General features: G+C 64.0%; 83 protein-coding genes, 2 tRNA genes, 11 rRNA genes, 4 pseudogenes and 1 riboswitch (2 of these 101 cut by a window edge). Of the genes and pseudogenes, 61 read left to right on the forward strand and 39 right to left on the reverse strand.

The window, feature by feature from the left end:
- The 11 genes from MasN3_RS04885 to MasN3_RS04935 all read left to right on the forward strand — a co-directional run.
- Positions 1-372, forward strand: a 23S ribosomal RNA gene (locus MasN3_RS04885); it begins 2503 nt to the left of the window's first position.
- Between the two features lie 137 nt (positions 373-509).
- Positions 510-622: ribosomal RNA gene (gene rrf, locus MasN3_RS04890) — 5S ribosomal RNA — on the forward strand.
- A 135-nt stretch (positions 623-757) separates the two neighbouring features.
- Entirely contained in the window at positions 758-2215 is a 1458-nt protein-coding gene (locus tag MasN3_RS04895) for a DUF3375 domain-containing protein (protein ID WP_281912763.1), read from the forward strand.
- The gene (locus MasN3_RS04900) at positions 2208-2801 is read left to right on the forward strand and encodes a DUF4194 domain-containing protein (protein WP_281912764.1); all 594 of its coding nucleotides are present in this window, start codon (positions 2208-2210) and stop codon (positions 2799-2801) included. The genes MasN3_RS04895 and MasN3_RS04900 overlap by 8 nt, the downstream gene beginning before the upstream one ends.
- A complete protein-coding gene (locus tag MasN3_RS04905; RefSeq protein ID WP_281912765.1) occupies positions 2798-6274 on the forward strand; it encodes an ATP-binding protein in 3477 nt (1158 codons plus the stop codon). Before MasN3_RS04900 ends, MasN3_RS04905 begins: the two co-directional genes overlap by 4 nt.
- Positions 6271-7497 (forward strand): DUF3322 domain-containing protein, encoded by a 1227-nt coding sequence (locus MasN3_RS04910; protein WP_281912766.1) that lies wholly within the window; start codon positions 6271-6273, stop codon positions 7495-7497. The genes MasN3_RS04905 and MasN3_RS04910 overlap by 4 nt, the downstream gene beginning before the upstream one ends.
- 1001 nt (positions 7498-8498) lie before the next feature.
- Positions 8499-10029, forward strand: a 16S ribosomal RNA gene (locus MasN3_RS04915).
- A gap of 274 nt (positions 10030-10303) precedes the next feature.
- Positions 10304-13179, forward strand: a 23S ribosomal RNA gene (locus tag MasN3_RS04920).
- A 137-nt stretch (positions 13180-13316) separates the two neighbouring features.
- Positions 13317-13429, forward strand: a 5S ribosomal RNA gene (gene rrf, locus MasN3_RS04925).
- Together the 16S, 23S and 5S rRNA genes form the textbook arrangement of a ribosomal RNA operon.
- A gap of 174 nt (positions 13430-13603) precedes the next feature.
- Complete coding sequence (locus MasN3_RS04930) at positions 13604-13891, forward strand: hypothetical protein (protein WP_281912767.1); 288 nt, start codon at positions 13604-13606, stop codon at positions 13889-13891.
- 47 nt (positions 13892-13938) lie between these two features.
- Complete coding sequence (locus MasN3_RS04935; protein ID WP_281912769.1) at positions 13939-14907, forward strand: metallophosphoesterase; 969 nt, start codon at positions 13939-13941, stop codon at positions 14905-14907.
- Here MasN3_RS04935 and MasN3_RS04940 read toward each other — a convergent pair.
- From MasN3_RS04940 to cobT, 13 genes are all read right to left on the reverse strand, one after another.
- Entirely contained in the window at positions 14852-16372 is a 1521-nt protein-coding gene (locus tag MasN3_RS04940) for a cobyric acid synthase (protein WP_281912770.1), read from the reverse strand. The two genes, MasN3_RS04935 and MasN3_RS04940, sit on opposite strands and share 56 nt — an antisense overlap.
- Entirely contained in the window at positions 16369-17238 is an 870-nt protein-coding gene (locus MasN3_RS04945; RefSeq protein ID WP_281912771.1) for a cobalamin-binding protein, read from the reverse strand. Before MasN3_RS04945 ends, MasN3_RS04940 begins: the two co-directional genes overlap by 4 nt.
- Positions 17235-18215, reverse strand: coding sequence for a threonine-phosphate decarboxylase CobD (cobD, locus tag MasN3_RS04950; RefSeq protein WP_281912772.1), 981 nt, complete (start codon positions 18213-18215; stop codon positions 17235-17237). Before cobD ends, MasN3_RS04945 begins: the two co-directional genes overlap by 4 nt.
- A complete protein-coding gene (cbiB, locus tag MasN3_RS04955) occupies positions 18208-19152 on the reverse strand; it encodes an adenosylcobinamide-phosphate synthase CbiB (RefSeq protein ID WP_281912774.1) in 945 nt (314 codons plus the stop codon). Before cbiB ends, cobD begins: the two co-directional genes overlap by 8 nt.
- A complete protein-coding gene (cobU, locus tag MasN3_RS04960; protein WP_281912775.1) occupies positions 19146-19706 on the reverse strand; it encodes a bifunctional adenosylcobinamide kinase/adenosylcobinamide-phosphate guanylyltransferase in 561 nt (186 codons plus the stop codon). Before cobU ends, cbiB begins: the two co-directional genes overlap by 7 nt.
- The gene (locus MasN3_RS04965; RefSeq protein ID WP_281912776.1) at positions 19703-21004 is read right to left on the reverse strand and encodes a cobyrinate a,c-diamide synthase; all 1302 of its coding nucleotides are present in this window, start codon (positions 21002-21004) and stop codon (positions 19703-19705) included. Before MasN3_RS04965 ends, cobU begins: the two co-directional genes overlap by 4 nt.
- The gene (gene cobO / locus MasN3_RS04970) at positions 21004-21630 is read right to left on the reverse strand and encodes a cob(I)yrinic acid a,c-diamide adenosyltransferase (RefSeq protein WP_281912777.1); all 627 of its coding nucleotides are present in this window, start codon (positions 21628-21630) and stop codon (positions 21004-21006) included. The genes MasN3_RS04965 and cobO overlap by 1 nt, the downstream gene beginning before the upstream one ends.
- Positions 21627-22400: an ABC transporter ATP-binding protein gene (locus MasN3_RS04975; RefSeq protein ID WP_281912778.1), complete on the reverse strand. Its 774-nt coding sequence runs from the start codon at positions 22398-22400 to the stop codon at positions 21627-21629. The genes cobO and MasN3_RS04975 overlap by 4 nt, the downstream gene beginning before the upstream one ends.
- Position 22401: 1 nt before the next feature.
- Positions 22402-23421: a FecCD family ABC transporter permease gene (locus MasN3_RS04980; RefSeq protein WP_281912779.1), complete on the reverse strand. Its 1020-nt coding sequence runs from the start codon at positions 23419-23421 to the stop codon at positions 22402-22404.
- Positions 23422-23447: 26 nt separating this feature from the next.
- A complete protein-coding gene (locus MasN3_RS04985; RefSeq protein WP_281912780.1) occupies positions 23448-25280 on the reverse strand; it encodes a TonB-dependent receptor domain-containing protein in 1833 nt (610 codons plus the stop codon).
- 68 nt (positions 25281-25348) lie between these two features.
- Positions 25349-25581: riboswitch (cobalamin riboswitch) on the reverse strand.
- Between the two features lie 19 nt (positions 25582-25600).
- On the reverse strand, positions 25601-26131 hold the full coding sequence (locus MasN3_RS04990) for a histidine phosphatase family protein (protein WP_281912781.1): 531 nt from the start codon (positions 26129-26131) through the stop codon (positions 25601-25603).
- A 3-nt stretch (positions 26132-26134) separates the two neighbouring features.
- Positions 26135-26914 carry an adenosylcobinamide-GDP ribazoletransferase gene (locus MasN3_RS04995; protein WP_281912782.1) on the reverse strand — a complete coding sequence of 260 codons (780 nt, stop codon included), beginning with the start codon at positions 26912-26914 and terminating at the stop codon, positions 26135-26137.
- Between the two features lie 5 nt (positions 26915-26919).
- Complete coding sequence (gene cobT, locus MasN3_RS05000; protein WP_281912784.1) at positions 26920-27954, reverse strand: nicotinate-nucleotide--dimethylbenzimidazole phosphoribosyltransferase; 1035 nt, start codon at positions 27952-27954, stop codon at positions 26920-26922.
- A gap of 442 nt (positions 27955-28396) precedes the next feature.
- On the opposite strand from cobT, the gene MasN3_RS05005 reads away from it, so the two are divergent.
- The 5 genes from MasN3_RS05005 to rrf (MasN3_RS05025) all read left to right on the forward strand — a co-directional run bounded on the left by MasN3_RS05005 (position 28397) and on the right by rrf (MasN3_RS05025) (position 33512).
- Positions 28397-29927: ribosomal RNA gene (locus tag MasN3_RS05005) — 16S ribosomal RNA — on the forward strand.
- Positions 29928-30009: 82 nt separating this feature from the next.
- A tRNA-Ile gene (locus tag MasN3_RS05010) sits at positions 30010-30086 on the forward strand.
- A 3-nt stretch (positions 30087-30089) separates the two neighbouring features.
- Positions 30090-30165: transfer RNA gene (locus tag MasN3_RS05015), tRNA-Ala, on the forward strand.
- A gap of 222 nt (positions 30166-30387) precedes the next feature.
- Positions 30388-33262: ribosomal RNA gene (locus MasN3_RS05020) — 23S ribosomal RNA — on the forward strand.
- Positions 33263-33399: 137 nt separating this feature from the next.
- A 5S ribosomal RNA gene (gene rrf, locus MasN3_RS05025) occupies positions 33400-33512 on the forward strand.
- A gap of 61 nt (positions 33513-33573) precedes the next feature.
- Here the strand turns inward: rrf (MasN3_RS05025) and MasN3_RS05030 are convergent.
- Positions 33574-34035, reverse strand: a complete 462-nt coding sequence (locus MasN3_RS05030) for a MarR family winged helix-turn-helix transcriptional regulator (RefSeq protein ID WP_281914438.1) — start codon at positions 34033-34035, stop codon at positions 33574-33576.
- 183 nt (positions 34036-34218) lie between these two features.
- On the opposite strand from MasN3_RS05030, the gene MasN3_RS05035 reads away from it, so the two are divergent.
- The 5 genes and pseudogenes from MasN3_RS05035 (at position 34219) to rrf (MasN3_RS05055) (ending at position 43571) form a co-directional block, all read left to right on the forward strand.
- Entirely contained in the window at positions 34219-35862 is a 1644-nt protein-coding gene (locus tag MasN3_RS05035) for a DUF418 domain-containing protein (RefSeq protein ID WP_281912785.1), read from the forward strand.
- Positions 35772-38218, forward strand: a pseudogene (locus tag MasN3_RS05040) (penicillin acylase family protein). Before MasN3_RS05035 ends, MasN3_RS05040 begins: the two are co-directional and overlap by 91 nt.
- Positions 38219-38655: 437 nt before the next feature.
- Positions 38656-40186 (forward strand): 16S ribosomal RNA (locus MasN3_RS05045).
- Between the two features lie 260 nt (positions 40187-40446).
- Positions 40447-43321, forward strand: a 23S ribosomal RNA gene (locus tag MasN3_RS05050).
- 137 nt (positions 43322-43458) lie between these two features.
- Positions 43459-43571 (forward strand): 5S ribosomal RNA (gene rrf / locus MasN3_RS05055).
- Positions 43572-43701: 130 nt separating this feature from the next.
- On the opposite strand, the gene MasN3_RS05060 is transcribed toward rrf (MasN3_RS05055), so the two are convergent.
- From MasN3_RS05060 to MasN3_RS05085, 6 genes are all read right to left on the reverse strand, one after another.
- Positions 43702-44043, reverse strand: a complete 342-nt coding sequence (locus MasN3_RS05060; protein ID WP_281912786.1) for a DUF1840 domain-containing protein — start codon at positions 44041-44043, stop codon at positions 43702-43704.
- Between the two features lie 72 nt (positions 44044-44115).
- On the reverse strand, positions 44116-45666 hold the full coding sequence (locus MasN3_RS05065; protein ID WP_281912787.1) for a hypothetical protein: 1551 nt from the start codon (positions 45664-45666) through the stop codon (positions 44116-44118).
- Between the two features lie 10 nt (positions 45667-45676).
- Complete coding sequence (locus tag MasN3_RS05070; RefSeq protein ID WP_281912788.1) at positions 45677-46411, reverse strand: ABC transporter ATP-binding protein; 735 nt, start codon at positions 46409-46411, stop codon at positions 45677-45679.
- Positions 46411-46923 carry a hypothetical protein gene (locus MasN3_RS05075; RefSeq protein WP_281912789.1) on the reverse strand — a complete coding sequence of 171 codons (513 nt, stop codon included), beginning with the start codon at positions 46921-46923 and terminating at the stop codon, positions 46411-46413. Before MasN3_RS05075 ends, MasN3_RS05070 begins: the two co-directional genes overlap by 1 nt.
- A 45-nt stretch (positions 46924-46968) precedes the next feature.
- On the reverse strand, positions 46969-48486 hold the full coding sequence (locus MasN3_RS05080; RefSeq protein WP_281912790.1) for a YifB family Mg chelatase-like AAA ATPase: 1518 nt from the start codon (positions 48484-48486) through the stop codon (positions 46969-46971).
- A gap of 98 nt (positions 48487-48584) precedes the next feature.
- Positions 48585-49097 carry an adenine phosphoribosyltransferase gene (locus MasN3_RS05085; RefSeq protein WP_281912791.1) on the reverse strand — a complete coding sequence of 171 codons (513 nt, stop codon included), beginning with the start codon at positions 49095-49097 and terminating at the stop codon, positions 48585-48587.
- Positions 49098-49415: 318 nt separating this feature from the next.
- Between MasN3_RS05085 and MasN3_RS05090 the strand changes: the two are divergent.
- From MasN3_RS05090 to MasN3_RS05100, 3 genes and pseudogenes are all read left to right on the forward strand, one after another.
- Positions 49416-49865: pseudogene (locus MasN3_RS05090) on the forward strand (ATP-binding cassette domain-containing protein); the annotation flags it as partial.
- Positions 49855-51474, forward strand: a complete 1620-nt coding sequence (locus tag MasN3_RS05095) for a hypothetical protein (RefSeq protein WP_281912792.1) — start codon at positions 49855-49857, stop codon at positions 51472-51474. The pseudogene MasN3_RS05090 and the gene MasN3_RS05095, both read left to right, overlap by 11 nt.
- Positions 51475-51501: 27 nt before the next feature.
- A complete protein-coding gene (locus tag MasN3_RS05100) occupies positions 51502-53049 on the forward strand; it encodes a M1 family metallopeptidase (RefSeq protein ID WP_281912793.1) in 1548 nt (515 codons plus the stop codon).
- Between the two features lie 51 nt (positions 53050-53100).
- Here the strand turns inward: MasN3_RS05100 and MasN3_RS05105 are convergent, their stop codons facing one another.
- The 3 genes and pseudogenes from MasN3_RS05105 to MasN3_RS05120 all read right to left on the reverse strand — a co-directional run bounded on the left by MasN3_RS05105 (position 53101) and on the right by MasN3_RS05120 (position 56392).
- Positions 53101-53481 carry a SirB2 family protein gene (locus MasN3_RS05105; protein ID WP_281912794.1) on the reverse strand — a complete coding sequence of 127 codons (381 nt, stop codon included), beginning with the start codon at positions 53479-53481 and terminating at the stop codon, positions 53101-53103.
- 36 nt (positions 53482-53517) lie between these two features.
- Positions 53518-55154 (reverse strand): annotated as a pseudogene (locus tag MasN3_RS05115) (glycoside hydrolase family 43 protein).
- Positions 55151-56392, reverse strand: a complete 1242-nt coding sequence (locus tag MasN3_RS05120; protein WP_281912795.1) for an MFS transporter — start codon at positions 56390-56392, stop codon at positions 55151-55153. Before MasN3_RS05120 ends, MasN3_RS05115 begins: the two are co-directional and overlap by 4 nt.
- Positions 56393-56602: 210 nt before the next feature.
- On the opposite strand from MasN3_RS05120, the gene MasN3_RS05125 reads away from it, so the two are divergent.
- Positions 56603-57103, forward strand: coding sequence for a hypothetical protein (locus tag MasN3_RS05125; RefSeq protein ID WP_281912796.1), 501 nt, complete (start codon positions 56603-56605; stop codon positions 57101-57103).
- A 20-nt stretch (positions 57104-57123) separates the two neighbouring features.
- On the opposite strand, the gene MasN3_RS05130 is transcribed toward MasN3_RS05125, so the two are convergent.
- Positions 57124-59589 carry an adenosylcobalamin-dependent ribonucleoside-diphosphate reductase gene (locus MasN3_RS05130; protein WP_281912797.1) on the reverse strand — a complete coding sequence of 822 codons (2466 nt, stop codon included), beginning with the start codon at positions 59587-59589 and terminating at the stop codon, positions 57124-57126.
- Positions 59590-59731: 142 nt separating this feature from the next.
- Positions 59732-59959 (reverse strand): annotated as a pseudogene (locus tag MasN3_RS05135) (accessory factor UbiK family protein); the annotation flags it as partial.
- Positions 59960-60245: 286 nt separating this feature from the next.
- Here MasN3_RS05135 and MasN3_RS05140 point away from each other — a divergent pair.
- The 12 genes from MasN3_RS05140 to MasN3_RS05195 all read left to right on the forward strand — a co-directional run bounded on the left by MasN3_RS05140 (position 60246) and on the right by MasN3_RS05195 (position 71791).
- Complete coding sequence (locus tag MasN3_RS05140) at positions 60246-60974, forward strand: TorF family putative porin (protein WP_281912798.1); 729 nt, start codon at positions 60246-60248, stop codon at positions 60972-60974.
- Positions 60975-61005: 31 nt separating this feature from the next.
- Positions 61006-61344, forward strand: a complete 339-nt coding sequence (glnK, locus tag MasN3_RS05145) for a P-II family nitrogen regulator (RefSeq protein ID WP_281912799.1) — start codon at positions 61006-61008, stop codon at positions 61342-61344.
- 11 nt (positions 61345-61355) lie between these two features.
- A complete protein-coding gene (gene amt, locus MasN3_RS05150) occupies positions 61356-62756 on the forward strand; it encodes an ammonium transporter (RefSeq protein ID WP_281912801.1) in 1401 nt (466 codons plus the stop codon).
- A gap of 138 nt (positions 62757-62894) precedes the next feature.
- Positions 62895-64196: a glutamate--cysteine ligase gene (gene gshA / locus MasN3_RS05155; RefSeq protein ID WP_281912803.1), complete on the forward strand. Its 1302-nt coding sequence runs from the start codon at positions 62895-62897 to the stop codon at positions 64194-64196.
- A gap of 299 nt (positions 64197-64495) precedes the next feature.
- On the forward strand, positions 64496-65446 hold the full coding sequence (gene gshB / locus MasN3_RS05160) for a glutathione synthase (protein ID WP_281912805.1): 951 nt from the start codon (positions 64496-64498) through the stop codon (positions 65444-65446).
- Position 65447: 1 nt separating this feature from the next.
- Complete coding sequence (locus tag MasN3_RS05165) at positions 65448-65855, forward strand: PTS sugar transporter subunit IIA (RefSeq protein WP_281912806.1); 408 nt, start codon at positions 65448-65450, stop codon at positions 65853-65855.
- Positions 65856-65909: 54 nt separating this feature from the next.
- The gene (locus MasN3_RS05170; RefSeq protein ID WP_027865870.1) at positions 65910-66179 is read left to right on the forward strand and encodes an HPr family phosphocarrier protein; all 270 of its coding nucleotides are present in this window, start codon (positions 65910-65912) and stop codon (positions 66177-66179) included.
- Between the two features lie 41 nt (positions 66180-66220).
- Positions 66221-67999: a phosphoenolpyruvate--protein phosphotransferase gene (gene ptsP / locus MasN3_RS05175; RefSeq protein ID WP_281912807.1), complete on the forward strand. Its 1779-nt coding sequence runs from the start codon at positions 66221-66223 to the stop codon at positions 67997-67999.
- Positions 68000-68022: 23 nt separating this feature from the next.
- Positions 68023-69177 (forward strand): homoserine O-succinyltransferase MetX, encoded by a 1155-nt coding sequence (metX, locus tag MasN3_RS05180; RefSeq protein ID WP_281912808.1) that lies wholly within the window; start codon positions 68023-68025, stop codon positions 69175-69177.
- Positions 69174-69791 carry a methionine biosynthesis protein MetW gene (metW, locus tag MasN3_RS05185; protein ID WP_281912809.1) on the forward strand — a complete coding sequence of 206 codons (618 nt, stop codon included), beginning with the start codon at positions 69174-69176 and terminating at the stop codon, positions 69789-69791. The genes metX and metW overlap by 4 nt, the downstream gene beginning before the upstream one ends.
- Positions 69792-69922: 131 nt before the next feature.
- Positions 69923-70828, forward strand: a complete 906-nt coding sequence (locus MasN3_RS05190; protein WP_281912810.1) for a M48 family metallopeptidase — start codon at positions 69923-69925, stop codon at positions 70826-70828.
- 12 nt (positions 70829-70840) lie between these two features.
- Positions 70841-71791: a pseudouridine synthase gene (locus MasN3_RS05195; protein WP_281912811.1), complete on the forward strand. Its 951-nt coding sequence runs from the start codon at positions 70841-70843 to the stop codon at positions 71789-71791.
- A gap of 22 nt (positions 71792-71813) precedes the next feature.
- Here the strand turns inward: MasN3_RS05195 and MasN3_RS05200 are convergent, their stop codons facing one another.
- On the reverse strand, positions 71814-72584 hold the full coding sequence (locus MasN3_RS05200) for an exodeoxyribonuclease III (protein WP_281912812.1): 771 nt from the start codon (positions 72582-72584) through the stop codon (positions 71814-71816).
- A 138-nt stretch (positions 72585-72722) separates the two neighbouring features.
- On the opposite strand from MasN3_RS05200, the gene pyrE reads away from it, so the two are divergent.
- Positions 72723-73382: an orotate phosphoribosyltransferase gene (pyrE, locus tag MasN3_RS05205; RefSeq protein WP_209589676.1), complete on the forward strand. Its 660-nt coding sequence runs from the start codon at positions 72723-72725 to the stop codon at positions 73380-73382.
- 230 nt (positions 73383-73612) lie between these two features.
- On the opposite strand, the gene gatB is transcribed toward pyrE, so the two are convergent.
- The 3 genes from gatB to gatC all read right to left on the reverse strand — a co-directional run bounded on the left by gatB (position 73613) and on the right by gatC (position 76956).
- Positions 73613-75073, reverse strand: a complete 1461-nt coding sequence (gatB, locus tag MasN3_RS05210) for an Asp-tRNA(Asn)/Glu-tRNA(Gln) amidotransferase subunit GatB (RefSeq protein ID WP_281912814.1) — start codon at positions 75071-75073, stop codon at positions 73613-73615.
- A gap of 76 nt (positions 75074-75149) precedes the next feature.
- Entirely contained in the window at positions 75150-76625 is a 1476-nt protein-coding gene (gene gatA / locus MasN3_RS05215; protein ID WP_281912815.1) for an Asp-tRNA(Asn)/Glu-tRNA(Gln) amidotransferase subunit GatA, read from the reverse strand.
- A 31-nt stretch (positions 76626-76656) separates the two neighbouring features.
- Positions 76657-76956 carry an Asp-tRNA(Asn)/Glu-tRNA(Gln) amidotransferase subunit GatC gene (gene gatC / locus MasN3_RS05220; protein WP_281912816.1) on the reverse strand — a complete coding sequence of 100 codons (300 nt, stop codon included), beginning with the start codon at positions 76954-76956 and terminating at the stop codon, positions 76657-76659.
- Between the two features lie 313 nt (positions 76957-77269).
- Here gatC and MasN3_RS05225 point away from each other — a divergent pair, with 313 nt between their 5' ends.
- The 6 genes from MasN3_RS05225 to MasN3_RS05250 all read left to right on the forward strand — a co-directional run bounded on the left by MasN3_RS05225 (position 77270) and on the right by MasN3_RS05250 (position 84217).
- Positions 77270-78313 carry a rod shape-determining protein gene (locus tag MasN3_RS05225; protein WP_027865858.1) on the forward strand — a complete coding sequence of 348 codons (1044 nt, stop codon included), beginning with the start codon at positions 77270-77272 and terminating at the stop codon, positions 78311-78313.
- Positions 78314-78434: 121 nt separating this feature from the next.
- The gene (mreC, locus tag MasN3_RS05230; protein ID WP_281912817.1) at positions 78435-79538 is read left to right on the forward strand and encodes a rod shape-determining protein MreC; all 1104 of its coding nucleotides are present in this window, start codon (positions 78435-78437) and stop codon (positions 79536-79538) included.
- Entirely contained in the window at positions 79538-80056 is a 519-nt protein-coding gene (mreD, locus tag MasN3_RS05235) for a rod shape-determining protein MreD (RefSeq protein WP_281912818.1), read from the forward strand. Before mreC ends, mreD begins: the two co-directional genes overlap by 1 nt.
- 25 nt (positions 80057-80081) lie before the next feature.
- Positions 80082-82082: a penicillin-binding protein 2 gene (gene mrdA / locus MasN3_RS05240; protein WP_281912819.1), complete on the forward strand. Its 2001-nt coding sequence runs from the start codon at positions 80082-80084 to the stop codon at positions 82080-82082.
- Between the two features lie 3 nt (positions 82083-82085).
- Positions 82086-83201 carry a rod shape-determining protein RodA gene (gene rodA / locus MasN3_RS05245; RefSeq protein WP_281912820.1) on the forward strand — a complete coding sequence of 372 codons (1116 nt, stop codon included), beginning with the start codon at positions 82086-82088 and terminating at the stop codon, positions 83199-83201.
- Between the two features lie 17 nt (positions 83202-83218).
- Positions 83219-84217, forward strand: a complete 999-nt coding sequence (locus tag MasN3_RS05250; RefSeq protein WP_281912822.1) for a septal ring lytic transglycosylase RlpA family protein — start codon at positions 83219-83221, stop codon at positions 84215-84217.
- Positions 84218-84241: 24 nt separating this feature from the next.
- Here MasN3_RS05250 and MasN3_RS05255 read toward each other — a convergent pair whose 3' ends face one another.
- From MasN3_RS05255 to argS, 7 genes are read right to left on the reverse strand one after another with little or no spacing between them, the layout of a single operon-like run.
- Positions 84242-84955 (reverse strand): SPOR domain-containing protein, encoded by a 714-nt coding sequence (locus MasN3_RS05255; protein ID WP_281912823.1) that lies wholly within the window; start codon positions 84953-84955, stop codon positions 84242-84244.
- Between the two features lie 16 nt (positions 84956-84971).
- Positions 84972-85697 (reverse strand): type III pantothenate kinase, encoded by a 726-nt coding sequence (locus MasN3_RS05260; RefSeq protein ID WP_281912824.1) that lies wholly within the window; start codon positions 85695-85697, stop codon positions 84972-84974.
- 8 nt (positions 85698-85705) lie between these two features.
- Complete coding sequence (locus MasN3_RS05265; RefSeq protein ID WP_281912825.1) at positions 85706-86479, reverse strand: biotin--[acetyl-CoA-carboxylase] ligase; 774 nt, start codon at positions 86477-86479, stop codon at positions 85706-85708.
- Positions 86476-87273: an SDR family oxidoreductase gene (locus tag MasN3_RS05270; protein WP_281912826.1), complete on the reverse strand. Its 798-nt coding sequence runs from the start codon at positions 87271-87273 to the stop codon at positions 86476-86478. The genes MasN3_RS05265 and MasN3_RS05270 overlap by 4 nt, the downstream gene beginning before the upstream one ends.
- Positions 87270-87935: a thiol:disulfide interchange protein DsbA/DsbL gene (locus tag MasN3_RS05275; protein ID WP_281912827.1), complete on the reverse strand. Its 666-nt coding sequence runs from the start codon at positions 87933-87935 to the stop codon at positions 87270-87272. The genes MasN3_RS05270 and MasN3_RS05275 overlap by 4 nt, the downstream gene beginning before the upstream one ends.
- A 27-nt stretch (positions 87936-87962) precedes the next feature.
- Positions 87963-88640, reverse strand: a complete 678-nt coding sequence (locus MasN3_RS05280; RefSeq protein ID WP_281912828.1) for an SPOR domain-containing protein — start codon at positions 88638-88640, stop codon at positions 87963-87965.
- A 7-nt stretch (positions 88641-88647) separates the two neighbouring features.
- The gene (argS, locus tag MasN3_RS05285; protein ID WP_281912830.1) at positions 88648-90384 is read right to left on the reverse strand and encodes an arginine--tRNA ligase; all 1737 of its coding nucleotides are present in this window, start codon (positions 90382-90384) and stop codon (positions 88648-88650) included.
- 184 nt (positions 90385-90568) lie between these two features.
- Here argS and rsmB point away from each other — a divergent pair, with 184 nt between their 5' ends.
- The 8 genes from rsmB to MasN3_RS05325 all read left to right on the forward strand — a co-directional run bounded on the left by rsmB (position 90569) and on the right by MasN3_RS05325 (position 99018).
- Positions 90569-92122 carry a 16S rRNA (cytosine(967)-C(5))-methyltransferase RsmB gene (gene rsmB / locus MasN3_RS05290; protein WP_281912832.1) on the forward strand — a complete coding sequence of 518 codons (1554 nt, stop codon included), beginning with the start codon at positions 90569-90571 and terminating at the stop codon, positions 92120-92122.
- A gap of 181 nt (positions 92123-92303) precedes the next feature.
- Positions 92304-92867 (forward strand): DUF4390 domain-containing protein, encoded by a 564-nt coding sequence (locus MasN3_RS05295; protein ID WP_281912834.1) that lies wholly within the window; start codon positions 92304-92306, stop codon positions 92865-92867.
- The gene (locus MasN3_RS05300; protein WP_281912835.1) at positions 92864-95188 is read left to right on the forward strand and encodes a sensor histidine kinase; all 2325 of its coding nucleotides are present in this window, start codon (positions 92864-92866) and stop codon (positions 95186-95188) included. Before MasN3_RS05295 ends, MasN3_RS05300 begins: the two co-directional genes overlap by 4 nt.
- 65 nt (positions 95189-95253) lie before the next feature.
- Positions 95254-95997 (forward strand): response regulator, encoded by a 744-nt coding sequence (locus MasN3_RS05305; RefSeq protein ID WP_281912836.1) that lies wholly within the window; start codon positions 95254-95256, stop codon positions 95995-95997.
- The gene (locus MasN3_RS05310) at positions 95998-96369 is read left to right on the forward strand and encodes a GTPase (protein WP_281912837.1); all 372 of its coding nucleotides are present in this window, start codon (positions 95998-96000) and stop codon (positions 96367-96369) included.
- 167 nt (positions 96370-96536) lie between these two features.
- A complete protein-coding gene (locus MasN3_RS05315; RefSeq protein ID WP_027865841.1) occupies positions 96537-96794 on the forward strand; it encodes a BTH_I0359 family protein in 258 nt (85 codons plus the stop codon).
- A 78-nt stretch (positions 96795-96872) separates the two neighbouring features.
- The gene (locus tag MasN3_RS05320) at positions 96873-97649 is read left to right on the forward strand and encodes a class II glutamine amidotransferase (protein WP_281912838.1); all 777 of its coding nucleotides are present in this window, start codon (positions 96873-96875) and stop codon (positions 97647-97649) included.
- 100 nt (positions 97650-97749) lie between these two features.
- Positions 97750-99018, forward strand: coding sequence for an EAL and HDOD domain-containing protein (locus MasN3_RS05325; RefSeq protein ID WP_281912839.1), 1269 nt, complete (start codon positions 97750-97752; stop codon positions 99016-99018).
- 162 nt (positions 99019-99180) lie between these two features.
- On the opposite strand, the gene metH is transcribed toward MasN3_RS05325, so the two are convergent.
- Entirely contained in the window at positions 99181-102951 is a 3771-nt protein-coding gene (metH, locus tag MasN3_RS05330) for a methionine synthase (protein WP_281912840.1), read from the reverse strand.
- Between the two features lie 245 nt (positions 102952-103196).
- On the opposite strand from metH, the gene MasN3_RS05335 reads away from it, so the two are divergent.
- Positions 103197-103430, forward strand: a complete 234-nt coding sequence (locus tag MasN3_RS05335; protein WP_281912841.1) for a BrnA antitoxin family protein — start codon at positions 103197-103199, stop codon at positions 103428-103430.
- A gap of 195 nt (positions 103431-103625) precedes the next feature.
- Here MasN3_RS05335 and fmt read toward each other — a convergent pair whose 3' ends face one another.
- Positions 103626-104573, reverse strand: coding sequence for a methionyl-tRNA formyltransferase (gene fmt, locus MasN3_RS05340; protein ID WP_281912842.1), 948 nt, complete (start codon positions 104571-104573; stop codon positions 103626-103628).
- An 11-nt stretch (positions 104574-104584) separates the two neighbouring features.
- Entirely contained in the window at positions 104585-105124 is a 540-nt protein-coding gene (def, locus tag MasN3_RS05345; RefSeq protein WP_281912843.1) for a peptide deformylase, read from the reverse strand.
- Between the two features lie 276 nt (positions 105125-105400).
- On the opposite strand from def, the gene MasN3_RS05350 reads away from it, so the two are divergent.
- The 8 genes from MasN3_RS05350 to MasN3_RS05385 form a co-directional block, all read left to right on the forward strand.
- Positions 105401-106525 (forward strand): LysM peptidoglycan-binding domain-containing protein, encoded by a 1125-nt coding sequence (locus tag MasN3_RS05350; RefSeq protein ID WP_281912844.1) that lies wholly within the window; start codon positions 105401-105403, stop codon positions 106523-106525.
- A gap of 7 nt (positions 106526-106532) precedes the next feature.
- Positions 106533-107657 carry a DNA-processing protein DprA gene (gene dprA / locus MasN3_RS05355; RefSeq protein WP_281912845.1) on the forward strand — a complete coding sequence of 375 codons (1125 nt, stop codon included), beginning with the start codon at positions 106533-106535 and terminating at the stop codon, positions 107655-107657.
- Between the two features lie 227 nt (positions 107658-107884).
- On the forward strand, positions 107885-108343 hold the full coding sequence (locus MasN3_RS05360) for a DUF494 family protein (protein ID WP_281912846.1): 459 nt from the start codon (positions 107885-107887) through the stop codon (positions 108341-108343).
- 259 nt (positions 108344-108602) lie between these two features.
- Entirely contained in the window at positions 108603-111269 is a 2667-nt protein-coding gene (locus MasN3_RS05365) for a DNA topoisomerase III (protein ID WP_281912847.1), read from the forward strand.
- Positions 111270-111501: 232 nt separating this feature from the next.
- A complete protein-coding gene (locus tag MasN3_RS05370) occupies positions 111502-113199 on the forward strand; it encodes a methyl-accepting chemotaxis protein (RefSeq protein WP_281912848.1) in 1698 nt (565 codons plus the stop codon).
- A 249-nt stretch (positions 113200-113448) separates the two neighbouring features.
- The gene (locus MasN3_RS05375; RefSeq protein ID WP_281912849.1) at positions 113449-113943 is read left to right on the forward strand and encodes an Hcp family type VI secretion system effector; all 495 of its coding nucleotides are present in this window, start codon (positions 113449-113451) and stop codon (positions 113941-113943) included.
- Between the two features lie 377 nt (positions 113944-114320).
- Positions 114321-115001: a hypothetical protein gene (locus MasN3_RS05380; protein WP_281912850.1), complete on the forward strand. Its 681-nt coding sequence runs from the start codon at positions 114321-114323 to the stop codon at positions 114999-115001.
- Between the two features lie 124 nt (positions 115002-115125).
- Positions 115126-115343: the 5' portion of a hypothetical protein gene (locus MasN3_RS05385; RefSeq protein WP_281912851.1), read on the forward strand. The gene runs 181 nt beyond the window's last position; only the first 218 of its 399 coding nucleotides appear in the window; the start codon lies at positions 115126-115128; its stop codon lies off the right edge, out of view.

The following is a 115343-nucleotide window of genomic DNA, read 5'->3' on the forward strand; positions in this document are numbered from 1 at the left end:
GCCGGTCCCAAGGGTATGGCTGTTCGCCATTTAAAGTGGTACGTGAGCTGGGTTTAAAACGTCGTGAGACAGTTTGGTCCCTATCTGCCGTGGGCGTTGGAAATTTGAAGGGGGCTGCTCCTAGTACGAGAGGACCGGAGTGGACGAACCTCTGGTGTACCGGTTGTCACGCCAGTGGCATTGCCGGGTAGCTAAGTTCGGAAGAGATAACCGCTGAAAGCATCTAAGCGGGAAACTTGCCTTAAGATGAGATTTCCCGGAGCCTTGAGCTCCTTGAAGGGTCGTTCGAGACCAGGACGTTGATAGGCTGGGTGTGGAAGTGCAGTAATGCATTAAGCTAACCAGTACTAATTGCCCGTACGGCTTGTCCCTATAACCTTGGTAGGTTATAGACGAGTCAAGAATACAGCTGCAGTTTGTTGATACTGCTACCCCAAGAACAACAAGAACTTGCTTCTTCCGGATTGGTGAAATTTGACCATGTGGTCAAATCTCACGACAAGTCAAAGCCTGATGACCATAGCAAGTCGGTCCCACCCCTTCCCATCCCGAACAGGACCGTGAAACGACTTTGCGCCGATGATAGTGCTGCAACCAGTGTGAAAGTAGGTTATCGTCAGGCTAGTTATATGAAAAACCCCACCAGGTGATCCTGGTGGGGTTTTTTGCTTTGTGTTTTCATATCGTTGATGCACTTCCTTTGTCAAATCTGCTGACTGACAGTACAGTCATATGATTCACACATCGGCATCGGAAGATGGACTACCACCAGCTCGTTCTCCAGCGGCGCTCTCATCCCGCCTGGCGCCTTCTCGCAGCAGATCATGCACCCATGATCGCCAGTTTCTTGCACCGCAGCTTTATCGCGCCGAATATCCGTACGATTCCGCGCCAGGAACTGGCATCTCAGTTGGATGATCACCTGTTCCATCTCCACGAAGCGGAAGCTCAAGAAGTTTATCCCAAGAGCGCCGTGGCCTATCTCGACGATTGGGCTTCCGACGAGCGCGCTTGGTTGCGAAAATATTATCCGCAAGGACATGACGAAGCCCATTACGACCTGACGTCGTCCGCAGAGCAAGCTATCGAGTGGCTCGCGACGCTTGATCAGCGAGCCTTCATCGGAACCGAATCGCGTCTGATGACCGTATTTGATCTGCTTAAACAGATTGTCGGTGGTACCGAACTGAACCCCCGTACGCGTATCGAAGATCTACAGAGGCGCAAGGCCGAAATCGACGCTGAGATTGCGCAGATTCGTGAAGGGCGCCTCGCGTTGATGGAGCCGACACAGGTACGTGAACGCTTTTTGCAAATGGCAACGACCGCCCGCGAGCTGCTATCCGACTTTCGTGCGCTTGACCAGAGCTTCCGTAGCCTGGACCGGGACGTCCGTGAACAGATCGCCATCTGGGAAGGAGGCAAGGGAGAGCTGCTGCAACAGGTATTCGGCTGGCGCGACCTGATCGCTGATTCCGACGAGGGCCGCAGTTTCCGGGCCTTCTGGGATCTCCTGATGTCGCCAGCCCGCCAGGACGAACTCAGCAATTTACTGGAGCATGTCATGCAACTCGGACCGATTCGTGAACTGGAGCCGGATGGACGTCTCAGGCGCATCCACTACGACTGGCTCGAAGCGGGTGAAGTGACGCAGCGTACCGTCGCGCGCCTGTCGGAGCAGTTGCGCCGTTACCTGGACGACCAGGCCTGGCTCGAGAATCGCCGAATCATGGAATTGGTCCGCGGCGTCGAGCAGAAGGCCCTGGCCCTGCGCGGGCAAGTGCCCGAGGGCGCATTTTCCTCGATCGACGACGAGGCGCCGGCGATCAGCCTGCCCATGGAGCGTCTGCTATACACGCCGCCCTTCAAGGCCGACATCCGTAACGTCACAGTCGAAGACGCTGCGGCGGACATCGTGGCCGATGCCTTGTTCGAGCAGGTCTACGTCGACCAGGCGCGCCTCCTGACGAATATCCGGCGCGCTCTGCAGACGCGCAAGCAGGTGTCGCTTGCCTCCCTGGTGGCGGAACGCCCGATCGAACAAGGGTTGGCCGAGATCGCCACCTACCTGAAGCTGGCCACGCAAGAATTCGGCGCCGTCATCGACGACGAGCGTACTGAACGGGTATCCTGGACCGACGGCGCAGGTCACCAGCGCCAAGCTTCCTTACCCCTGGTAATTTTTACCCTACGCGAGCAGACAAGTAATGAATGAAGACGACCGTCTCGGCCCTATTTTGGTAGCCTTGTTCCAGGGCGTGCTTTACCGCGAGAATGCGGCGGCGCTGTGGCAGGGCTTGCTCGACCTGCAGGCGCGCGTACGCGACTATTGCGCCATCATCGGTCTCGAGATGGTGCTCGACGAAGCAGAAGGCTACGCCTACCTGCGCCAGCGCCCGCGCGCGCAGGAAGAAAGCGACATGCCGCGCCTGGTCCAGCGGCGTCCGCTCAGCTTTCCAGTCAGCCTGATCCTGGTCCTGCTGCGAAAAAAGCTGGCCGAGTTTGACGCGGCCGGCGGTGACACCCGGTTGGTAGTCAGCCGTGATGACATTGCCGAGCAGATGCGGCTGTTCCTGCCCGAGACCGCCAACGAAGCGCGCCTGCTCGACCGCATGGAGACCCACCTCAACAAAGTCGTCGAGCTCGGATTCCTGCGCCGCCTGCGCGGCCCGGACAACCAGTACGAAGTGCGGCGCATCCTCAAGGCCTTCGTCGATGCGCAATGGCTCGACGATTTCAGCAAGCGGCTCGATACTTATGCCAGCCATGCCGCGTCGGCGACGGGCGAGGAGAGCGTATGAACGCAGTGCCGGAATCCGATCCGTCCGCCCAGCCCTCCCCAAGCCAGCTCGACCTGGCCGACCCGGGCGATGCGATACCAGACGCAGTCGCGCATGCTCGTCTCGACGCTGCACCGGCACCGCTCATCGCGGATGGTGCGGGACGTGCGGGCTTCCGCCTGCACCGTTTCGAGGTATACAACTGGGGCACCTTCCACCAGCGCGTCTGGCGTATGCACCCCGGCGGCGACAACATGCTGCTTACCGGCGACATTGGCTCGGGCAAGTCGACCTTGGTGGACGCCCTGACGACCCTGCTGGTCCCGCACAACAAGATCTCGTACAACAAGGCGGCAGGGGCCGATGCGCGCGAACGCAGCCTGCGTACGTATGTGCTCGGCCACTATAAATCCGAACGCGGCGACACCGGCATGACCGCGCGCGCCGTGCCGCTGCGCGACCACCACAGTTATTCGGTCCTGCTTGGAGAATTCCGCAACGAAGGCTTCGAGCAGAGCGTGACGCTGGCCCAGGTATTCTGGCTGAAAGATCCCCGCGGCCAGCCCGAGCGTTTCTACGTTGTTGCCGATGCGAGTCTGGCAATTGCCGAGCATTTCGCCGGCTTCGGCACCGACATCGCGCACTTGCGCAAACGCTTGCGCGGTATTGCCGGCGTGACTCTGTTCGACAGCTTTCCACCCTACGGCGCCGAGTTTCGGCGCCGCTTCGGCATCGCGTCCGAGCAGGCGATGGATTTGTTCAACCAGACGGTCTCGATGAAGTCGGTCGGCAACCTGACCGAGTTCGTGCGGGAGCACATGCTCGAGCCGTTTCCGGTCCAGGCCCGTATCGACGCGCTGATCGCCCACTTCGACGACCTCAACCGCGCACATGAAGCGGTGCTCAAGGCGCAGGCCCAGATCGATGCACTGCTGCCCTTGACGGCAGATTGCGATCGTCACGCCGCGTTGGCGCAGAGCGTGGATGAACTACGCGCCTGCCGCGATGCGCTTCGTTCCTGGTTTGCCGGCCTGAAGGCCGCGCTGCTCGATAAACGTATCGCCCATCTCGAAGCCGATCATGAACGCTCCACAGGCAAGCTTGTCCAACTTCAAGAATTGTTGCGGGCACAGCGTCGGACGCGCGACGACCTGACCGCCGCAATTTCCGCCAACGGCGGCAACCGTATCGAGCAGATCAGGAACGAGATCGCCCGCCTCGACATCACCAGGCAGGAAAAATCTGCACGTGCAGACAAATACAGCCTGATCGCCGGCGCGGTCGGCCTGCCTGGCGCGCTCGACACGGACACCTTCGACGCAAACCGCCGCGCCGTCGCGCAAGGCCAGGCCAAGTGCATCGCGCAGCGCGACGAGCGCAGCAACCGGCTGACCGAAGCCGGTGTCACGGTACGCGAATTGCGCCGCCTGCATGGCGACCTCACCAGCGAACTCGAATCGCTGCGCCAGCGCCGCTCGAATGTCCCGCGCCAGATGCTGATGGTGCGCGATGCGCTGTGCGAGGCCTTGTCCATCCCTGCGGACAAGCTGCCGTTTGCCGGTGAACTGATTCAGGTGCGCGAAGAGGCGCAGTCCTGGGAGGGAGCGGCCGAGCGCCTCCTGCACGCATTTGGGTTGTCGCTGCTGGTGCCCGAAGCCTATTATGCCCAGGTCGCGGCCTGGACGGATCGTACCCACCTCGGTGCACGCCTGGTCTATTACCGGGTACGCCCGAGCGTGACGGCCGAGCGGCGACCGGCACATCCGCAGTCGCTGATACACAAGCTGGCCCTCCAGCCCGACTCTCCCTTTTATCCCTGGCTAGAGGCGGAGTTGGCACGGCGCTTCGACTATGCGTGCTGCGACAGCATGGACCAATTCCGCCGTGAGCAGCGGGCGATCACACCCAACGGTCAGGTGAAAGCCGGCGGCGAGCGGCACGAGAAAGACGATCGCCACCAAATCGGCGACCGGACGCGCTATGTGCTGGGTTGGACCAACGAGGCGAAGATCGCCGCGCTCGCCAAGCAAGAACGCGATCTCGCCACGCGCATCCACGCGCATGCCCAGCAGATTCGAACGCTCAAGGAAGAAGTCGAGCAATGGAACAAGCTGCACGGCTTGTGGCAGCAATTGGCGGTTTACGGCGACTTCGCGGAACTGGACTGGAAACCATTGGTGACGGAGATCGACCAGCTCGAACGCGAGCAGCGGGAGCTGGCCGCGTCGTCCGACCTGCTGCGCACGCTGCAGGAGCAACTACAGGAGCTCGACGAGGCCCTCGCCGAGACCGAGGCCCAGCACGGCGCTGCTGCCAAGGTCGAAGCGACCATGGCCGAAAAGCTGCACCAGGCACGTTTTCTACGCGAGGAATCCGGCCAGGTGGCCGCTGCCATCGACGATGTCCGCCGTGCGTCACTGGAACCGCGGCTTGAAGCCTTACGCACCGAGGCGCTGGGCGAGCATGCACTGACGGTCGAATCGGCCGACAACCGAGAGCGCGACATGCGCGAATTCTTGCAAGGGCGGATTGATGCCGAAGGCAAGAAGATCGAGCGTTTGCGCGATGCGATCATTTCGGCCATGCAGAATTATGTGGTCGCCTGGCCCCTGGATGTGCGCGAGGTCGACGTCAATATCGAGGCCGCCAGCGAATTCCGGCGCATGCTGCAAGCCTTGCAGGCAGACGATCTACCGCGCTTTGCCAGTCGCTTCAAGGAGCTGCTGAATGAAAACACGATCCGAGAGATTGCCGGCTTCCAGTCGCAACTCAAACGCGAGCGTGAAACCATCCGCGAACGGATCGACACCATCAACACGTCGCTCCATGCGATCGACTACAACCCGAACCGCTACATCGCGCTGGAGGCGGAGCCGAGCCTGGACGCCGACCTGCGCGACTTCCAGCACGACTTGCGCAGCTGTACCGAGGGCGCTCTGACGGGGGCGCCCGATGAGGAATATACTGAGACCAAATTCCTACAGGTGCGGCGCATTATCGAGCGTTTCCGGGGCCGCGAGGGTAGCGCCGAGATGGACAAGCGTTGGACCCGCAAGGTTACCGATGTGCGAAACTGGTTCGTGTTTTCGGCCTCGGAGCGTTGGCGTGAAGACGGCCGCGAACATGAGCACTATTCCGATGCGGGCGGTAAATCAGGCGGCCAGAAAGAAAAGCTCGCCTATACCGTGCTCGCAGCCAGCCTGGCCTACCAGTTTGGCCTCGAGTGGGATGTGGTTCGCTCGCGCTCGTTCCGCTTCGTTGTGATCGACGAAGCCTTCGGCCGTGGTTCCGATGAGTCGGCGCGTTATGGTCTGGAATTATTCCGGCGCATGAATTTACAACTGCTCATCGTGACCCCGCTGCAGAAAATCCACATCATCGAACCCTATGTGGCCGGCCTCGGGTTCGTGCACAGCGAAGAGGGCCGTCAATCTATGTTGCGCTACCTGAGCATCGAGGAATTCCGGGCTGAACGCGAGGCGCGCAGCGGATGAAGGTTCAGCATGCTGCCAGGTGGTCTGGCCCTGGCGATATCGTCGCCAGCGTTCGTCAACTATGGGATAGCGGCGCAATTTTGCGCGCCAGGCTCGAGAGCGTCCCCATTTTTCCGTATGAGATCCGCCTTCGGCAACCTGGTGGCGCCGACCTGGGGGACGAGTTCGATGCAGTCCGCCATTGGATTGGCGCGCTCGTCGGATCGAGCCGGACTGGGGGCGGGCAGGGCTATGAGCTGGTATGGCGCGACATTAATCACCGTCAGCTCGGACGCAACCGTATTCCAATTGCCGCTATCGTTTCCACAGAAGACGATGCATTGCGCCTCATCGGCCGGACTGCCGAGGCCAGACGTTTCGATCGACTCGCAAGGGTGACGCTGGAAGAGTTTCCCCTTTTGCGCAGCTGGCTCAGCCGACAACCGCTCAAGTTGATTGAGCATTCTGAGTCTTGGGACAAGGTTCTCGCCGTCCTGCGCTGGTTCAGCGCGCACCCGCGAGCTGGCCTCTACCTGCGCCAGCTCGATATAGAGGGTGTCGACACCAAGTTCATCGAAGCAAGAAAGGGCTTGTTCACCGACTTGCTCAATGAAATCATGCCATCTGAATCAATCCTGGCAAGCGCAAATGGCGTCCGTCAATTCGAGGCGCGGTTTGGATTGCTGACCAAGCCTGCACTTATCCGCTTTCGTGTGCTCGATCCTGTCTGCTACATCGGCGGGCTATCCGATATCACGGCACCCGTGGTCCAGTTCGCCGCACTCGACAGCAATGTGCGACGGGTCTTCATTACCGAAAACGAGGTGAATGCGCTGGCTTTTCCCGCATCGCCGTCGAGCATGGTGATCTTTGGCGGCGGATATGGGGTCGACAGGCTGGAGCAGGCCACCTGGCTAGCTGATCGTGAGGTGTTTTACTGGGGCGACATTGACACCCATGGTTTCGTGATTCTGGACCGTCTCCGGTCCCATGTGCCGCACGTCCGCTCGCTTCTCATGGATGCCAACACCCTCGATGCGCATAGATCCTTGTGGGGCAGTGAAGATCCCGCCACCCGCTTTACCGGCGAACTCAAGCGACTGCGTGAAGACGAACAGCAGTTATTCGCCGCCCTTCGCGACAACGTGTATGCGACGAATCTGCGCTTAGAGCAGGAACGGATTCGCTACTCCTGGGCGATGGAAGCGATCGCCAGCCTGACGCCGGATGTGGATAAGGACTGATAGTCTGGAAACAAAAAAGCCTCGGTAGAAAACCGAGGCTCCTGTCCGGCCAGGTTCCCGGCCGAGTTCCCAGCTGTGCGTCGCCGCGGCGCGGCGGATGGCAAGTGCTTGACTTGCTCGCATCCTTGTTGCCGCCGCCGATACTGTGCACGGCTGGGCCAACACTCGCCTCCGTATACGCTCCCCCCGATACCGGAACTTTGGGTTTGGCGGGTGCCGCCCAGTTCATCAAACTTGTGCTGCCCGTTGCAGTTCACTGCAGCCGACGTGCTTCGACCATGGCGTCCAGGTCACAGTTCGATCAGACATCAATCGCTGTGACCTCACGCATTATCCAGCTGCAAAAAACCTCATCTGTTCGACAATTCACACATGGGAAATACCGCTCAGTGCCAGCGCAGGATGACCGTGGACATGCCTGGTGCCGTCCAGGTAGGGGAGCACTGCTGAAGCCACTATGGAACACGGCGCCGTCCATGCCAAGCACGATCCGCCACGAACAGCATGATGAGTCGCGACGGCGTCACAGTGCCAAACGTACGGCGTGGAAACGACATCTCCACAAACTACCCCCTTGCCGTATTGGGTGAGAATTTGCTATAGTTCGCGTTCGCTTCGGTACAAACCGAAAACGTTAACGGAATCAAGTGGTTACGTTAGCAATATCCACAGAGAAATCTGTGACGAAGCGAACGAGGGGTTGACGAGTTAAGCGAAATACTGCATAATCTCGCTTCTCTGCTGCTGACGAACACAACGCTTCGCAAGGTGCAGCAAGGTAGTACAGAACAAGGTTCTTTAACAATCAACAGTCGATAAGTGTGGGCGTTTGATGAAGGTGCCGCTGACTTCGGTCAGTGATTACTTAAATTATCAAATGTTCACAAGAAATAAACGTAAATCTTCGCAAGAAGGTTTCGTCAGTATTTTGAGTGAGCGAAATCGATCCAGTGGATCGATTTCGAAACCGGTAGCAATACCGGTTTCGACAAACAGAGATTGAACTGAAGAGTTTGATCCTGGCTCAGATTGAACGCTGGCGGCATGCTTTACACATGCAAGTCGAACGGCAGCACGGGCTTCGGTCTGGTGGCGAGTGGCGAACGGGTGAGTAATACATCGGAACGTACCCAGAAGTGGGGGATAACGCAGCGAAAGTTGCGCTAATACCGCATACGTTCTACGGAAGAAAGTGGGGGATCGCAAGACCTCATGCTTTTGGAGCGGCCGATGTCTGATTAGCTAGTTGGTGGGGTAAAGGCCTACCAAGGCGACGATCAGTAGCTGGTCTGAGAGGACGACCAGCCACACTGGAACTGAGACACGGTCCAGACTCCTACGGGAGGCAGCAGTGGGGAATTTTGGACAATGGGCGCAAGCCTGATCCAGCAATGCCGCGTGAGTGAAGAAGGCCTTCGGGTTGTAAAGCTCTTTTGTCAGGGAAGAAACGGCTGAAGCTAATACCTTCGGCTAATGACGGTACCTGAAGAATAAGCACCGGCTAACTACGTGCCAGCAGCCGCGGTAATACGTAGGGTGCAAGCGTTAATCGGAATTACTGGGCGTAAAGCGTGCGCAGGCGGTTTTGTAAGTCTGACGTGAAAGCCCCGGGCTCAACCTGGGAATTGCGTTGGAGACTGCAAGGCTTGAATCTGGCAGAGGGGGGTAGAATTCCACGTGTAGCAGTGAAATGCGTAGAGATGTGGAGGAACACCGATGGCGAAGGCAGCCCCCTGGGTCAAGATTGACGCTCATGCACGAAAGCGTGGGGAGCAAACAGGATTAGATACCCTGGTAGTCCACGCCCTAAACGATGTCTACTAGTTGTCGGGTTTTAATTAACTTGGTAACGCAGCTAACGCGTGAAGTAGACCGCCTGGGGAGTACGGTCGCAAGATTAAAACTCAAAGGAATTGACGGGGACCCGCACAAGCGGTGGATGATGTGGATTAATTCGATGCAACGCGAAAAACCTTACCTACCCTTGACATGGAAGGAATCCTGAAGAGATTTGGGAGTGCCCGAAAGGGAACCTTCACACAGGTGCTGCATGGCTGTCGTCAGCTCGTGTCGTGAGATGTTGGGTTAAGTCCCGCAACGAGCGCAACCCTTGTCATTAGTTGCTACGCAAGAGCACTCTAATGAGACTGCCGGTGACAAACCGGAGGAAGGTGGGGATGACGTCAAGTCCTCATGGCCCTTATGGGTAGGGCTTCACACGTCATACAATGGTACATACAGAGGGCCGCCAACCCGCGAGGGGGAGCTAATCCCAGAAAGTGTATCGTAGTCCGGATCGTAGTCTGCAACTCGACTACGTGAAGTTGGAATCGCTAGTAATCGCGGATCAGCATGCCGCGGTGAATACGTTCCCGGGTCTTGTACACACCGCCCGTCACACCATGGGAGCGGGTTTTACCAGAAGTAGGTAGCTTAACCGCAAGGAGGGCGCTTACCACGGTAGGATTCGTGACTGGGGTGAAGTCGTAACAAGGTAGCCGTATCGGAAGGTGCGGCTGGATCACCTCCTTTCTAGAGTAGCACCGGAAGCGAAAGCTTCAGCATCAAACGTTCACACTTATCGGCTGTTGACTGGACTGTGCTTATTCAAGGCCCTGGTCTTCGATAAGTGTAGTTCTCGTTCTTTAACAATCTGGAAGAAGTAAAGTTTTTTTAAGCGTGTAAGCGAATCGGAAACGATGAGCGAGCACACTTAGGGTAGTAATCAAGTATCAACAAACATGCAATGAGCTGTACTCTTGATTTCTATGACGATCCCTTAACTCATGAGGGGCCAACGTTATAGGGACAAGCGAATAAGTGCACATGGTGGATGCCTTGGCGATTACAGGCGATGAAGGACGTAGTAGCTTGCGATAAGCTGCGGGGAGTGAGCAAACACACTTTGATCCGCAGATTTCCGAATGGGGAAACCCGGCCCTTTGGGTCATTGCATACTGAATACATAGGTATGCAAAGCGAACGCGGCGAACTGAAACATCTAAGTAGCTGCAGGAAAAGAAATCAACCGAGATTCCCAAAGTAGTGGCGAGCGAAATGGGAAGAGCCTGTACGTGATAGTCGATTGAATAGTGGAACAACCTGGAAATGTTGGCCATAGCGGGTGATAGCCCCGTACACGAAATTCAGACGGTGGTACTAAGCGTACGACAAGTAGGGCGGGACACGAGAAATCCTGTCTGAACATGGGGGGACCATCCTCCAAGGCTAAATACTCGTAATCGACCGATAGTGAACCAGTACCGTGAGGGAAAGGCGAAAAGAACCCCGGGAGGGGAGTGAAATAGATCCTGAAACCGTGTGCATACAAACAGTCGGAGCCTCTTTATGGGGTGACGGCGTACCTTTTGTATAATGGGTCAGCGACTTACATTCAGTGGCGAGGTTAACCGAATAGGGGAGCCGTAGAGAAATCGAGTCCGAACAGGGCGACAGTCGCTGGGTGTAGACCCGAAACCAGGTGATCTACCCATGGCCAGGATGAAGGTGCGGTAACACGCCCTGGAGGTCCGAACCCACTAATGTTGAAAAATTAGGGGATGAGCTGTGGGTAGGGGTGAAAGGCTAAACAAACCTGGAAATAGCTGGTTCTCTCCGAAAACTATTTAGGTAGTGCCTCAAGTATCACCATCGGGGGTAGAGCACTGTTATGGCTAGGGGGTCATTGCGACTTACCAAACCATTGCAAACTCCGAATACCGATGAGTGCGAGCTTGGGAGACAGACGTCGGGTGCTAACGTCCGGCGTCAAGAGGGAAACAACCCAGACCGCCAGCTAAGGTCCCAAAGATTGGCTAAGTGGAAAACGAAGTGGGAAGGCTAAAACAGTCAGGATGTTGGCTTAGAAGCAGCCACCATTTAAAGAAAGCGTAATAGCTCACTGATCGAGTCGTCCTGCGCGGAAGATGTAACGGGGCTAAGCCAGTCACCGAAGCTGCGGATATCTAGCAATAGATATGGTAGGAGAGCGTTCTGTAAGCCTGCGAAGGTGTCTTGTGAAGGATGCTGGAGGTATCAGAAGTGCGAATGCTGACATGAGTAGCGATAATGCGGGTGAAAAGCCCGCACGCCGTAAGCCCAAGGTTTCCTGTTCAACGTTCATCGGAGCAGGGTGAGTCGGCCCCTAAGGCGAGGCAGAGATGCGTAGCTGATGGGAAGCAGGTTAATATTCCTGCACCGTCGTATGATGCGATGGGGGGACGGATCGCGGAAGGTTGTCCAGCTGTTGGAATAGCTGGTTTCTGGTTCATAGAAGGCGCTTAGGCAAATCCGGGCGCAGGATTCAAGGGACTGGGACGGGCACCCATGTGGTGCGAAGCAATCGGAAGTGGTTCCAAGAAAAGCCTCTAAGCTTCAGTCATACGAGACCGTACCGCAAACCGACACAGGTGGGCGAGATGAGTATTCTAAGGCGCTTGAGAGAACTCGGGAGAAGGAACTCGGCAAATTGGTACCGTAACTTCGGGATAAGGTACGCCCCGGTAGCTTGACTGCTTTACTGCAGAAGGGTGAAAGGGTTGCAATAAACTGGTGGCTGCGACTGTTTAATAAAAACACAGCACTCTGCAAACACGAAAGTGGACGTATAGGGTGTGACGCCTGCCCGGTGCTGGAAGATTAAATGATGGGGTGCAAGCTCTTGATTGAAGTCCCAGTAAACGGCGGCCGTAACTATAACGGTCCTAAGGTAGCGAAATTCCTTGTCGGGTAAGTTCCGACCTGCACGAATGGCGTAACGATGGCCACACTGTCTCCTCCCGAGACTCAGCGAAGTTGAAATGTTTGTGATGATGCAATCTACCCGCGGCTAGACGGAAAGACCCCATGAACCTTTACTGTAGCTTTGCATTGGACTTTGAACCAATCTGTGTAGGATAGGTGGGAGGCTTTGAAGCGGGGACGCCAGTTCCCGTGGAGCCATCCTTGAAATACCACCCTGGTTTGTTTGAGGTTCTAACCTTGGTCCGTTATCCGGATCGGGGACAGTGCATGGTAGGCAGTTTGACTGGGGCGGTCTCCTCCTAAAGTGTAACGGAGGAGTTCGAAGGTACGCTAGGTACGGTCGGACATCGTGCTAATAGTGCAATGGCATAAGCGTGCTTAACTGCGAGACCGACAAGTCGAGCAGGTACGAAAGTAGGACATAGTGATCCGGTGGTTCTGTATGGAAGGGCCATCGCTCAACGGATAAAAGGTACTCTGGGGATAACAGGCTGATTCCTCCCAAGAGTTCATATCGACGGGGGAGTTTGGCACCTCGATGTCGGCTCATCACATCCTGGGGCTGTAGCCGGTCCCAAGGGTATGGCTGTTCGCCATTTAAAGTGGTACGTGAGCTGGGTTTAAAACGTCGTGAGACAGTTTGGTCCCTATCTGCCGTGGGCGTTGGAAATTTGAAGGGGGCTGCTCCTAGTACGAGAGGACCGGAGTGGACGAACCTCTGGTGTACCGGTTGTCACGCCAGTGGCATTGCCGGGTAGCTAAGTTCGGAAGAGATAACCGCTGAAAGCATCTAAGCGGGAAACTTGCCTTAAGATGAGATTTCCCGGAGCCTTGAGCTCCTTGAAGGGTCGTTCGAGACCAGGACGTTGATAGGCTGGGTGTGGAAGTGCAGTAATGCATTAAGCTAACCAGTACTAATTGCCCGTACGGCTTGTCCCTATAACCTTGGTAGGTTATAGACGAGTCAAGAATACAGCTGCAGTTTGTTGATACTGCTACCCCAAGAACAACAAGAACTTGCTTCTTCCGGATTGGTGAAATTTGACCATGTGGTCAAATCTCACGACAAGTCAAAGCCTGATGACCATAGCAAGTCGGTCCCACCCCTTCCCATCCCGAACAGGACCGTGAAACGACTTTGCGCCGATGATAGTGCTGCAACCAGTGTGAAAGTAGGTTATCGTCAGGCTAGTTATAAAGCAAAGCCCGCTCAGTTGATACTGAGCGGGCTTTTTGCGTTTCTGCGTCCTTCCTATCCTTCCCGCATGTAATGACAGGTTTCTCGTTGAGCGGCCTAGATACCTGATCAATAACAACGAGTGCTACGTTACACTTCTTGTTATCTCGACTACTCGACATGACAATGAAGCAGACGCGTCGCTATCTTCTCCGCGGCATCGGAGCCACGGCCATCCTGCTCCTGGGCGCCCTCGTCATTGCCCTGTCCAACGCGCGCGTCGAGTTGACCGAGCACGGTGCCCACCGGCGCCTGCTGGTACCGATCGGAATCGGCATGGCGGGCCTGAATACCTTTGCGGGAACCGGCGACAAAGTCCATATTCCGGGCTTCCTCGATGGTCCGATGTCCGCAAGCTGGCAGACGGCAGTTGGACGGCGACCTGGTTCTGTGAAGACCGGGTGCAGCAGATGACGGGGTCCGGCACGGATCTCGCTATCGAATGCGCGGGAAAACGCAGCGTGTTCCCCCTTACGCGCACGCCGGCAGCGGCCGATGCGGTGTTCGATACCCCGTCAGACACGCTGGTCCTGAGCGACATCGAAGGCAATGTGCGCTTTCTCGACGCTGCGCTCGCGTCATTGACCGTCACCGACGCACAGGGCAACTGGAGCTATGGCGACAAGCATCTCGTGATCGCCGGCGATGCCGTCGACCGCGGACGCGACGCATTCGCCGTCCTGTGGCGTCTCTACGCGCTCAGCCTGCAAGCGAAGGATGCAGGCGGCGCCGTCCACCTCGTCCTGGGAAACCATGAACAGTATCTGCTGCGCGGGAATACCTCGCGCGCCAACCGCGACCACCTGTACGCCTTGACGCGCATGGGTGGCCAGGCCGCTGCCTTCGGGCCGGACACGCTGATCGGACAGTGGCTGCGCCTGCAGCCCGTCATCATCAAGAGCGGGCGCACCGTGATCACCCATGGCGGCGTGAATCCGCTGGTGGCCGATGCCGGTTTCAGCATCAACAATCTGAACAGCGCGATGCGGCGTTACTGGTCGGGGGACATGCCGAGCAAGGCGGAGCTCGATGCCGTGATCGGGCCGGCAGGGCTGACCCAGTACCGCGGCTACCTGGAGGACGGCGAGGAGCGATTCGCCCTGGCGACCACAGCCCAGGTTGGCGACGTGCTCGCGCACTTCGGCGCGCAGTCGATCGTCGTCGGACACACGCTGGTCGAGCGGGTGTCCGCGCTACATGGGGGCCGGGTATGGGCGATCGACGTCAACAGCAAGACGGCGCGCGCCGAAGCGCTCCTGATCAGCAAAGGCGATCACATCGTCGTGCCGGGCGCCGCGCGGCAGCTGGAGGACGCGCAAGGGCGCCGCCTGACCAGGCCCTTCAGCCTGTTCTCGTCAGGCGACCTGGGCATGCTCAAGCAACTGGTGATGTCGAACTACGCACTGTCGCGGATTCCCCAGCCTTACTGAGGCCGGCGCCTGGTAAGAGCGACAACAGCCTGTCGAGGACCGGCGCGGTCGCGTCGGCGATGCGCTCGATGCTCTGCTCGCGTAATAGCGCGGTATCGACCGTCTGCTGCGACTGCAGGCCGGCCCAGGCCAGCAGCGCGGCGCCCGCTTCGGGATGATCGAACACGCCGTGCAGGTAAGTCCCCAGCACCTGGCCATCGCCGGAACACGCCCCTTCGTCGCGGCCGTCGATCACGAAGGCAGGCCGCGCCAATGCCGCGCCGCTGGAGACGCCCATGTGGATCTCGTATCCCCGCAGCCCGAACGGGACGCCGCCGGCCAGCCTTGCCTGGCCGCTGACCAGGGCCAGCCGCTTCTCGCGCGCCAGTTCGGTGTCGATGTCGAGCAGTCCGAGGCCTTCCGACACGCCCGGCTCCGCTTCCACCCCGTGCGGATCGGCGACCGAGCGGCCGAGCATCTGGAAGCCGCCGCAAATCCCGATGAGCTTGCCGCCGTAGCGCAGGTGCCGCGCCAGGTGCGCAGGCCAGCCCTGCGCCCGCAGCCAGGCGAGGTCACCCCGGGTGTTCTTGCTGCCCGGAAGGACGATCAGGTCGGCGGGCGGGATCGCCTCCCCGGCCCGCACGAAGCGCAGGTCGACGTCCGGATGCGCACGCAGCGCATCGAAGTCGGTATGGTTGCTCATGCGCGGCAGGCTCGGGACCACGATGCGAAAGTCTCCCTTGCCCGACTGCGCCGGCTGCACCGCGTCTTCCGCATCCAGGACCATGCCGTGCAGGTAGGGCAGGACGCCCAGCACCGGCTTGCCGGTCTGTTCCTCGAGCCAGTCGAGGCCCGGCTCGAGCAGCTCCATGTCGCCGCGGAAGCGGTTGATGACGAAGCCGACGATCCGCCCGCGCTCCGAGGCCGACAGGCAGGACAGCGTGCCGACGATGTGGGCGAACACGCCGCCGCGGTCGATGTCCGCCACCAGGATCACCGGGCAGTCGACCGCCTCGGCGAATCCCATGTTCGCGATGTCGCGGTCGCGCAGGTTGATCTCGGCCGGACTGCCCGCGCCTTCGACCACCACCGCCTCGTACTGCGACAAGAGCCGCGCATGCGATTCCAGCACCGCCGCCATGGCCACGCTCTTGTACTGGTGGTAGTCGCGCGCGTTCATCTCGGCACGCACGCGGCCATGGATGATCACCTGGGCGCCGGTGTCGCTGGAAGGCTTGAGCAGGACCGGATTCATGTCGGTATGGGCTTCGACACCCGCCGCGATCGCCTGCAGGGCCTGGGCCCGTCCGATCTCGCCGCCGTCGCTGGTGACCGCGCTGTTCAGGGCCATGTTCTGCGGCTTGAACGGCGCCACCCGCAGGCCGCGGCGCAGCAGGAGCCGGCACAGGGCCGCGACCACGGTGCTCTTGCCGGCATCCGAGGTCGTTCCCTGCACCATCAGGGTACGGAAGGGCAGGGCGCTCATCGGGTCCGGTGCTGGCGGGCCAGCTCGAGCTTCTCGCACAGGACGGCGGTACCGGCGATCATGCGCGGGCCCGCGCGGTTGAGCAGATTGCCGTCGACCGTGAACAGGTTGCCCTTGCGGGTGGCCAGCAGGGTCGCATACGGCTTCCACAGGTTCACGCCGCCGTAGTTCTTCTCGGCGGTGCCGAACACAGCCTCGGGGTCGGCCTGCAGCACGCTCTCGATCGACACGATCGGCGCGGTCACCGTCAGCTTGTCGAAGATGTTCTCGCCGCCGCACAGGCGCAGCGCGTCGGTGATGATGTGGCGGCCGCTGAGCGTATACAGCGGCTTGTCCCACACCTGGTAGAAAGTGCGCACGGGCGGGCGTCCGGCATAGCGGCCGCGCAGCTCGGCCAGTTGCCGGCGCAGCTCCTCCGCGGCCGGTTCCGCCACCGCCTGGGTGCCCATCAGCTGGCCGAGGCGGGCGACGTTGTCCGGAATGCCGTCCAGTTTCTGCGGATCGCTCAGGAATACCGGCACGCCCAGCTTGCGCACCATCTCGATCTGCCGCTCGGCGTTGTTGTGCATCCAGGCGACGATCAGGTCGGGCTTCATGCTGATCACGCGTTCGAGGTCGATCTCTCGGTTCGAGCCGATGCGCGGGATGCTCCTGGCGGCCTCGGGATAGTCGCTGTAGTTGACCGCGCCCACGATGCGGCTGCCCCCGCCGGCCGCGAACAGCGTTTCCGTCACGTGCGGCGCCATCGAGATCACCCGCATCGCCGGCTTGTCGAGCGTGACCGCATTGCCCGCGTCGTCATGCACCGTCACCGCGCCCGCCGCCGGCGCAAGCAGTGCCGCAGCCAGAACCATCATCCGTCTCATTCATTGCTCCATGCTTGAAGTGCCTCATCGAGGCGCTGCCATCCCGCTTCGTCCGCCGGCAGGCCGATCCGGATGCCGCGTCCGGCCTCGCGGAACAGGCGGCACCAGATGCCGCGTTCCGCCATATGCGTGTGAAAGGCCTCTGGCTGCGCCTCGGCCCACCAGTGGAACAGCGGCGTGCCTCCCGCCCGGATGCCATGCGTCGCCAAGAGGCTACGCATGCGCCGGCCGGACTCCTGCAACTGCGCGAAGGTCCGTCGCTGCCAGTCGAGGTCGCGCAGCGCCCGTCCGGCCACCGCCTGCGCCGGACCGCTGACGGCCCATGGTCCCAGCAGGTCCTCGAGCGCGCGCAGCGTGGCGGCGTCGGCGCCGACGAAGCCCAGCCGCAGCCCGGCCAGGCCAAAGAACTTGCCGACCGAGCGCAGCACGACCAGTCCCGCCTCGCCCGCATGGGCGGCGACGCTGAGCGCCGGATCGGTGTCGCCAAACGCCTCGTCGACCACCAGCCAGCCGCCGCGTCTACCCAGGCGCTCGGCCCAGTCCAGCAGGCGTTCGGCCCCGATGGTCTCGCCGGTGGGATTGTTTGGATTGACGACCACCACGACCTCGCTGCCGTCGATCGCACGGTCCAGATCCGCATACGAGGCAAGCCGCAGCGTGTGCCCCTGCTGCAGCCAGGCATGCGCGTGTTCGGCATACGAGGGACTCGATACCGTGACACGCGAGCGTGCGCGCAGCCGGGGAAGCGCCTGGATCGCGGCCTGGGTACCGGCGACCGGCAACAGGGCAGGCGCGCCGTAATAGGCGCAGGCCGCGGCAGCCAGCACCGGATCCGGCTCGGGCAGGCGATGCCAGGCATCGGCAGGCAGGCTGGGCACGGGATAGCCGTGCGGGTTGATGCCGGTCGACAGGTCGATCCAATCCTCGCGCCCGTACAGGCGCGCAGCCTCGCGCAGCTTGCCGCCGTGTTCAAGCATGCTGCCTCCATGCCAGGACAATGAGCGCTGCCGCGCCGGCCAGGCCGAGCCAGAGCAGGGTGGTGTGCAGCACCAGGCGCCAGGCGCGCACGATGTCGCTTGCGGTGGCGTTCGGGCCCGCGCCGAGCGGCGGGCGCTGCTCCGGCTGTCCATCGTAGACGGCAGCGCCGCCGAGCGAGACGCCGAGCGCGCCGGCGCCGCTCGCCATCACCGGTCCGGCGTTCGGGCTGCTCCAGGCGGGCGCCTGGGTGCGCCAGCATTGCCAAGCGCGTGCGCGGCCGGCGCCGGCCAGCACGACGTAAGACAGCGCGGTCAGCCGCGCCGGCACATAATTCAGCGCGTCGTCGATGCGCGCGGCCGCACGCCCGAACAGGTTGAAGCGCGCGTTCCGGTAGCCCCACATGGCATCGAGCGTGTTCGCCAGCCGGAACAGGACGGCGCCGGCGCCGCCCGCGACCAGGAACCAGAACAGGGTGCCGAACACTGCATCGTTGCCGTTCTCGAGCAGCGACTCGGCGCCGGCCTTCGCCAGGTCTGCTTCGCTCGCCTGGTGCGTGTCGCGGCTGACGATCCAGGACGTGCGAGCGCGCGCGGTCTCCAGGTCACCCGCGCGCAGCGCGTCCACGATCGGCATCGTGTGCTCGCGCAGGCTGCGCAGCCCGATGCAGGCATACAGGAGAAGGGCGTGCAGCCACAGCCCGGCATGCGCCGCTGCCAGCCAGGCCAGCAAAGACAAGGGCAGCACGGCCAGCAGCCAGGCCAGCAGCCCGCGCACGAAAGGCTGCGCGCCGCGGTTCAGGCGGCGTTCGATCGCCTGCGCCAACCGGCCGAAGCCGACCAGCGGGTGCCAGCGCCGCGGCTCGCCCAGCAGCAAGTCGAGCAGGACGCCCGCTGCCAGCAGGCCGGCCAGCTGCGGCAGCGACAGGCCGCTCAGCATGCGGCGCCTTTCAATACCAGCGGCAGCCCGGCCGCCACGAACACCGCACGATCGGCCTGGGCGGCCACCGCCTGGTTCAGCCAGCCCGCCTCATCGACGAAGCAGCGCGACACCGCGCCCCGGGGCACGATGCCCATGCCGACTTCATTGGAGACGAACACGATGTCTCCTTTGGCGCCGGCTTCGAGCGCATCCAGCAGCGCTGCGCGCTCCTGGTGGAAGCGCGCCGGCAGGGCCACTTCGCCCACTTCGGGCCACGCGCGGCCATCGCAGAACATCAGGTTGCTGAGCCACAGCGTCAGGCAGTCGACCAGCACCAGGCGTCCCGGCCTGCAATGCTCCCTCAGCACGGCCGCCAGCCCCAGCTCTTCTTCGACCGTGTGCCAGTGGGCAGGGCGGCGGGTGCGGTGGTGGGCAATGCGCGCCGCCATTTCGGCGTCGCCGGCGCGCGAGGTGGCCACGTAGACGACTTCCTTGCCGGATGCATGGGCCAGGCGCTCGGCGTAGGCGCTCTTGCCGGAGCGTGCGCCACCGAGCACCAGGGTGGTGCTCATGGCTTCCCCCCGCCGAGCAGCGCGGCCACGGCGGGCGGGTTGGACGGGAAGTAGGCGTGGAAGTAGGAGGCGGTGAGCGAACCGATGCGGTACACGGCTTCGCCCTGTGCGCCGTTGCCGGTCTTGACGGTATGCGCCTGTACTGGCGCCGCGGTCTCCAGGCGCGAATAGTGGAAGCTGTGGCCCCGCACCGGTCCCTGGTCGGTCGGCATGGCATGTGCGCCGAGGCCGGCCAGGCGCGGCTGCATGTGCACTTCGCCCGGCAGCAGCCCCACCATGGGCCAGCGCTGTCCCTCCTGGTCGGTGAGGCCGTCGGCGAGCACCATCATGCCGCCGCATTCGGCCAGGATCGGCACGCCACGTGCATGGGTCGCGCGGATCGACGATTGCCAGTTGGCGGCCTGCGCCAGCTCCGCGCAGTGCAGCTCCGGGTAGCCGCCCGGCAGGAAGACGGCGTCGGCGTCACCGGGCACCGCTTCATTCCTAAGGGGCGAGAAGTAGCGCAGGCGGGCTCCCATCTTTTCCAGCAGGTCCAGGTTGGCGGGGTAGAGAAAGCAGAAGGCCGGGTCGCGGGCGATGGCGACGACCCATCCGTCCAGCAGGCGCTCGACCTGCTGCCACTCGGGTGCGGACTGCGCCATGAGAGGCAGGGCGTTCCAGGCATCCTCGTTGAAGTGCAGGCCGTCCGCCAGCTTGTCGAGCAGGGCGTCCAGCCCCTCGACTTCGCCGGGCAGGACCAGGCCCAGGTGGCGCTCCGGCAGCGGCGTGTCCTGGCGCGCCAGCCAGCCGAGCAGCGGAATGTCGCGCAGCGACGAGGCCACCATGTTCGCATGGCCTTCGCTGGCGATGCGGTTGGCCACCACGCCGGCCAGCTGCACGGGACCGTAGTCGCGCAGGCCGCGCGCCACCGCGCCCGCGGTCTGGGCCATGGCCGAGGCATCGATCACCGCCAGCACCGGCACGTTGAATTCGCGCGCCAGGTCGGCCGCCGAGGGCGAACCGTCGTACAGGCCCATGACGCCCTCGATCAGGATCGCATCGGCTTCGCGCGCCGCGTCGTGCAGGCGGCGCCGGCATTCCTCGACGCCGACCATCCACAAGTCGAGCGTATGGACCGGCGCGCCCGATGCGCGTTCGAGCAGCATCGGGTCGATGAAATCCGGTCCGCACTTGAACACCCGCACGCGCAGGCCCTGGCGCAGCAGCTTGCGCGCCAGCGCGGCGGTGACGCTGGTCTTGCCCTGGCCCGACGACATGGCCGCGACCAGCACGGCGCGCGCGCCCGTATCCCGGTCCATCACCACTCCGTCCCGGCCTGGGCCGCGATGCCCGCCTTGAAGGCGTGCTTGACCACGTTCATCTCGGTGACCGTGTCGGCCACCGCCACCAGCTCGGGCGGGGCCGCGCGGCCGGTCACCACCACGTGCTGCATAACCGGACGATCGAGCAGGTCGGCAATGACCGTGTGCACGTCAAGGTATTTATATTTGAGCGCGATGTTCAGTTCGTCCAGCACCACCATGCCGTAGCTTGGGTCCTGGAGGAAGCGCCTGGCCTGCTCCCAGGCTTGGCCGGCCTTGGCGATGTCGCGTTCGCGGTCCTGGGTCTCCCAGGTATAGCCTTCGCCCATCGCATGGAAGCTGACTTCATCGGGGAAGCGGCGCAGGAATTTTTCCTCGCCGGTCGACATGGCGCCCTTGATGAACTGGACCACGCCGACCTTCATGCCGTGGCCGAGCGCGCGCGTCACCATGCCGAAGGCGCTCGAGCTCTTGCCCTTGCCGTTGCCGGTATTGACGACCACGATGCCGATTTCCTTGTCGGCCGCCGCGATTTTTGCGTCGATGACGGCCTTCTTGCGTTCCATGCGCTGGCGGTGGCGCTCGTTCAATGCAGCGGTCTCTTCTTGGGTCATCTCGTTCATACGCTAGCCTCATGGGGGAGAAAGATGCGGCGGCCGCCGTGCTCGATCATGTCGATCGGGTGGCCGAGGTAGTCGCCCAGCAGTGCCGGCTGCATGGTGTCGTCGACCGGGCCGGCTTGCCAGCGGCCGTCGCCCATCAACAGCAGCGCGTGGGTGGAAATGCGGTAGGCGAGGTTCAGGTCGTGGCCAATCATGACCACGGTCTTGCCCTGTTCGCGGCACAGGCCGGCCAGCAGCGCCATGCTGCTGACCTGGTGCGCCAGGTCGAGCGCATTGGCCGGTTCGTCGAGCAGCAGCAGCGGGGTGTCCTGGGCCAGCAGCGCGGCGATGGCGACCCGCTGGCGCTCGCCGCCGGACAGGGTGCGCACGTCGCGCGCGGCCAGGTCCGCGACTTCCATTGCCTCCAGGGTGTTCATGGCGGCCTGGTGGTCGTCGCTGCCTTCCCAGTAGCGCTCGGCGTGGTAGGGGTGGCGTGCCGACAGCACGGTTTCGATCACGCTGTACGAGAACGCGTCGTGGCGCGACTGCGCCAGGAAAGCGCGCTCGCGCGCCAGCGCTTCCGGCGCCCAGGCGTCGAGCGCGCGGCCGCCGACGAACACCGCGCCGGCGTCCGGACGGTGCAGGCCGGCCAGGGTGCGCAGCAGGGTGCTCTTGCCGGCGCCGTTGCGGCCGATGATGCTCCAGCATTCGCCGGGACGGGCGGCCCAGTCGAGCTGGCGCACCAGCAGGCGGCTGCCGGCCTTGAGGTCGAGGCGTTCGGTCCGGATCATTTCACCTCCGCAGGCGGTGCAGTTGGTAGAGGAACACCGGCGCGCCGATGATCGCGGTGATCGCGCCGACCGGCAGCTGCTGCGGCGCGATGACGGTGCGCGCCAGCGTGTCGCACAGCACCAGGAAGCTGCCGCCCGCCAGCACTGCCGCCGGGATCAGGACCCGGTGGTCCGGGCCGAAGGCGAAACGGCAGGCGTGCGGGACGATCAGCCCGACGAAGCCGACCGAGCCGGCGCTGGTGACCGCGCTGGCGGTCAGCACGCCGGACACGAGGAACAGGCCCTTGCGCAAGCTGCCGACGCGGATGCCGAGCGTGGCCGCGGCTTCCGCATGCAGCGCGACCACGTTCATGGCGCGTGCGCTGCGCAGGGCGTACAGCAGGGCCGCGCCGAGCACCACCCACGGCGCCAGGCGCAGCGGTGCGCCGGCCAGGTCGCCGATCATCCAGAAAATCATGCTGCGCAGCCGGCCTTCCGGCGCGATCGACAGCATCAGGGTGACCAGGGCCATGCAGGCCGAGGACAGGATCACGCCGGTGAGCAGCAGCATCGAGGTGCCGGCTTCCAGCGCCAGTCCGCTGCGCAGGTCGCGCCGGGCCAGCAGGTAGAGCAGCATCGACACCGCTACCGCTCCCCCCAGCGCCGCCATGTCGACCACGATGGCGCTGGCCATCAGGAGCAGGGCCAGCAGGGCGCCCACCGAGGCGCCCGCCGAAATGCCGAGCACATAAGGGTCGGCCAGCGGATTGCGCAGCAGCGCCTGCATCATCACCCCGGCCAGGGCCAGCGCGCCGCCGGTCACGAAGGCGGTCAGCGCCCGGCTGGCGCGCAGCTCGAGCAGCGAGGTCGCCAGCGAACTGTCGCCGCGCGCCAGCTGGCGCAGGGCGTCCGGCATCTCGGCCAGCGGCACGGCGATCGAGCCCGTCATGCCGGCGAACAGCAGGCTGGCGACGGCGCACAGCAGCAGGGCGCCGATGACGAGCATGGCGCGCCGGCGCTGCGCTTGAGCGGGGTGATGCATGGGTCTCCTTCCCGATGGCGTCCTGGTCAGCGAATGCCGTAGCGCAGGCCGGCGAACCAGGTGCGTCCGCTGGTGCCGTAGTAGCGCGCCAGCTCGTACTGCTTGTCCGCGACGTTGTCGAGGCGCAGCAGCAGCGACACGTCGGGCGTCACTTGCCAGCTAGTGTACAGGTTGAGCAGGCCGTAGCCGCCGAGGCGGTTGCGGTTGGCGGCATCGTCGAAGCGCTCGCCGGAGAGCTGCAGCTCGGCGCCGGCCTTGAGCACGCCCCAGCTGCTGTCGGCGCTGAAGCTGGCATGCTTCTTCGAGCGGCGCGCCAGTTGCTTGCCGGTGGTGAGGTCCTTCGGATCCTGCCAGTCCAGGCTGCCGCGCAGGTTGATGCCGCTGACGCGCGTCCGGGCCGCCACCGTCACGCCTTCGAGCTGGGCCCGGTTGACGTTGTAGGCGCAGCTGCCGGCGCGGCCAGGGCAGGGCGTGGCGGAGACAATCATGTCGGTCAGGCGATTGCGGAAGTACGTGGCGTCGAACTGCACGCTGCCGGCGTCATAGCGCAGGCCGGCTTCCCGGTTGCGGCCCTGTTCCGGACGGTTGGTCGGCAGGCCGTAGTTCGGGTAGTACAGTTCGTTGAAGGTCGGCGCGCGGAAGCTGGTGCCGACGCTGGCGGTGGCGCGCAGGCCTGAGCCGAAGTCATAGCCATAGCCGGCGGCTCCGGTGTTCTTGCTGCCATACACCGACGAACGGTCGTGGCGGGCGCTGACATCGAACAGGTGGGCGCCGCGCCTGGCCGAGTAGACGGCCGCGTAGGCATTGGTGGTGCGCGAGCGCGACAGGTCCGCGGTGGCGCTCGATTCCACTTCCTCCTTGCGGTGGCTGTAGAGCAGCTGCAGGGTATCGGAGCCGAGCGCGATGCTGTTCTGCCAGGTCAGCTCGTCCTGCCGGGTGTCGATCTGGCTGGCGCCGGATGGGGCGCTGCTGGTGAAGCTGCCCAATTTGTCGTCCGAGCGCGCGTATTGCAGGGTGCTGCGCCAGGCGGCGCTGAACTGGCCCGTGGCATAGACCGCCGCCGTGTTCAGGTCCTGCTCGTTATGGACGTCGTAGGCGCCGCTGCCGCTGTCGTACTGCGCGCGCAGGTCGCTGTGCAGGAACTGGGCGCCGACGTCGAATGTCGGGGTCAGCGCGTAGGACAGCTGGCCGTTGGCGTTGCGGCGGCGGTAGCCGTCGTCGTCCGGGTTGAAGCCGAAGGCGCCCGGGCGCGTGGCCGAGAAGCCGTCCGACTCTTCCTGGCCGGCGCCGAAGGCATAGCGCAGGCCATTGGCCGCGCCGTGCACGCCGGCGTCGAGCTGGCGCGTCGCATTGCTGCCGGCGCCGACCGAGCCGCTGACGACCGGTCCGCCCTCTCCCTTGCGGGTGAAGATCTGGATCACGCCGCCAATGGCGTCCGCGCCGTACAAGGTGCTGAGCGGGCCGTAGACGATCTCGATGCGTTCGATGGCGCCGAGCGGCACCGCGTTCCAGGCGGCGACGCCGCTGGTGGACGAACCGATGCGCACGCCGTCCAGCAGGACTACGACGCCGTTGCTGTTGGCGCCGCGCAGGAACACGCTGGTCGCGGCGCCGGCGCTGCCGTTGCGGGTGATCTCGATGCCGCGCTGGCGCCGCAGCACGTCGGCCACCGAGCCGGCGCCAGAACGCGCGATCTCGTCGGCGTGGATCACGGTGGTATCGGCGATCACGTCGACCGCGCGCTGCGGCATGCGGTTGGCGGTGACGACGACCGAATCGAAGGTGTGGGCGACAACGGGCGACGCGAGGGCGAATGCAAGCGACAGCGCGGCCGCAAGCCGTGTTACAGGAAAGTTCATGAATAGCTCAATCAATAGACAACCAGCCGACGTCCCCGTAGGCCAGATTGATCAGAAGCGCGCGCGTGGCACGCTCCCACCTTTTGGCCGGTATCCGGGCTGGCAAGTGTGGCCGTCCGACCTTCCCATGCGTTCGCACAGTGGTCATGGAAGACGGTTTGCCGCGTAGCCCGAGGATCGAGCGCGGCACTTGCTTACCGTTGCGGGGGCAGCACACGTTGGCCTTGTTGAAGGGCTTCGTGTTTCCCGTTTAACTGCGGTCGTGAGCACGACCGCGAGCACCAAAACGCCGCCATTATACGCAGGGTCGCGCGGCGTTGTCAGTCTTTCAGCACGATGACTTCGCCGTAGCCGATGCGGTGGGAGTTGGAAGCGGCACGCAATGCGGCCTGTTCGATGGCGCCGCCGGCGTGCAGGGCGGACAGCAGGCGGATCGTGCCGGCGTGGCAGACGACGAGGGCGGGATGCCGCAGTTCCTGGCGAAATGCGGCGACGCGGCGGGCCGCCTCGAGCACGTTCTCGCCGCCGCCGGGACGGTAGTGCAGCAGGTCGGCGGCCCAGGCATCGACCTCGGCGCGCGGGATGGCGTTCCATGCGCGCATCTCCCAGGCGCCGAAATCCATCTCGGCCAGGCGCGCATCGAGCGTGACGGGAACATCGAGTGCGGCGGCAAGCCTCGCGCAACGCAGGAGCGGACTGGCATGGACGGGCAGGTCCCCCGGCAGGCCGGCCGCGCGCAAGCCGGCGGCGACCCGCTCAATTGCTTCGATAGATGTCGAAACGTCGGACCTGCCGTAGCAGATACCGGGCGCGACGTCCGGCTGCGGATGGCGGACCAGGATCAGCCCCATCGCTTATGCGAGGGCACCGTGGCCAAGCGTAGCCAGCACGGCGAGGTAGATGGCGACTTCGGCCAGCTGCTGCACGGCGCCGAGGCAGTCGCCGGTATAGCCGCCGATGCGGCGCGCGAACTTGCGGGCCAGCCACCAGGTCGCCGCGATGCTGGCCACGAGCGCGGCAAGCAGGGCGCGCAGGTCGAGCGCATCGGTCATCAACAGGATGGCGGCGGCGAGGGCGACGGTTGCGGCGGCGATCGTGAACTCGGCCGTCGTCATGCGCTCGGCCAGCGGCTTGGCCTTGCCTTCGGCGCGCGCATATTCCATGCGCCAGATGAGCGAGGTGGCCGCAAGACGCGACAGTGGATGGGCGAGCAGCAGGGCGCCGATGGCGCTGCTTGGCGGCAGCATCGCCAATGCGCTGCACTTCGCCCCGAGCATGCACACGACGCCGATGGCGCCGTAGGCGCCAACCCGCGGGTCCTTCATGATCTCGAGCACGCGTTCGCGCGTCATGCCGCCGCCGAGTCCATCGCAGGTGTCGGCGAAACCGTCTTCGTGGAAGGCGCCGGTGGCATAGATGGTGGCCGCGGTCGAGAGGACCGCGGCCACCGGGGCGGGAAGGACCAGCGCCGCCGCCGCGTATACGCCGGCGGCGATCGCGCCCACCACGAGGCCGACCAGCGGGAAGTAGCGCGACGCATGATGCAGCCACTCCTGCTCGAAGCCGACCCAGCGCGGGATCGGCAGGCGCGTGAAGAACTGGACCGCGATGAAGAACAGGCGCAGCTGCCGCATGGTGCTTACTTTGCGCCGGTGCTGACCTGGGCCGAGGCGAAGGTCGCCATCTCGTTCAGGAAGTTGGTGGCGGCATGCAGCAGGGGCAGGGCGAGTGCGCTGCCGGTGCCTTCGCCCAGGCGCAGGCCGAGCTCCAGCAGCGGCTCGGCGCCGAGGGCGTCAAGCATCAGGCGATGACCGTTTTCGCTCGACGCGTGGGCGAAGACGCAGTAATCGAGGATCGCGGGCTGCAGGCGGCTTGCCACCAGCAGGGCGCTGGTGACGATGAAGCCGTCGATCAGCAGCACCTTGCGCAGCTCGGCCGCCTTGAGCATCGCACCCGTCATCATGGCGATCTCGAAACCGCCGAAGGTGGCCAGCACGTCGAGCGGATCGTCGGCCCCGGCATGTTGTTGCACGGCGGCGGCGATAACCTGCTGCTTGCGCCGGACGCCGTCCGGCGGCAAGCCCGTGCCGGCGCCGACGCATTGCTCCAGCGGCAGTCCGGTCAGCTTGTGCATGATGGCCGCGGCGGCAGTCGTATTCCCGATGCCCATCTCGCCGAAGCCGACCACGGTGCCGGGCAGATCGCGCGCCAGGGCCATGCCGTGCTCCAGCGCGACCTCGAGCTGCTGGCGCGACATCGCCGGCTCGGTGGCGAAGTTGCGCGTGCCTTTCGCGAGCTTGCGGTCGAGCAGGCCGGGGCGCGCGCCGAAGTCGTGGTTGACGCCGGCGTCGACCACATGCAGTGCGCAGCCGTTCTGGCGCGCGAACACGTTGATGGCGGCGCCGTCGCCCAGGAAGTTCTCGACCATTTGCCAGGTCACGTCCTGCGGGTAGGCAGAGACGCCCTCCGCGACGACGCCATGGTCGCCCGCAAATACCAGGATGGCGGGATCCGCGATGCGGATATGCGTCGTGCCCTGGATCAGGCCGAGCTGGGTGGCCAGCGTTTCGAGACGTCCCAGGCTGCCGAGCGGTTTGGTTTTGTTATTGATGGCATCGAGCAGTGCCTGCGACAGAACCGCATCGGCAGTCGGTGTAATATGGGGGAGGTGCATTGCCGGGAAGATAATTGGTGGAAAAAACGCGACGATAACATAGTCGCAGGCGTTGTCAGTCTCGCCGCGCTTTGCTATAGTTTCGTTTCTTCGACGCACATCGCAGCTTTCAAAGCAGCGACAGCGAAAGAGAAAAAAGAGGGGCTTGACGATAAACGCAGAACACCGCATAATCTCGCTTCTCTGCTGCTGACGAACACAACGCTTCGTAGCGATAGCAGAACAGAACAACGGTTCTTTAACAATCAACAGTCGATAAGTGTGGGCGTTTGATGAAGGTGCCGCTGACTTCGGTCAGTGATTACTTAAATTATCAAATTGTTCACAAAAAAGAAATACGTTGCTCAGCAATGAGTAACGGTCAGTATTTTGAGTGAGCGAAATCGATCCAGTGGATCGATTTTGAAACCGGTAGCAATGCCGGTCTCGACAAACAGAGATTGAACTGAAGAGTTTGATCCTGGCTCAGATTGAACGCTGGCGGCATGCTTTACACATGCAAGTCGAACGGCAGCACGGACTTCGGTCTGGTGGCGAGTGGCGAACGGGTGAGTAATACATCGGAACGTACCCAGAAGTGGGGGATAACGCAGCGAAAGTTGCGCTAATACCGCATACGTTCTACGGAAGAAAGTGGGGGATCGCAAGACCTCATGCTTTTGGAGCGGCCGATGTCTGATTAGCTAGTTGGTGGGGTAAAGGCCTACCAAGGCGACGATCAGTAGCTGGTCTGAGAGGACGACCAGCCACACTGGAACTGAGACACGGTCCAGACTCCTACGGGAGGCAGCAGTGGGGAATTTTGGACAATGGGCGCAAGCCTGATCCAGCAATGCCGCGTGAGTGAAGAAGGCCTTCGGGTTGTAAAGCTCTTTTGTCAGGGAAGAAACGGCTGAAGCTAATACCTTCGGCTAATGACGGTACCTGAAGAATAAGCACCGGCTAACTACGTGCCAGCAGCCGCGGTAATACGTAGGGTGCAAGCGTTAATCGGAATTACTGGGCGTAAAGCGTGCGCAGGCGGTTTTGTAAGTCTGACGTGAAAGCCCCGGGCTCAACCTGGGAATTGCGTTGGAGACTGCAAGGCTTGAATCTGGCAGAGGGGGGTAGAATTCCACGTGTAGCAGTGAAATGCGTAGAGATGTGGAGGAACACCGATGGCGAAGGCAGCCCCCTGGGTCAAGATTGACGCTCATGCACGAAAGCGTGGGGAGCAAACAGGATTAGATACCCTGGTAGTCCACGCCCTAAACGATGTCTACTAGTTGTCGGGTTTTAATTAACTTGGTAACGCAGCTAACGCGTGAAGTAGACCGCCTGGGGAGTACGGTCGCAAGATTAAAACTCAAAGGAATTGACGGGGACCCGCACAAGCGGTGGATGATGTGGATTAATTCGATGCAACGCGAAAAACCTTACCTACCCTTGACATGGAAGGAATCCTGAAGAGATTTGGGAGTGCCCGAAAGGGAACCTTCACACAGGTGCTGCATGGCTGTCGTCAGCTCGTGTCGTGAGATGTTGGGTTAAGTCCCGCAACGAGCGCAACCCTTGTCATTAGTTGCTACGCAAGAGCACTCTAATGAGACTGCCGGTGACAAACCGGAGGAAGGTGGGGATGACGTCAAGTCCTCATGGCCCTTATGGGTAGGGCTTCACACGTCATACAATGGTACATACAGAGGGCCGCCAACCCGCGAGGGGGAGCTAATCCCAGAAAGTGTATCGTAGTCCGGATCGTAGTCTGCAACTCGACTACGTGAAGTTGGAATCGCTAGTAATCGCGGATCAGCATGCCGCGGTGAATACGTTCCCGGGTCTTGTACACACCGCCCGTCACACCATGGGAGCGGGTTTTACCAGAAGTAGGTAGCTTAACCGCAAGGAGGGCGCTTACCACGGTAGGATTCGTGACTGGGGTGAAGTCGTAACAAGGTAGCCGTATCGGAAGGTGCGGCTGGATCACCTCCTTTCTAGAGTAGCACCAGAGACTAAGGTCTCATCATCAAGCGCCTACGCTTATCGGCTGTTGGAACTAAGTAGCGAGAACAGTTTGGGTCTGTAGCTCAGTCGGTTAGAGCACCGTGTTGATAACGCGGGGGTCGTTGGTTCGAATCCAACCAGACCCACCACAAGGGGGATTAGCTCAGCTGGGAGAGCACCTGCTTTGCAAGCAGGGGGTCGTCGGTTCGATCCCGTCATCCTCCACCATTTACCTGTTCGACTGCATTTATGTAAAGCCCGCGCTTTAGGTAAGTGTAGTTCTCGTTCTTTAACAATCTGGAAGAAGTAAAGTTTTTTTAAGCGTGTAAGCGAATCGGAAACGATGAGCGAGCACACTTAGGGTAGTAATCAAGTATCAACAAACATGCAATGAGCTGTACTCTTGATTTCTATGACGATCCCTTAACTCATGAGGGGCCAACGTTATAGGGACAAGCGAATAAGTGCACATGGTGGATGCCTTGGCGATTACAGGCGATGAAGGACGTAGTAGCTTGCGATAAGCTGCGGGGAGTGAGCAAACACACTTTGATCCGCAGATTTCCGAATGGGGAAACCCGGCCCTTTGGGTCATTGCATACTGAATACATAGGTATGCAAAGCGAACGCGGCGAACTGAAACATCTAAGTAGCTGCAGGAAAAGAAATCAACCGAGATTCCCAAAGTAGTGGCGAGCGAAATGGGAAGAGCCTGTACGTGATAGTCGACTGAATAGTGGAACAACCTGGAAATGTTGGCCATAGCGGGTGATAGCCCCGTACACGAAATTCAGACGGTGGTACTAAGCGTACGACAAGTAGGGCGGGACACGAGAAATCCTGTCTGAACATGGGGGGACCATCCTCCAAGGCTAAATACTCGTAATCGACCGATAGTGAACCAGTACCGTGAGGGAAAGGCGAAAAGAACCCCGGGAGGGGAGTGAAATAGATCCTGAAACCGTGTGCATACAAACAGTCGGAGCCTCTTGATGGGGTGACGGCGTACCTTTTGTATAATGGGTCAGCGACTTACATTCAGTGGCGAGGTTAACCGAATAGGGGAGCCGTAGAGAAATCGAGTCCGAACAGGGCGACAGTCGCTGGGTGTAGACCCGAAACCAGGTGATCTACCCATGGCCAGGATGAAGGTGCGGTAACACGCCCTGGAGGTCCGAACCCACTAATGTTGAAAAATTAGGGGATGAGCTGTGGGTAGGGGTGAAAGGCTAAACAAACCTGGAAATAGCTGGTTCTCTCCGAAAACTATTTAGGTAGTGCCTCAAGTATCACCATCGGGGGTAGAGCACTGTTATGGCTAGGGGGTCATTGCGACTTACCAAACCATTGCAAACTCCGAATACCGATGAGTGCGAGCTTGGGAGACAGACGTCGGGTGCTAACGTCCGGCGTCAAGAGGGAAACAACCCAGACCGCCAGCTAAGGTCCCAAAGATTGGCTAAGTGGAAAACGAAGTGGGAAGGCTAAAACAGTCAGGATGTTGGCTTAGAAGCAGCCACCATTTAAAGAAAGCGTAATAGCTCACTGATCGAGTCGTCCTGCGCGGAAGATGTAACGGGGCTAAGCCAGTCACCGAAGCTGCGGATATGTCTTTGACATATGGTAGGAGAGCGTTCTGTAAGCCTGCGAAGGTGTCTTGTGAAGGATGCTGGAGGTATCAGAAGTGCGAATGCTGACATGAGTAGCGATAATGCGGGTGAAAAGCCCGCACGCCGTAAGCCCAAGGTTTCCTGTTCAACGTTCATCGGAGCAGGGTGAGTCGGCCCCTAAGGCGAGGCAGAGATGCGTAGCTGATGGGAAGCAGGTTAATATTCCTGCACCGTCGTATGATGCGATGGGGGGACGGATCGCGGAAGGTTGTCCAGCTGTTGGAATAGCTGGTTTCTGGTTCATAGAAGGCGCTTAGGCAAATCCGGGCGCAGGATTCAAGGGACTGGGACGGGCACCCATGTGGTGCGAAGCAATCGGAAGTGGTTCCAAGAAAAGCCTCTAAGCTTCAGTCATACGAGACCGTACCGCAAACCGACACAGGTGGGCGAGATGAGTATTCTAAGGCGCTTGAGAGAACTCGGGAGAAGGAACTCGGCAAATTGGTACCGTAACTTCGGGATAAGGTACGCCCCGGTAGCTTGACCACTTTACTGTGGAAGGGTGAAAGGGTTGCAATAAACTGGTGGCTGCGACTGTTTAATAAAAACACAGCACTCTGCAAACACGAAAGTGGACGTATAGGGTGTGACGCCTGCCCGGTGCTGGAAGATTAAATGATGGGGTGCAAGCTCTTGATTGAAGTCCCAGTAAACGGCGGCCGTAACTATAACGGTCCTAAGGTAGCGAAATTCCTTGTCGGGTAAGTTCCGACCTGCACGAATGGCGTAACGATGGCCACACTGTCTCCTCCCGAGACTCAGCGAAGTTGAAATGTTTGTGATGATGCAATCTACCCGCGGCTAGACGGAAAGACCCCATGAACCTTTACTGTAGCTTTGCATTGGACTTTGAACCAATCTGTGTAGGATAGGTGGGAGGCTTTGAAGCGGGGACGCCAGTTCCCGTGGAGCCATCCTTGAAATACCACCCTGGTTTGTTTGAGGTTCTAACCTTGGTCCGTTATCCGGATCGGGGACAGTGCATGGTAGGCAGTTTGACTGGGGCGGTCTCCTCCTAAAGTGTAACGGAGGAGTTCGAAGGTACGCTAGGTACGGTCGGACATCGTGCTAATAGTGCAATGGCATAAGCGTGCTTAACTGCGAGACCGACAAGTCGAGCAGGTACGAAAGTAGGACATAGTGATCCGGTGGTTCTGTATGGAAGGGCCATCGCTCAACGGATAAAAGGTACTCTGGGGATAACAGGCTGATTCCTCCCAAGAGTTCATATCGACGGGGGAGTTTGGCACCTCGATGTCGGCTCATCACATCCTGGGGCTGTAGCCGGTCCCAAGGGTATGGCTGTTCGCCATTTAAAGTGGTACGTGAGCTGGGTTTAAAACGTCGTGAGACAGTTTGGTCCCTATCTGCCGTGGGCGTTGGAAATTTGAAGGGGGCTGCTCCTAGTACGAGAGGACCGGAGTGGACGAACCTCTGGTGTACCGGTTGTCACGCCAGTGGCATTGCCGGGTAGCTAAGTTCGGAAGAGATAACCGCTGAAAGCATCTAAGCGGGAAACTTGCCTTAAGATGAGATTTCCCGGAGCCTTGAGCTCCTTGAAGGGTCGTTCGAGACCAGGACGTTGATAGGCTGGGTGTGGAAGTGCAGTAATGCATTAAGCTAACCAGTACTAATTGCCCGTACGGCTTGTCCCTATAACCTTGGTAGGCTATAGACAAGTCAAGAATACAGCTGCAGTTTGTTGATACTGCTACCCCAAGAACAACAAGAACTTGCTTCTTCCGGATTGGTGAAGTTTGACCATGTGGTCAAATCTCACGACAAGTCAAAGCCTGATGACCATAGCAAGTCGGTCCCACCCCTTCCCATCCCGAACAGGACCGTGAAACGACTTTGCGCCGATGATAGTGCTGCAACCAGTGTGAAAGTAGGTTATCGTCAGGCTAGTTATATGAAAAACCCCACCAGGTGATCCTGGTGGGGTTTTTTGCTTTGTATTTTCAGATCACGCCCCGGCGCTATCGTTCAGGTTCTTGCGCAGGTCGACCAATTGGTCACGCAGCTGGGTCATCTCGTCCACCGAGCATTTCGTGGCGCACAGGATCTCCGGCGTCAAGGCTGCCGCATCCTGGCGCAAGGCCCGGCCCGGTTCGGTAAGAGAGACGATGACCTGCCGTTCATCCGCGCGGGCGCGCGCCCGCTGCAGCAGGCCCTGCGTTTCCATCCGTTTCAGCAGCGGCGTCAGGGTCGCTGAATCCAGGAAAAGGCGCTCGCCGATTTCCGACACCGTCAGCTCGTCCTGCTCCCACAACACCATCATGACCAGATATTGCGGATAGGTCAGTCCAAGCTTGGGCAGCAGGCCGCGGTACACGCGCATCATCGCCAGTGAGGTCGAGTACAGCGCAAAGCAGAGTTGCTCGCCAAGGACGGGGGCGGAAAAAGGGGATGCGGGAGAATTCTTCATCAATCCAATATAGATCGCACACAAGCTAGTTGCAAGCGAGGTGACCAGCGGGCCCCATGCGCTATCAATAACGGGTGCTGAAATGGCCTTCCGTCCCGTATTTACGTCGTTTCGTCGCATGAGGGCGGTTGCCGGGGGCGCTCTGGAATACGATCACCCGATGACAACCAGAGGGAGATGGCCATGGATAGACCAGCTGTGCCGGCGGCGTTGACGCCGGTTGCGAACGACGAACGCATCCAGTCGCTCGACGTCGTACGCGGCTTTGCCCTGATCGGCATTCTCCTGATGAACGTCGAGTTCTTCAACCGGGCCACCGCCTCGCTCGGATCCGGCATGCAGAGCGGTCTCTCGGGCGCGAATTTCTGGGTGAGCTATGTCGTCCAATATGCCGTCACCGGCAAATTCTGGACCATTTTCTCCCTCCTGTTCGGCATGGGATTCGCCGTCATGCTCACCAGGGCGCAGCGCGCCGGACGCAGCTTCCTGCTGCCTTATATGCGCCGCATCGCCGCACTGGCCGTCTTCGGCGCCTTGCACCACATCTTCCTGTTCGGAGGCGACATCCTGTTCAGCTATGCCGTCGCCGCGACGGCCCTCCTGATCGTGCTGTATGGGCGCGCCAAGTGGATCCTGCTGGCGCTCCTCCTGTGCGCCGGCGGCGGCTTCATCCCGCGCATGGACTGGCTGTTCGGCATCGGCGGCGGCCTGGCCTTCTTCGGCTTCGTCGCATGGTGGCTGCGCGGCGAACAGCGCATGACGCGTATCGGCAAGCCGCCGGTGATCGCATTCGTCATGATGCTGGCCGGCGTGCTTGCCGCGATCGGCGGCGCGGTCACCTGGTTCCTGCCGGCCACGCCGCCACAGGCGCGCTTCGGCCTGCCGATGCTCGGCGTCGCCTTGGTCACGCTCGGCGTCCTCACCACGCGCTACCACGCCGACAAGCCGGCGCGCCCATGGCGCATCGGTGTCGGCATCTACTGCTTCTCCTTCCTCATGATGACGGGCGCCGGCGCGTCGATGTACTTCTTCCCCGAGAAGCCGCCCGTCGCCGCCACCAAGGAGCAAGCCAAGAAGCAGAAGGAACAGGAAGCCGAACGGGCGAAGAACCGGAAGGAGCGCGAGGAGCGCATCCAGCGCGAGACCACGGTGCTCAGCAAGGGGAGCTTCGGCGAGGCCGTGAACATGCGCGCCAGGCAGTTCGTCGAAGACGCGCCGGGCCAGGTCGGCTTCGCGACCATCCTGATCGCGATGTTCCTGATCGGTACCTGGTTCGTCCGCGCGGGCATCATGGAAAAGGCCCAGGCTCACCTGCCGCTGTTCCGCAAGCTGGCGACGTTCGGCCTGCCGGTCGGCATCGGCATGGGCCTGCTGGGGTCCGCGATCGCCCTGCATGCGGTGCCGGGCTCGCGCGGCACCGACGGCTTCCAGCTGGCTTCCGGCCTGCACATGCTGGGTAACCTGCCGGCATCGATCGGCTATGTCAGCCTGGTGATCCTGATGCTCTACAGCGCGTCGCCCTTGAACAAGGTGAGCGTACTGGCCCCATTCGGCCGCATGGCCCTGACGAACTACCTGACGCAGTCGTTGGTCGCTTCGACCTTCTTCTTCGGCTACGGTTTCGGCAACTGGGGCATCTCGCGCCTTGACCAGATGCTGTTCGTGGCCGTGCTGGTCGTGGTGCAGATCGTGTTCAGCCATGTGTGGCTGTCGCGCTTCCGGTATGGTCCGATGGAATGGCTGTGGCGTGCGGTCACCTACTGGCAGATCCCGCCGATGCGCATCAAGACCCCGGTCGCCGTGCCTGCGGTGGCGACGCCGGCGTGAGGGGGCTGGCCCGACTCGGCGCGGCGCTGCTGCTGGGCACCGCGCTCCCTGTATCCGCACAGCCGGTGAAGGTGGCCGGCCTCGGCCAGCCGGCCCGGATCCTGGTGGACCGCTGGGGTGTGCCGCACATCTATGCGGCCAGCCAGGATGACGCCTTCTTCGTGCAGGGCTTCAACGCCGCCCGCGACCGCCTGTTCCAGATCGATTTGTGGCGCCGCCGCGGGCTGGGGGAGTTGGCCTCGGTCTTCGGTCCTTCCTACGTGGAGCAGGACCGGGCAGCGCGCCTGTTCCTGTACCGCGGCGGCATGGCGCAGGAGTGGGCCGCCTACGGCAAGGATGCGTACAGGACCAGCACCCGCTTCGTCGCCGGCATCAACGCCTACATCGATTACATCGGGCGCAAGCCGGAGCTGCTGCCCTTCGAGTTCCGCCAGCTCGGCTACATGCCGGCAAAGTGGCGCCCGGAAGACGTGGTGCGCATCCGCAGCCATGGGCTGACGCGCAACCTGACCCAGGAAGTCGCCCGTGCGCGCGTCGTCTGCAGCGCGGGCCTGGCGGCCGATGCCGTGCGCGCCGAGCTGTCGCCGGCATGGAGCACCCGCGTGCCCGACGGGCTCGACCCCTGCCTGCCCGACGATGCCCTCGAGGTCTTCACGCGCGCCACCGAGAACGTGCGCTTCGATCGGCGCAGGCTGCAGGTAGCGCGCGTGTTCCCGAACCAGGAGACGCTCGAGGGCAGCAACAACTGGGTGCTCGCATCGTCGTGTACCGCGACTGGCCGCCCGATCCTGGCGAACGATCCGCACCGCGCCTATGGCGCGCCCTCGCTGCGCTACATCGTGCACCTGAGTGCCCCCGGCCTCGACGTCATCGGGGCAGGGGAGCCGGCGCTGCCCGGCGTGTCGATCGGCCATAACGGCAAGGTCGCTTTCGGGCTGACCATCTTCAGCATCGACCAGGAAGACCTGTACGTCTACGAAGTCAACCCGGACAATCCGCGGCAATACCGCTACCAGGGCCGCTGGGAGAACTTCCGCGTGCTGCGCGAGAAGGTAGCGGTGCGCGGCGGGCCCCCGCGCACGGTCGAACTGCGCTTTACCCGCCACGGTCCGGTGATCCACCAGGATGCCCGCAAGCGCCGCGCGCTGGCGGTCCGCACCGCGTGGAGCGCGCCCGGTATGGCTGCCTACTTTGACAGCATCGACTACATGAAGGCCCAGGACTTTACCCAATTCCGCCGCGCGATGCGACGCTGGGGGGGGCGCCCACCGAAAACCAGGTGTATGCCGATACGGCCGGGAACATCGGCTGGGTCGTGGGCGGCCTGGCGCCGGTGCGTCCGAACTGGGATGGCCTGATGCCGGTCCCAGGGGATGGCCGATATGAATGGGACGGCTTCCTCGACGGCGCGCAGCTGCCCTATGTGCTCAATCCGAAGCAGGGCTGGCTCGCCTCGGCCAACGAGATGAACCTGCCGGCCGGCTTCCCCTACCGGGAGCACAAGCTCGGCTTCGAATGGCCGGACAATGCGCGCGCGCGGCGGATCACGGAGGTCTTGTCGACGACGCCCAGGGCGAGCATGGAAGACATGGAGCGCCTGCAGAACGACGTGGTATCGCTGAACGCGCGCCGCCTGGTAGCCCTGCTCGCGCCGCTGTCGTCGCCGGACCGGAAGACCCAGGCGGCGCTACGGCTGCTGTCCGCATGGGATGGCGAGGAGAAGGCCACGTCCGCAGCTGCGGCCCTGTACGAGGTATGGTGGTCGCGCCACCTCGGCCAGGCCTTCAAGGAAGCGGTACTCGCACCGGCCGCGGCGCTGAGCTTCGACGCGCCGCATGCGAGCGTGCTGCTCGCGGCCCTGGCAAACCCGACGCAGCGCTTCGGCGCGGATGCGGTCCGCAAGCGTAACGCGGTCCTGCTCGCCAGCCTGGCGCGGGCGTGGGCGGAAGTGGAGGCCTTGCTGGGACCGGATCCAGCGCGCTGGCAATGGGGCAAACTGCACTTCAGCCATTTCGTGCATCCGATGACGCCGATCCTCGACCCGGCCGAACGGACCCGGGTGAATGTCGGTCCGCTGCCGCGCGGCGGTGGCGCCTATACGGTCAACGTGTCGGGCTATCACGCCGACAGCTTCTGGCAGGCCCACGGGCCATCCTTCCGCATGGTGCTCGATGTCGGCAACTGGGACAACTCGCGTGCGATCAACACGCCCGGCCAGTCCGGCGACCCGGCCAGCCCCCATTACCGCGATCTCGCCCAGCCCTGGGCCGAGGGGAAGTACTTCCCGCTGCTGTACGCGCGCGACGCTGTGGAGAAGGCGGCGAGACAAGTCATCGAACTGCTGCCGGCACCTTGAAGAAAGGGGCTTGCAAGTGGTCGCGCGCTTTGTTATAGTTCGCGTCCGCTTTGTTTCGAGCAAAAAAACGTTAACGTAATCAAGTGGTTACGAAGACAAGCTCAAGAGAAATTCTAGAAACGAAGCGAACGAGGGGTTGACGAGTTAAGCGAAACACTGCATAATCTCACTTCTCTGCTGCTGACGAACACAACGCTTCGTAAGGTGCAGCAAGGTAGTACAGAACACAGTTCTTTAACAATCAACAGTCGATAAGTGTGGGCGTTTGATGAAGGTGCCGCTGACTTCGGTCAGTGATTACTTAAATTATCAAATGTTCACAAGAAATAAACGTAAATCTTCGCAAGAAGGTTTCGTCAGTATTTTGAGTGAGCGAAATCGATCCAGTGGATCGATTTCGAAACCGGTAGCAATACCGATTTCGACAAACAGAGATTGAACTGAAGAGTTTGATCCTGGCTCAGATTGAACGCTGGCGGCATGCTTTACACATGCAAGTCGAACGGCAGCACGGACTTCGGTCTGGTGGCGAGTGGCGAACGGGTGAGTAATACATCGGAACGTACCCAGAAGTGGGGGATAACGCAGCGAAAGTTGCGCTAATACCGCATACGTTCTACGGAAGAAAGTGGGGGATCGCAAGACCTCATGCTTTTGGAGCGGCCGATGTCTGATTAGCTAGTTGGTGGGGTAAAGGCCTACCAAGGCGACGATCAGTAGCTGGTCTGAGAGGACGACCAGCCACACTGGAACTGAGACACGGTCCAGACTCCTACGGGAGGCAGCAGTGGGGAATTTTGGACAATGGGCGCAAGCCTGATCCAGCAATGCCGCGTGAGTGAAGAAGGCCTTCGGGTTGTAAAGCTCTTTTGTCAGGGAAGAAACGGCTGAGGCTAATACCTTCGGCTAATGACGGTACCTGAAGAATAAGCACCGGCTAACTACGTGCCAGCAGCCGCGGTAATACGTAGGGTGCAAGCGTTAATCGGAATTACTGGGCGTAAAGCGTGCGCAGGCGGTTTTGTAAGTCTGACGTGAAAGCCCCGGGCTCAACCTGGGAATTGCGTTGGAGACTGCAAGGCTTGAATCTGGCAGAGGGGGGTAGAATTCCACGTGTAGCAGTGAAATGCGTAGAGATGTGGAGGAACACCGATGGCGAAGGCAGCCCCCTGGGTCAAGATTGACGCTCATGCACGAAAGCGTGGGGAGCAAACAGGATTAGATACCCTGGTAGTCCACGCCCTAAACGATGTCTACTAGTTGTCGGGTTTTAATTAACTTGGTAACGCAGCTAACGCGTGAAGTAGACCGCCTGGGGAGTACGGTCGCAAGATTAAAACTCAAAGGAATTGACGGGGACCCGCACAAGCGGTGGATGATGTGGATTAATTCGATGCAACGCGAAAAACCTTACCTACCCTTGACATGGAAGGAATCCTGAAGAGATTTGGGAGTGCCCGAAAGGGAACCTTCACACAGGTGCTGCATGGCTGTCGTCAGCTCGTGTCGTGAGATGTTGGGTTAAGTCCCGCAACGAGCGCAACCCTTGTCATTAGTTGCTACGCAAGAGCACTCTAATGAGACTGCCGGTGACAAACCGGAGGAAGGTGGGGATGACGTCAAGTCCTCATGGCCCTTATGGGTAGGGCTTCACACGTCATACAATGGTACATACAGAGGGCCGCCAACCCGCGAGGGGGAGCTAATCCCAGAAAGTGTATCGTAGTCCGGATCGTAGTCTGCAACTCGACTACGTGAAGTTGGAATCGCTAGTAATCGCGGATCAGCATGCCGCGGTGAATACGTTCCCGGGTCTTGTACACACCGCCCGTCACACCATGGGAGCGGGTTTTACCAGAAGTAGGTAGCTTAACCGCAAGGAGGGCGCTTACCACGGTAGGATTCGTGACTGGGGTGAAGTCGTAACAAGGTAGCCGTATCGGAAGGTGCGGCTGGATCACCTCCTTTCTAGAGTAGCACCGGAAGCGAAAGCTTCAGCATCAAACGTTCACACTTATCGGCTGTTGACTGGACTGTGCTTATTCAAGGCCCTGGTCTTCGATAAGTGTAGTTCTCGTTCTTTAACAATCTGGAAGAAGTAAAGTTTTTTTAAGCGTGCATGTAAAAGTGCACACTTAGGGTAGTAATCAAGTATCAACAAACATGCAATGAGCTGTACTCTTGATTTCTATGACGATCCCTTAACTCATGAGGGGCCAACGTTATAGGGACAAGCGAATAAGTGCACATGGTGGATGCCTTGGCGATTACAGGCGATGAAGGACGTAGTAGCTTGCGATAAGCTGCGGGGAGTGAGCAAACACACTTTGATCCGCAGATTTCCGAATGGGGAAACCCGGCCCTTTGGGTCATTGCATACTGAATACATAGGTATGCAAAGCGAACGCGGCGAACTGAAACATCTAAGTAGCTGCAGGAAAAGAAATCAACCGAGATTCCCAAAGTAGTGGCGAGCGAAATGGGAAGAGCCTGTACGTGATAGTCGATTGAATAGTGGAACAACCTGGAAATGTTGGCCATAGCGGGTGATAGCCCCGTACACGAAATTCAGACGGTGGTACTAAGCGTACGACAAGTAGGGCGGGACACGAGAAATCCTGTCTGAACATGGGGGGACCATCCTCCAAGGCTAAATACTCGTAATCGACCGATAGTGAACCAGTACCGTGAGGGAAAGGCGAAAAGAACCCCGGGAGGGGAGTGAAATAGATCCTGAAACCGTGTGCATACAAACAGTCGGAGCCTCTTTATGGGGTGACGGCGTACCTTTTGTATAATGGGTCAGCGACTTACATTCAGTGGCGAGGTTAACCGAATAGGGGAGCCGTAGAGAAATCGAGTCCGAACAGGGCGACAGTCGCTGGGTGTAGACCCGAAACCAGGTGATCTACCCATGGCCAGGATGAAGGTGCGGTAACACGCCCTGGAGGTCCGAACCCACTAATGTTGAAAAATTAGGGGATGAGCTGTGGGTAGGGGTGAAAGGCTAAACAAACCTGGAAATAGCTGGTTCTCTCCGAAAACTATTTAGGTAGTGCCTCAAGTATCACCATCGGGGGTAGAGCACTGTTATGGCTAGGGGGTCATTGCGACTTACCAAACCATTGCAAACTCCGAATACCGATGAGTGCGAGCTTGGGAGACAGACGTCGGGTGCTAACGTCCGGCGTCAAGAGGGAAACAACCCAGACCGCCAGCTAAGGTCCCAAAGATTGGCTAAGTGGAAAACGAAGTGGGAAGGCTAAAACAGTCAGGATGTTGGCTTAGAAGCAGCCACCATTTAAAGAAAGCGTAATAGCTCACTGATCGAGTCGTCCTGCGCGGAAGATGTAACGGGGCTAAGCCAGTCACCGAAGCTGCGGATATGTCTTTGACATATGGTAGGAGAGCGTTCTGTAAGCCTGCGAAGGTGTCTTGTGAAGGATGCTGGAGGTATCAGAAGTGCGAATGCTGACATGAGTAGCGATAATGCGGGTGAAAAGCCCGCACGCCGTAAGCCCAAGGTTTCCTGTTCAACGTTCATCGGAGCAGGGTGAGTCGGCCCCTAAGGCGAGGCAGAGATGCGTAGCTGATGGGAAGCAGGTTAATATTCCTGCACCGTCGTATGATGCGATGGGGGGACGGATCGCGGAAGGTTGTCCAGCTGTTGGAATAGCTGGTTTCTGGTTCATAGAAGGCGCTTAGGCAAATCCGGGCGCAGGATTCAAGGGACTGGGACGGGCACCCATGTGGTGCGAAGCAATCGGAAGTGGTTCCAAGAAAAGCCTCTAAGCTTCAGTCATACGAGACCGTACCGCAAACCGACACAGGTGGGCGAGATGAGTATTCTAAGGCGCTTGAGAGAACTCGGGAGAAGGAACTCGGCAAATTGGTACCGTAACTTCGGGATAAGGTACGCCCCGGTAGCTTGACCACTTTACTGTGGAAGGGTGAAAGGGTTGCAATAAACTGGTGGCTGCGACTGTTTAATAAAAACACAGCACTCTGCAAACACGAAAGTGGACGTATAGGGTGTGACGCCTGCCCGGTGCTGGAAGATTAAATGATGGGGTGCAAGCTCTTGATTGAAGTCCCAGTAAACGGCGGCCGTAACTATAACGGTCCTAAGGTAGCGAAATTCCTTGTCGGGTAAGTTCCGACCTGCACGAATGGCGTAACGATGGCCACACTGTCTCCTCCCGAGACTCAGCGAAGTTGAAATGTTTGTGATGATGCAATCTACCCGCGGCTAGACGGAAAGACCCCATGAACCTTTACTGTAGCTTTGCATTGGACTTTGAACCAATCTGTGTAGGATAGGTGGGAGGCTTTGAAGCGGGGACGCCAGTTCCCGTGGAGCCATCCTTGAAATACCACCCTGGTTTGTTTGAGGTTCTAACCTTGGTCCGTTATCCGGATCGGGGACAGTGCATGGTAGGCAGTTTGACTGGGGCGGTCTCCTCCTAAAGTGTAACGGAGGAGTTCGAAGGTACGCTAGGTACGGTCGGACATCGTGCTAATAGTGCAATGGCATAAGCGTGCTTAACTGCGAGACCGACAAGTCGAGCAGGTACGAAAGTAGGACATAGTGATCCGGTGGTTCTGTATGGAAGGGCCATCGCTCAACGGATAAAAGGTACTCTGGGGATAACAGGCTGATTCCTCCCAAGAGTTCATATCGACGGGGGAGTTTGGCACCTCGATGTCGGCTCATCACATCCTGGGGCTGTAGCCGGTCCCAAGGGTATGGCTGTTCGCCATTTAAAGTGGTACGTGAGCTGGGTTTAAAACGTCGTGAGACAGTTTGGTCCCTATCTGCCGTGGGCGTTGGAAATTTGAAGGGGGCTGCTCCTAGTACGAGAGGACCGGAGTGGACGAACCTCTGGTGTACCGGTTGTCACGCCAGTGGCATTGCCGGGTAGCTAAGTTCGGAAGAGATAACCGCTGAAAGCATCTAAGCGGGAAACTTGCCTTAAGATGAGATTTCCCGGAGCCTTGAGCTCCTTGAAGGGTCGTTCGAGACCAGGACGTTGATAGGCTGGGTGTGGAAGTGCAGTAATGCATTAAGCTAACCAGTACTAATTGCCCGTACGGCTTGTCCCTATAACCTTGGTAGGCTATAGACAAGTCAAGAATACAGCTGCAGTTTGTTGATACTGCTACCCCAAGAACAACAAGAACTTGCTTCTTCCGGATTGGTGAAGTTTGACCATGTGGTCAAATCTCACGACAAGTCAAAGCCTGATGACCATAGCAAGTCGGTCCCACCCCTTCCCATCCCGAACAGGACCGTGAAACGACTTTGCGCCGATGATAGTGCTGCAACCAGTGTGAAAGTAGGTTATCGTCAGGCTAGTTATAAAGCAAAGCCCGCTCAGTTGATATTGAGCGGGCTTTTTGCGTTTCTGCGCGCGCGGCAGGCACGTCGGGCAGACGTAAAAAAGCGGAGCTGACGCCCCGCTCATCGACCTGCCGCGACAGCGCTACACGCCCCAAAGAACGTCGGTATGCTGGTCGCGGGCAGAGCGCAGCATTTCCAGCAGCGGGAAGGCGCGCGTCGAGAAGGTCACGACTTCAATCGGTTCGTGCTCGTTGTCCTCGGTGTCGCCATGGTGGGCTTGCACGTCGCGTTCGACCTGTTCCGAAATCTGGTGCTTGCGGCTTTCCTCGATTTCGCCCTCGAGCAGCGCGACTGCGCGAGGCGCTTCTTCCGCGGTGATGACGCCGCGTTCCGTATCCTTGTGTAGCAGGTCCAGGATACGTTTGGCATGTTCCTGGTACATCAGAACCTCAGGATAGGATTTGCATTTAAATGTAATCAACATAGCTGTGCCCATTGATTTGATAGTGATTAAACGATAACACGACTTGGAAATGCTTTCAGCCCGCGCACGCACTTAAGGGCGTGGCCGACGCAAGAGCCAGGATACGCCCAGCGTTGCCAATGCACCCAAGGCCGCAAAGCATGCAGCGACGATGGTCCGATCGGACGGGCCGGCTGCGATCGACGCCAGGGACCAGGCCAGGGCGCCCCAGGACAGGCTGTTGAACGCCCCGAGGATCGAGCTCAGGAAGTCACCTTTCCCCCGTGCCACGTAATCGCTGCGCAAACCCGGCCGGCCGCACCAGTGCATGATCACGGCCGCCGCGCACACTGCGCCGATCACGGCCCCGGCCGCGCCCATTCCGGCGAGTGGCGCACGCACGACCAGCCATGCCAGTGGCCCCAGCACCAGGAACAGGCAGGGCAACACCGCCGCCGCCAGCTTGGCATTGCGCACCGTCACTTGCGGTGCGGGCGAGAGGCGCAACAGGTCGGGGGCGTCTTCCGCCGATACGGTAACCCAGGCCGGGGAGGCCGTCAGTGAACTGCACAGCAGCGTCAGGCCGGCCGCCAGCGCCGGCAATTGCACCTCGCTGCGTTTGAAGATGATGAAGAACAGCGGCAGCAGATAGATCAGCTGCAGCGCGACATGCGAGATGAGCTGGGGATCGCGCAGGATCAGGCGCCATTCCTTGAGCAGCATCGTCATGAACAGGCCGCGGCCGAAGCGGAAACGCAGCCCGCCCGCGGGCCGGCGCGCCGCGCGGCTGGCGGACGCGGCCTGCTGCAGGCCATGGACGAAGAAGCGGTGTGCCCGTGCCGCGGTGAACAGGAAAGCGGCCGTCGCCACAGCCACGATGCCCAGCACGGGCAGCGGCTCGCCCAACAGTGCACGGCCCGGTAGCCATACCGGACTGCCGGCACCCAGCGGACCGTCCTCGGCAAAGGCACGCGCAAACGCGGCCGCGGCGCGCCTCTCCATCGAGCGCGACAGATTGGCGAACAGCTGGGACAGGATGAAGATGAGCGCACCGGCCAGGGCGCCGATCACCTGCGCGACGATGCGCGTGCGCCGTGCGCCGATCAGCCGCACCAGCCCGAGCGTGAGCAGCATGGCGGCGCAGGCCACAAACGTCGCGGTCCCCAGCAGGACCGGATAGACGGCAAGCCAGCCGACCTGGCCGAGCAGTGCGCCCGTATGGGCGAAAGGCGCCAGGAAGAACAGGTAGAGGGCGGCGGTACCCGCGGCGACCGTGCCGAGGCGTACCGTGAAGATGCTGTGCGAGGGCAGGGGCGATGACAGCAGCAGGTCGAGGTCGCCCCGCTCGAACAGCACCTGCACGCTCGACTTCAGGGCGCTGGAGAGCATGAAGGTCATGCTGCCGTACAGCAGCGCGCTCAGCGCGACCAGCACCCGCGGGTCGCGCGGATCGATGGCGGCCGTGCGCGACACGATCAACCAGGCGATCGCATGCAGCGCCAGCCAGGCCAGTCCGATCAAGGCGAGTCCGGCCAGCCCGGGGCGCCGTTGTGACTTCTGCGACTTGGAGAAGCCCGCGCTGAACCACATGAGCCGCAGCTCGTGGCGGAACAGCCAGGGGATGCTGCCCGCTTGTGCACTCATAAGCATGCGCTCATGGCTGCGCGGTCAGCTGCAGGAACACGTCCTCGAGGCTGCCGCCGCTGGTGCGCTCGCGCAGTTCGGCCAGCGTGCCTTCCGCGATCAGGCAGCCCTCGCGGATGATCCCGATGCGCTGCGCCAGCCGTTCCGCCACCTCGAGGATGTGGGTGGTGAGGATGACGGTGCCGCCCTTGGCCACATGCGACAGCAGCAGATCCTTCACCTGGCGCGCGGCGGCCGCGTCGAGCCCGGTCAGCGGTTCGTCGAGGATGAGCAATTCGGGTTCGTGGATCAGCGAGCCGGCCAGCGCCAGCTTCTGCTTCATCCCGCGCGAAAAGCCTTCCGTCAGTTCGTGCGCATGCGGGCTCAGCTCGAGCCAGTCGAGCAGTTCGCGTGCGCGCGGCTCGGCAGCGCGCGCCTCCACGCCCCACAGGCCGGCCACGAACTCGAGGTATTCGGTGGGCTTGAGCTTCCCGTACAACATGGGGTCATCGGGGAGATAAGCCATCTTGCGCTTGGCTTCCTGCGGCGCTTGCGCCAGGTCGACGCCGAGCACCTCGATGCGGCCGGCATCCGGCGCCACCAGTCCGGTCACCATGCGCAGCGTCGTGGTCTTCCCGGCGCCGTTCGGGCCGAGCAGCGCGTACAGCTCGCCGCGCCGCACCTCCAGGTCCAGCCCGTCGACCGCCGGACGCCCGAAGGACTTGCACAGGCCGCCCGTGCGCAGGGCCGGAGCAGCGTGCGCCATCATTGCGGCTTGAACGAAGACAGGAACTGCTCGGTGTGCTCGGGCGGCATCGCGCCCGGCGTGCCCACCACGATCACCTGGTAGACGCGCGTGCCTTTGGCGACGAAGCGCCCGACCAGGCGCACCGGTCCGCTGTTGCCCTTGCCGACCGCATCGACGTCCAGCGCCCCGCCAGCGGGCGCCGCGCCGTTCTGTTCGGCGGCATCGCCGGCCCCGATATTGCGCAGCAGGGCCTGGCGCATTGCGGGCAGGGTAGCCTGGGCCAGGGCGGCATCCGGCGCCACCGCGGTGCCGACGGCGAATGTGGTGCCCTCCACTTCGGCGGCCGTCATCGTCATGTCGACCTTGATGCCGCCCAGGTCGATGCCGCGGGTGTGGGTCGCCGGCTTGGCCGGGAACAGCACCTTGTAGGCGCCTTCGGCGCTGGTGTAGTCGCGCCAGTTATAGGTAGGCGAGCAGCCCGCGAGCAGCACCGCGGACAGCGAAGCGAGGACCAGTTGTTTGATGTGCATGCCACGATGGTAACAGGAGGCGTGGCTTGCGGATATACCCCGCCTTCAGTGCTCCCTGAGCGCGCGCCGGTACTGGATCGCTTCCGCGATATGCTCGGCCGCCACACCTTGGGCGCCTCCCAGGTCGGCAACCGTGCGCGCCACCTTGAGCACGCGATGGTAGGCGCGCGCCGACCAGTGCAATTGCTGCATCGCGGCGCGCAGCAGGCGCTCGCCGGCGGCATCCGGGCGGCAGTAGCGGTCGATCTCGCGCGGCGCCAGGGTCTGGTTCGGCTTGCCCTGGCGCGCCAGCTGTAGCGCATGCGCCTGCGCCACTCGTGCGGCGATCGCGGCGCTGCCCTCGCCCTCGGCCTGGGCGCCGATGCTCTCCGGCGGCATGGCCGCCACCGCCAGCTGGATATCGATGCGGTCGAGCAGGGGACCGGAGACGCGGTCCTGGTAGCGCTGCGCGGCTTCGGGGGTGCAGCGGCATTTGCCGGACACGTGCCCGAGCCAGCCGCAGGGGCAGGGGTTCATCGCCGCCACCAGCTGGAAGCGCGCCGGGAAGTCGGCCTGGTGCGCGGCGCGCGAGATCGTGATCTGGCCCGATTCGAGCGGCTCGCGCAGCACTTCCAGCACGCGGCGGTCGAATTCCGGCAATTCGTCGAGGAACAGCACGCCGTGGTGGGCCAGCGAGACTTCGCCGGGCCGCGGCGGGCTGCCGCCGCCCACCAGGGCGACGCTCGATGCGCTGTGGTGCGGGCTGCGAAATGGCCGCCGGCCCCAGCGCTGCGGCGAGAAGCTGCCGGCGATCGATTGCACCGCGGCCGACTCCAGCGCTTCGTCCTCGCTCATCGGCGGCAGCAGGCCGGAAAAGCGCGACGCCAGCATGCTCTTTCCCGCGCCCGGCGGCCCGATCAGCAGGACCGAATGCGTCCCCGCCGCCGCCACCTCGAGCGCGCGCTTGGCGCTCTGCTGGCCCTTCACTTCGGCGAAGTCCGGATAGTCGACGGCGATCGCCGGCGCCTGGCCGTGGTGGCGCGCCAGCGGCGCATGGCCGGCGCCGCGCACGAAGTGGGCGCAGGCCTCGAGCAGGGTGCGCGCCGGGTAGATCGCGGCCCCGCTCACCAGCGCGGCCTCGGCGGCATTGTCGAGCGGCAGGATGAAGGCGCGCGCCTGGTCCTTGCTCTCGCGCCGCATGGCGAAGCTCATGGCCAGCGCGCCGCGGATGGGCCGCAGTTCGCCGGACAGCGACAGCTCGCCGGCAAACTCGTAGCGCGCCAGCGCCTCGACCGGGATCTGTTGCGACGCCGCCAGGATGCCGAGTGCGATCGCCAGGTCGAAGCGGCCAGATTCTTTTGGCAGGTCGGCCGGCGCCAGGTTGACGGTGATGCGGCGCGGGGGAATGGTAAAGCCCGAGTTCTGCAGCGCCGCGCGCACGCGGTCCTTGGCTTCGCGCACCTCGGCATCGGGCAGGCCGACGATGGTGAAGGCGGGGAGGCCGTTGGCCAGGTGGACTTCGACGTTGACTGCGGGCGCGGCCATGCCGGCGAGGGCGCGGCTTCGTAACACTGCAAGGCTCATGGGCTTCCTGGCAAGTAGGGACTCGCAGGATGGTGGCACCGCTTCGAACCAACTTCGTTGAGCGCACCCAGGCGTGCGCTCATTTCACGGCGCAGGCTTCAGACGTCCCGCAGGGTCACCACCGGCATGGTCAGCGCCCGCTTGTCCTTGAAGAAGGCGATATCGAACAGGGCGGCCGCGCCGACCACCTCCTTGCCGATCTGGCGCAGCAGGGCGGCTGCCGCTTCGATGGTGCCGCCGGTGGCCAGCACGTCGTCGACGATCAGCACGCGCTGGCCCTTGATGCGTTCGGGCTGGATCTCGATGGTCGCGCTGCCGTATTCGCGCTTGTAATCGATGCTGATCGATTTGCCTGGCAATTTACCAGCCTTGCGCGCCATGGCGAAGCCGACCTTGTGTTCCAGGGCGAGGGCACCGGCGATCATGAATCCGCGCGCATCCATGGACAGGATGAAGTCGAAGTGCAGTTCATCGGTCCGCGCGTGGAGGGTGTCAATGGCGATGCGCCAATGTTCCGGGTTATCGAAGATGCAGCCGACGTCAATGAAATTGACGCCCGGTTCCGGGTAATCCTGGAAGAATTCCAGTGGAACATCGTTGAAATTGTTCATGTGAAGTGCTTGTGTGGGTGAGACGACCGGGGTCGCATGCCAGGATTATCGCCGGTCTGGGCAAAGGCCGCGCGGTCCTGGTTCGCGTCGTCCGGCAGGAAGTAGCGCGAATCCCTCTGCAGCCTGGATCAAGGCCATCTTTTCGGTGTTCGCCGACGACAAAAAAACGTCATTCATTCCTGATTTGACGTCGCTGGTCGCAAAAAGTCTGACATTGCCTCCTGGTATCTGTACATTATCTTCACGGCAATATTTGCCTTGCCTCATAGCCCTGGCGGCAAGGCAGCGAACCAATCAACAGAACCTGGAGACCAGCAGATGCTATCGATCAAGCAGCTCAACAAGACCTATGCGAATGGCGTCAAGGCCATCAACGATGTCAGCCTCGATATCCCCAACGGAATGTTCGGGCTGCTGGGGCCGAACGGCGCCGGCAAGTCCTCGCTGATGCGCACCATCGCCACGCTGCAGGATCCCGATAGCGGAAGCATCCATTTCCACGGCCTCGACGTCCTGCAGGACAAGGAAGGGCTGCGCCGCCAGCTCGGTTACCTGCCCCAGGACTTCGGCGTCTACCAGAAGGTCAGTGCCGAACGGCTGCTGAACCACTTCGCCGTCCTCAAGGGACTCACCGGCAAGGGCGAGCGCAAGGAAGCCGTCGACGCGCTGCTGCAGCAGACCAACCTGTGGGATGCACGCAAGCGCGCACTCGGCACCTATTCGGGCGGCATGCGCCAGCGCTTCGGCATCGCCCCTGATGCCCTGGGTCGATGCGCAGCGTGTCGGCCCCTTCCCGGGCCACGCCTACCTGTGGGGACTGGTGGTGCTGGTGCTGCCGAACCTGCTCCTGATCGGCGCTCTATTGATGCTGCTGGCCGCGACCACGCGCTCGATCATGCTGGTGTATGTGGGCGTGCTGGCCTTCCTGGTCCTGTATATCGTGGCAGGTAACTTCACGTCGGACATCAACAACGAGTGGGTCGCCGTCCTGTCCGACCCGTTCGGCGGCAGGGCGCTGGGGCGCGCCACGCGCTACTTCTCCGCTGCGGAGCGCAACGCGGGCCTGCCGGAGATCGGCGGTTACGTGTTGGCCAACCGCCTGCTGTGGAGCGCGGTCGCGCTGGCGCTGTTCGGCCTGACGCTCCTGCTCTTCAAGCCGCAGCGCGCCGGCATCGGCAAGCGCCTGTTCGGCAAGGCCAGGGCGCTGCCCCAGGCCGCGCAGGCGCCGGCACACATGAAGCTGCCGCGCATCGAGCCGCGTTTCAGGGCCTCCACGCGCTGGATCCAGTGCTGGCACATCCTCGCCTTTGACGCGGCTGCCGTCTTCAAGAGCGTGCCCTTCCTGGTCATGCTGCTGTTCAGCGTCCCCAACCTGGTGGGCGCGGCGAGTCAGATGGGCGAGATCTTCGGCACCAGCGTCTATCCGATGACCCACCTGATGGTCGAGCTGCTCAACGGCAGCTTCACCTTCATGCTGCTCATCATCGTCACCTTCTACGCGGGCGAGTTGATCTTCAAGGAGCGCCAGGCCAGGATCGCCGACGTGAGCGACGCCATGCCGATGCCGAACTGGGCGCCGCTGGTGGCCAAGAGCCTGGCCCTGGTGGGCGTGGCGCTGGCCTTCCTGCTCACCGGTATGCTGGCGGCGATCGTCATCCAGCTGGTCAAGGGCGGCGCGCCGGTCGAACCGATGGTCTACCTAAAGGGCATGCTGATCGGCGGGCTTCCTTTCGTCCTGCTGGGACTGTTCGCGGTGGTGCTGCAGGTCGTGTCGAACAACAAGTTCATCGGTTACCTGCTGGTGATTCTCTTGATCGTGTTCCAGCTCGTGGCCAGCGTGATGCACTTCGAGCACAACCTGTACGACTTCGCCGGCATGCCACGCATCCCGTACTCCGACATGAACGGCTTCGGCCACTTCATCGAAGGCTGGGCCTGGTTCGCCGCGTACTGGAGCCTGTTCACCGTCGCGCTGCTGATCGTGGCCCAGGCCTTCTGGGTGCGCGGCCTGTCCTTTGCATGGCGCGAGCGCGTGCGCGAGGCGGGACGGCGCCTGAAGGGCAGGGCCGGCGTGGCGCTGGCCATCTGCACCGTCGGGGTCGTCGCGCTGGGCGGATGGATCTTCCACAACACCAATACCCTGGCCAGGTACGAGGCGGGCGACGTCCGCATGGACAGGCAGGCACGTTACGAGAAGGCCTATCGCCAGTACAAGGACCTGCCGCACGCCAAAGTGCTTGATGTGCGCGCTGCGGTGGACATCTACCCGGAACAGCGCCGCGTCATGATCCGGGGCAGCTACGTGTTGGAGAACAAGACCGGCAAGCCGGTCGACTCCCTGCCGCTGCAGGTCAATCCCGACGTCGTGACCACCTAGGGGGCGCTGCCCCCGCACCAGGTGTTGGTGAGCGACAAGGAGTCCGGCTTCAGCATCCTCAAGCTGGCGCAGCCAATGCAGCCAGGCGCACGCCTGCCGCTGGAATTCGTCGTCGACGTGCGCCGTCCCGGCTTCTCGAACGGTGGCGACGCCGACGTGATCAATTTGAACGGCACCTTCTTCAACAACCGCGCCTTCTTCCCGCAGCTGGGCTACCAGCCGGGCATGGAACTGCAGGACCGCAACGAACGCCGCAAGCGCGGCCTGGGCGAACCCGAGCGCATGGCCAAGCTGGAGAACACCGCGGCGCGCCAGCATTCGATGTTCGGAGCGGAGGCGGACTGGATCAGTTTCGAGACCACGGTCTCGACCAGCGGCGAGCAGATCGCGCTGGCGCCCGGCTACCTGCAGAAGTCGTGGAAGGAAAACGGCCGCAACTACTACCAGTACAAGATGGACCAGAAGATGATGCCGTTTTTCGCCTATCTCTCGGCCGACTGGCAGGTGAAGAAAGGCGATTGGAAGGGCATGCCGATCGAGGTCTACCACGACCGCAAGCACGCGTACAACGTGGACCGGATGATCATGGCCACCCGCAAGTCGCTGGATTACTTCACTACCCAGTTCACGCCCTACCAGCACAAGCAGGTGCGTATCCTGGAATTCCCCAACTACCAGAGCTTCGCCCAGTCGTTCGCCAACACCATCCCGTTCTCGGAGTCGATCGGCTTCATCGCCGACCTGCGCGACAAGGAGGCCATCGACTATGTGTTCTACGTGACGGCGCATGAAATGGCGCACCAGTGGTGGGGCCACCAGGTCACTGCCGCCAACGTGCAGGGCGCGAGCATGCTGATCGAGTCGCTGTCGCAGTACTCGGCGCTGATGGTGATGGAAAAGGAATACGGACGCCACCAGATGCGCCGCTTCCTGCGCTATGAACTCGACCGTTACCTCAGCTCGCGCGGCAGCGAACGGATCGAGGAGCTTCCCCTGTACAAGGTGGAGAACCAGGATTACATCCACTACCGCAAGGGCAGCCTGGTGTTCTACCGGCTGCGCGACGAGATCGGCGAGGCGGCGCTGAACCGCGCGCTGAAGCGCTACCTGGAGGACAAGGGCTACCAGGAGTCGCCGTTCACGACGTCAAGCGAGCTGCTCGACTATATCCGCGCCGAAGCGCCGGCGGACAAGCATGCCCTGATCGCCGACCTGTTCGAGAAGATCGTCTTCTACGATAACCGCGTCCTCGACGCGAAGGCGGTCAAGCGCGCCGACGGCCAGTGGGACGTGACCATGCAGCTGCACCTGGCGAAGATGGAAGCCGACGGCCGCGGCAAGGAAACGCCGCGCGCCTACGACGAACCGGTGGAGATCGGCGTGTTCGCCCGTGCGCCGGGCGCCAAGGAGCAGGACGAGCGGGTGCTGCTGCTGGAAAAGCGCATGCTCACGGGTGACAAGCCGGTCGTGACCGTCACGGTCAAGGAGCAGCCCTTCGAGGTCGGAGTCGATCCGTACAACAAGATGATCGACCGCGTGTCGCGCGACAACCGCAAGGCAGTCAGCATCGACTGAGCGCAGGACTGACGCGCGATGGCCACGCAGCCCTCTCGAACGAGGGCTGCTTTACATCAGGACCAGCGGGTTCTTGGTCACCGCCACCGCCACGATGTAGGCGAAGCAGGCCAGCGCGCCCACGAAGGCCGCCGTGCGCACGCCCTGGGTCCGGCCGCGCTTGAGAGCAATGGTGCCGAGCACGATGTAGGCGACCAGGCCCACCACCTTGGCCGTGAGCCACGGCATCTGGCCGGGATACTGATGGCTGACCACCGCCAGGCCGATGGCGCTGGCGAGCAGCAGGGTGTCGACGATGTGCGGCACGATCCTGGCCCAGCGCTGCGCTAGGTTCGGCGAGGCGCGCAGCATCCAGATGCCGCGGACCAGGAACAGCAGGCCGCTCAGGGCCACGAAGCTAACGTGCAGGTGCTTGAGTGCGATATAGGGCATGGCGGGGGCGGGAATTGGCAACCCGCCCAGTATGCCTCAGGTCGCCGCACGCGGGTCGATCGCGAATGGACGTTCGCGGTAATCGAACCAGTCGACATCGGCATGCAGGCCTGTTCCGGCCATGTCCTGGCAGGCCATGCCCACGAAGGCGCCGGTGAAATTCGGTTGTCCCGGCGCCGATGCCTCGTCCGACAGGATGCTGGCATCGAACCCGTGCGCCAGCCACTGCCATTCCTGCCCAGGCGGTAGCCGAACAGCAGCCGTTCCTCGTCGACCTCCACGCGCAATTCCACCGGCCGGCCTGCCGGCAGGGGAATCGGCGCGCTGAAGGCATCGGACTGCATGTGGTTCGGCAGGCTGCTCATCACGCGCAGGTGCTTGCCCAGTTCCTCGTCGTGGCTCAGGTACAGGTAATGGAACTTGGCCGCGCCGTAATAGCACACCAGGCCGGCCGCTTGCTGGTAGTGCTGCGGTTCGAAGTCCACCACCGTGCCGGCGCTGTAGCAATGCGCCGCCTGCCGGCGCGCCACCAGCGCCTGGCGGAACTGGCTGCCGATCGATTCGCGTCCGAACAGGCGCAGGTGGCCCGGGCGGGCGTCCAGGTTGAAAATCTCCTCGGGCCATGGGGTACGCAGCCACTGGAAGGCGGGCGGCAGTTCGCTGCCGTCGAAGTCTTCGCGCACCGGTTCGGGCGGGAAGCGGTGTTCCGGCAGTGGCGGCGCCTCCACCCGCAGCTCGGGCGTGCCGCGGCCGTCGCGGCTGCGCAGCCAGCCGTCCTCGCCCCAGACCATCGGCTGGATCGCCGTCTCGCGTCCCAGCGTGCAGGTGCCGCGATTGCGCAGCGGACGGCCGCACAGGTAGACCATCCAGGTCTGGCCGTCGGGCGTGTCGACCAGGTCCGCATGGCCGGCGCGCTGCAGCGGCGCGTCAGGCCGGTTGCGCGCGCTGAGGATGCTCACGTCCGGGTGCAGTTCGTAGGGCCCGCGCAAGCTGCGCGAGCGCGCCATCGTCACCCCATGGTTCCAGCCGGTGCCGCCTTCCGCGGTGAGCAGGCAGTAATAGCCATTGCGCCGGTACAGGTGCGGCGCCTCGGTCAGGCCGTGCGGCGTGCCCTTGGAGATGTTCTCGCGCTGCCCGACCAGCTTGCGCTCCTCGCGCGAGTACTCCTGCAGCACGATGCCGGCGAAGCGGTTGCCGCCGGGCCGGTGGTCCCACAGCTGGTTGAGCAGGTAGGTGCGTCCGTCGTCGTCGTGGAACAGGGAAGGGTCGAAGCCGCTGCTGTTCAGGTACACCGGGTCCGACCAGGGACCGTCGATGCCGGGGCTGGTGACCAGGTAGTTGTGGAAGTCGCGCCAGGAAGCGCTGCCCGTTGCGCCGCCGGTCGAGGTGCGGCCATAGCGCTTGACGTCGGTGTAGATCAGCCAGAACAGGCCGTCGGCATACGTGAGGCAGGGCGCCCACACCCCGCAGGAATCGGGTGCGCCGAGCATGTTCAGCTGGCTCGCGCGCTTCAATGGGCGGCTTGCCAGCCGCCAGTTGGCCAGGTCGCGCGAGTGGTGGATCTGCACGCCCGGATACCACTCGAAGGTGGAGGTGGCGATGTAGTAATCCTCGCCCACGCGCACGATGGACGGATCGGGATTGAAGCCGGGCAGAGTCGGGTTCTGGATCATGCTGTTTCCTTGACGGGAGAATCGGCGCGCACCGGTTCGCGCACCAGGGTCCACAGGAGGACGGCGGCGGCCAGGTCCAGCACCGCCAGGCTGACGAAGAAAGGCGTGTAGCCCACGCTGCTCATCAAGCCGCCGATCAGGAGCGAGAAGATCAGCAGGCCCAGGTTGCCGAAGGTGCCGCACATGCCGGCCACGGTGGCCACTTCGTTGCGGCGGAACAGGTCGGAGGACATGGTGATCACCGTGACCGAGAGGGTCTGGTGGGCGAAACCCGCAAGGCTGAGCAGGGCAATCGCCGCAAAAGCGTCGTCCACGAAGCCGACGAAGGCCACCCCCATCATCATGATCGCTCTCAGGGTGAAGGCGCCGCGCCGCGCGTCGATCAGGCGCACGCCGCGCTTTTGCAGCCACAGCACCACCGCGGGGCCGAACAGGCAGCCCAGGTCGGCCGCGAGGAAGGGCAGCCAGGCGAACATGGCGATCTGCTTCAGGTCGAAGCCGCGCACCGTGGTCAGGTACAAGGGCACCCAGAAGGACAGCGTGCCCCAGGCCGGGTCGGCGAGGAAGCGCGGCAGCGCAATGCCCCAGAAGTTGCGCTGCCTGAGGATGCTGGAGACGGAAGGGCGCTTGCCGTCGCCTTCCAGGTGCCGCTCCTGGCCCGCGGCGATGTGCCGTGCCTCGTCGCTGGACAGGCGGCGGTGACGCGCCGGCGCATCGTACAGGAGCAGCCAGATCGCCACCCACACCAGGCCGAGCGCCCCGGTGATCACGAAGGCGGATTGCCAGTTGTAGTGCAGGATGGCCCATACCACCAGCGGCGGCGCCAGCATCGAGCCGAACGAGGCGCCGATGTTGTAGATGCCGCCGGCCATGCCGCGCTCTTTCGCCGGGAACCATTCGGACACCGCCTTCATCCCGGCCGGATTGGCCGAGCCTTCCGCCAGTCCCAGCAAGCCGCGCAGCACCGCCAGCATCTGCCAGTTGGTGGCGAAACCGTGCAGCATGCAGATGATCGACCAGGCCACCGCGAACATCGCATAGCCGAACTTCAGACCGATCACGTCCAGCACATAGCCGCATAAGGGCTGCAGCATGATCGCGCCCAGGAAGGCCGCCGTGATGTACGAATACTCGGCGGTGCTGATGTCCAGTTCCTGCAGCACGATGGGCGCGGCCACGGCCAGCGAGCTGCGGGTGAGGTAGTTGATGACCGCCCCCAGCATGACCAGGCCGATCATCCACCAGCGCAGTCCCTTGATCTTCCGAATGAAAATGTTTGCGCAACCATTATGTTGGGCTGCCAACCATATAACATTATTTAAGCTAAATGTTAGCGCAAACTTCCCAGTGTGCGGGGCCGGGAATCGATTCCGTGCGCATGGCATTTGCCGGAACGGCAGGGGCGGCTTATGCTCGTCCTGCCATCATTCATCAACAACGGAGACGGCATGAAAAAACTGGTCGGTATCGTGGCCTTGACCTTGGCCGGGAGCTGCGCCGCGGCGCAGCAGGACACGACGGGTGCCACGCGCGAGTCGGCAGTCGCCTACTGGACCTCGGGCTACATTGGCGCGGAGCTGGTCGGTGCCGGCTGCCTGCTCCCGACACTGCCGGACGTGCAGCCAGGGCTGGCGGGGCAGCGCCCCGCTGCCCTCAAGGCCATCGCGACATGGAAGGATTGCCACCGCCGCCTGATGGGGGCGCTGGCACCGGAGACGGCCCACAAGGCCATTCCGGCCGAGCTGCTCGCCTCCATGACGTCGGCCGAACGCGAGGCGGCGCTACGCCATGTCGCCGCGGTGCACGGGAAGCTCGCCGATGCGCTCCAAGCGGATGCCGCCAGGACGATCGCGGCCCAGCAGGCCTGGGTGGAGGCGAGCCAGCGCAATCACGACGGCTATGCCGAGCACCTCGATGCGACACGCGATCGCTATGCCCAGCGGCGCTAGGATGCGCTGGAACGCATCCCTCAGCCGCATTCCCCCACGTAGTGGCACTCGTCGCAGCGGGTGCAGCCGTCCACCTTGCGCAGCGCGCGCGCGCCGCATTCCGGGCATTTCGCGCCGCTGACCGTGGGCAGGGCGCCCGAGCTGGTCGGCGGCTGCGGTTCGGCCTCCAGCGCCGCGCCCCCGCCGCGTTCGGCGAAGCGCCGCGCCAGTTCCGGCACCGGCACCTGGTTGCCCCAGGCATCCAGGAAGCCGCGCCGGATCAGCACGCGCTGCAGCATGAAGGCGATCGCCGCCACTTCCGAGTCGTGGTAGACCGGCACCTGGGTGCCGTCCTCGCGGGTGAGATGGCCGCAGCGCACCGGGCCCTTTTCCCAGACCACGTCGCGCATGTCGGCCAGCGCCCGCGCGATCGGCCCGCCGGCGCGTGCCACCATCGACAGCAGGCGCATCGAGGCCGTGATCCATTGCTGGCCGCCGGTACGCTGGTTCGAGGGCATGAAGAATTCGAAGGGGCGCTCGACCGTCACCTTGCGGCCTTCGTGCACGCCGTCGGCGCGGATGAAGCTGACGGTGAGGTAGGCGGTCTTGCGGCCTTCCTGGGTCGCGTATTCGATCTTCGAGGTCACCGATTCCAGTTCGCCCAGCGGGCGCCGCTCGAAGCGCTTCTGCAGCGGGTCCTGGTCCGGCAGGGCGGCCTGTGGCGCCTGCGGCGCCGCCGACAGCACACTGCCCAGCACCGTGTTCGGCCGGTAGGTCGCCAGCCCCTTCAGGCCCGCCTGCCAGGCCTGGCTGTACAGGTCGCGGAAATCCTCGAAGGGGTAGTCTTCCGGCACGTTGACGGTTTTCGAGATCGCGGTGTCCACGAAAGGCTGGACCGCCTGCACCATGCGCAGGTGGTCCAGCGCGCGCATCTCGAGCGCCGTCACGAAAGCGGGCGGCAGCGAGGCCATGTCGTGCCCCATCTGGCGGTACAGGCGCCAGGCATGGTCTTCCACCTCGTAGCTGCGCATAGCCCCGTCCGGCATGCGCTTCTTGCGCTGGTAGGTCCAGGAGTAGGGCGGCTCGATGCCGTTCGAGGCATTGTCGGCGAAGGCCAGCGAGATGGTGCCGGTCGGCGCGATCGACAGCAGGTGCGAATTGCGGATGCCGTAGCTGCGGATCGCGTCGCGCAGCCAGTCGGGCAGGCGTTCGACGAACTGGCCGTCCAGGTACTGCTCCGCGTCGAACAGCGGAAAAGCGCCTTTCTCGCGCGCCAGCGCGACCGAGGTCGCGTAGGCGGCGTCGCGCAGCGTCTCGGCGATGCGCGCCGCCATGGCGCGGCCTTCGTCGGAATCGTAGCGCAGGCCCAGCATGACCAGGGCGCTGCCCAGTCCCAGGAAGCCGAGGCCGATGCGGCGCTTGGCTTGTGACTCGGCGGCCTGCTGCGGCAGCGGCCACTCGGTCGCGTCCAGCACCAGGTCGAGCATGCGCACGCCGACCGAGGCCACCTCGCACATGCGCTCGAAATCGAATTGCGGCTCGGCGCCGAACGGGTCGAGCACGAAGGCGGTGAGGTTGACCGAGCCGAGGTCGCAGCAGCCGTAGCCCGGCAGCGGCTGCTCGCCGCAGGGGTTGGTGGCGCGCAGCTCTTCCGCGTACCAGAGGTTGTTCTCGTCGTTCATGCGGTCGACGAACAGCACGCCCGGCTCGGCGTGGTCGTAGGTGGAAGCGATGATTTTGTCCCACAGTTCGCGCGCCGCGACCTGCCGGTAGACCCAGAGCCCGTCTTCGCGGCGGTAGGCGCCGGCCATGTCTTCGTCGCCCGGTTCGGCGCGGTGCACCAGTTCGAACAGCGCGTCGCCTTCCACCGCGTGCATGAAGGCGTCGGTCACGCCGACCGAGATGTTGAAGTTGGTGAGCCCGCCTTGATCCTTGGCGGCGATGAAGCGTTCGATGTCGGGATGGTCGATGCGCAGCACGCCCATCTGGGCGCCGCGCCGGGCGCCGGCCGACTCCACCGTGCGGCAGGAGGCGTCGAACACTTCCATGTACGAGACCGGCCCCGAGGCGCGCGAGCGGGTGCCGTGGACCTTGCTGCCCATCGGGCGGATCGCGCTGAAGTCGTAGCCCACGCCGCCGCCGCGGCGCATGGTTTCCGCCGCCTCGGACAGTGCGGTGTAGATGCCGGGTAGACCGTCCTCGCTGCCGGAGATGGAGTCGCCCACCGGCTGGACGAAGCAGTTGATGAGGGTGGCCTGCAGACCCAGGCCGGCGGCCGAGTTGATGCGCCCGGCCGGAACGAAGCCCTGTTCCTGGGCCCACAGGAAGCGCGCTTCGAGTTCTTCGCGCAGGTGCTCCGGTTCGAGCGCCGCCAGGGCGCGCGCCACGCGCCGGCGCACGTCGAGGATGCTGCTTTCCTCACCCTTGGCGTATTTCTCGCGCAGGACGTCGAGCGAGACCTCCTGCGGCGCCATCGCAGCGCCTGCCGGCTGGTCGAGCGCGTTCATGGCGCTGGGGTCAGGGCTTGTCGAGGATTACGTGCGGCGCGGACGGATCGGTGGCGCCGGGGAGGGCGTCGCCGGCAGCCGGCGTGGAGGCGGCCGGCGTGGCCGCCGCCGTCGTGCTGCCGGGGCCGCCCTGGGCGGCCAGGCGCGCTTCCAGTTCCACCACGCGCAGCTCGAGCGCCTCGAGCTTGGCACGGGTCTTGGCCAGCACCTGGGCCTGGATGTCGAACTCTTCGCGGGTGACCAGGTCGAGCTTCGAGAAGCCCTGGGTCATCATCGCCTTGACGTTTTTCTCGATGTCCTTGGCCGGCGAGCTTTCCAGCGCCTGGTTGATCTTGCCCTGGATGTCATTGAAGAAGCTGTTCATGTCCATTTCCTTTCAGTCGGATCGCACTGCACCACGACAGTGCAATGCACTCCGCTTTTGGTGCGCCGCGCCGCGGCACCTGCCGGGCGCTGGGGTTTCGCCGGTTATTCGAATCGCAAATGGGGCGGATGGCTGAGAAAACAAGCATTCCGGCACCGTTTCGATGGTTTTTTGAGCTGGCACACATCCTGCTAAAGAGTGGACAGGCGTGTAGCAATCCAGATTGTAAACCGCAACGGCCCGCGTCACGGTTCAGCCGTCGAACGCAGCTGTTGAAAATAAGGGGAATGTCATGAAGTGCAACACCATTGCAGCCGCAGCAAGCTGGGCCATGCTGGCCCTGTCGAGTGTTCCTGCGTTTGCCCAAGAAGCGGAGCACCAGGTCAGCTACAACGCCGCCATCACCAGCGACTACCGTTACCGCGGCCTGTCGCAAACCCGCTTGGATCCGGCGCTGCAGGGCGGCGTCGACTACGTGCACGGCCCGACCGGCCTGTACGTGGGCACCTGGCTGTCCACCATCAAATGGACCAAGGACCTCGGCGGCGACGGCGACATCGAATGGGACGTCTACGGCGGCAAGCGCGGCATGCTGAGCGAGAACCTCAGCTATGACGTCGGCGGCCTGTACTACTGGTATCCGTCCAACGACCTCAGCCCGCGTGCCAACACCTTCGAGCTGTATGCGCGACTGGGCTTCGGTCCGGCCTACGTCAAGTACTCGCACTCGACCACCAACCTGTTCGGCACCGCCAACAGCAAGCGCAGCGGCTACCTCGACCTGGGCGCCGACATCGACGTCCACGACGGCTACATGCTGAACCTGCATGCCGGGCGCCAGGAAGTGAACAACAACAGCATGTATTCGTACACCGACTACAAGGTGGGCCTGAGCAAGGACTTCGGCCTGGCCACCGTCTCGCTGGCCTGGATTAAAGGCAATACCAAGGCCTACCGCAGCCCGGAAGGCGAGAACCTGGGCAAGTCCTCGGCCGTGCTGACCGTGTCCAAAACTTTCTGAAACGCATTTTGAACGAGACAGAGGTATCACCATGAAAATGATTACCGCCATCATCAAGCCCTTCAAGCTGGACGAAGTCCGCGAAGCGCTGTCGGAGATTAACGTCCAGGGCATGACCGTCACCGAAGTGAAGGGCTTCGGGCGCCAGAAAGGCCACACCGAGCTGTACCGCGGCGCCGAGTACGTGGTCGACTTCCTTCCGAAGATCAAGATCGAAGCGGCGGTCGACGACGCCGTGCTCGAGCAGGTGATCGACGCCATCTCGGGCGCCGCCCGCACCGGCAAGATCGGCGACGGCAAGATCTTCGTGGCCGACCTCAACCAGGTCATCCGTATCCGTACCGGCGAGACCGGCAACGACGCACTCTAAGGGGAAGCCGAATGAAGCATACCGTTACCAAAGTCCTCGCCGGCGCAGCTGCCGCCGCCTTGGCGCTGCCGGCGCTCGCCGCGCCCACCGTCAACAAGGGCGACACCGCCTGGATGTTCGTCGCCACGCTCCTGGTGATCATGATGTCGATCCCGGGCCTGGCGCTGTTCTACGGCGGCCTGGTGCGCGCCAAGAACATGCTGTCGGTGTTGATGCAGGTTTTCATGGTGTTTTCCTTGATCATCGTCCTGTGGTGCCTGTACGGCTACTCGCTCGCCTTCACCCAGGGCAACGCCTTCATCGGCGGCTTCGACCGGGTATTCCTGAACGGGATCTACGACGCCGCGGCCGGCACCTTCAGCCAGGCCGCCACCTTCAGCAAGGAGACCATGATCCCCGAGTTCATCTTCGTGGCCTTCCAGGGCACCTTCGCCGCCATCACCTGCGGCCTGATCGTCGGCGCCTTCGCCGAGCGCGTGCGCTTCTCGGCGGTGCTGCTGTTCATGGTGATCTGGTTCACCTTCGGCTACCTGCCGGTGGCCCACATGGTCTGGTTCTGGGCCGGTCCGGATGCGATTTCCGATGCCGCCAGCCTGGCGAGCGTCACCGCGAATGCCGGCTTCCTGTGGCAGCACGGCGCGCTCGACTTCGCCGGCGGCACCGTGGTGCATATCAACGCAGCGGTGGCCGGCCTGGTCGGCGCGTATGTGATCGGCAAGCGCATCGGCCTGGGCCGCGAGTCGATGGCCCCGCACTCGCTGACCATGACCATGATCGGCGCCTCGCTGCTGTGGGTGGGCTGGTTCGGCTTCAACGCCGGCTCGGCGCTGGAAGCGGGCGACGTGGCCGCGCTGGCCTTCATCAACACCCTGCTGGCAACCGCCGCGGCGGCCGTGTCGTGGATGTTCGGCGAGTGGGCCTTCAAGCGCAAGCCTTCGCTGCTGGGCGCGGTGTCGGGCGCGGTCTCGGGCCTGGTGGCGATCACCCCGGGCGCCGGCTTCGTCGGTCCGATGGGCGCGCTGGTGATGGGCCTGCTGGCCGGCGTGGTCTGCCTGTGGGGCGTGACCGGCCTGAAGCGCCTGCTGGGCGCCGACGACTCGCTCGACGTGTTCGGCGTGCACGGCGTGGGCGGCATCCTGGGCGCGCTGCTGACCGGCGTGTTCGCGGCGCCGCAGCTGGGCGGGCAGGGCGTCTGGGACTACGTCGCCAACAAGGCCTCGCCCGACTACTCGATCGCCGGGCAGCTGCTGGTGCAGGCCGAGGCGGTCGGCGTCACCATTGTGTGGTCGGCGCTGGTGGCCTTCATCGCCTTCAAGCTGGTCGACCTGCTGGTGGGCCTGCGGGTGCCGGCCGATGCCGAGCGCGAGGGGCTGGACATCACCAGCCACGGGGAGTCGGCTTACCACCTGTAAGCGCGCAATGACCGGGGAGGGCGCCTGCGGGCGCCTTTTTGCGTTTACGGCAAGTATGCGCACTTTAAATAAGGATATTCGTCCATATGTGAGCCTACCGATATAATTCGAATAAGCCACTACTAGGACGTCCACACCATGGTTCCGCACCTCGCCACCGCCCTGACCGGTCCTCTCCTGGACCTGGAAAAGAAGATTCTCGAAGCCACGCCCGCCATCGAGCGCTGGTTCCGCCTCGAGTGGCAGGAGCATACGCCGCCGTTTTATTGCTCAGTAGACCTGCGCAATGCCGGCTACAAGCTGGCGCCGGTCGACACCAACCTGTTCCCGGGCGGCTTCAACAACCTGTCGACCGAGATGCTGCCGCTGACGGTGCAGGCGGCCATGGCCGCAATCGACAAGTATTGCCCGGATGCACGTAACCTCTTGATGATCCCGGAGGTTAATACGCGCAACCCGATGTACCTGCAGAACGTGGCGCGCCTGATGCAGATCTTCCGCCAGACCGGCCTGCACGTGCGCCTCGGCTCGCTGTCGCCGGACGTCACCCAGCCGACGCCGCTGGCACTGCCCGACGGCAACATGCTGGTGGTGGAGCCGCTGGTGCGTTCGGCAAACGGGCGCCGCGTCGGCCTGGCCGATTTCGATCCCTGCACCATCCTGCTGAACAACGACTTATCAAGCGGCATTCCGGCGATCCTGGAAAACATCCACGAGCAGTCGCTGCTGCCGCCGCTGCACGCCGGCTGGGCGCTGCGCCGCAAGAGCAACCATTTCAAGGCCTTCGACGAAGTGGCCAAGAAGTTCGGCAAGCTGATCGAGATCGACCCCTGGCTGGTCAACCCTCTGCACAGCAAGGTCGGCGAGGTCGACCTGCAGCAGGACGTCGGCACCGAGCAGCTGGCCGACGCCGTCTCGGCCCTGCTCTCGAAGATCAAGAAGAAGTACAAGGAATACGGCATGAAGGAGCAGAAGCCCTTCGTGATCGTCAAGCCCGACGCCGGCACCTACGGCATGGGCGTCATGACGGTGAAGGACGCCAGCGAGGTGCGCGACCTGAGCCGCGCCCAGCGCAACAAGATGACCGTCATCAAGGATGGTGTGGCGGTCACCGACATGATCGTGCAGGAAGGCGTGCCGACCTTCGAAACCATCAACGACGCGGTGGCCGAGCCGGTGGTGTACATGATCGACCGCTACGTGGTGGGCGGCTTCTACCGCGTGCACGCCGAACGCGGCATCGACCAGAACCTGAACGCGCCGGGCTCGCAGTACGTGCCGCTGGCATTTGCCCAGCAGCACGCGGTGCCGGACCCCAGGGCCAAGCCGGGCACGGCGGCGCCGAACCGCTTCTACGTGTACGGCGTGGTGGCGCGCCTGGGCCTGCTGGCGGCGTCGCTCGAGCTGGAACGCACCGATCCTAACCCGGAAGTTTATTAAGAACCTATCCCAGTCGTAGGGTGGGCGGCTTCACCCGTCGATACGCTCAGCCTGTGGCGCATCTGCCGCCCACGCGTTCAACGCTCCCATGATCAGGGTGGACGGCTGTTCGGAAGCTGCTTGAACGCGTGTGCGGCGTCGAAACACGAGGCTGAGCACAGTGCGGGGCGGAGCCGCACACCCTACGGTGCCCGGTTTGCGCACTGCGCTGGTGCGGGATGGGACCGCCAAAGCGGGGCTCGTCCGCGAGGTTTCGCGTTTCCGGCTAAAATCGGGGTATCTCCCGCCATGGATGCCTCATGAAAATCGCCTTCCTCGCCGACCCGCTCTCCACGTTCAAGATCTACAAGGATTCGACTTTCGCGATGATGCGCGAAGCCGCCAGGCGCGGCCACGCCATCTATGCCTTCGAGCAGCGCGACATGGTGCTGGAAGAGGGCGTGGTGACGGCGGTCGTCACGCGCATCCACCTCACCGGCGAGGCCGAGGTCTGGTACCGCGCCGACCGGCCGGAAAGCGTGCAGCTCTCGTTCTTCGACGCCGTCATCGAGCGCAAGGACCCGCCCTTCGACATGGAGTACGTGTACGGCACCTACCTGCTGGAGCTGGCCGAGCGCCAGGGCGCGCGCGTGTTCAACCGCCCGGGCGCGATCCGCGACCACAACGAGAAGCTGACCATCGGCCAGTTCAGCCAGTACACCTCGCCGACCCTGGTCAGCTCGAGCGCGGCCCGGCTGCGCGCCTTCCACGAGAAGCACGGCGACGTGATCTTCAAGCCGCTCGACGGCATGGGCGGCGCCGGCATCTTCCGCGTCAAGGACGATGGCATGAACCTGGGCTCGGTGATCGAGTCCCTGACCGCCAACGGCCGGCACACCATCATGGCGCAGAAATTCATCCCGGCCATCAAGCAGGGCGACAAGCGCGTGCTCGTGATCGATGGCAAACCGGTGCCGTTCACGCTGGCGCGCATCCCGCAGGGCAATGAAGTGCGCGGCAACCTGGCCGCCGGCGGCCTGGGCGTGGCGCAGCCGATCACCGCGCGCGAGCGCGAGATCGCCGAGGCCATCGGCCCGGAACTGGCGGCACGCGGCTTATTGCTGGTAGGATTGGATGTGATCGGCGATTTCCTGACGGAGGTGAACGTCACCAGCCCGACCTGCTTCCAGGAGATCGCCGACCAGACCGGATTCGACGTGGCCGCGATGTTCATCGACGCGGTCGAACGCAAGGCAACTGAGACATACTGACATGGTTGGCATCCTGCTGATGACCCACGCTCCGCTGGGCCAGGCATTCATCTCCGCGGTGGCCCACGTATTTCGTGGCCCCACCGAGCGCTTCGAGGCGATCGACGTGACCGCCGACCAGGACCTGGCCCAGGTGCATGTCCTGGCCAAGGAGGCGATCGCGCGCCTGGACGACGGCGACGGCGTGCTGGTCATCACCGACATCAAGGGCGGCACGCCGTCCAATTGCTGCAATTCCCTGGCCGATGCCGGCCACGTGGAAGTCATCGCCGGCATCAGCCTGCCGATGCTGCTGCGTGCCATCACCTACCGCCGCGACACCCTCGACGTGGTGGTGGAAATGGCCCTGGCCGGCGCTCAGAACGGCGCCGTGCGGGTGGACAACCGCATCCGCGTCGGATCGAGCTGAACACACTTTAACCATATTCTGGCCACGGGCAACAACCAGACAATAAGCGAGAACATGATTCAACAGGAATTCGAGATCATCAACAAGCTGGGCCTGCACGCCCGCGCCTCCGCCAAGTTCACCCAACTGGCCGCCAAGTTCAAGAGCGACGTCTGGCTCACCCGTAACGGACGCCGCATCAATGCCAAGTCGATCATGGGTGTCATGATGCTCGCCGCCGGCAAGGGCGCCAAGGTGCTGCTCGAGGCCGACGGTCCCGACGAGGAAGCATGCATCGCCGCCCTGGGCGGCCTGATCAACGACAAGTTCGGCGAAGGCGAGTAATGCCGCGCGAAGCGGCAGCTCCCCGCCACACGGGACCCTCGATGGCATCGTTCACGCTCCACGGCATTCCGGTTTCGCGCGGCATCTCGATCGGCCGCGCGCACCTGCTCACCCCGGCCGCGCTCGACGTCAAGCACTACCTGGTCCCGGAAGAACAGGTCGAGGCCGAGGTCGCGCGCCTGCAGCACGCCATCGCCGAAGTGCACCGCGGCCTGCAGGCCCTGTGGACCGAGCTGCCCAAGGACGCCCCGACCGAACTGGGCGCCTTCATCGACGTGCACGCGCTGATCCTGTCCGACCCCATGATCTCGGAGGCGCCGCTCGACATCATCCGCACCCGCCACTACAACGCCGAATGGGCGCTGGTGACCCAGATCGACGAATTGTCCAGCCAGTTCGACGAGATCGAGGACGAGTACCTGCGCGAGCGCAAGCACGACATCCAGCAGGTGGCCGAGCGGGTGCTCAAGGTCCTGATGGGCACCGCGCTGGAGATCCCGCCGCCGCTGGCGGGCGAGGACCAGGCCACGCCGCAGATGATCGTGGTGGCCCACGACATCTCGCCGGCCGACATGCTGGCCTTCCGCGACCGGGCCGGCGACGCGCAGGCCTTCGTCGGCTTCGTCACCGACGTCGGCGGCCAGAACTCGCACACGGCGATCGTCGCGCGCTCGCTCGACATCCCGGCGGTGGTCGGCATGAGCCAGGCCTCGCGCCTGATCGAGCAGGACGACTGGGTGATCATCGACGGCGACGCCGGCGTGGTGATCTGCAACCCGAGCCAGCTGGTGCTGGAACAGTACCGCGCGCGCCAGGCCGCCCTGATCAAGGCGCGCAAGCGCCTGCTCAAGCTCAAGAAGACCCCGGCGGTGACGAAGGATGGCACTGCGGTCACGCTGCTGGCCAACATCGAGCTGCCGGACGACTGCCCGGCGGCGCTGGATGCCGGCGCCAGCGGCGTCGGCCTGTTCCGCTCCGAGTTCCTGTTCATGGGCCGCAGCCATGGGCTCGGGCACGGGCTGAAGATCCCGAGCGAGGACGAGCAGTTCGAGCAGTACCGCAAGGCGGTGGTGGCCATGAAGGGCCGCCCGGTGACCATCCGCACCCTCGACGTCGGCGCCGACAAGCCGCTCGACCCGACCGAGCACACCGCGCTGAACCCGGCGCTGGGCCTGCGCGCGATCCGCTACTGCCTGGCCGAGCCCCAGCTGTTCCTGACCCAGCTGCGCGCGATCCTGCGCGCCTCCGCGTATGGCAAAGTGCGGATCCTGATCCCGATGCTGGCGCACGCCTTCGAGATCGACCAGACGCTGACCATGATCGAGCAGGCCAAGGCCCAACTGCGCGAAGAGAACGTCAAGTACGACCCGGGCGTGGAAGTCGGCGCCATGATCGAGATCCCGGCCGCCGCGCTGGCGCTGCCGATGTTCGTCAAGCGCATGCACTTCCTGTCGATCGGCACCAATGACCTGATCCAGTACCTGCTGGCGATCGACCGCGTCGACTACGAGGTGGCGCACCTGTACAATCCGCTGCACCCGGCGGTCCTGAACCTGATCGCCCAGACCATCGCCACCGGCCAGAAGGCCGGCCTGGACGTCGCCGTGTGCGGCGAGATGGCGGGCGACACCAAGCTCACCCGCCTGCTGCTGGGCATGGGCCTGCGCGAATTCTCGATGCACCCGGCGCAGCTGCTGTCGGTGAAGCAGGAAATCTTGAACAGCGACCTGTCCGCGATCACCACCCGCACGCGCCGCATCCTGCGCTCGATCGAGCCGAACGACATCGCCAGCGCGGTCGAGCAGCTCCAAACACTCTGACAAGAAACACCTCCACAGCTTCCATGGGATCGATCGGAAACGTCACACCACAGGCGATGCATTTCGCCGAGCCGCTGCGCCTGCAAAGCGGCGCCAGCATCGGCGATTACACGCTGATGTATGAAACCTATGGCACCCTGAACGCCGACAAGTCGAACGCGGTGCTGGTCTGCCACGCGCTGAACGCCTCGCACCATGTGGCCGGCACCTATGCCGGCCAGCCCAAGAGCCAGGGCTGGTGGGACAACATGGTCGGGCCGGGCAAGCCGCTCGACACCAACCGCTTCTTCGTGATCGGCGTGAACAACCTCGGCTCCTGCTTCGGCTCGACCGGGCCGATGCACGACAATCCGGCCACCGGCAAGCCCTATGGCGCGGCCTTCCCGCTGCTGACGGTGGAAGACTGGGTGGCGGCGCAGGCGCGCCTGGCCGACCGCCTCGGCATCGACTGCTTTGCCGCCGTGATGGGCGGCTCGCTGGGCGGCATGCAGGCCCTGTCGTGGAGCATCATGTTCCCCGAGCGCCTGCGCCACTGCATCGTGATCGCCTCCACGCCCAAGCTGTCGGCCCAGAACATCGCCTTCAACGACGTGGCGCGCCAGGCCATCCTGACCGACCCGGACTACCACGGCGGCGATTTCTACGAACACGGCGTGGTGCCGAAGAACGGCCTGAAGGTGGCGCGCATGGTCGGCCACATCACCTACCTGTCGAACGACGACATGGCGGAAAAATTCGGCCGCAAGCTGCGCAACGCGGCCGAGAACAATGACTACAAATTCGACTTCGGCATCGACTTCGAGATCGAGTCCTACCTGCGCTACCAGGGCGACAAGTTCTCGGAATACTTCGACGCCAACACCTACCTGCTGATCACCAAGGCGCTCGACTACTTCGATCCGGCGCGCGCCCATGGCGGCGACCTGGCCAAGACGCTGGCGGGCACCAAGGCCCAGTTCCTGATCGCTTCCTTCACCACCGACTGGCGCTTCTCGCCCGAGCGCAGCCGCGAGATCGTCGAGGCGCTGCTGTCGAACCGGCGCAAGGTCACCTATGCCGAGATCGACGCGCCGCACGGCCACGACGCCTTCCTGCTGGACGATGCGCGCTACATGGCGGTGGTGCGTGCCTACTACGACCGGATTGCCCTCGAACTCGCAGGCAAGGAGGCCGCATGAACCTGAACGACCTGAACGCCCTGCGTCCCGACCTGGCCTTCATCGCCGACTGGGTGCGCGAGCGCGCCCACGTGCTCGACGTCGGCTGCGGCGACGGCGCCATGCTGCGCTACCTGGAGCTGAGCAAGGGCTGTACCGGCTACGGCGTCGAGATCGCCGACGACAAGGTGCTGGAGAGCACCCAGCGCGGCATCAGCGTGATCCAGCACGACATGGAGCAGGGCCTCGACCTGTTCCGCGACAACGCCTTCGATGTGGTGCTGTGCCTGTCCTCGCTGCAGATGATGCAGCACGTCGAGGCGCGCCTGCGCGACATCGTGCGGGTCGGCCAGGAAGCCATCGTCTCCTTCCCCAACTTCGCCTACTGGCCGCACCGCGTGGCGCTGATTCGCGGGCGGATGCCGGTCTCGCGCACGCTGCCCTACCAGTGGTTCGACACGCCCAACGTGCGTTATGCCACCATCCACGACTTCAAGGACCTGGCCGAGAAGTGCGGGCTGGAAGTGCTGGAGTACGTGGCCCTGGCCGAAGGCAAGCCGGTGAGTTTCCTGCCGAACCTGCGGGGCAGTCTCGCGGTGTTCCGGCTGCGCAAGAAGTCGGGCGTCGTGGCCTGATTTCGCTTGCGCTTATGTGCGGTGGCGGCTAGTCGAGCTGACCGCTTTCCGCGATGATCGGCGCTATTGCGGTCTCAACTGGATACTTTCTTTGGAGATAGTGCTGCTAAGAACGGCCTATCGGTGACGACATGACAAAATTTAAACATTTGGCCGTCAGCCTGTCGCTGATCGCCGCATTCGGTACCGCCGGCGTCGGCACTGCCGTGGCGCAGGACGACCGCAATACGACGGTCCAGGACGGCATCAAGGTCAGGCCGCTCTCGCGCCTGAGCAAGCTGGTTCCGGCGGAAACGCTCAACGAAGCGGCAGCGCAGCAGTACACGGAGATGATGAGCCAGGCGCAACAGAAAGGCGTGCTGCTGCCGGCCTCGCATCCGGAAGTCCAGCGCCTGCGCGCCATCGCCAAGCGCATCATTCCTCACACCACCCGCTGGAACCAGGATGCCACTCAGTGGCAATGGCAGGTCAACCTGATCGACTCGAAGGATGTGAACGCTTTCTGCATGCCGGGCGGCCGGATTGGCTTCTTCACCGGCATCCTGAGCTCGCTGAAGCTGACGGACGATGAGGTGGCTGCCGTGATGGGCCATGAGATCGCCCATGCACTGCGCGAGCACAGCCGCGAGAAGATGGCCAAGCAACTCGGCACCACGGCGGTTGCCCGTCTCGGCGGCGCCCTGGTGTCGGGCCTTTTCGGTATCGATCCGAGCATTACCGGCACCGTTGCCAACTACGGCGCCCAGTTCGTTGGACTCAAATTCTCGCGCGACGACGAACGCGAGGCCGACCTGGTGGGACTGGATATTTCTTCCCGCGCCGGCTACGATCCGCGCGCCGGCATCGCGCTGTGGCGCAAGATGGCTGCCCTGGACCAGCGCGCGCCGATTGAGGTTCTATCGACCCACCCGGGCGGAGAGAGCCGCATTCGGGACATGGAAAGAAATATGAACCTGCTGCTGCCGGTGTACGCGCGCGCCAAGGGCACCACCGTCGCTAAGCTGCCGCCTTACCAGACCAATGTCGCCCTGCGTTGATGGCCGCTGTGAATGAGTAAAGGCAGGAAAGGGCACCAGGCCGAAGCCAACGCCTATGTTCCCTTGCCGGTGCGCGACGGGGTCGCGCCCAGCTACCTGTGGATCACCGAGACCCGGGCGGGCGGCATGCTGCGCTTTCTGGCCGAGCGCTTTCCCGACGTGCCGGAAGCCGCCTGGGCGCGGCGCCTGGCGCGCGGCGAGATCGTCGATGCGAAAGGGGCGGCGCTCGCCGCCGACAGCCCCGTGCGCCAGGGCATGCGCATCTGGTACTACCGCGAGCTGGAGCAAGCCGAAACCCCGATCCCCTTCCGGGAGCGGGTGCTGTTCCAGGACGAGCACCTGCTGGTGGCCGACAAGCCGCACTTCCTGCCGACCATTCCGACCGGCCGCTTCCTGCACGAGACCCTCCTGGTGCGCCTCAAGAAGCAATATGATTTGCCGCACCTGGTGCCGATCCACCGGCTCGACCGCGAGACCGCGGGGGTGGTGATCTTCTCGCACAACCCGGCATCGCGCGGGGCCTACCAGTCGATGTTCCAGAAGCGGGTGGTGAACAAGGTCTACGAGGCGCTGGCGGGCCCGATCGAGGGGAGGGCATTCCCCTTCACCTACCGCAGCCGCATGCAGGATGCGGAGCAGTTTTTCGTGAGCGAGGAAGTGCCGGGGGAACCGAATTCGGAAACCCTGATCGAGCTGATCGAGCGGCGCGGCGACGTGGCGCACTACCGGCTGCACCCGCACACCGGCCGCAAGCACCAGCTGCGCCTGCACCTGTCGGCGCTCGGCGCGCCGATCCTGAACGACGCCTTCTATCCGGTGGCGCTGCCGTGCAAGGGAGACGATTTCAGCGCGCCGCTGCAGCTGCTGGCGCGTTCGATCGCCTTCGAGGATCCACTGAGCGGCCAGCCGCGCCGCTTCGAGAGCGGCTTCCGGCTCGACTGGCCTCCAGGATGTAGAACCTGATCTTCTAAATCGGGCTTAACTATTAGAGATCGTAATCAATGATGAGCGGGGCGTGATCGCTGAACTTCTCATCCTTGTAGATCGACACCGACTTGGCGGTCGCCGCGATGCCCGGGGTGGCCACGTGGTAGTCGATGCGCCAGCCCACGTTCTTGGCATAGGCTTGGCCGCGGTTGCTCCACCAGGTGTAATCGGCGGCATCGGGCGCCAGCTTGCGGTGCACGTCCACCAGGCCGATCTCGTCGAAGATGCGGGTCATCCAGGCGCGCTCTTCCGGCAGGAAGCCGGAATTCTTCTGGTTGCTCTTCCAGTTCTTGAGGTCGATTTCCTTGTGCGCGATGTTCCAGTCGCCACAGATCACGACTTCGCGGCCTTCCGCTTTCAGCTCCTGCAAGTGAGGCAGGAACACCTCCATGAAGCGGAACTTGGCCAGCTGACGCTCCGGCGACGAGGAGCCGGACGGGCAATACACCGAGATCACGGTCAGGTTGCCGAAATCGCAGCGGGTGTAGCGGCCTTCGGCGTCGAATTCCATGCAGCCGAAGCCGATGCGCTTGTTGTCCGGCGCGACGCGGCTGTAGACGCCGGTGCCCGAATACCCCTTCTTCTCCGCGTAGTGGAAGTGGCCGTGGTAGCCGTGGGGCGCGAGGAATTCCTCGGTCATGTCGGCCTGTTGCGCCTTCAGTTCCTGCACGCAGATGAAATCGGCGGACTGGGTGGCGAGCCAGTTGAAGAAACCTTTCTTGTGGGCGGAACGGATACCGTTCAGGTTCGCGGAGATAATTCGTGGCATGGATCTGGTCAAGGTAACAATGCGGAGCGACGCGGCAGGGCGGCGCGGGAGCGCGACAGTGTAGCGTGTTTTGCCGGACGCCGGAATGGCCCGACAAGGACGTTACAATACGTGCTTTCGAAATTTTGGGAGAAGCACGTGAGCGATCTGCGCCAGGAGTTTATTTCGTTTTCGGTGAAGGCCGAGGTATTGCGCTTCGGTGAATTCACCACCAAGGCCGGGCGCCAGTCGCCGTACTTCTTCAACGCCGGCCTGTTCCATGACGGCGCGACCCTGGGCCAGCTGGCCCAGTTCTACGCCCAGACCCTGCTCGATTCGGGCGTGCAGTTCGACATGCTGTTCGGCCCGGCCTACAAGGGCATCACCCTGGCCAGCGCGACCGCGGTGGCGCTGGCCGCCAAGGGCCGCAACACCTCCTTCGCCTACAACCGCAAGGAAGCCAAGGACCACGGCGAAGGCGGCACCATCGTCGGTGCCAAGCTGGCGGGGAAGGTCGTGATCATCGACGACGTGATCTCGGCGGGCACCTCGGTGCGCGAATCGGTCGACATGATCCGCGCCGCCGGCGCCGAACCGGCCGCCGTGCTGATCGCCCTGGACCGCATGGAGCGTTCCGGCAAGGACGGCGCGCTGTCCGAACATTCGGCGGTGCAGCAGGTGTCGAAGGAATTCGGCATCCCGGTGATCTCGATCGCCAACCTGGACGACCTGTTCACCTATCTCTCGAACGCGGGCGGCGCCGAGCTGGGCGCGCACAAGGATGCGGTGGCGGCCTATCGCACGCGCTACGGCGTCTGACATGCGTAGGGTGGGCGGCTCCATCCGGCACCATGCGTCACAATGGTAGGTGCGCCGCCCACGCGGTGATCGTTCGCAGCAAGATCATCCGGTGCGCGAGCGGAGCCGTTAGCAATCACCGCGTGGGCGGCGTCGACGCCAAGAGCTGATCAGCACATTGGGGGGAGCCGCCCACCCTACAAAAAAACCGGAGCCGCAGCTCCGGTTTCCTGGTTGGCAGGCTTGAAAACTCAGCCGGCCAGCTTCTTCTTCAGCAGATCGGTCACCTGGGCCGGATTGGCCTTGCCCTTCGAGGCCTTCATGGTCTGGCCGATCAGGGCATTGATCGCAGCTTCCTTGCCGGCGCGGTATTGCTCCACCGACTTGGCATTGGCCGCCAGCACCTCGTCGACGATTGCTTCCAGCGCGCCCGTGTCCGAGATCTGCTTCAGGCCCTTCTGCTCGATCACGGTGTCGGCCAGATTGGCGTCTTCCGATTGCGCTTCCCACATGGCGGCAAAGACTTCCTTGCCGGCCTTGTTCGAGATGGTGCCGTCGGCGATGCGCTTAAGCAAGAGGGCCAGTTGGGCGGCGCTCACCGGCGACTGGTCCAGCTCCACGCCTTCGCGGTTCAGGGTCGACGCGACGTCGCCCATCATCCAGTTGGCGGCGGCTTTCGCGTTCTCCTTGCCGGCCGCAAGCACCACGGCCTCGTAGTAGGTCGCCATCGCCTTGGACGAGGTCAGCACCAGGCTGTCGTATTCCGGCAGGCCGTATTCGCCGGTGAAGCGGGCGCGCAGGGCGCCCGGCAGTTCCGGCATGTCGGCTTTCACGCGCTCGATCCAGTCCTGGCCGATCACCAGGGGAGGCAGGTCCGGGTCCGGGAAGTAGCGGTAGTCCTGCGCGTCTTCCTTGGTGCGCATGGAGCGGGTTTCCTTCTTGTCCGGGTCCCACAGGCGGGTCGCCTGGATCACCTTGCCGCCATCCTCGATCAGCTCGATCTGGCGCCGCACTTCGTAATGGATCGCCTCTTCCATGAAGCGGAAGGAGTTCAGGTTCTTGATCTCGCAGCGGGTGCCGAATTCCTTCTGGCCCATCGGGCGCACCGAGACGTTGACGTCGCAGCGGAAGGAGCCTTCCTGCATGTTGCCGTCGCAGACGCCCAGCCACACGACCAGCGAGTGCAGGGCTTTGGCGTAGGCCACCGCTTCGGCGGCGCTGCGCATCTCCGGCTCGGACACGATCTCGAGCAGCGGGGTGCCGGCGCGGTTCAGGTCGATGCCGCTCATGCCGGCATAGTCCTCGTGCAGCGACTTGCCCGCATCCTCTTCCAGGTGGGCGCGGGTCAGGTTGACGGTCTTGGTCTCCAGCTTGCCGTCCTTCTCGTAGGCGAAGCTGATGGTGCCGCCCTGGACCACCGGGTCCTCGAACTGGCTGATCTGGTAGCCCTTCGGCAGGTCAGGGTAGAAGTAGTTCTTGCGGGCGAACACCGACTGCGGGGCGATTTTCGCGCCCACGGCCAGGCCGAAGCGGATCGCGCGCTCGACGGCGCCGCGGTTCAGGACCGGCAGCACGCCCGGCAGCGCCAGGTCGACCGGGCTGGCCTGGGTGTTCGGCTCGGCGCCGAAGCGGATCGAGCTGCCGCTGAAGATTTTCGAATTGGTCGTGAGCTGCACGTGGTTCTCAAGACCGATGACGACTTCCCATTGCATATCTGTTCTCTCTTTATTCTGTGGCTGCGCTGGCGGTAGTTGAACGCGCGGACGGCGAAGCCGTCCACCCTACGATTCAAACGCCTTCCGGGGTACGCTGGTGCCAGTCGGTCACTTGCTGGTACTGGTGCGCGATGTTCAGCAGCTTGGCTTCGTTGAAGTAGTTGCCAATGATCTGCAGGCCGACCGGACGCTTGGCGTTCTTTTCCCCCTGGCCGAAACCGACCGGGATCGACATGCCGGGCAGGCCCGCCAGGCTGGTCGACAGGGTGTAGATGTCGGCCAGGTAGTTCGCCACCGGGTCGTTCGCCTTCGAACCGAGATCCCAGGCCACCGTCGGCGCCACCGGGCCCATGATCACGTCGCACTTGTCGGCGAATGCGGCCTGGAAGTCGTCCGCGATCAGGCGGCGGATCTTCTGCGCCTGCACGTAGTAGGCGTCGTAGTAGCCGTGGCACAGTACGTAGGTGCCAACCATGATGCGGCGCTGGACCTCGCGCCCGAAGCCTTCGGCGCGGGTTTTGCGGTACATGTCCTGCAGATCCTTGTACTCGCTGGCGCGGTGGCCGTAGCGCACGCCGTCGAAGCGCGACAGGTTCGACGAGGCTTCGGCCGGGGCGATGATGTAATAGGTCGGGATCGACAGGGCGGTCTTGGGCAGCGAAATCTCGACCAGCGAGGCGCCCAGCTTGACGAATTCGTCCAGCGCGCCGCGCACCGCGGCTTCCACGTCGCTTGCCAGGCCTTCGCCGAAGTATTCCTTCGGCACGCCGATCCGCAGGCCGGTCAGGGGCTTGTTCAGGTCGCGGGTGTAGTCCTCGGCGACGTTGCCTTGCTCGACCGTCAGGCTGGTCGAATCGCGCTCGTCGAAACCGATCATGTCGTTCAGCAGCAGGGCGCAATCCTCGGCGGTCTGGGCGATCGGGCCGCCCTGGTCCAGCGAGGAAGCGAAGGCGATCATGCCGAAGCGCGACACGCGGCCGTAGGTCGGCTTGATGCCGGTGACGCCGCAGAAGGCGGCCGGCTGGCGGATCGAGCCGCCGGTGTCGGTGGCGGTGGCGGCCGGCGCCAGGCGCGCGGCGATCGCGGCGGCCGAGCCGCCCGAGGAGCCGCCCGGCACCGCCAGCGGATCCCAGGGATTCGTCACAGAGCCGAAGGCCGAGTTCTCGTTGGCCGAGCCCATCGCGAATTCGTCGAGGTTGACCTTGCCCAGGGTGACCATGCCGGCGCGGCCGAAGCGCTCGACCACGGTGGCGTCGAAGGGGCTTTCATAATTGGCCAGCATCTTCGAGCCGGCCGTTGTGCGCCAGCCACGGGTGACAAAGATGTCCTTGTGGGCGATCGGCACGCCGGTCAGGGTGCCGGCCGAACCGTCGGCGATGCGGGCATCGGCGCTGGCGGCTTGCGCCAGGGTGCGTTCGCGGTCCAGGTGCAGGAAGGCGTTGTGGCTGCTCGCTTCGATGCGATCCAGGTAGTGCGTGGCGAGTTCGACGCTCGAGACCTGCTTCGATTGCAGGAGCGCGGACAGCTCTTTGATGGTCTTGTTGTGCATTGCGTGTCTCTTGAGAAGCGGGTTGCGTGGATTACTCGATGACCTTCGGCACCAGGTACAGGCCGTCCTGGGCCTTCGGCGCCGGCGCCTGGTAGTCCTCGCGGCGGTTCTCTTCGGTGACCACGTCGTCGCGCAGGCGCAGCGGCAGCGCCATGATGCTTGCCAAGGGCTGCGACAAGGGGGCGACACCGGTCGTGTCCACCGCCTGCATCTGCTCGGCCAGGGCGAAGATGCCGTTCAGCTCGGCCAGCGCGGTTTCCGCGTGGGCATCAATCATTTCGAGCTGGGCCAGGTTGGCGATGCGTTTTACGTCTGAAAGTGTCAGGGACATGGCAAAGGCGCGGCCTTCCAGCCGCGTGCAAAATATGGTTGGGCTAATAACGAAAGTTGGCAAGCGGTCAGCAAACGGTGCGCTACGTCCGATAAAACCTTGGTAACACCGCCGATCTCGCCTTTGGAAATGGGGGGTAAAACCACCCGTTTTCAGCATGTAATCGACAAATTATAAGGTAGAATGGCGGGCTAATGCGCTGTCGGGCTGCGAGTTCGCCCGCCGCAGGAAAGACCGCGGGGCACAATGCCCGTGCGGCGAGGACAATCCCGATCAATTTTCGACGCGCGCCCCGCGCGCAATCAGGACACACATGTTTGGTTCTTTACGCAGCTACTTCTCGAATGACCTGGCGATCGACCTCGGTACCGCCAACACCCTGATCTACGTGCGCGGCCTGGGCATCGTCCTGGACGAGCCCTCGGTCGTGGCGATCCGCCAGGAGGGCGGCCCGAACGGCAAGAAGACGATCCAGGCGGTCGGCAAGGAAGCCAAGCAGATGCTGGGCAAGGTGCCGGGCAACATAGAGGCCATCCGCCCGATGAAGGACGGCGTGATCGCCGACTTCACCGTCACCGAGCAGATGCTCAAGCAGTTCATCCGCATGGTGCACGATTCGAAATTCTTCCGCCCGTCGCCGCGCATCATCATCTGCGTGCCTTGCGGTTCGACCCAGGTCGAGCGCCGCGCGATCCGCGAATCGGCCCTCGGCGCCGGCGCCTCGCAGGTCTACCTGATCGAAGAGCCGATGGCGGCCGCGATCGGCGCCGGCCTGCCGGTCTCGGACGCCACCGGCTCGATGGTGGTCGACATCGGCGGCGGCACCACCGAAGTCGGCATCATTTCGCTGGGCGGCATGGTCTACAAGGGTTCGGTGCGCGTGGGCGGCGACAAGTTCGACGAAGCCATCGTCAACTACATCCGCCGCAACTACGGCATGCTGATCGGCGAACAGACCGCGGAAGCGATCAAGAAGGCAATAGGGTCCGCTTTCCCGGGCTCGGAAGTCAAGGAAATGGAAGTCAAGGGCCGCAACTTGTCCGAAGGCATCCCGCGTTCCTTCACGATCTCGTCCAACGAGATCCTTGAAGCCCTGACCGATCCGCTCAACAACATCGTTTCGGCCGTCAAGAATGGCCTGGAACAGGCTCCGCCGGAACTGGGCGCCGACATCGCCGAGAAGGGCATGATGCTCACCGGCGGCGGCGCGCTGCTGCGCGACCTCGACCGTCTGCTGATGGAAGAGACCGGCCTGCCGGTGCTGGTGGCGGAAGACCCGCTGACCTGCGTGGTGCGCGGTTCGGGCATGGCGCTCGAGCGCATGGACAAGCTGGGCTCGATCTTCTCCTACGAATAAGAATACGGACACGGGCGGCGCCACGAGCGTTTCGGCGGGCAGGGCGCACGGCAGCATCGTGCGCCTCTGCCCGCCTTGACGTTGGCCCGCCGCCCGCTCCAGACAGGACGCCAACCAGGACATGGAATACAGTCCTCCGCCGCTTTTCAAACAGGGTGCCCCGGCGCGGGTCAAGGCGATCGTCTTCGCCCTGATCTCGGTCGTGCTGCTGGTCGTCGATGCGCGCTACCAGACCCTGGCCTCGGTGCGGCAGGTGGCCGCCACCGTCCTCTATCCCATGCAGATGGCGGCCCTGATGCCGCGCGAGGCGCTCGGCAACATGGCTGGCTATTTCTCCGCGATTTCCTCGCTCCAGAAGGAAGTGGACGAGCTCAAGACCCAGCAGCTGGCGCAGTCGCGCCTGCTGCAGCAGGCCCAGCTCCAGATGGCCGAGAACGCGCAGTTGCGCCGCCTGCTGGATGCCAAGCAGCACCTGCCGCTCCAGGCGCAGATGACCGAGATCCTGTACGACGCGCGCGACCCGTCGACGCGCCGCATCGTGATCGACCGCGGCTCGCGCCATGACGTCGTGCCCGGCCTGCCGGTGATCGACCATGCGGGCGTGGTCGGCCAGGTCACGCGGGTGTTCCCGTTCACCTCCGAGGTCACGCTCCTGACCGACCGCGACCAGGCGATTCCCGTGCAGGTGCTGCGCAGCGGCCTGCGCAGCGTGGCCTACGGCCGCGGCCAGTCCGGGCTGCTCGACCTGCGCTTCGTGGTGGCCAATGCCGACATCCAGGTCGGCGACGTCCTGGTGACCTCGGGCCTGGACGGCATGTATCCGGCCGGCCTGGCGGTGGCCAAGGTGGTGCAGGTCGAAAGCGTGGCCGGCGGCACCTTCGGGCGCGTGGTCGGCCAGCCGCTGGGCGGCATCGACCGCAACCGCCAGCTCCTGGTCGTCATGTCGCAGTCGAACCTGCCGCCCAGGCCCGCCGCCGAGCCGAAGCCGGCCGCCACCACCGCGCGCCGCAAGCTGCCGCCCATGGCGCCGATCCCGGCGCCGCCGCTGGCGCCCGCGCCGCTGCCGCCGCAAGGCGTGCCCGCGCAGCCCGTCCCCGCGCAGTCCGCGCCCGGCGCGGGCGGGCCGGCCGCGGCGTCCGCGCCGGCGCGCACGCCGGTGGTCCAGTCCGCTGCCGCGCCCGCCGCGATCAAGCAACCCAGTCCGGCCACCAGGGAGGGCCAATAATGCCCGGTAACCGTCCTCATTACATCCTGCTGCCCGTCAGCCCGCTGTTCATCACCTTCAGCCTGGTGTGCGCCTTCATGCTCAACCTGCTGCCGACCGGCCGCTGGGTCGGCGCGCCCGACTTCGTCGCGCTGGTGCTCGTGTTCTGGGGCATCCACCAGCCGCGCAAGGTGGGCATCGGGGTTGCCTTCGCCATGGGCCTCCTGATGGACGTGCACGACGCCAGCCTGCTGGGCGAGAATGCGCTGGCCTATACCTTGCTGTCCTACCTGGCCATCATGATCCACCGCCGCGTGCTGTGGTTCCGCCTGACGACCCAGGCCATGCACGTGCTGCCGCTGCTGCTGCTGGCGCAGGCGGTGCAGTTCTTCGTGCACTTCACCGCTTCGGGCCGTTTTCCCGGCGTGCTGTACTTCGCCGAGAGCGTCGTCGCCGTCGCCTTGTGGCCGGTGATCACCTGGCTGCTGCTGGCGCCGCAGCGCCGCGCGGTCGACCGCGACCATACCCGCCCGATCTGACCGACCGAACCGAGTTTTCTGCGCTGTGACCGAATTCAAGGACAACGACCGCGAGATCCACCTGTTCCGCATGCGCCTCACGGCGCTGGCGGTGCTCGTCTTCATCTGCTTCGGCCTGCTGGTGGCGCGTTTCGTCTGGCTGCAGGTGCTGCGCCACGACCAGTTCGCGGCGCAGGCCGAGGGCAACCGCATCGCGCTGGTGCCCATCGTGCCCAACCGCGGCCTGATCGTCGACCGAAACGGCGTGGTCCTGGCGCGCAACTACTCGGCCTATACGCTCGAGATCACGCCGTCCAAGCTGCAGGCCAGCCTGGAATCGACCATCGACGAGCTGGCCAAGCTGGTCGAGATCGACGCGCGCGACCGGCGCCGCTTCAAGCGCCTGATGGAAGAGTCGCGCAGCTTCGCCAGCGTGCCGCTGCGCACCCGCCTGACCGACGACGAAGTGGCGCGCTTCACCGCGCAGCGCTTCCGCTTCCCGGGCGTGGAGGTGCAGGCGCGCCTGTTCCGCCAGTATCCGCTGGGCGAGACCGCCTCGCACGTGATCGGCTACATCGGCCGCATCAACCAGAAGGAGCAGGCCCAGCTCGAGGAAGACGGCCTGGACGCCAACTACAACGGCACCGAGCACATCGGCAAGGAAGGGGTGGAGAAGAAGTACGAGAGCTACCTGCACGGCATCACCGGCTACGAGCAGGTCGAGCGCACCGCCGGCGGGCGCGCCGTCCGCACGCTGTCGCGCACGCCGCCGACGCCGGGCAGCAACCTGATCCTGTCGATCGACATCGAGCTGCAAAAGGTGATCGAGGAAGCCTTCGGCGACCAGCGCGGCGCGCTGGTGGCGATCGAACCCGCCACCGGCGACGTGCTGGCCTACGTGTCGCGCCCCGGCTTCGATCCGAACCTGTTCGTGGACGGCATCGACACCCAGAGCTGGAACGAGCTGAACACCTCGCTCGACCGCCCGCTGATGAACCGTCCGCTGTCCGGCGCCTATCCGCCGGGGTCGACCTTCAAGCCCTTCATGTCGCTGGCCGCGCTCGAGATGGGCTACCGCAAGCCGTCCGACGCGATCCGCGACGCCGGCTTCTACGTGCTGGGCGGGCACCGCTTCCGCGACGACAAGCCGGGCGGCCATGGCGTGGTCGACATGTACAAGTCGGTGGTGGAATCCTGCGACACCTATTATTACCAGCTCGGCAACGAGATGGGCATCGATAACATCTCGAACTTCATGAAGCAGTTCGGCTTCGGCGAACTGACCGGCATCGACCTCGAGCACGAGCGGACGGGCGTGCGGCCGTCCAAGGAGTGGAAGGCAAACCGCTTCAAGGGCCGCGCCGCCGGCAGGTGGCAGGGCGGCGACACCATCTCGATCTCGATCGGGCAGGGCTACAACAACTACACCATGATCCAGCTGGCGCACGCGGTCTCGACCCTGGCCAACAACGGCATCGTGATGAAGCCGCACCTGGTCAAGCTGATCGAGGACGGCGCCACCAAGCAGCGCACCCAGACCGTGCCGAAGGAAACCCGGCGCATCCCGCTCAAGCAGGAAAACATCGACTTCATCAAGCACACCATGGTGGGCGTGACCCAGGATCCGGGCGGCACCGGACGCCGCGTGTTCGCCAACGCCGGCTACATCTCGGCCGGCAAGACCGGCACCGCGCAGGTGATCGGCCTGAAGGGCGGCAAGTACAACGCCAACGCGATCGACGAGCGCCACCGCGACAACGCGCTTTACGTCGCCTTTGCTCCGGCCGACAAGCCGACCATCGCGCTGGCGCTGATCGTCGAGAACGCCGGCTTCGGCGCCGCGGCTGCGGCCCCGATCGCGCGCAAGGCGCTCGACTACTACCTGCTGGGCAAGCGCCCGGCGCCGCCGGCCCCGAAGAATGCGCCGGCCCCGAAGGCCGCGCCGGCGCCGAAAGCCCCGGCGCCTGCGCCGGCCGCCGCGCCGGGCCCGGTCATCCAGGCCACCGCCGCGGGCACGCCCGGCGTCCCCGCCACACGAAAGGAATAAGCCATGGCGCACATTCCAGAACGCCGCTCGCTGCGGCGCCGCCTGCGTCCCTATTTCGCGGTCTTCGACTGGCCGCTCGGCCTGGTGCTGTTCGTGCTGATGATGACCAGCCTGATCACCATGGCCTCGGCCGGCGCCGAGTTCCCGGACCGCGTCGAGCACCAGATCCGCAACTTCCTGCTGTCCTTCGCCGTCATGTGGATCGCGGCCAACGTGCCGCCGCAAACCCTGATGCGGCTGGCCGTGCCGATCTATACCTTCGGGGTCGCGCTCCTGATCGCGGTGGCGATGTTCGGCATCATCAAGAAGGGCGCGCGACGCTGGCTGCACGTGGGCATCGACATCCAGCCCTCCGAGATCCTGAAGATCGCGACGCCGCTGATGCTGGCCTGGTACTTCCAGCAGCGCGCCAACGCCGGCACCTGGAAGAACTACCTCATCGCGGCGGTGATCCTCCTGATCCCGTTCTCGCTGATCGCCAAGCAGCCCGACCTGGGCACCGGCCTGATGGTGTTCGCTTCGGGCTTCTACGTGATCTTCCTGGCCGGCCTGCCGTGGAAGGCCATCATCGCGCTGGGCGTGTCGGCTGCGGCGGCGATGCCGATCGCCTGGTCGATGCTGCACGACTACCAGCGCGAGCGGGTGATGACCCTGATCGATCCGACCTCCGACCCGCTGGGCAAGGGCTTCCACATCATCCAGTCCGAGATCGCGATCGGTTCGGGCGGCATGTTCGGCAAGGGCTACGGGCAGGGCACCCAGGGCGCCCTGGAATTCGTGCCCGAGCAGACCACCGACTTCGTGTTCGCCGTGTACTCGGAAGAATTCGGCATGGTCGGCAACCTGTTCCTGCTGTTCGTCTACCTGCTCCTGATCGGGCGCGGACTGATGATCGCCGCCAACGCGCCGAACACCTTCTCGCGCCTGCTGGCCGGGGCGATCACGATGATGTTCTTCACTTATGCTTTCGTCAACATGGGCATGGTGATTGGTATCCTGCCGGTCGTCGGAGTTCCCTTACCTTTCATGAGCTACGGCGGAACAGCCTTCATTACGCTCGGCCTCGGCGCTGGTATATTGATGAGTATTCAAAGACATCGTAAACTAGTGCAGACGTAATTTAACAAGGACCGCGCATGGCCGTTCCAAGAAAACAACTTGCCACGGTCATCGCATTGGCCATCTTTGTCACCGGCTGCAGCACCACCGACACCGGCGAGCGCAAAAGCCTGATTCCTTTGCCGTGGAAGCATCCCAAGGCGAAGGTCAGCGAATTGCCCAAGCTGCCGCCCGCCAATTCCGGGCGCGGCGGCTACTACAAGGACGACGGCCCCGGGCTGAATCCGCCGCCGGGCCTGATGGACCTGCCCGATGCGGTGGTCAAGGCCGAACCCTATTCGCGCTGGGCCAACCGTCCTTACGCGGTGTTCGGCCAGACCTATACCCCGATCCTGCACCAGGATCCCTTCATGCAGCGCGGCGTCGCCAGCTGGTACGGCGTGAAATTCCACGGCCAGAAGACCTCCTCCGGCGAACTCTACGACATGTACAAGATGACGGCGGCGCACCCGACGCTGCCGATTCCTTCCTATGCGCGCATCACCAGCGTCGAAACCGGCAAGTCGGTGGTGGTGCGCATCAACGACCGCGGCCCCTTCCATGCCAGCCGCATCGTCGACGTCTCCTACACGGCGGCGCTCAAGCTCGGCCTGCTGGGCAAGGGCAGCCACGAAGTCCACCTCGAGCGCCTGTTCCCGGACGATCCGATCCGCGTGCCCTCGGAGCGCCGCGTGGCCACCTCCGAAGCGCAATCGGCGCCGCCGGAAATCGCGGCGCTGATGCTCGAAGACCGGGTGCGCACCGATAGCGCCGCGATGGCCGAGGTCGTCCCGAAGCTGGTCCCGCGCGGCAGCTTCTACGTCCAGCTCGGCGCCTACAGCCGCGCCGGCACCGCCGAAGCCATGAGCGAAAAGCTGATCGACGCCGGCGTCGAAGTCGGCCGGCTCGAAGTGGTGAAGGCGGGCTCGGTGAACCGCCTGTATGGCGGGCCGTTCGGCAACCGCGAGGATGCGGCGGCGGCGGCGCGCGCGGTGCCGTCCTCGTTCGGGCTCAAGCCGATCGTCGTCAAGCGCTGAGCGGCGCCGCCTGCGGCTATCCGATCAGCGGCAGGGACGCAGCTGCACCCCGGCGAAATCGTCGGCAATGTCCGCCACGCGGGCGCGCTCGTCCGGCGTCAGGTCGCGGAACTGCCAGGCCGCGCGGGTGCCCTGCGGCCCGCGCGGCAGCACCCGCACCCCGCGCACGCCCTGTTTGCCGAGCGCCGCCACCAGGCCCTGCGCCGCGGACTCGGTCTTGAACACGCCCAGCGAGACTGCCCACCTGAGCGGCGAGTCGCCCTGCATCACGAAGAAGTTTTGCACGCCTTTTTCCTTCAGCTCGGCCACGCGGCGCTCGGCGCCTTCCTTGCCGCCGTTCGGCGGCAGGTAGACCAGGTGGCTGGTGATTTCCTGGAAAGGCACGCCCGTGCGTGCGGCCCGTGCGCCCAGGTCGAGACGGGCGATGCGGGTTTCGAAGCGGCGCGCGTCGGCGGCCGCGAAGGCGCCAACCTGGGTGCAGGCGACCGTCTCTACCTGCGGCGCGGCCGCCGGGACGGGTTCGGCGGGCGGCGCTTCCGGCGTTTCCGGCGCCGCCGCGGTCTCGGCGGCCGCGCGTGCTTCAAGTGCGCTGAGCATCACCATGCGCTCGCTGGCCAGCTGGTTCTTCAGGCGCTGCGGCTCGCGCTCGCCGTCGTCAAACTTGCCGAGGTAGCCCTGGCCATAGGCCAGCAGCAGGGCGTTCAGTGCCAGCAGGGCCCAGAATACGAATTTCAACAAGTGCGCTCCTCCATCCTCAGGCGGCTGCCGCATGCAGGCCGACCAGCACGATGTTATCGACCAGCCGGCAGGGGAACTTGAGGACCGGCGCGATATACGGCGCCGCGCCGCCGGACACGATGCATGCGGTGGCGGCATGCGCCGCGCAGGCGCGCTCGATGGCGCCGGCCTGGGCCGACAGGACGCCGGAGACGATGGCGTCGTCGGTGTTATCGCCGAAGAGCGGCGGCGGCGCCGAGCCCGGCGTCACCTGGGGCAACTGGGCCGTATTGCGCGCCAGCGAGCCGGCCATCAGGGCCAGGCCCGGCAGGATCATGCCGCCGACGAAGCGGCCGTCCCTGGTCACGGCGTCGATCGTGGTGGCGGTGCCGCAGGTGGCCGCGATCAGGTCCTGCCCGGGCGCCAGCGCGCGCGCGCCGATGGCGGCGGCGAAGCGGTCGCAGCCCAGCTGGACCGGATTGCGGTAGCCGTTGCGCAGGCCGGCGCGCTCGGCGCTGGAGGCGAACCACTCGACCGCGATTCCCCTTGGCAGCGCCTGCGCGATGCGTTCGCGCACGGCGGCGCCGGCCACGTTCGAGACGATGGCGCGCGCCACGCCGGCCCGGCGCCACGCGTCGGCGGCGACGTCCAGCCCGGCGTGCGAGACCGCGTCGAACAGCGTCCAGGCGCCCAGCGCCGCGCCGGGCGCCGCGACCGCCCACTTGATGCGGGTATTGCCGGCGTCGATCAGCAGCAGGTTCATGTCCTGTCTCACTCGCTGAGCCGCAGCGACACGTCGCCTGCCAGCACGCTGGTGCGTCCCTGGGCGGTGTCCAGCAGCAGGCGGCCGGCATCGTCGACGCCGGCTGCCAGGCCTTCTTGCAGCACCTTGCCGTTGTCGAGGATGACGACGGGGCGGCCCTGCCAGGCATGGCGCAGGTTCCAGCGCGCGCTGAAGGCGGCGAAGCCCCGGCTGGCGAACAGGCGCAGCGCCTCGGCCAGCGCGTCGAGCAGGGCGGCCATCAAGACGTCGCGGTCCATGCGCGCCAGCCAGGGCGCTCCGGCGGCGCTGCGGCCGAGCAGGGCTTCGACTTCGTCGGGCATGACGAGGTTCAGGCCGATGCCGATCACCGCCCAGGTGCCGCCGCCGCTGTCACGTGACGCCGACTGGGTCTCGATCAGGATGCCGGCCAGCTTGTCGCCGTCCTTGAGCACGTCGTTCGGCCACTTGAGCTGGATCTGCACGCCGAGCCGGCCCAGCGCGTCGCCCAGCGCCACCCCGACCGCCAGCGGCAGGCCGGAGAGCGTCTGCAGGCCGCCCTCGAACTTCCAGGCCAGCGAAAAGGTCAGCGAATTCTCGCTTGACGAGAGCCAGCTGCGGCCGGCGCGTCCGCGGCCGGCGCTCTGGTGCTCGGCGACCAGCAGCATCGGCTCGGTGAGCCGGGCGGCGCGCGCCAGCAGGTCGGCGTTGGTCGAGCCGGTCTCCGGCACGACTTCCACTGCGACGCCGGCGCGGGACAAGGCGAAGATGTTGGCGGCGTTCATGCTTCCCCCCGCTGTCCATCGATCCTCTGTTTGGTCGGGGCGCGCGAGAACGCAAGATCGAACAGGGCATTCGGCAGCAGGCGCAGCAGCTTGGCCGCGAGGCCCATCTGCCAGGGCAGCACGCGGTAGCTGGAGCCGCGTGCGATGACGTCGGCTGCCTGGGCGGCGAAGCGTTCGGCGGGCATCAGGAAAGGCATGGGAAATCGGTTGTTGCGGGTCATGGGTGTATCGATATATCCGGGGGCGATGGTCACCACCTTGATGCGGGTTGCGCGCAGTTCCAGGCGCAGCGATTCGCAGTAGCTGTGCACCGCCGCCTTGGAGGCGCAGTAGGCGCCGGCGCCGCGCATGCCGCGGATGCCCGCCACGCTGCCGATCCCGACCAGCCGGCATGGCCCGGGCTGGGTCTTCATGGGGGAGATGAAGGGCGCGAAGGTGGCGACGGTGGCGTTCACGTTGGTCGCAAACACGGCGTCGAACACCGCCAGGTCGGCCGGGCGCTCGGTCAGCGTGCCGTGCGAGATGCCGGCGCTGGCGATCACGATGTCGGCGCCGCCCATGGCGGCGATGAAGTCGGCGGCGGCGGCGGCCAGCGCGGCGCGGTCGGTGACGTCGGCCGCGTAGATGCGGTGGCGTTCGGGATGGGGAAGGCTGGCGGCGAGTTCTTCCAGCAGCGGGCGGCGCCGCGCCAGCAGGCCGAGGGAAGCGCCGCGCGCCGCGTATTCACGCGCCAGCGCCGCGCCGATGCCGCTCGAGGCGCCGGTGATGAACACCCGGCCCGGCGGCAGGCTCATTTCTTGTCCGCTCGGGCGCGCGCGACCAGCGTGTCCATCACCTGCAGGGTGCCCTGCAGCGCGTCGTTGCCGCCGAGGCTGGCGGATTCGCCGACCATGCCGGGCGAGGTCAGGAAGCGTCCGTCGACCGCGATCATCGGCCAGTGGGTGATCCGGTAGGCTTCCATCATCGCCTGCGCGCGGCGCAGCTTGGCCTGCACGCCGAAGGAGCGGTAGGTATCGATGAACTTGGCGCGGTCGATGCCGGCGCGGCTGGCCCAGTCGAACACCTGCTCGTCCTGGGTGAAGCCGACGCGCTCGACGTGGTAGGCGTTGAAGACCTTGCCGTGGAACTGCTCGAGCAGGCCGAGCGATTCGAGCGTGAAGAACAGGCGCTGCTGCGCCGCCACCTGCGCGCCGCGCGGCACGTGCACGCGCCGGAACACGATGTTGTCGCCCTGCTTCTTGACCCAGTCGGCCAGGTAGGGCTCGAACGCGTAGCAGTGCGGGCAGTAATAGGCGAAGAACTCGATCACCTCGATCCTGCGCCCGCTGTCGGTCGGCTGGGCTTCCGGCAGGAGCTGGTACTCGGCGCCTTCCTTCGGCGATGCAGCGGAGGCGGCGGCAAAGCCGGGAGCGGCGAGCAGGGCGGCACAGCAGATCAGGCGGCGAAGCGGATTCATGCGGTTCCTTCGGTAAGTGCGGACGGGTTAGCGCTGGTTGCGGACGATGGCGACGTCGATGCCGCTGTCGAGCAGCTTGGCGCGCGCCTTGTTCGCGGCTTCCTGGCCGGCATAAGGGCCGACGCGCACGCGGTGCAGCACGCCGCTGTCGGTGCTGCGGTCGGTGATCGCGGCTTCGAAGCCGAGCAGCGCCAGCTTGGCGCGGGTGTTCTCGGCATCGGACATGTCGCGGAAGGCGCCGGCCTGGAGGTAGTAGATGTAGCCGTCGCCGCCTGCGGCGGGCGCCGCCGCGGCTGCCGGGGCCGGGGCGGCCGGGGCGGCGGCAGGCGCGGCCGGCGCCGCGCCGCCCTGCATGCCGGCGATGGCCTGGCCCAGCGGGTCGGCGTCGGCCGCGGCCGGTGCCGGCGCAGGTGCGGGCGCCGGCGCAGGTTCCGGACGGTTGGCGCGTTCGGCGATCTGGCGGTTGGCTTCACGCGCGGCGTCGCGGTTGCCGTACAGCGGCTTGTTCGGATCGCTCGCCTGGCTCGGTTCGAGGTCGGCCGGGCGGCCCATCTTGTTGGAGCGGTCGGTGAAGGGCGACTGGCCCTTGGTGATCACGAGCGCGACCGCCACCGCGATCCCCAGGCCGACGATCAGGCCGATGATGATGCCGGTCAGGGTGCTGCCGCGCTGGCGCAGCGGGGAGAAGGGTCGGATGGCGGTCATGTTGCGATTACTCTTGTGGTTCGGTAGGGGCGCGTTCCATCTTCGTCGGCGCGGACACGCCGATCAGGGCCAGGCCGTTGCGCAGCACCTGGCGGGTGGCCAGGGCCAGGGCCAGGCGCGCCAGCTTCAGGGGCTCGTTGTCTTCTAACAGCCACTTGTGGGCGAAGTAATAGCTGTGCAGCTCGCCGGCCAGTTCGCGCAGGTAGAAGGCGACGTGGTGCGGGCTCAGCTCGAGTTTCGCGCGCTCCAGCATTTCCGGGTAGGCCGACAGCTTGGCCAGCAGGCTGGCTTCGTGCGGCTCGGTCAGCAGCGACAGGTCGGCACTTGCCAGCTGCGACTCAATACCGCCCCAGTTGGCGAGCGCCGAGCAGATGCGGGCGTGGGCGTACTGCACGTAGTACACCGGGTTCTCATCCGAGGTCTTGAGCGCGACGTCGACGTCGAACACGAATTCGGTGTCGGCCTTGCGCGAGATGAGGAAGAAGCGCACCGCGTCGCGCCCGCGCGTCACGTCGCCGTTGCCCGACCATTCGATCAGGTCGCGCACCGTGACGTAGGAGCCGGCGCGCTTGGAGATCTTGACCTCTTCGCCGTTCTTCATGACGGTGACCATCTTGTGCAGCACGTAGTCGGGATAGCCCTGCGGGATGCCGATGTTCACCGCCTGCAGGCCCGCGCGCACGCGCGCGATGGTGCCGTGGTGGTCGCTGCCCTGGACGTTGATGGCCTGGTCGAAGCCGCGGCGGAATTTCTGGATGTGGTAGGCCACGTCCGGCACGAAGTAGGTATAGGTGCCGTCGGACTTGCGCATCACGCGGTCCTTGTCGTCGCCGTAGTCGGTGGTCTTGAGCCACAGCGCGCCTTCCTGTTCGTAGGTCTTGCCGGCGTCGACCAGGGCCTGCACGGCCGCTTCCACCTTGCCGTCCGCGTACAGCGAGGATTCGAGGTAGTAGTTGTCGAACTTGACGCCGAAGGCCTGCAGGTCCTGGTCCTGCTCGTTGCGCAGGTAGGTCACGGCGAAGCGGCGGATCGACTCGATGTCGTTCACGTCACCCGAGGCGGTGGCCGGTTCGCCGTCGCTGGCCGAGACGGTCTTCTTGGCCAGGAAGTCGCTGGCGATGTCGGCGATGTAGTCGCCGTTGTAGGCCGACTCCGGCCACTCGGCGTCGCCCGGCTTGAAGCCGCGCGCGCGCGCCTGCACCGAGGTGGCCAGGGTGGCGATCTGCACGCCGGCGTCGTTGTAGTAGAACTCGCGGGTCACGTCATGGCCCTGCGCTTCGAACAGCGAGGACAGGGCGTCGCCCAGCGCGGCCTGGCGGCCATGGCCCACGTGCAGCGGGCCGGTCGGGTTGGCCGAGACGAATTCGATGATGGCGTGGTGGCCCTGGCCGGAGCTGCCGCGGCCGAAGGCCGCGCCCTGTTCGAGCACGGTGCGCACGACCGACTGCTTGGCGCCGGCGGCCACGCGCAGGTTGATGAAGCCGGGACCGGCCACCTCGGCCGATTCGACCAGGCCGGCGGCGGGTTCGGCGAGCAGGGCGGCAACCAGGCGGGTGGCCAGTTCACGCGGATTGGTCTTGAGCGGCTTGGCCAGCTGCATCGCGATGTTGCAGGCGATGTCGCCGTGGCTCGGATCGCGCGGACGCTCCAGGACGACGTTGGGGGTAAGGTCGGTGCCGGCGACGATCGGCGCGAGGGCGGCCTGGAACAGGGCAACGATCTGTTGTTTTTGTTGGGCGAGCATGGGATGTCGATCTGATAAAAATGGCGGGCCTGCGGACAGGCAAACAGCAATCATTATACTGGTTTGGCGCATCGCGCAATATGTTCACCGCGGCAAGTTGTCAGCGTCGTTGTCAGCTTTGTTAAGCGGCACCAAAGCCTAAGCCGTTACAATGAGGGCCATTTTTCACTGTACCGACCCCGCCATGACCGACAAGCGCCCGACGCTCACCCTGAAACCCACAGCCAAGCCGGCACGTTCCGCGTCGCCGCAGGGCAGGGAGCGGCCCCAGGGCGCCGGCCAGGCGGCCGCCAAGCCGTCCTACCGTCCATCGGCCGAGCGTGAAGCCATGCGCGAACCGGCGCGCGCGCCGCTGCGCGAGCAGGCGCACAAGCCGGCGGCAGCGCAGCCGCGCCTGCGCCAGAGCCATGAGGTGAAGGTGGCGCCGCAGCGCGACTACCGTCCCGACCTGAAGGCCGATTCGCTGGCCCTGGCCCTGCTGGGCGCGGCCAATGCGATCGCCCGCGTGCGCGGCGGGGCCGCGCTGCCGCAGGCGCTTGCCGGCGTGTTTACGGCCTACGAGGTGACGCCGCAGGCACGCGGGGCGATCCAGGACATCGCCTACCGCAGCATGCGCCAGCTGGGCCGCAGCGAGACCCTGCTGGGCCTGATGACCACCAAGGCGCCCGAGCCGCCGATGCTGGGCGGCCTGCTATCGGCCGCGCTGGCCCTGCTCGACCCGCCGCCGGGAACCCCGGCGCCCTACGAAGCCTTCACGGTGGTGGACCAGGCCGTGGGCGCCGCCGCCAGCCACCCCGATTTCGCCCATGCCAAGGCCATGGTCAACGCCGTGCTGCGCCGCTTCCTGCGCGAGCGCGAGGCCCTGCTGGCGCAAGCCCTGAAGCATCCGCTGGCGCGCTGGAACTACCCGCAATGGTGGATCGACAGCACCCGCGCCGCCTACCCGTCCGAGTGGGAAAGCATCCTCGCCGCCGGCAACGCGCACCCGCCGCTGACCCTGCGCGTGAACCGCCGCCGCACGGGTGTCGAGGCTTACCTGGAGACGCTGGCGCAGGCCGGCTTCGCGGCCGAGCAGGTGGGGCCCACGGCCGTGCGCCTGGCGCAGGCCGTCAACGTCAGCCAGATTCCCGGCTTCCACGACGGCGTGGTGTCGGTCCAGGACGCCGGCGCCCAGCTGGCCGCGCCGCTGCTCGACCTGCGGGACGGCATGCGCGTGCTGGATGCCTGCGCGGCGCCGGGCGGCAAGAGCGGCCATATCCTCGAGACCGCCGACGTCGAGCTGACCTCGGTCGACGCCGATCCGCAGCGCCTGGCGCGCGTGGGCGACAACCTGGGCCGCCTGGGCCTCACCGCCCAGCTGGTCGCGGCCGAAGCCCAGGACACTGGCTGGTGGGACGGCCGCCAGTTCGACCGCATCCTGGCCGACGTGCCCTGCACGGCGTCCGGCATCGTGCGCCGTCACCCGGACATCCGCTGGCTGCGCCGCAAGTCCGACACGCTCCAACTTGCAACACTTTCCACCAAAATACTCGACAATCTTTGGCAGATGCTCCTGCCCAATGGTAAATTGTTGTTTGTGACATGTTCGCTCTGGCCCCAGGAATCGGAGGCGCAGGCTGCCGCGTTCGCGGCCCGCCACGGCGCCATCCGCCTCGACGCGCCGGGCCAGCTGCTGCCAGCCAGCGGTGCCGGGCAGGATCATGACGGCTTGTTCTATGCGCTATTCCAGAAGAAATAACGGCGCGATGGGCACTTCGACAACCTACTGCGCGTTGCACTGGCGGTCTGCGATGCTCGCTGTACTCCTCGTACAGCTGCGCTTCTCTACCACCATTGCTGCCGCTCGCGACGGTTGTCGAGCGCCCATGATGATCCATTAGACAACCTCGGCTTTCAATTTTTTTGGCTCCGGCGCACCTGTGACCTTACGTTTTCTTTGCCTCCTCGCTTGCCAGCTGCTGCTGGTCTTCGCGTGTTCGCAGGCACGGGCGGCCGAGGTCATCGACATCACCAAGGTCGAAATCCAGGCCAGCGAGGACGGCTACCGCCTCAACACCGCGTTTGCCTTCGACCTGAACCACGAGCTGCAGGACGCGGTCCAGCACGGCATCAAGCTGCACTTCACCACCGAGATCGAGATGACGCGCCCGCGCTGGTGGTGGCGCGACGAGAAGGCGGTGTTCTCCAAGCGCACCATCGGCATCTCCTACGACATGCTGACGCGCCAGTACATCGTCACCACCGGCGGCAGCGTGCCGCAGCCCTTCAACACCCTCGACGACGCCCTGTCGCTGATCCGGCGCCCGGCGCGCTGGCTGATCGCACCGAAAGACGCCCTCAAGAAGGGCGAGGTCTACAACGTCTCGGTGCGCATGTTCATGGACCGCGACTTCCTGTCCAAGCCGCTGCAGGTCAATGCCATCAATGATTCGAGCTGGCGCCTGAGCAGCAACAAGAAGACCTTCACCTACCGTGCCGAATGATTCCAATACGCGGTAAATCGTTCAACCGGGCGCTGCGCTACGCGCTGGTGGTGGGCGGCGCCATCGCGTCGATCCTGTTGTTCATGCTGGCCTCGGCCTCCGAGAATTCCGGCTTCTTCGACCAGTATTACGTCTGGCTGCTGGGCGTGAACGCCGGCATGGCCGGGCTGCTCCTGATCCTCGTGATCGTCGCGCTGGCGCGCCTGTATTCGCGCTACAAGGCCGGCAAGTTCGGCTCGCGCCTGGTGGCCAGGCTGGTGCTGCTGTTCGCCGGCATCGGCATCCTGCCGGGGCTGGTGATCTTCATGGTGTCGGTACAGTTCGTCTCGCATTCGATCGACAGCTGGTTCGACGTCAAGATCGAGGCCGCGATCGAGTCCGGCCTGAACCTCGGGCGCGCCGCCCTCGATGAAGCCGTGGCCGAACTGGGCGCCACCGGCCAGACCGCGGCCGCCACCCTGGCGGGCCAGGACGCGGTGATGGTGCAGGGCGTCCTGTCCGGCCTGGTGAACGATATCAGCGGGATGCAGAGCGCCATGCTGCTCACCGCCGACGGCACCGTGCTGGCATCGAGCGCGCAGGACCGCAACCTGAATCTCGAGCTGGACCGCCCGACGCCCGACATGCTCAAGTCGGCCGCGCTGCCCGGCGGCTATGCGCGCCCGGAAGGCACGATCGACCGCGAAACGCCGGAGCAGGCGGGCGGCGCGGACGCCAGCGAAAACGGGCTGGACGCGGCCACCGGCCTGCGCCTGCGCGTGGTGCTGGCGGTGCCCGAGGCGACCGGCATGGAGCCGCGCTACCTGCAGCTGCTGCAGTCGGTGCCGGTCAACCTGGCGTCCAACGCGGTGGTGCTGCGCAGCGCTTCCGAGGAATACCGCTCGCGCGACCAGGCCCGGCGCGGCCTGCGCAAGATGTACATCGAGACCCTGACCTTGACCCTGCTGCTGGCGATCTTCGGGGCGATCGGCAGCGCCTTCCTGATCGCCGGCAACCTGGCGCAGCCGCTGCTGGTGCTGGCCGAAGGCACGCAGGCGGTGGCCGAGGGCGACCTGTCGCCGCGCCCGACCGTCGAGACCAACGACGAACTGGGCACCCTGACGCGCTCCTTCAACGCCATGACCGGGCAGCTGTTCGAGGCGCGCAGCGCGGTCGAGCGCAACCGCATGGCGCTGCAGAACGCCAAGGCCCACCTGGAATCGGTGCTGGCCAACATGTCGGCGGGCGTGATCGTGCTCGATGCCGAAGGGCGGGTGGTGAACTCGAACGACGCCGCCTACCGCATCCTGCAGGTCGAGCCGGGCGCGCTGAGCGGCCCGCTGGCCAGCATCCCGGGTCTGGAGACCTTCTACAACTGCATCACGCGCGCGATCTCGGCGCAGAGCGCGCAGAGCGCGGCCAGCACCGACCGGCGCCGGCGCGCCCACTGGCAGCAGCAGATCGAGATCCCGCGCCGCGGCAGCAGCGACGAGCAGGAGCACGACATCACGCTGCTGGCGCGCGGCTCGCGCCTGCCGGTGGGCACCGGCAGCGGCTTCATCGTGGTGTTCGATGATATCTCGGACGTGATCGCGGGCCAGCGCTCGGTGGCCTGGGGCGAGGTGGCGCGCCGCCTGGCGCACGAGATCAAGAACCCGCTCACCCCGATCCAGCTGTCGGCCGAGCGCCTGCAGATGAAGCTGGAATCGAGCCTGCCGCCGCACGAGGCCGAACTGCTCAAGAAGAGCACCAGCACCATCGTCAACCAGGTCGACGCCATGAAACGCATGGTCGACGACTTCCGCGACTACGCGCGCACGCCGCCGGCGGTGCTCGAGCCGCTCGACCTGAACGGCCTGATCGACGAGATCCTGCAGCTCTATCTGTCCGAGGACGGCTCCGACATCATCCACGCCGCGCTGGCGCCCGACCTGCCCAAGGTGATGGGCGACCCCACCCAGCTGCGCCAGGTGATCCACAACCTGGTGCAGAACGCCCAGGACGCGCTGGTCGACCGCGGGCCCGATGTCCCGGCGCCGCGCGTGGACGTCACCACCGAGGCCATCCACTACGAAGGCGCGGACGGCGCCGCCGGCACCGCGGTGCGCCTGGCGATCACGGACAACGGCCCCGGCTTCTCGCCGCGCATCCTGGCGCGCGCCTTCGAGCCTTACGTCACCTCGAAGGCACGCGGCACCGGACTGGGCCTGCCGATGGTCAAGAAGATCATCGACGAGCACGGCGGCAGGATCGATATCGGCAACCGTCCGGACGGATGTGGCGCATCGGTATTCATTTTGCTGTTAAAGTTAGCTCCCGAGGCGAACTTGGCCGAAATATAATAGAGGCATACAATCACGCTGCGTGAGGTAGCACCGACGGGTAAGAGATCAGGAAGGCATAACAGATGGCGAACATACTCGTAGTTGATGATGAAATGGGCATCCGAGAATTGCTCTCGGAAATCCTTGGCGACGAAGGCCACGCCATCACGCTGGCGGAGAATGCGCAGCAGGCCCGCGAGGCGCGCGCCGCCGGCGCCCCCGACCTGGTGCTGCTCGACATCTGGATGCCGGATACCGACGGCGTCACCCTGCTCAAGGAGTGGCAGCGCGACGGCCTGCTCACCATGCCGGTCATCATGATGTCCGGCCATGCCACCATCGACACCGCCGTCGAAGCGACCCGCATCGGCGCCCTGAATTTCCTCGAGAAGCCGATCGCCCTGCAGAAGCTGCTCAAGGCCGTGCAGCAGGGCCTGACCCGCGCCCAGGAAGTGGCGCGCGCGCCGATGGCGCCGCCGCGCCCGGCCGCAGCCGCCGCCGTTCCCGTGGCGGACAACGGCGTCGGCGCAGCCAGCGTCGCGTCCACCCCGATGTTCGCGCAGGCGGCGCCGCAGATGGCCAATGGCTCGCGCCTGGTCCATGCGATTTCGCAAGGCGAGGGCACCGGCTACACGCTTTCCTTTGACCTGCCGCTGCGCGAAGCCCGCGACGCTTTCGAGCGCATGTACTTCGAACACCACCTGGGCCGCGAAGGCGGCAGCATGACGCGCGTGGCCGAGAAGACCGGTCTGGAACGCACCCACCTGTACCGCAAGCTCAAGCAACTCGGCGTCGAGCCGGGCAAGCTCGCCAAGAAAGGCATCTGATTGGCCGGACCCGTTCCGGTCACCCTGGTCACCGGCCCCAGTGCCGGCGCACGCGAGGCAGCCATTGCCTCGCTGCTCGATGGCGCGGCCCCTTCCGGTGGTTTCAGCGCCGTCATCCTCGAGGGGCTTGCCACAGGCACCACCCCGATCCCCGATGGCGCCCCTGTCAGACTTGTCCGACTCGCACCCGGGTGCGTGTGCTGTACCGGCAACCTGGTTTTGCGTGTAACATTAAATCGACTGCTGCGCCAAGGCCCCGAACGCCTGTTCATCGGTGTGGCGAGCAGTGAGCACCTTGATCAGTTGCGATCGTGGCTGCAAGAAGCGCCATACGATCAGCTGTTGGCACTGAACCCGACCCTGTATGCGTAAGAGCCGAGCCTGACATCTTTGCTTACATTGCTCGACTTGAAATCGGTTCGGCAAGCCCCACCTCTTAACCGAAGTGATCAGCCAACTGCCTGCCGCCATGCGGTTGGTTCACTACCGGGTGGCCCGGATACCGGGCACCCTCACTCTGATCGAGAGAAGGAGTCATCATGAACATGATCTATAACAGCGAACAGTACAGCGTCGTCGAATTTGGCGTTGATCGCGACCTCGAAGCCCTGCGCTTCGGCGGATACGAGATCGTCGACAAGGCCGGCCGGCGCGAAGCGTTCATCGGCGGCAAACTGGCTCAATCTTTCCGCCGCGATGTGAACAACCTCATCGCCAGCGAGCCGACCATGGAAGAAATCGACGATTTCCTGGGTTCTTACGACACCCTGATGAGCCAGCCGGTCGTGCTGCACTGATCCATCAGCAAGGGCCCACTGCCGTTTCGAGGGGCAGTGGCGCTGCCCCCGGCACCTCTGGCGTGGTAAGCTGCGCGCATGTGCCAACTCCTCGGAATGAACTGCAACGTCCCTACGGACATCGTTTTCTCCTTCACCGGCTTCGCCCATCGCGGCGGACGCACCGATACCCACCATGACGGCTGGGGCATCGCTTTCTTCGAAGGCAAGGGCGTACGCCATTTCGTCGACCACCAGGCCGCCGTCGCCTCCCCGATCGCCGAACTGATCAAGCGCTACCCGATCAAGTCCACCAACGTCATCGCCCATATCCGCAAGGCCACCCAAGGGGAGGTCGCACTCGAGAACTGCCATCCTTTCGTGCGCGAGATGTGGGGACGCTACTGGGTGTTTGCCCACAACGGCGACCTCAAGGACTTCGCGCCGGTACTGAACGGACCGTTCCGCCCGGTCGGCAATACCGACAGCGAGCTGGCCTTCTGCTGGCTGATGCAAAGCCTGCGCGAGGAGTTCGGCGACGGCTCCTCGCGCAGCGCGCCCTCGCTGGCCGAACTGCGCGCCGCGCTCGACAGGCTGGTGCCGCACATCGCCGCCCACGGCACCTTCAACATGATGCTCTCGGACGGCACCGCGCTGTTCACCCACTGCTCGACCAAGCTGTGCTACATCGTGCGCAAGTATCCGTTCACCGCGGCCTGCCTGTCGGACGAAGACCTGTCGGTCGACTTCTCGCAGGTGACCACGCCGAACGACCGGGTCGCCATCATCGTGACCGAACCCCTGACCAACAACGAGACCTGGACCCACTTCGCGCCGGGCGAACTCAAGCTGTTCGTGGATGGGCTGCCACAGTAGTGGCAAAAAGCTATCATTCCGCTGATAAATTAATGCTATTAATCCACTAACAGGGGCCGATGCGGTAAAGTAGCCTTGTTCGCCAGCCCACCCAGACGACATGACCGATACCGCCAGCCATGACCAGCCGCTGAAACTGCGCAACTTCTACCTCGGGCGCCAGCCGGTGCTCGACCGTAACCAGGCGCTGTTCGGCTACGAGCTGCTGTTCCGCGGCAGCGCCCAGGGGCCGGCCCAGATCGATTCCGGCCTGTCCGCCAGCGCCGGCGTGATCCACCATGCCTCGCAACTGGGCCTGCCGCGCGCGATCGGCGACGCCACCGCCTTCCTCAACGTCGACGCCGAGGTGCTGCACAGCGATATGTTCGCCTTCCTGCCGCGCGAACGCACCGTGCTCGAGATCGTGCGCTCGGTGGAGCCGGACGACGCCGTTGTCCAGCGCATGACCGAACTGTCGCAGCACGGCTTTCGCTTCGCGGCGGAGGCCTCGGCCCATGGCGCCGCCTTGTCGCGCCTGCTGCCGGTGATCGACTACGTGAAGATGGACCTGCGCGAACTGCCGGTGGTGACCCTGCTGTCGCTGGCGCCGCGCCTGCGCGGCACCGGCAAGCGTCTGGTGGCCGAGAAGGTCGAGACCCACAACGAATACCGCACCTGCCTGGACATCGGTTTCGACTACTTCCAGGGCTACTATTTCGCCAAGCCGGCCGTGATCGCCGGCCGCAAGCTCTCGCCCTCGCAGGTGACGGTGCTGGACTTGCTGAACCTGGTGAGTTCGGAGGCCGACAATGCCGAGATCGAGCGCGCCGTGAAGAAGGACGTGACGCTCGGCCTGAATCTGCTGCGCCTGGTGAATACGCCGGCGGCCGGCGCGGGGCGCAAGATCGAGTCGATCAACCATGCCCTGATGCTGCTGGGACGCCGCCAGCTGCAGCGCTGGCTGCAGATCCTGCTGTATGCCGAGCCGGGCGTGCGCGGCCACAACCTCAGCCCGCTCCTGATGCTGGCCACCACCCGCGCGCGCCTGATGGAACTGCTGGCGCAGCGGCTGCGGCCGGCCCAGCGCAACGTGGCGGACATCGCCTTCACCGTGGGCATGATGTCGCTGATGGACACGCTGTTCTGTATCCCGATGCAGGACATCGTGGAACAGATACCGGTGATCGACGAGGTGCGCCATGCGCTCCTGGTGCGGCGCGGCTTCTTCGGCGAACTGCTGCGCTTGGCCGAGTCGATCGAGCGCATGGACGATGCCCAGGACGAGGTGGCGCCAGCGCTGCATGAATTGGCCATGGATGGGGACGACCTGGCCGAGCTCGAAATCTCGGCCTTCGAGTGGAGCGACAAGGTCGTTCGCTACGCGATGTAGGGTGGGCGGCTATGCCGCTCACGCGTTCAACACACCTTGAATAGAGGCGCGGTCGGCATTACCGTCATCTGAACGCGCGGTCGGCGAAGCGTGATCTGGTCCACTGGACCAGATCACCCCTACCAATGCGGCGAGATGACAGTGCCGCCAAACCAGAGAGCATCAGGACAGGTTCGGCGCCAAATAACGCTCGAGCTCACTCTTGTCCATGCCGCGGCGGCGCGCCATGTCCTCGAGCTGGTCTTCGCCGATCTTGCCGACCACGAAGTACTTCGAGTCCGGGTGGGCGAAATAAAAGCCCGACACCGCGGCGCCCGGATACATCGCGAAGGACTCGGTCAGCTCCATGCCAAACTCTTGCGCTTGCAGAGTGCGGAACAGCTCGGCCTTGACGGTGTGTTCCGGGCAGGCCGGATAGCCCGGCGCCGGACGGATGCCGCTGTAGGCTTCCTTGATCAGCGCTTCGTTCGACAGATCCTCGCCCGCCGCATAACCCCACAGGTCGGTACGCACGCGTTCGTGCAGGTACTCGGCGAAGGCTTCGGCCAGGCGGTCGGCCAGGGCCTTGAGCATGATCGAGGAGTAGTCGTCGAAGGCCGCTTCGAAGCGCTGCTCGTGCTTCTCTATCCCCAGGCCTGCCGTGACGGCGAACATGCCGATGTAGTCGGCGATGCCGGAATCCTTGGGTGCGACGAAGTCGGCCAGGCACTGGTTCGGGCGCTGCGCGCCGTCGACCACCGGCTTGACGCCCTGCTGGCGCAGGCCGTACCAGGTGAAGGCGACGTCCTTGCGCGATTCGTCGGTATAGATTTCGATGTCGTCGTCGTTCACCGCGTTCGCCGGCAGCAGCGCGATGGCGCCGTTGGCGGTCAGCCAGCGGCCTTCGATGATCTTCTTGAGCATCGCCTGGGCTTCCGCGAACACCTTGGTGGCCGCTTCGCCCACCACCTCGTCGGTGAGGATGGCAGGGTAGGGGCCGGCCAGGTCCCAGGTCTGGAAGAAGGGACCCCAGTCGATGTAGCGCGCCAGCTCGCCCAGATCGACGTTCTTGAAGACGCGGCGTCCGATGAACTTCGGCTTCACCGGCGCGTAGGCGAGCTTGGCCTTGTTGCCGCGCGCCTGTTCCAGGGTGAGCATCGGCAACGCCTTCTTGTTGGCGTGCTGCACGCGGATGCGCTCGTAGTCCTGGGCCAGCTCGATGATGTAGGCCTCGCGCACGTCGTCGGTCAGCAGCGACTGGCCCACCGACACCGAACGCGAGGCGTCCGGCACGTAGACCACCGGGCCTTCGTAGTGCGGCGCGATCTTGACGGCGGTGTGGGCGCGGCTGGTGGTGGCGCCGCCGATCAGGAGCGGGATCTTCTTCTCGCGGAAGTAGGGATCGCGCTGCATCTCGCGCGCCACGTGGGCCATCTCCTCGAGCGAAGGCGTGATCAGGCCCGACAGGCCGACCATGTCCGCGTTCTCTTCCTTGGCCTTGGCCAGGATGTCGGCGGCCGGCACCATCACGCCCATGTTGACGATCTCGAAGTTATTGCACTGCAGGACCACCGAGACGATGTTCTTGCCGATGTCGTGCACGTCGCCCTTGACGGTGGCGATGACCATCTTGCCCTTCGGTTTGGCGACGATGCCGGTGCGGCGTTCTTCTTCCGCCTTCTCTTCTTCGATGAAGGGCACCAGGTGGGCCACGGCCTGCTTCATCACGCGCGCCGACTTGACCACCTGGGGCAGGAACATCTTGCCCTGGCCGAACAGGTCGCCGACGATGTTCATGCCGTCCATCAGCGGGCCTTCGATCACGTGGATCGGACGCCCGCCGGCAGCCAGGACCTGCTGGCGCATCTCTTCGGTGTCCTCGACGATCCACTGGGTGATGCCGTGCACCAGCGCGTGCGCCAGGCGCTTTTCGACCTTCGCTTCGCGCCACTCGAGGTTCTGTTCCTGCTTGCCGGCGCCGGCCTTCAGGGTGCCGGCGAATTCGATCATGCGCTCGGTGGCGTCCTCGCGGCGGTTCAGCACCACGTCCTCGACCCGCTCGCGCAGTTCGGCGGGCAGGTCGTCGTAGACCCCGACCATGCCGGCGTTGACGATCCCCATGGTCATGCCGGCCTTGATCGCGTGGTACAGGAACACGGTGTGGATCGCCTCGCGCGCCGGGTCGTTGCCGCGGAAGCTGAACGAGACGTTCGACACGCCGCCCGAGACCTTCGCATGCGGCAGGTTCTTGCGGATCCAGGCGGTGGCTTCGATGAAGTCCACCGCATAGTTGTTGTGCTCCTCGATGCCGGTGGCGATCGCGAAGATGTTCGGGTCGAAGATGATGTCTTCCGGCGGGAAGCCGACTTTTTCAACGAGCACCTGGTAGGCGCGGGCGCAGATCTCGGTCTTGCGCGCGAAGGTGTCGGCCTGGCCCTGTTCGTCGAAGGCCATCACGATGACGGCGGCGCCGTAGCGGCGGCACAGGGTCGCCTGGCGGATGAATTCTTCCTCGCCTTCCTTCAGCGAGATCGAGTTGACGATGGCCTTGCCCTGCACGCACTTCAGGCCGGCCTCGATCACGCTCCACTTGGAGGAGTCGATCATGATCGGCACGCGCGAGATGTCCGGTTCGGAGGCGATCAGGTTCAGGAAGCGCGTCATCGCGGCCACGGAGTCGAGCATCGCCTCGTCCATGTTGATGTCGATGACCTGGGCGCCGTTCTCGACCTGCTGGCGCGCCACCGACAGTGCTTCGTCGAACTGTTCGTTCAGGATCATGCGGGCAAACGCCTTGGAACCGGTGACGTTGGTGCGCTCGCCGACGTTGACGAACAGCGAACTGTCGTCGATGGTGAAGGGCTCAAGGCCCGACAGGCGCATCGCGACCGGCACGTCCGGGACCTGGCGCGGCGGCGACGCTTCGAGAATCTTCGAAATGGCGGCGATGTGGTCCGGCGTAGTGCCGCAGCAGCCGCCGGCGATGTTGACGAAGCCGGCATCGGCGAATTCGCGCAGCAGGGCCGAGGTGTCGCTGGGGAGCTCGTCGAAGCCGGTGTCGCTCATCGGATTGGGCAGGCCGGCGTTCGGGTAGATGCAGACGAAGGTATCGGCGATCTGGGACAGCTCTTCGGCATAGGGGCGCATCAGCGCGGCGCCGAGCGCACAGTTCAGGCCGACGGTCAGCGGCTTGGCGTGCCGCACCGAGTTCCAGAAGGCGGCCACGGTCTGGCCCGACAGGATGCGGCCCGAGGCATCGGTGACGGTGCCGGAGATCATGAGCGGCAGGCGCGGGGTTTCCGGATGCTCCTCGAAATACAGGTCGATCGCGAACAGCGCGGCCTTGCAGTTCAGGGTGTCGAAGATGGTCTCGACCAGCAGCACGTCGGCACCGCCGACGACCAGGCCGCGTACCTGCTCGTGGTAGGAGGCGACCAGCTGGTCGAAGGTGATGTTGCGGAAGGCCGGGTCGGTCACGCTGGGCGAGATCGAGGCGGTCTTCGGGGTCGGGCCGAGGGCGCCGGCAACAAAACGCGGCTTGTCCGGCGTGGAGTATTTGTCGCAGGCGGCGCGCGCGAGCCTGGCGGCTTCCACGTTCATCTCGTAGGCGAGATGCGCCATGTGGTAGTCCTCCTGGGCCACGCCGGTGGCGCCGAAGGTATTCGTCTCGATCAGGTCGGCGCCGGCGGCCAGGTAGCGCTCGTGGATTTCCTGGATGATCTGCGGCTGGGTGAGGGTGAGCAGCTCGTTGTTCCCCTTGACGAAGAGCTCGCGCTGGCCCGCGCCTTCGGGCGCGCTGAAGTCCTTGAAGCGTTCGCCGCGGTAGGCGGCTTCATCGAGCTTGTACTGCTGGATGATGGTGCCCATCGCGCCATCCAGGATCATGATGCGGCGCTTCAGGATGTCGCGCAGCTGGGAATCGATCGGGGAGATGGAGCGGATTGGGGCGTTCATGATGTCGTCTTTCTACGGCTTGACAGGCCGTGTACTGTTGGGGCGGTCTACGATTATACGTCAGGACGCCGGCTTGCTCAGCGGAGGGCCGAAATGCAATCCGCGTATGTATCTTTATGTATTGATTTCGTCGACTGTTACATGGTGTTACAAAACCTAACACATCCGCAATCTTTACGTTACATACACGGACGACAATTCATCCCGTCGTCACAGGTTGGCGAAGCTTTTAACGGGATGATTGCATGAACAAAGAATATGAGCCGGATTGGGACCAGCCGGTGAACCGCATCGAAGAACCGGCTGTCGCCGTCAAGCCGCAAACGATCAACGGCGTCAAACAGATCGTTACGATCCGTTTGGACGTGGACATGCTCGATTGGTTCAAGTCGGCGGGTCCGGGTTACCAGACCCGTATCAACCAGGTACTGCGTGAGTACATGGACGCGCAGCGCGCAGCTGGGTCGCAAGAGAAGTGATGGTTCGGGGCGCATGCCCCGATTTTCTTTTGAGCTTGTGGTTTTACGTAGGGTGGACGGCTATGCCGTCCGCGCGTTCAAGCAGTGGATGAGTAGCCGCGCAGACAGCATTACCATGATTTGAACGCGCGGTCGGCGAAGCGTGATCTGGTCCACTGGACCAGATCACGCCTACAAACACCGATTCGGCCAGCCTTACGAGAAGACTTTCCCGTCCAGCGGGAAACTCTTGAGAAACTCCGATGCTGCCAGGCGCTTGCCACCCGGCTTTTGCAGTTCGGTCATGCGAAGCGCGCCGCTGTCGCATGCGACGACGATGCCCGCCGCATCCGCCGCCAGCACCTGGCCCGGCGTGCCGGCGCCGGGCGCCAGTTCCGCATTCCACACTTTGACCGTCACGCCGTCCACCAGCCCGTGCGCTCCCGGCAAGGGATTAAAGGCGCGCACCCGGCGCCACAGCACGTCGGCGGCCAGGGTGAAATCGAGCTTCGCTTCTTCCTTGCTGATCTTGGCGGCGTAGGTCACGCCGTCTTCCGGCTGCGGCACCGCCTCCAGCTGGCCGGCCTGCATCTTGCGCAGCGCCGCAACGATCATGCGTCCGCCCAGGGCGGCCAGCTTGTCGTGCAGGCTGCCGGTGGTGTCGCTGTCCGCGATGGCGACGCGTTCGATCAGCATCATCGGCCCGGTGTCGAGGCCTTCTTCCATGCCCATGATGGTCACGCCCGTGTCGGCGTCGCCGGCTTCGATCGCGCGGTGGATCGGCGCGGCGCCGCGCCAGCGCGGCAACAGGGAGCCATGAATATTGATGCAGGGCTTGATATCGAGCGTACTGCGCGGCAGGATCAGGCCATAGGCCGCCACCACCATCACGTCGTAATCGAGCGCCAGCAGGCGTTCATGGGCGGCGCGCGCTTCCTCGGCGCGCTGCGGGTCCTTGGCGTCCATGCGCAGCGACAGCGGCTGCGCGACGGGCATGCCGTGCGCCAGCGCATATTGTTTCACTGCCGAGGCCTGCAGCTGCATGCCGCGCCCGGCCGGGCGGTCGGGCTGGGTCAGGACCAGGGGAATCTCGAAGCCGGCCTCGTGCAGGGCACGCAGGGCGACAGCGGCGAACTCGGGCGTACCGGCGAAGACGACCTTCATCGAGCGGCCTGTCAGCGGCGCGCGGCGCGCAGGGCGGCGTCGCGTTCCATGCCGCGCTCTTCCTTCTGCAGCTTGGCCTTGATGCGGTTGCGCTTGAGCGGCGACAGGTACTCGACGAAGACCTTGCCCATCAGGTGGTCCATCTCGTGCTGGATGCACACGGCCAGCAGGCCGTCGGCGTCGAGCTCGAATTCCTTGCCTTCGACGTCATAGGCCTTGACCTTGACGCGCGCCGGGCGCTCGACGCCGTCATAGATGCCGGGCACCGACAGGCAGCCTTCGTCGTAGACCTGCTTCTCGTCGCTGGCCCAGGTGATTTCCGGGTTGACGAAGACCAGCAGCTGGTCGGTGGTTTCGCTGACGTCGATGACGACCACGCGCTCGTGCACGTCCACCTGGGTGGCGGCCAGGCCGACGCCCGGTGCGTCGTACATGGTCTCGGCCATGTCCTTGACCAGCTGGCGCAGGTGCTCGGTGCCGAATTCGGTGACCGGCTTGGCAATCTTGTGCAGGCGTGGATCAGGGTAGCGGAGGATCTTCAGTAAGGCCATGGTCGAAAAAGTAAGAGGAGATAGGTGTTCAATAAGATTGTTGCGCGCGTACAGAAATGCAACACATCCCCGATCCTGCAAGACGCGGTTTGTCTTGCTAGTTCAGGGATTTATGTGCAGAATTTGATTCAGTACGGCAACCTTTTGTCGATCAGAGCGGGTCATCGTGCTGTCTTTTTCCAGCAGACGATGCGCGCTGCCAGCCATTCGGTGTCAAAGCCGCAATCCATGTACGCCAAGCGGACGCCACGACGGACACAATGACGGAAATAAGCAATGAAAAATTTTAGCACAGTCGTGACCCGCGCCGCTGCCGCGGCCCTCGTTGCGTGTGCCGTGGCCGGTCCGGTCCAGGCCGCCCCCGCATCGTCCGCCCATTGCGCTTTCCGCCCCAACGCGCCCGACCAGCATGTCGTGGTCAAGGGCGATACCCTCTGGGATATTTCTGGCACCTTCTTGCAGAACCCCTGGTGCTGGCCGCAGGTGTGGGGCATGAACCGCGACGAGATCCGCAACCCGCACTGGATCTATCCCGGCCAGATCATTTATTTCGACCGCACGCGCGGGCGCCTGTCCCTGACCCGCCCGGGGAGCGGCGACGGCCGCCGTAGCGACGGACCGAGCGAGCCGCCCATCACCAAGCTGTCGCCGCAGCTGCGCAGCGAATCGCTCGAGCGCGATGCCGTGCAGTCGATCCCGGCCGGCATGATCGAGCCTTACCTGACCCAGCCGCTGGTGGTCGAAGCCGATGCCCTGGCCAGCGCCCCCCGCATCGTCGCCTCGCAGGAAGGCCGCGTCTACCTCGGCACGGGCGACCGCGTGTATGTCACAGGGAAGCTGGAGGGCGGCAGGACCTTCCAGGTGTTCCGTCCGAGCGGCCCGCTGCGCGATCCGCAGACGCGCAAGGTACTGGCGCACGAGGCCGCCTACCTGGGCACCGTCACGCTCGACCGCGAAGCGGCGCCGGGCGTGGATGCCCATACCTTCCGGGTTGCCGAGATGCGCCAGGAAATGGGCGTCGGCGACCTGCTGGTCCCGATGCCGCCGACGCCGGTGCGCAACTACATGCCGCACGCGCCGGCCCAGCCGGTCGATGCGCGCGTGATGTCGATCTATGCGGGCGTGAGCTACGCCGGCCAGAGCCAGGTGGTGACCGTCAATCGCGGGAGTGTTGACGGGCTCGATGTCGGTTCCGTGCTGCAGCTCTATCATCTCGGGAAGACGGTGCCGGACCCGGCCAGCAAAGGCGTGCTCGGCTTCGGCAAACGGACGATCAAGCTGCCCGACGAGCAATATGGCAGCCTGTTTATTTTCCGCGTGTTCAGCAATGTGTCGTACGGGCTGATCATGCAAGTGACGGCGCCGGTGGAAGTCGGCGACGTGGCGCGCTCACCGGAGTAAACCTACCGTGCAGGACACGGCTCCCCACACTGTCACCAGATCGCCGGACGCCCGCGCCATTGCCGACTGGATCCGGCTGGAAGGAACGGCAGGCGTGGGATGCCGCACCGGCAAATTGCTGCTGGACGTCTTCGGCTCGCCGGCGGCGATCTTCCGCGCCGGCCATGCGGCCCTGGCCGCCCACGTGCCGGCCGCCCAGGCCGCCGCGCTCTATGCGCCGCTCTCTCCCGAGCTGGCCCGGCGGACCGAGCTCACGCTGGCCTGGCTGTCCGGCGCCAATCGCCACCTGCTCACGCTGCACGACGCCGATTATCCGCACAGCCTGCGCCAGATTCCCGATCCGCCGCTTCTTCTTTATGTACATGGACAGCGAGCATTGTTGTCCGCGCCCATGATCGGCGTGGTCGGCAGCCGCAATGCGAGCACGCAGGGCAGGGCCAACGCCGAGGCTTTCTCCGAAGCCTTGTCGCGCGCGGGCTTGTGCGTGGTGTCGGGCATGGCGCTCGGCATCGATACCGCCGCACACGAAGGCGCCTTGCGCGGCCCGGGCTCGACGGTCGCGGTCATCGGCACCGGTCCCGACCGTGTCTACCCGGCGCGCAACCGCCCGCTCGCGCACCGCATCGCCGACCAGGGCTGCATCCTCAGCGAATATGCGCTCGGCACGCCGCCGGTCGCCGGCAACTTCCCGCGCCGCAATCGCATCATCAGTGGCATGGCGGCCGGGGTGCTGGTGGTCGAGGCGGCGGCGCAGTCGGGTTCCCTGATCACGGCCCAGATGGCGGCCGAGCAGGGGCGCGAAGTCTTCGCCTTGCCGGGATCGATCCACTCGGCGCTGGCCAAGGGTTGCCACCAATTGATCCGCGAAGGCGCGCAGCTGGTCGAGACCGTGGACGAGGTGCTGGCGGCGCTGCGGGTCTCGCCGCTCGTGCGGCCGGCCGCGCCCCCGCCCGCAGCGGCCGGCGCGTTGCTGGCCGCGCTGGGCGACGATCCGGTGGAGCCCGATGCGCTGCTGGCACGCCTGGGCCGTGACGCCGGCGCGCTGGCCGGCGAACTGCTGGCGCTCGAACTTGGCGGGCTGCTCGAACGCCTGCCCGATGGCCGTGTGCAGCGCGTGGTACGCGCCGCGTAAATCCCGGAAAGTATGGCCGTTCTCGTCTATGCGTGTCGCATGAGGCGGTGCGAAGAAAAGTATTCTTCGTGCGATATTTTTGTGAAATATCTGGCCTGATTTTTGTTAAAAATCGACAAAACTGATTGAACGGATAAGGCCGCTATACAACGTTTTTTACGCACAGGGCGCCGCGTGGCGTGCCAGGCTTGTGCCACGGCGAGCTTAGCTGCTACAGTAGCGTCACTATGTTCGACATCCTGGTCTACCTCTACGAGACGTACTATCGTCCTGACGCCTGCCCCGAGCCGGCGGCCCTGGCACGCAAGCTGTCCGCCGTCGGTTTCGATGACATCGAGATTTCCGAGGCGCTGGACTGGCTCTCCGGGCTGACCGAAGCGGCAGTTTCCGACGCCATCGATGCCTGCACCGGCATCCGCTACTACGTGGACGAGGAGTACATCGAACTGGGCAGCGCCGCGATCGGCTTCATCCAGTTCCTTGAAAGCGCCAAGGTGCTCAGCCCCGTGCAGCGCGAGATCGTCATCGAACGCGCGCTGGCCTGCGACGAGTCGCCGGTGGCGCTGGGCAAGCTCAAGATCATCGTGCTGATGGTCCTGTGGAGCCAGGGCAAGGAGCCCGATGCGCTCATGTTCGACGACCTGTTCGGCGGCGACGACGACCAGGAACCGCGATTGCTGCACTGAGCAATCCAGCACAAGACACGACGGGGCCGAGGCCCCGTTTTTCGTTTCTGCGGCACTATTTCCGAGCGTGGCCACGACGCCGGACCGTGCATCGCCAGCCGTACGCACACTTGCGGTGCGGCTGTCATCGCGCTTATCATTGGCCGCTCAATCCAGATTGTTACCATTCAGACACTACGGCTTTCACAACCGTCCAGCCCGGGAGCATGTATGATGCGCGGGCAAAAGCCACTTATATATAGAGCACCCGAGAAACACTATGACCAAATCCCTCATCATCGCAGAGAAGCCGTCGGTCGCGAACGACATCGCGAAGACGCTGGGCGGCTTCACCAAGCACGATGAGTACTTCGAATCCGACCAATACATCCTGTCGTCCGCCGTCGGCCACCTGCTCGAGATCGCGGTGCCCGAGGAGTACGACGTCAAGCGCGGCAAATGGAGCTTCACGCACCTGCCGGTGATCCCGCCGTATTTCGCGCTGAACCCGATCGCCAAGACCGAATCGCGCCTCAAGGTGCTGAACAAACTGATCAAGCGCAAGGACGTCACCACCCTGATCAACGCATGTGACGCGGGGCGTGAAGGTGAACTGATCTTCCGCCTGATCGCTCAAAACGCGAAAGCCAAACAGCCGGTCAAGCGCCTGTGGCTGCAGTCGATGACGCCCGGCGCGATCCGCGAAGGTTTCGCCAACCTGCGCAGCGACGACGAGATGCTGCCGCTGGCCGACGCCGCGCGCTGCCGCTCGGAAGCCGACTGGCTGATCGGCATCAACGGCACCCGCGCCATGACCGCCTTCAATTCGAAAGAGGGCGGGTTCTACCTGACCACCGTGGGCCGGGTGCAGACCCCGACCCTGTCGATCGTGGTCGAGCGCGAAGAGAAGATCAAGAAGTTCGTCCCGCGCGACTATTGGGAAGTGCGCGCCGAGTTCGTGTGCGCCGCCGGCGTGTATGAAGGGCGCTGGTTGGATACGAACTTCAAGAAGGACGAGAACGATCCGGAAAAACGCGCCGAGCGCCTGTGGAGCCGCGCCGCCGCCGATTCGATCGTCGCCGCCTGCCACGGCAAGCAGGGCATCGTCACCGAGGAATCGAAGCCGACCACCTCGATGGCGCCGGCCCTGTTCGACCTGACCACCCTGCAGCGCGAGGCCAACGGCCGCTTCGGCTTCTCGGCCAAGAATACGCTCGGCCTGGCCCAGGCGCTGTACGAGAAGCACAAGGTGCTGACCTACCCGCGTACCGATTCGCGCCATCTGCCGGAAGACTACATCGCCACCGTCAAGAGCACGCTCGAGTCGCTGAACGAGACCAACAACTACCAGCAGTTCTCCAAGCAGGTGCTGAAGAACGGCTGGGTCAAGCCGAACAAGCGCATCTTCGACAATGCCAAGATCTCGGACCACTTCGCGATCATCCCGACCGGCGTCATCCCGAAGAACCTGACCGAGCCGGAACAAAAGCTGTATGACCTGGTGACGCGCCGCTTCCTGGCCGTGTTCTTCCCGCCGGCCGAGTTCCTGGTGACCACCCGCTTCACCGAAGTCTCGGGCCACCAGTTCAAGACCGAGGGCAAGGTGATGACCAACCCCGGCTGGCTGGCGGTGTACGGCAAGGACACCACCGGCGACGACAAGGACGGCGCCAACCTGGTGCCGGTGCAGAAGGGCGAGAAGGTCCTGGCCGACAAGGTCACGCCGAACGGCCTGGTGACCAAGCCGCCTGCACGCTACACCGAAGCGACGCTGCTGTCGGCGATGGAAGGCGCGGGCAAGCTGGTCGACTCCGACGAGCTGCGCGACGCCATGGCCGGCAAGGGCCTGGGAACGCCGGCCACGCGCGCGGCCATCATCGAAGGCCTCCTGACCGAAAAATACCTGGTGCGTGAAGGGCGCGAACTGATCCCGACCGCGAAGGCGTCGCAGCTGATGACGCTGCTGCGCGGCCTGGGCGTGAACGAACTGACCGCGCCAGAGCTGACCGGCGAATGGGAGTTCAAGCTCTCCCAGATGGAGAAAGGCAAGATCTCGCGCGACGAATTCATGCGCGAGATCGCGCAGATGACGCAGATTATCGTCAAGCGCGCCAAGGAATACGACAACGAGACCATCCCGGGCGACTACGCGACCCTGAAGACCCCGTGCCCGAACTGCGCCGGCGTGGTCAAGGAGAACTACCGCCGCTTCGCCTGCACCAAGTGCGATTTCTCGATGTCGAAGACGCCGGGCAGCCGCCAGTTCGAGATCAATGAGGTCGAGGAGCTGCTGGAGAAGCGCACCATCGGCCCGCTGCAGGGCTTCCGCTCGAAGATGGGCCGTCCGTTCGCAGCGATCCTGCGCATCGTGCGCGACGAGGACATCCAGAACTTCAAGCTCGAATTCGACTTCGGCCAGGACCAGGACGAAGGCGAGGACGGCGAGGGCGTCGACTTCAGCGGCCAGACCGCGCTCGGTCCCTGCCCGAAGTGCGCCAGCGGCGTGTACGAGATGGGCCTGGCCTATGTGTGCGAGAAGACGGTCGCCAAGCCCAAGGCCTGCGACTTCCGCAGCGGCCGCATCATCCTGCAGCAGGAGATCCTGCCGGAGCAGATGGCCAAGCTGCTCAATGACGGCAAGACCGACCTGCTGCCGGGCTTCGTCTCGCAGCGCACGCGCCGTGCCTTCAAGGCTTTCCTGGTGCGCGGCAAGGACGGCAAGATCAGCTTCGAGTTCGAGGAGCGCAAGGCCAAGCCGGCGGCAAAAGGCAAAGCCGCTGCCGCCGACGGCGCCGCGGATAGCGCCGATGGCGCGGCTGAACCGGCAGTGAAGGCGGTGAAGGCGGCCGCCAAGAAGGCGCCGGCCAAGACCGCGGCGAAAGCGCCGGCCAAGACCGCCGCGCGCAAGCCGGCGGCGAAGAAGATCGCGACGGCGGCGAAGAAGTAACAGCGCTGCGCTTCCGATAGCGAAAACGCGAACCTCCGGGTTCGCGTTTTTTTTTGCGCCGATGTATCCCGCATAGCGCTGTCGCATCCATTCCTCACATCATAAAAATTTGCTTCTCATTAAGCTCTGGTTCCGGTAATAATCGAACAAGCAAACCACCGCAAGTTTCATCATTCGGTCGCCTGAGCGCAGGCGCAACACCTATAACGATATCGAGACCCCGTCTGAACCCATGAAGCTCTCCGACCTGAAAATCGCGACCCGCCTGTACCTCGGCTACGGCATCCTGATCGGCATCACCTCCATCGTCGTCGCCATCGCTTACGGCAACGTCACCGCGCTCGATTCCGCCAACGACGCCAATGTGCACACCTACAAGGTGCTGGCCGAAGTCGACGGCGCCATGGAGGCGCTGGTCAACATCGAAACGGGCGAACGGGGCTATGCCCTGACCGGCCAGGAGGCTTCGCTCCAGCCTTATACTGCGGGCCTGCAGGAATTCCAGCAGCACCTCGAGCGGGCGCTGGCGCTCACCGCCGACAACGAGGCGCAGCAGGGGCGCCTCAAGCAGCTGGCGCAGCACCAGCGCGACTGGATGGCGCGCGCCATCGAACCGGTGATCGCCCAGCGCCGCGCCGCCGTCGGCGACGACCTGTCGCAGGTTGTCGCGACCGTCAGGGAAGGCAAGGGCAGGGCCGGCATGGATGCCATGCGCGCGACCGTGGCGCAGATCAGGGCCGCCGAGGACGCGCTGCTGGTGCAGCGCGCGGCGCAGACCGAGCAAGCCCGATCGGCCATGCGCCGCACCCTGATCGGCGGCGGCCTGATCGCCGCGGTGCTGGCGATCTTCATGGCCTACCAGCTGGGCCGGAACATCAGCATTCCGCTGGGCCGCGCGGTCGGCCTGGCGCGCCGGGTGGCGCAGGGCGACCTGACCGCCGAGGTCAAGGTCCGCACCCGGGACGAAGCCGGCGAACTGATGGCCGCGCTGAAGGACATGAACGCTTCGCTGGTGGCGATCGTCTCGAAGGTGCGCGCCGGGACCGCCACCATCGCGACCGCGGCCGGCGAGATCTCGGCCGGCAACCACGACCTCTCCAGCCGCACCGAACAGCAGGCCGCGTCGCTCGAGGAAACCGCTTCGTCGATGGAAGAGCTGACCTCGACCGTCAAGCAGAACGCCGACAACGCGCGCCAGGCCAACCAGCTGGCCGCGAGCGCCGCCGACACCGCCGCGCGCGGCGGCGAAGTGGTGGCCGAGGTGGTCACCACGATGGGCTCGATCAACGAAGCGTCGCGGCGAATCGCCGACATCATCACCGTCATCGACGGCATCGCCTTCCAGACCAATATCCTGGCGCTGAATGCGGCCGTGGAGGCGGCGCGCGCCGGCGAGCAGGGCCGCGGCTTCGCGGTGGTGGCGGGCGAGGTGCGCAACCTGGCGCAGCGCTCGGCCGCGGCGGCCAAGGAGATCAAGGGGCTGATCGGCGACTCGGTGTCGCGCGTGGAAGCCGGCTCGCGCCTGGTGGACCAGGCCGGCCGCACGATGGATGAAGTGGTGGCGAGCGTGAAGCGCGTCTCCGACATCATCGGCGAGATCGCGGCGGCCAGCGAGGAACAGCACGAAGGCATCGAGCAGGTGAACGGCTCGATCATGCAGATGGACGAGGTGACGCAGCAGAACGCGGCCCTGGTCGAGCAGGCCGCCGCCGCCGCCGCCGCGATGCGCGAGCAGGCCGCCGGGCTGGCGCAGCTGGTGGACACCTTCCAGCTCGCCGAGCAAGGGCGGGCGCAAGCGCCGGTGCAAGCCCTGCCGCGCACGCCCGCACGCGCAGCACTGCCGCGTGGCCGCAGGACGGCGCAAGGCGGCCGGCAGCCCGTGAAGCCGCAGGCTTCAGCCGAGGTTGCCGAAATCGCCGAGGTAGATTAAGCAGCTACACCGTATTCCAACGACTGCTTTCGGCTCGACAGCACTCGTCCACTGCTCCCTACCGAGGTTTCGCTGACCTGGCCAAATCTCGTCCTAGCTGGAAACGAGTACTGTTCGCAAGGGAGTAGCGAGTCTGACCTCCTGCTGTTTGACGTGCTTCAATTTGCCTCAACTCCTTGATGAGTAACAGCGCGTACATGAGTTACCTCGGCATTATCGATGCTCTCTTAATTCGTTTGGAGGCATCAAATGGCAGTTGACGCATACCTGCAAATCGACGGTATCAAAGGCGAGTCGATGGACGACAAGCACAAGGACTGGATCGAGTGCCTGGACGTAGATTTCGGCGTCGATCAGCCGCGCAGCCCGGTGTCTTCGACCGCCGGTGGCCATACGTCAGCGAGAGCGGAATTCGACGAGGTTGTCGTAAGCAAGCTGGCCGATCTGTCTACGCCAATCCTGTTGCAGCACTGCGCGACGGGAAAGACCATTCCCAAAGCCAAATTCGAGTTTTTTCGCGCCGACGGCAGCGGCGAACGGGTGAAATATTTCGAAATGGCGTTGGAGAACGTCTTGATCGGATCGGTGAAGCCGGGCTTGAAACCGGGCGTTGGGATGCAAGAAGATCTGTGCTTGAAGTTCAGCAAGGTCACCTGGAAATACACCCAGCAGAAGATTAGTGGCGGCGCTGGTGGTAGCACAGCGGGGGGCTGGGACCTGTCCACCCACAAAATTGTGGCTTAGGTGCGGCCATGGCAGCTGTCGATGTGGAGAAATTCACAGAGCACCTGCGCGACAAGGCGGATAAAGTAGGTTATGGCAAAGGACGTTGCGCCTACTTTGTGAGACAAGCGTTGGGGCAGGTGGCTATAAGCCTCCCACATGGCCGGTGCATGCGAAAGACTGGGGGCCGTCATTGCTGCGTGCAGGCTTTCATACAGTACGTGTCGAGGATCTTTCGACCTACAAGCCGTTAAAAGGCGATGTCGCCGTGATACAGGCGACGACTAACCGGAAAAGCGGCCACATTCAAGGATTTGACGGGAGGAACTGGATATCCGACTTCGTGCAGAAGAACGGATTCTGGCCCGGCAGAGAGTATCGCAAGGAGACCCCAGCCTATGTCATCTACCGTCCTTAAACATGCGCTGGTCTGTGCATCGTTTGCCGCCTTCAGCATACCCGTCGCGGTCAAGCAGTCTCAGTCGATTCTTTCCTGTGAAATCGTCAAGACCGAGCGCGCCGCATTGAAACAGGCGCCCAAGGGAGTGCGCCGCGTGAGCAAGCATGTGCTGGAGATCCCTTCAGAAACAGGTCCACAGCGGTTTGTTGATAAGCCACCTCACCATAAGGGCGAGATGGGCGGGGTACACTGGCGCTACTGCGGTTACGATGCCAAGGCGAAAGCTCATCTGATCGAACTGATTGATGAAAGTTCGTATTCTGGTGACCTCCTGCTAGTGGAAACCGGGCAACGAGTGCGCACTGGTCATACTGTCTTGTTCTCGCCAAATATGAAAGAGTTCCTGGCGATTGAGCGGGAAGCTGGCGTGGACGGGGAGAATTGGACCGTCCAGGATAAGACGGGCAACGTCGTCTGGAAAGGCTATGCAGGGACAGTTGCCAACAATGTCGACGGCGTGGAAATGGTCGTCTCCACGTTCGACCGCCCACGTTGGACTGGGCAAGGTGAATTGACTGCTCGATTTGTTTGCACGTCGTCGAACGCATACGGGACCATGACCCTTGTCCGCTTACCGTCAGGCAGGTGGGGTTGGAGCGGCCACGCAAAATGCCCTTAAGATCTGCGTTCTTGATGCGCTTTTTCCAGTATGACCGGGTGTCCCGGATTCGTCTCGTGGCGGACGCGGATACCGCGGCATCCGCGTGTAAGATCGATGGCCTGCACCCGACAAGGAGACCGCCATGTTCAGCCTCGACGATTTCGCGCAGCTGCAGTTCCTGGAGGGCCGCTGGAAGGGCATCGCACCGGACGGCAAGGAATTCTTCGAAGAATATACCCGGCCCGAACCCGGGGTATTCCAGTCGCACCGCTTCCCGGACAGCGCGTTCCGGAGTCAAGGCGCTGGCCACACCGACGGCGCCACCATCAGCCTCGAGGATGGCGAGGTGATCTCGCAGTG

It is taken from the genome of Massilia varians, assembly GCF_027923905.1.
Lineage (GTDB): Bacteria > Pseudomonadota > Gammaproteobacteria > Burkholderiales > Burkholderiaceae_D > Telluria > Telluria varians_B.

Coding starts and splice junctions, on each gene's coding strand:
- MasN3_RS04905 (WP_281912765.1), top strand. CDS start 2,798: ATGAACGCAGTGCCGGAATCCGATCCGTCCGCCCAGCCCTCCCCAAGC.
- cobO (WP_281912777.1), bottom strand. CDS start 21,630: ATGAACGAGATGACCCAAGAAGAGACCGCTGCATTGAACGAGCGCCAC.
- gatA (WP_281912815.1), bottom strand. CDS start 76,625: ATGCACAACAAGACCATCAAAGAGCTGTCCGCGCTCCTGCAATCGAAG.
- MasN3_RS05325 (WP_281912839.1), top strand. CDS start 97,750: ATGACCGATACCGCCAGCCATGACCAGCCGCTGAAACTGCGCAACTTC.
- MasN3_RS05300 (WP_281912835.1), top strand. CDS start 92,864: ATGATTCCAATACGCGGTAAATCGTTCAACCGGGCGCTGCGCTACGCG.
- MasN3_RS05195 (WP_281912811.1), top strand. CDS start 70,841: ATGAGTAAAGGCAGGAAAGGGCACCAGGCCGAAGCCAACGCCTATGTT.
- MasN3_RS04945 (WP_281912771.1), bottom strand. CDS start 17,238: ATGAGACGGATGATGGTTCTGGCTGCGGCACTGCTTGCGCCGGCGGCG.
- MasN3_RS04965 (WP_281912776.1), bottom strand. CDS start 21,004: ATGGACCGGGATACGGGCGCGCGCGCCGTGCTGGTCGCGGCCATGTCG.
- MasN3_RS05190 (WP_281912810.1), top strand. CDS start 69,923: ATGACAAAATTTAAACATTTGGCCGTCAGCCTGTCGCTGATCGCCGCA.
- MasN3_RS05360 (WP_281912846.1), top strand. CDS start 107,885: ATGTTCGACATCCTGGTCTACCTCTACGAGACGTACTATCGTCCTGAC.
- MasN3_RS05350 (WP_281912844.1), top strand. CDS start 105,401: ATGAAAAATTTTAGCACAGTCGTGACCCGCGCCGCTGCCGCGGCCCTC.
- MasN3_RS04975 (WP_281912778.1), bottom strand. CDS start 22,400: ATGATCCGGACCGAACGCCTCGACCTCAAGGCCGGCAGCCGCCTGCTG.
- MasN3_RS05065 (WP_281912787.1), bottom strand. CDS start 45,666: ATGAGTGCACAAGCGGGCAGCATCCCCTGGCTGTTCCGCCACGAGCTG.
- MasN3_RS05280 (WP_281912828.1), bottom strand. CDS start 88,640: ATGACCGCCATCCGACCCTTCTCCCCGCTGCGCCAGCGCGGCAGCACC.
- fmt (WP_281912842.1), bottom strand. CDS start 104,573: ATGAAGGTCGTCTTCGCCGGTACGCCCGAGTTCGCCGCTGTCGCCCTG.
- MasN3_RS04940 (WP_281912770.1), bottom strand. CDS start 16,372: ATGAGCGCCCTGCCCTTCCGTACCCTGATGGTGCAGGGAACGACCTCG.
- cbiB (WP_281912774.1), bottom strand. CDS start 19,152: ATGCTGAGCGGCCTGTCGCTGCCGCAGCTGGCCGGCCTGCTGGCAGCG.
- MasN3_RS05085 (WP_281912791.1), bottom strand. CDS start 49,097: ATGAACAATTTCAACGATGTTCCACTGGAATTCTTCCAGGATTACCCG.
- MasN3_RS04895 (WP_281912763.1), top strand. CDS start 758: ATGGACTACCACCAGCTCGTTCTCCAGCGGCGCTCTCATCCCGCCTGG.
- MasN3_RS04985 (WP_281912780.1), bottom strand. CDS start 25,280: ATGAACTTTCCTGTAACACGGCTTGCGGCCGCGCTGTCGCTTGCATTC.
- cobD (WP_281912772.1), bottom strand. CDS start 18,215: ATGCTTGAACACGGCGGCAAGCTGCGCGAGGCTGCGCGCCTGTACGGG.
- MasN3_RS05075 (WP_281912789.1), bottom strand. CDS start 46,923: ATGCACATCAAACAACTGGTCCTCGCTTCGCTGTCCGCGGTGCTGCTC.
- MasN3_RS05275 (WP_281912827.1), bottom strand. CDS start 87,935: ATGAATCCGCTTCGCCGCCTGATCTGCTGTGCCGCCCTGCTCGCCGCT.
- ptsP (WP_281912807.1), top strand. CDS start 66,221: ATGGCATCGTTCACGCTCCACGGCATTCCGGTTTCGCGCGGCATCTCG.
- MasN3_RS05200 (WP_281912812.1), bottom strand. CDS start 72,584: ATGCCACGAATTATCTCCGCGAACCTGAACGGTATCCGTTCCGCCCAC.
- MasN3_RS04900 (WP_281912764.1), top strand. CDS start 2,208: ATGAATGAAGACGACCGTCTCGGCCCTATTTTGGTAGCCTTGTTCCAG.
- amt (WP_281912801.1), top strand. CDS start 61,356: ATGAAGCATACCGTTACCAAAGTCCTCGCCGGCGCAGCTGCCGCCGCC.
- MasN3_RS05370 (WP_281912848.1), top strand. CDS start 111,502: ATGAAGCTCTCCGACCTGAAAATCGCGACCCGCCTGTACCTCGGCTAC.
- rodA (WP_281912820.1), top strand. CDS start 82,086: ATGGCGCACATTCCAGAACGCCGCTCGCTGCGGCGCCGCCTGCGTCCC.
- MasN3_RS05265 (WP_281912825.1), bottom strand. CDS start 86,479: ATGAACGCCGCCAACATCTTCGCCTTGTCCCGCGCCGGCGTCGCAGTG.
- metW (WP_281912809.1), top strand. CDS start 69,174: ATGAACCTGAACGACCTGAACGCCCTGCGTCCCGACCTGGCCTTCATC.
- metX (WP_281912808.1), top strand. CDS start 68,023: ATGGGATCGATCGGAAACGTCACACCACAGGCGATGCATTTCGCCGAG.
- MasN3_RS05250 (WP_281912822.1), top strand. CDS start 83,219: ATGGCCGTTCCAAGAAAACAACTTGCCACGGTCATCGCATTGGCCATC.
- MasN3_RS04995 (WP_281912782.1), bottom strand. CDS start 26,914: ATGCGGCAGCTGCGCCTGTTCTTCATCGCGGTCCAGTTCTTCACGCGC.
- metH (WP_281912840.1), bottom strand. CDS start 102,951: ATGAACGCCCCAATCCGCTCCATCTCCCCGATCGATTCCCAGCTGCGC.
- cobU (WP_281912775.1), bottom strand. CDS start 19,706: ATGAGCACCACCCTGGTGCTCGGTGGCGCACGCTCCGGCAAGAGCGCC.
- gatB (WP_281912814.1), bottom strand. CDS start 75,073: ATGCAATGGGAAGTCGTCATCGGTCTTGAGAACCACGTGCAGCTCACG.
- MasN3_RS05315 (WP_027865841.1), top strand. CDS start 96,537: ATGAACATGATCTATAACAGCGAACAGTACAGCGTCGTCGAATTTGGC.
- MasN3_RS05070 (WP_281912788.1), bottom strand. CDS start 46,411: ATGGCGCACGCTGCTCCGGCCCTGCGCACGGGCGGCCTGTGCAAGTCC.
- MasN3_RS05365 (WP_281912847.1), top strand. CDS start 108,603: ATGACCAAATCCCTCATCATCGCAGAGAAGCCGTCGGTCGCGAACGAC.
- MasN3_RS05140 (WP_281912798.1), top strand. CDS start 60,246: ATGAAGTGCAACACCATTGCAGCCGCAGCAAGCTGGGCCATGCTGGCC.
- MasN3_RS04980 (WP_281912779.1), bottom strand. CDS start 23,421: ATGCATCACCCCGCTCAAGCGCAGCGCCGGCGCGCCATGCTCGTCATC.
- MasN3_RS05030 (WP_281914438.1), bottom strand. CDS start 34,035: ATGAAGAATTCTCCCGCATCCCCTTTTTCCGCCCCCGTCCTTGGCGAG.
- MasN3_RS04910 (WP_281912766.1), top strand. CDS start 6,271: ATGAAGGTTCAGCATGCTGCCAGGTGGTCTGGCCCTGGCGATATCGTC.
- mreC (WP_281912817.1), top strand. CDS start 78,435: ATGGAATACAGTCCTCCGCCGCTTTTCAAACAGGGTGCCCCGGCGCGG.
- MasN3_RS04990 (WP_281912781.1), bottom strand. CDS start 26,131: ATGGGGCTGATCCTGGTCCGCCATCCGCAGCCGGACGTCGCGCCCGGT.
- MasN3_RS05130 (WP_281912797.1), bottom strand. CDS start 59,589: ATGAACGCGCTCGACCAGCCGGCAGGCGCTGCGATGGCGCCGCAGGAG.
- argS (WP_281912830.1), bottom strand. CDS start 90,384: ATGCTCGCCCAACAAAAACAACAGATCGTTGCCCTGTTCCAGGCCGCC.
- MasN3_RS05320 (WP_281912838.1), top strand. CDS start 96,873: ATGTGCCAACTCCTCGGAATGAACTGCAACGTCCCTACGGACATCGTT.
- cobT (WP_281912784.1), bottom strand. CDS start 27,954: ATGCACCTCCCCCATATTACACCGACTGCCGATGCGGTTCTGTCGCAG.
- gshB (WP_281912805.1), top strand. CDS start 64,496: ATGAAAATCGCCTTCCTCGCCGACCCGCTCTCCACGTTCAAGATCTAC.
- MasN3_RS05105 (WP_281912794.1), bottom strand. CDS start 53,481: ATGCCCTATATCGCACTCAAGCACCTGCACGTTAGCTTCGTGGCCCTG.
- gatC (WP_281912816.1), bottom strand. CDS start 76,956: ATGTCCCTGACACTTTCAGACGTAAAACGCATCGCCAACCTGGCCCAG.
- MasN3_RS05335 (WP_281912841.1), top strand. CDS start 103,197: ATGAACAAAGAATATGAGCCGGATTGGGACCAGCCGGTGAACCGCATC.
- MasN3_RS05170 (WP_027865870.1), top strand. CDS start 65,910: ATGATTCAACAGGAATTCGAGATCATCAACAAGCTGGGCCTGCACGCC.
- MasN3_RS05035 (WP_281912785.1), top strand. CDS start 34,219: ATGGATAGACCAGCTGTGCCGGCGGCGTTGACGCCGGTTGCGAACGAC.
- MasN3_RS05260 (WP_281912824.1), bottom strand. CDS start 85,697: ATGAACCTGCTGCTGATCGACGCCGGCAATACCCGCATCAAGTGGGCG.
- mreD (WP_281912818.1), top strand. CDS start 79,538: ATGCCCGGTAACCGTCCTCATTACATCCTGCTGCCCGTCAGCCCGCTG.
- MasN3_RS05225 (WP_027865858.1), top strand. CDS start 77,270: ATGTTTGGTTCTTTACGCAGCTACTTCTCGAATGACCTGGCGATCGAC.
- MasN3_RS05375 (WP_281912849.1), top strand. CDS start 113,449: ATGGCAGTTGACGCATACCTGCAAATCGACGGTATCAAAGGCGAGTCG.
- MasN3_RS05060 (WP_281912786.1), bottom strand. CDS start 44,043: ATGTTGATTACATTTAAATGCAAATCCTATCCTGAGGTTCTGATGTAC.
- MasN3_RS05125 (WP_281912796.1), top strand. CDS start 56,603: ATGAAAAAACTGGTCGGTATCGTGGCCTTGACCTTGGCCGGGAGCTGC.
- MasN3_RS05305 (WP_281912836.1), top strand. CDS start 95,254: ATGGCGAACATACTCGTAGTTGATGATGAAATGGGCATCCGAGAATTG.
- def (WP_281912843.1), bottom strand. CDS start 105,124: ATGGCCTTACTGAAGATCCTCCGCTACCCTGATCCACGCCTGCACAAG.
- MasN3_RS05095 (WP_281912792.1), top strand. CDS start 49,855: ATGCCCTGGGTCGATGCGCAGCGTGTCGGCCCCTTCCCGGGCCACGCC.
- gshA (WP_281912803.1), top strand. CDS start 62,895: ATGGTTCCGCACCTCGCCACCGCCCTGACCGGTCCTCTCCTGGACCTG.
- MasN3_RS04930 (WP_281912767.1), top strand. CDS start 13,604: ATGAAGCAGACGCGTCGCTATCTTCTCCGCGGCATCGGAGCCACGGCC.
- MasN3_RS05080 (WP_281912790.1), bottom strand. CDS start 48,486: ATGAGCCTTGCAGTGTTACGAAGCCGCGCCCTCGCCGGCATGGCCGCG.
- glnK (WP_281912799.1), top strand. CDS start 61,006: ATGAAAATGATTACCGCCATCATCAAGCCCTTCAAGCTGGACGAAGTC.
- MasN3_RS05165 (WP_281912806.1), top strand. CDS start 65,448: ATGGTTGGCATCCTGCTGATGACCCACGCTCCGCTGGGCCAGGCATTC.
- MasN3_RS05120 (WP_281912795.1), bottom strand. CDS start 56,392: ATGATCGGCCTGGTCATGCTGGGGGCGGTCATCAACTACCTCACCCGC.
- MasN3_RS05270 (WP_281912826.1), bottom strand. CDS start 87,273: ATGAGCCTGCCGCCGGGCCGGGTGTTCATCACCGGCGCCTCGAGCGGC.
- MasN3_RS05380 (WP_281912850.1), top strand. CDS start 114,321: ATGTCATCTACCGTCCTTAAACATGCGCTGGTCTGTGCATCGTTTGCC.
- rsmB (WP_281912832.1), top strand. CDS start 90,569: ATGACCGACAAGCGCCCGACGCTCACCCTGAAACCCACAGCCAAGCCG.